This is a genomic window from Massilia sp. IC2-278 (genome assembly GCF_020708045.1).
GTDB lineage: Bacteria > Pseudomonadota > Gammaproteobacteria > Burkholderiales > Burkholderiaceae_D > Telluria.
The window spans coordinates 1-115,343 of sequence record NZ_JAJFES010000004.1; the positions used below are offsets into that span (position 1 = coordinate 1).

Below are 115,343 nucleotides of genomic sequence, written 5' to 3' on the forward strand. Positions count from 1 at the left end.
GAGTCCGATGAAGCGGGAACGATCTCCCGCTTCGATGGCAACTGCTTGTTTGTCATGTAAATCCTCCAGGGACATATTGTCCACTATTTGGATGTCCATGAATCCCGGACCCTCTCAACCTGACCCCAGCTGTTATTTCGAGATGCGCAGGATCGCCGAGGCCAGGCGCGAGAAGCACGGCGTCAGGTCGGCCGTGGTGGCGGCGTAGCAGTACATGCCGACCGGCTTCTCCGGGTCGTAGCAGCGCGATGGGGCGTCGGCCACGTTGGCCATGCACTTGAGGACGTTCTCGCCGACTTCCTTGTCGAAACCGGTCTTGCTCTTGAGCTGCCCCATGCCCAGCGTGAACACATAGATGCCTTCGTCGCGCGCCCTGGCTGCCACGGCTTCGGGGAGATTGCGCGCGGCACGGGTGATGTTTTTCCAAGCGTCCGTATCGCTGGCCAGGCTGGCAGTCACCTCGCGCGGCCCGGCCGTCACGATCGGGAATTCTTTCTTGTTGTCGTGCGCGTCGTACCAGTCAGGCAAACCCTTGACCGTGGTCCTGATTTTCTTGTTGCTCACGGCACTGCAGCCGCTGGTGATCAGCGCGTCTTGCATGGCGGGTTCGTACAGGCCGCTGGGCGCCACGTCGTTGTGGGCAAGCACGCCGGGGCGGGTACAGTCCGCCGGGTTATTGAACTTCAGGGAAGAACCGAACGCCGTCGGCGCGCCATCCGAGAAGAACACGATCACGCGCAGGCTCGAGCGCGACAGCAGGGGAATCTTGTTGAGTTCATTGCGCGCATGCCACATGCCCTCGACCGACGCAGTGTTGCCGACGAACTTGAAGCCGTCGATCTTGCCGACCATGGCGTTGCGGTCGAAGCCGCGGTCTTCTACGGCGATCGGGTTGTCGACGACGGCGCCAGAGGCGAAGTGAATCAGCCCCACCCGGTCCTGCTCCACGCTGAACTTGTTGAGAAAACTCTTCGCCGAGGCCCGCACCGCGGCGGCCGAGGTTGACAGCGAACCCGAGGTATCGACCACGAAAGCCATGTCCAGGTCCTTGCGGATGGTCTGGGCATACGCCACCGGATTGAGCGCCGTGAAACCCATCAGCTGCATCACCGACACCGGCATCGGCGCCTCGGCATGCACGTCGACGGTCACCTGGCCCTTGTCGAAGGAGACGCCGGTACTGAGCAGCTTGGGGCGCGACATCAGGTAGTTCTCGGGAATGTTCGCGGCGAAGAAGGTGGCGGCGGCTTTTATCGCGCTGGCCCTTTGTTCGGTCTCGTTTTTCCCGGCCGGGACGGCGCGCGCGCCGGCCAGGGCGGCGGAGTCGACGGCGGCGTTCAGGCGCGCCTTGACCAGGTAGGCCAGGCCGCCGTCGACGATCAGTCCCACGAGGGCCAGCAGGACCAGCATCGCCAGGACGACCATGACAAGAACGGCGCCGCGCTGCTTTCGGGGCTGGCGTTGGAGTAGTGGATGCATGTCAGAACACCGTCATCGAATACAGGTCGGGCCCGATGGTGGGCAGGCTCAGGGAGTCCATCGAGAACGAGGTCATGAACATGTCGAATTTGTAGAAGGTTTCGACCACGTAGACCACTTCGCCATCGCCCAGCTTGCCGTCCATGACGGCCGAGGCGGGGCGGTTCTTGCTGTTGATGCCGCTGCACAGGCCGGCGTTCCAGGCCGGGCAGGCAAAGATCCGGCTGGCCGGGGCGTAGCCGCTGGCGCGGTAGCCGAGATTGCGCGCGGCGTCGTCCCAGCGGTACTGGTCGACCACCACGCTGCGCGAGGCGCCGCCGCTGGTCACGCCCATCACGCGCGTGATGTACACCATGCCCCGCTGCTGCACGTTCAGCGGCGGCGCGCTGGCCATCAGCGCATAGATGATGTCCTGGCTGCCGGTCTCGAGCTGGGTGCCGCCGCGCGCCACCAGGTTCGCGCCTTCGCGCCCGATGTTGACCATGATGATGTTGGCCTGCAGCGCGCGGGCGGCGTCGATCATGCCGAACAGGAGCAGCATCAGCAGCGGCAGCACCAGGGCGAATTCGACGGCGGCCAGTCCGCGCTGGCGGGGCAAGGGAAAGCGGCGCATCATGGGAAGTACTCGTTGCGCATGGTGGCGGCTACCGCGAAATGGTATTTGCCGCCGCTGAAAAGGCTCGACAGCAGCGGCGTGGTCACGACCCAGTCGCAATCGAGCTGCAGCACGATGAGGCTGCCCGGCGCGCCGAACATGCCGCTGGTGTATGCGGTGCTGGCGTAGGACTTGCCGTTCACCGAGATGACCGGCGCCAGCCTGTCGTACATGCCCAGCGAATTGTCCTTGATGCTGGCGATGACGGCCGCGTAGCGCTGCTGGCTGCCGGTGTTCGGGTCGAGGTTGCGCTGGCCGGTAATGGCATAGCGCGCGCCTTCGCGCACCGCGTACTGCATCGTCAGCGTGGCGAAGAACATCATGCTGAATTCGACCAGGGCCAGCAGGATCAGCAAAAACACGGGCGCCACGATCGCCATTTCGACGACTGTGGCGCCAGATTGACGGCGGGGTACCGATAATTTCATTTTTGGCACGACTTCAGTAGGCTTTTGGTTGGGCATGCGCTAAGCTTCTGGATTCTACAGGGCAAGAATTGCTTGCCGTACATTTTCTTCCTGCGATTTTTAGCCGCTGTCGGTACAGAACAACATGGGTTGGTTTCAAAGCATTGTTTCTTTCGGCGACCGGATACCAGATCGCTCCCCGCAACACGCCGCCGCCACGGCCCCTCAACGCCCGGTCTCGCCAGACGCCGAAGCCTGGATGGTGTTCGGCATGCGCCTGCTGCTGGCGCTGTCGGCGCTGCTGACGCTGCACATCGGCGCCGACAGCGTGAACCTGACCGGCCGCTGGTCGTGGCTGATCTTCGTGGCCTATGTCCTGCACAGCCTGACCCTGCTGGTGGTGGCGCGCTCGCGCGCCGGCTTCTGGCATGGCCCGGTGATCTACTGGGTCGACATCGGCTGGTACGGGATGATGGTGTACGCCAGCGGCGGTGCGCCCAGCCCCTTCTTTTCGTTCTTCTTCTTCGCCATCCTGGCGGCGTCGTTCCGCCACGGCTTCGACGCCGGCGCGCGCCTGACCCTGGGCGCCGCCGCTCTGGTCCTGGGCACGGTGCTGGCCACGCAGGGCGTGCGCACGCTGCACCTGCTGCTGCTGCGCACCACCTTCCTGCTGGCGCTGGGGTACATGATCGCGTTCTGGGGCGGGCTGTCGGTCGACCAGCGGCGCCGCCTGGCGCTGCTGCGCGATGTCAGCCGCCTGTCGAACCCGCGCTTCGGCGTCCAGCACACGCTCGATTCGCTGATGGCGAAGATCCTGCGCTTCTACGGCGGCAGCACCTGCGTGCTGCTGATGCAGGACCCGAAAGGCGGCTGGACCCTGCATACCGTGCACCACCCGCGCAGCGGCCGCGCCCTCAGCCGCATGCACACCGACGAGGCGGCGGTGCAGCCGCTGCTGGCGTTGGGCGACGGCGCCACCATCCTGTACCGCGGCAGCGGGCGCCGCTGGCTGCCCGGCGCCGCCTGCGCCGAACGGATCGGGGCGGAATCGGCGTGGGAGGCCATCGATCCGGCGGCCTGCAGCCAGGTCGCCGACCTGCTCGATACCGACGCCTTCATCAGCGCCACCCTGCCGCTGCGCAAGGGCAGCGGGCGCATCTTCGTGACTTCGGCGCCGGGCTTGCGGCGCAGCGACGCGACCTTCCTGAACCACATCGCGCAGCAGGCCTTCCCGGTCATCGAGACCATCGACCTGCTCGACCGCCTGGCTTCCGAGGCCGCCTTCCGCGAGCGCCAGACGATCGCGCGCGACCTGCACGACAGCACCATCCAGCCCTACATCGGCCTGCGCCATGCGGTGGCGGCGATCCGCCAGCAGGCCGGCGACAGCAGCACCGTCGCGCCCGACCTGGAACGCCTGATGGAGATGTGCAGCGGCGTCATCGGCGACATGCGCGAATTCGCTCAGCGCTTCCGCAACGGCCGCCAGGAAGAACCGGAACTGCAGATCGCGCTGCGGCGCCAGTTGAACCAGGTGCGCGCCTTTTACGACGTGCATGTTACCCTCGACGCCGGCGGCGCCCCCGGCATCAATGACCGCCTCGCGGCCGAGGTGTTCCAGATCGTGGCCGAAGGCGTCAACAACATCTGCAAGCACACGCGCGCGCGCAACGGCCGCGTGCTGATCGGCCAGGAAGACGGCCTGCTGCTGATCGACATCAGCAATCCGGCCGACGGCGCCGCCGGCGCGGTTTTCGCGCCGCGCTCGATCGCCGAGCGGGTGGCGGCCATGGGCGGCACGCTCGCCGTGGAAGCCGGGGCGCAGCAGACCGTGCTGCGCGTGCGCGTGCCGATCTGAACAAAGTAACCGGAGAAAGAATGGGTATCCGCATCCTGCTGGTGGATGATCACAAGACCATGCTGTGGGGCCTGGAGCGCCTGGTGCAGGCCGAAGGCGCTGCATTCGACCTGGTCGGCAGCGCCGGCGACCCGGCCCAGGCCCTTGCGCTGTGCGCCGAACTGAAGCCCGACATCGTCCTGCTCGACCTCGACCTGAAAGGCAGCAGCTCGCTCGACATCCTGCCGCAGCTGCTGGCCAACGGCATCACGCGCGCCGTGATCCTGAGCGCGAACCGCGACCAGGCCACCCTGGCCGCGGCGGTCAAGCTGGGCGCGCGCGGCGTGGTCAGCAAGGAGGCGCCGACCGAGGACGTGCTGGCCGCCGTGCGCAAGGTGCATGGCGGCGAATTCTGGCTCGAACCCGGGCTGATGCAGGCCCTGCTCGGGCAACTCACGGCGCCGGCGCCGCGCCCCGATCCGGAAGCGGCGCGCATCGCCTCGCTGACCGCACGCGAGCGCGAAGTGATCGGCATGATCGTGCAGGGCAAGGGCGCGCTGAACAAGGAACTGGCCGAGCGCGCCTTCATTTCCGAGCGCACCCTGCGCAACCACCTGACCGCCATCTACGCCAAGCTGGGCGTTGCCAACCGCCTCGAACTCTACGTCTACGCCACCCGCCACAGCCTGTCCTGAGCCGCGCCGCCGCGCACATCTGGCCGCCTGGGACATTTGTCCCAGATGCGCCTGCCCGGAAGTCCTACAAAAAAAGGGAGATTTGACGGATGTGCCGATCCGGGCGCATTCGTATCATTCTTTCCATGCGCTGCGTATCGGTTCATGCGGTACGGCGGCAACAGGACAGGAGCGAAAGTGTACGACAAGGAAGACAGCCCGGAACAGCACGCGTACGACCGTACGGGCACGCCAACCATGTCGTATGTCGTCCTGATCGTCCTGGTCGTGGTTGTCGGCTTCATCGCGGCAATGGCCGCATGGACCAGCGCATAAGACGAGCAACCTTCCAAAACCATAGGACCCACAATGAACTTCATCAAAAACTTCATCCAGGAAGAAGACGGCGTTACCGCCATCGAATACGCCCTGATCGCTTCGCTGGTCGCCGGCGTCATCATCGGCGCCGTCACCCTGCTGGGTGGCAACATCAACACGATGTTCCGCGCCCTGGCCGCCAAGATCTCGACCACCGTCAAGTAATCGCCGTATCCGGCGCCTCGCGGCGCCAGGGGAATCCGGGCCGGCCACCTGGCCGGATTCCCGGGCTTCCCACCCTCCCCGCTTGTCCGTTTTCCTCTCCGGAGTCCGCCTTGTCTTCCCTGCTGCCCATGATGCTGCTGTTTGCGCTGCTCGGCGCCGCCGTCTGGCACGACGTGCGTGCGCGCCGCATCCCGAACGCCGTGGTCTTTCCCGGTGCGCTGGCGGGACTGGCCCTGCACGCCCTGCTGCCGGCCGGCGCGGGTCTCGCGGGCCTGTTCGGCAGCCCGATGGGCGGGCTCGGCCTGGTTTCCGCGCTCGGCGGCCTGGGCCTGGGCCTGGCCGTCCTGCTGCCGATGTACGCGCTGCGCCTGATGGGCGCGGGCGACGTCAAGCTGCTGGCGATGGTCGGCGCCTTTGTCGGCGCCGGCCAGATCCTGGCGGTGGCCCTGGTGACCCTGGCCGCCGGCGGCATCCTGGCCCTGGCCTTTGCCGCCGCCCAGGGCAAGCTGCGCAGCCTGCTCGGCAACGCCTGGCAGATGATGGTGTTTACCGGCATGTCCGGCCTCACGGGCCGCCCGCTGGTGGCCGCCCCGAGCGCCGCCAGCGGCCGCCTGCCTTACGCGGTGGCGATCGCCGCCGCCAGCATTGCCTGCGTCCTGTGGCTGCGCGTCTTCGGAAAGCTGCCGCTGTGAACGATGTATCCGCCGCACACGCCGTGGCGCCGGCCGACGCGCGCGCTCCGCGCACGGTCGAAGACACCGGCCTGCCCTTCCTGTTCCTGGCCGAATTGATCGCCAAGGTCCTGCACCGGCGCGGCCAGCTGCGCCTGCCCGAACTGGCCGCGCACCTGAAGCTGAACGTGAGCGTGATCGATCCCCTGATCGCCTTCCTGCGCGCCGAAAAACTGGTCGAGGTCGCGCGCCTGGGCAACAGCGGCACCGACGCCGATCTGTCCTACTTGCTGACCGAAGCCGGCCGCGCGCGCGCCGCCGCGGTCCTGGCGCGCAACGCCTATGCCGGCCCGGCGCCGGTAACGCTGGCCGCCTACGCGGCCCAGGTGCGGGCCCAGAGCCTGGCCGGCATGCAGGTCACGCGCGCGCACATGAACGCCGCCTTCGAGGGCGTGGTGATCAATCCGCAGGTGCGCGACCAGCTCGGCGCGGCCATGAACTCGGGCCGTGCCCTGTTCCTGCACGGCCTGGCCGGCAGCGGCAAGACCTTCCTCGCCGAACGCCTGCACGCGCTGCTCAGCGGCGCCATCGCCCTGCCCTACGCCCTGATGGTCGACGGCGAGACGATTCCCCTGTTCGACCCGGTCCAGCACCGCGCCATCGACGCGCCCCCGGCCGGCGACAGCGCGGGCGGCGGCATCGACCGCGGCAGCGCGCCGGATTTGCGCTGGGTGCGCAACCTGCGCCGCCCGGCCGCACTGGCCGGCGGCGAGCTCACGCTCGAGATGCTCGACCTCGGCTTCGACCCGCACACCCGTTTATATGTGGCGCCGCCGCACCTGAAGTCGAACAACGGCATCTTCATCATCGACGATCTGGGGCGCCAGCGCTGCACGCCGGATGCGCTGATGAACCGCTGGATCGTGCCGATGGACCGCGGCGTCGACTACCTGACCCTGCACACCGGGCACAGCTTCCAGGTGCCGTTCGACGTGATCGTCGTGTTTTCGTCGAACTTCGTGCCGCAGCGCCTGTCGGACGGCGCCTTCCTGCGCCGGCTCGGCTACAAGATCGAGGTGCCGCCGGCCTCGGAAGACGAATACACGCGCCTGTTCGCCCAGGCCTGCGCCGAGGCCGGCATCCGCTTCGACGCCGCCGTCTTCGACTACCTGCTCGACTGCCACCGTGCCTGCGGCGTGCCGCTGCTGGCCTGCCACCCGCGCGACCTGGTGCGCCAGCTGCGCGACCTGGCGCGCTACGAAGAACGCGCGCCGGAACTCGACCGCCGCGCCTTGGACTGGGCCTGGAATAACTACTTTGCCGCCGGCTCCCCGTCCGGCTGCCCGTTGCAACTGGAACGCCGCGAACGCGGCACGATGGAGAAAGACTGATGCGTAACTCGAGAGCACTGCTGATTATCGGCGTGGCCCTGTTCCTGGCCCTGGCCTCGGTGCTGGTGGCCGCCAAGTGGATGAGCGAACAGGGCGGCGCCGGCACCCGCGTGGCCGTGGCCAGCGCCGACATCGTCCAGGGTTCGAAGCTGGCCGAGGAAAGCGTGCAGCTGGCCGAATGGCCGGCCGGCTCGGTGCCGCCGGGCGCCATCACCGACCTGAAAGTCCTGGAAAACCGCATCGTGCGCAGCGACGTCGCGCGCGGCGAACCGATCCTCGAATCGAAGCTGGCCCCGCCCGGCACCACCGGCGGCCTGTCGGCCGTGGTCGCCACCGGCAAGCGCGCCATGACGGTGCGCGTCAACGACGTGGTCGGCGTGGCCGGCTTCGCCCTGCCGGGCAACTATGTCGACATCCTGGTCAACCTGGAAAGCACGGCGCTCGACAACGGCGCGCGCCAGCCCTCGATCTCGAAGATCGTGCTCGAGCGCATCCTGGTGCTGGCCGTGGCCCAGGAATCGAACCGCGACGACTCCAAGCCGCGCGTGGTGAATGCCGTGACGCTGGAGCTGGCCCCGGACCAGGTGGAAAAGCTCGATCTCGCGCGCAGCATCGGTTCGCTCTCGCTGGTGCTGCGCAACCAGGTCGACCCGCAGCCGGCCAACACCAGCGGCGCCACCCGCGAGTCGGTCCTCGGCCTGCCTGAAGCCAAGCCGGCCCCGGTGGCCGCCGCGGCGCCGGCGCCGGCCGTGCAGGCGCCGGCCGCCCCGGCCCGCCCGCGCCCCGCCTCGCCGCGCAACGACGGCGTCCTCGTGATCCGCGGCCTCGACGCCGCTCCGCAAGCATTCAACTGAAGAACACCATGACCTTCCAGACCAACAAGACCCTGCTGGCCTGCGCAATGGCGCTGGCCGCAGGCGCCGCTTCGGCTGCGAATCAGGCCGCCAGCCAGCCAGCCGCGCCGGCCAATTGCATCGACCTGCGCGGCCAGGGCGAGGTGCGCAGCCTCGACCTGGTGCGCGGCAAGTCCGTGCTGAAGCGCTTCTGCAGCCCGGCCTCGCAGGTGACCGTCGGCGCGCCCGGCATCGCCAACGTGGTGGTGCCGAATGCCAGCGAAGTCGTGATCGTCGCGCGCAGCGTCGGCAGCACCAACCTGATCGTCTCCACCCGCGACGGCCGCTCCACCGTGATCGACCTGAACGTCGGCCTCGATACCGCGCCGCTGCGCGCCCAGTTCGAGAGCCTGTTCCCGGACGAAAAGGATATCCGCATCGGCACCAGCGGCAATGCCCTGGTCCTGTCGGGCATGGTGACCGATTCCGCCGTGGCGAGCCAGCTGATCGCGCTGGCGACGGCTTACCAGGAAAGCGTGGCCCAGGCCGCCGGCGGCGGCGCGGCGGCAGGCAGCCCGCCGGCGGCGGGTGTGTCCGGCGCGGCCGGCGCGGCGCCTGCAGCGGCCGCGGCGCCGACCGTGCTGAACATGCTGGCCATCGCCGCGCCGCAGCAGGTCATGCTGGAAGTGAAGATCGCCGAAGTCTCGAAGTCCCTGGTCGACCAGCTCGGCGCGAATGCCCTGTACAGCAAGATCAACGGCAGCTGGACCTACGGCATCCTGTCGAACTTCCTGACCGGAGCCGGCGGCAGCCTGGGCGGCAGCAAGAGCACCGGCACCAAAGGGCTGCAGATCGACGGCGAGAACCGCGACGGCCTGGTGAAAATCCTGGCCGAGCCGACCGTGATGGCGATCAGCGGCCAGGAAGCGAGCTTCCTCGCCGGCGGCAGGATCTTCATTCCGGTCACGCAAAGCGGCCTGGGCAACGGCGCCGCCATCACCCTCGAGGAAAAGGAATACGGCGTGGCCGTGAAGTTCACGCCGACCGTGCTCGGGGGCGGGCGCATCAACCTGCGCGTGGCGCCGGAAGTGTCGGAACTGAACCGCGAAGGCGTGGGCTTCAGCGCCGGCGGCTCGAACGCCACCTCGATCCTGCCGGCCTTTACCACGCGCCGCGCCACCACCACCGTGCAGCTGCAGGATGGCCAGAGCTTCGTCATCGGCGGCCTGATCCGCAACAACGTCACCAGCAACATCAAGCGCTTCCCCTTCCTGGGCGAAGTGCCGGTGCTGGGCACCCTGTTCCGCAGCAGCGACTTCCAGAACGACCGCAGCGAGCTGGTGTTCGTGGTAACGCCGCACCTGGTCAAGCCGCTGCAGGACGTGCCGCGCCTGCCGACCGACGAATACGTGCCGCCGAGCCGCGCCCAGTTCCTGCTGGGCGGCAAGCACGAAGGCAGGGCCCGCCCCGCCGCCGCCCCCAAAAAGGACAAGCCATGAACCGTATCTTCCCTATCGCCGCCCTCGCCTTCGTTGCCATCCTTGCCGGCTGCGCCGGCGGCAGGACGAGCGCCACCAGCGGCACGACGGTACGCGCCGCCTTTGCCAGCCAGGTGCTGCATCCGCGGCCCCAGGCCCAGCCCGAGCGCGGCACGGACGGCGCCGCCGCTGCCGCTGCGTATGCGAATTACCAGCAGTCGTTCGCGACGCCCACGCCGCAGTCCGACAGCCCGACCTTCGGCAACAGCTCCGGCAAATAAGGAAGCACCGTGAAAATCGCCATTCTTTCGCGCGACGAGCGCAACCTGATCGATTTGTCGCGCCAGCTGCGCGCGCGGCCGGGCCTGGACGAAGTCGACATGATCTCGGGCACGCCCGCGCGCCTGTCGACCCTGGCCGACGAAGCCATTCCCGACGTGCTGGTCGTGGACCAGCCGCGCCTGGACGAGGACGACCTCGGCCAGCTCGAGCGCCTCGGCCACCTGTTCCCGCGCATGGCCTTCGTAGTGCTGTCGGCCGACCTGTCGCAGGACTTCCTGCTGCGCGCGATGCGCGCCGGCGTGCGCGAAGTGCTGCCGGCCATGCCCGGCGCCGCCGTCCTCACCCAGACCATCGACCGCATCGCCGAAAAATTGGGCAGCCAGGGCGGCGCCCAGGGCAAGGTGCTGGCCTTTATCTCGTGCAAGGGCGGCAGCGGCTCTACCTTCCTCGCCACCAACCTGGCCTATGCCCTGGCGAGCGGCGGCAGCAAGCGCGTGGCCCTGATCGACATGAACCTGCAGTTCGGCGACGCCTCGCTGTTCGTCTCCGACACCAAGCCGCTGGCCACCCTGTCCGACGTGGCGCTGCAGATCCACCGCCTCGACCCCTCGTTCCTGGCCTCGAGCATGGTCGCCGTCACGCCCAACTACGGCATCCTGGCCGCGCCATCGGACCCGGCCCATGCCAGCGACGTGAAGCCCGAGCACATCGACGCCATCGTCAAGCTGGCGCGCCGCCAGTACGACTTCATCGTGCTCGACGTCGGCCGCAGCCTGGACCCGGTGAGCATCCGCGCACTCGACCACGCCGACACCATCTACCCGGTGCTGCAGATGACGCTGCCCTACATCCGCGACGGCAAGCGCCTGCTCACCGTGTTCCGCAATCTCGACTACGGCAAGGACAAGGTCGAACTGATCGTGAACCGCCACGACAAGAACAGCGACATCCGCATGAAGGACCTGGAAGCGGCCTTCGACACGAGCACCCTGCGCACCGTGCCGAACCACTACGACGCCGCCGCGAAATCGGTGAACCAGGGCGTGCCGGTGACGCGCCTGGCGCCCGACAGCCCCTTGAGCGCGGCCCTGCTGGACATGGCGCGCGGCCTGACCGGCGAAGCGGCGCCGGCGCCGAGCGCCAGCCTGGTGTCGCGCCTGTTCAACCGCCGCGCCACCGACAAGAAAGAACTGCCGCGATGAACCTCCCCGCTTATTCGCTGCGCGAACGCCTCGGCAACAGCGCGCCGCAGCCGAACGCCCAGCGCGGCGCGATCGACAACCGCGCCTACCACCAGCTGAAAAGCCGCATCCACGAAGCCCTGCTCGACCGCATCGACCTGGAGAGCATGCAGCGCCTGTCGCAGGACCAGATCCGCGCCGAGCTGCGCCTGCTGGTAGAACGCCTGCTGGAAGAAGAGCTGGTCGTCATCAACGACGCCGAGCGCAAGACCCTGACGCGCGACATCCAGAACGAGATGCTGGGCCTGGGCCCGCTCGAACCGCTGCTGGAAGACCCGACCGTGTCCGACATCCTGGTCAACACCCACAAGCAGGTGTACGTGGAGCGGCGCGGCAAGCTGGAGCTGACCGACGTCACCTTTACCGACGAAGCCCACCTGATGAAAATCATCGACAAGATCGTCTCGCGCGTGGGCCGCCGCATCGACGAATCGAGCCCGATGGTCGACGCGCGCCTGCCGGACGGCTCGCGCGTGAACGCGATCATCCCGCCGCTGGCGATCGACGGCGCCGTGATGTCGATCCGCCGCTTCTCGGCCGACCCGCTGCGCCTGGCCGACCTGGTCTCCTACGGCAGCCTCACCGCCGACATGGCCGAGGTGCTGCAGGGCCTGGGCAAGGCCAAGGTGAACATTTTGATCTCGGGCGGCACCGGCTCCGGCAAGACCACCATGCTGAACGTGATCTCCGGCTTCATCGGCGCCAACGAGCGCATCGTGACGGTGGAAGACGCGGCCGAACTGCAGCTGCAGCAGCCGCACGTGGTGCGCCTGGAAACCCGCCCCGAGAACATCGAGGGCAAGGGCGAAGTCACCCAGCGCGCGCTGGTGCGGAACGCCCTGCGGATGCGCCCCGACCGCATCATCCTGGGCGAGGTGCGCGGCGCCGAGGCGCTCGACATGCTGGGCGCAATGAACACCGGCCACGAAGGCTCGATGGCGACCATCCACGCGAATACCCCGCGCGACGCCCTGACGCGCCTGGAAAACATGATCAGCATGGCCGCCGGCACGCTGCCGCCGAAGGCCATGCGCCAGCAGATCGCCTCGGCGGTCGGCGTGGTGGTGCAGGTGGCGCGCCTGACCGACGGCAAGCGCCGCGTGCTGTCGATCTCGGAAGTGACGGGCATGGAAGGCGACGTCATCACGATGCAGGAGATCTTCGCGTACAAGCAGACCGGCGTGCTTGATGACGGCACCGTGATCGGCCACGCCAGCGCCACCGGCGTGCGTCCGCGCTTCGCCGAGCGCCTGCGCACCTTCGGCGTGAACCTGGCGCCGCAGGTCTTCGAGCCGCGCTGAACACGGGCCGACGCGCATGGACATCACCTTCCTTCTTTTCGTCGTGCTGCTGTTCGCGGCCGTCCTGCTCCTGATCTGGGGCGTGTACGTGGGCTGGCTGGCGCACCGCAGCCCGGAAGCCGAGCGCATCGCGCGGCGCCTGCGCAGCGTGATCGGCAACGAGACGCGCCAGGACGACATCACCATCGTCAAGGAACGCCGCCTGAGCGACAACCCCGAGCTGGACGCGCTGCTGCGGCGCCTGCCCGGCACGCGCCGCCTGGACCGGATGCTGATGCAGGCCGGCTCGCGCCAACTGGTGGCGCGCCAGCTGGCGTTCTGCGCGGGCGGCCTGGCGGCCGGGCTGGTGCTGGGCATGGTGCTGGGCCTGCCCGGCATCGCGCTGTTGCCGCTGGCGCTGGGCGTGGCGGCCCTGCCGCTGATGCGCCTGGCGCAGGCGCGCGACGCCCGCCTGGCGCGCTTCGAACTGCAGCTGCCCGACGCGCTCGACATGATGAGCCGCGCGATGCGCGCCGGCCATGCCTTCCCGACCGCGCTCAAGCTCGTTGCCGACGAAGTGCCGGCGCCGCTGGGCGAGGAATTCAAGACCGCCTTCGACGAAGTCAACTTCGGCATCTCGATGGGCGACGCCCTGAACGGCCTGGCCCAGCGCCTGCCCAGCATGGACTTGCAGTACTTCGTGGTGGCGGTGCTGATCCAGCGCGAGAGCGGCGGCAACCTGACCGAGCTGCTGTCCTCGATCAGCGCGATCATCCGCGACCGCCTGAAACTCGTCGGCCAGGTGCGCGTGCTGTCAGCCGAGGGACGCATCTCGGCCTGGGTGCTGTGCCTGCTGCCTTTCGGCGCGGGTTCGGTGATGACCCTGGCAAACCCGGAGACGATGAGCGTGCTGGTGACCGACCCGGCCGGACGCAAGATGCTCGGCGCCGCCGCCGTGATGATGGTGGTCGGGGTGCTGGCGATCCGCAAGATCATCCGTATCCGCATGTAAGAAACAAAGGCAACGACCATGACGAAGTCCCAGATCCTGATGCTGGCCCTGATGTTCCTGCTGGTGTTCGGCGCCGCCGTGCTGGCCATGCTGCTGCTCACGCGCGACCCGGTCAAGGCGCGCCTGTCGACGCTCGACGAGCGCGATGCCGGCTCCCCCGCCGATGCCGAGCCGGACAAGGGCTGGCTGGTGCGCCTGGCGCGCCTGGCCGCGCCGCTGGCGCGCCTGTCGGTGCCGGCCGAAGGCTGGGAAGGCTCGCCGGTGCGCCTGCGCTTCATCAACGCCGGCTGGCGCGACCCGTCCACGCCCGGCCTGTTCCACGCCGGGAAGACCGCCCTGACCCTGGGCCTGCCGCTGCTCGCCTTCCTGCTGCTGCCGCACGACCCCGAGCGCCCGCTGGTCTTCACCTTCCTGGCGCTGGTGGGCTCGGCCTCGGTCGGCTACTACGCGCCCGACATCGTGCTCAAACGCCGCATCGCGCGGCGCCAGCGCGATATCTTCGAGACTTTCCCGGATGCGCTGGACCTGATGACGGTGTGCGTCGAAGCCGGCCTGGCAATGGACGCGGCGCTGGCCCGGGTCGGCGCCGAGATCGGCCTGAAGTCGCCGGTGCTGGCCGAGGAGCTGCAGCTGGTGACGCTGGAAATGCGCGCCGGCAGCGGCAAGGAAAAGGCCCTGCGCAACCTGGCCCTGCGCACCGGCGTCGAAGACGTCGACGCCCTGGTCAAGATGCTGATCCAGGCCGACCGCTTCGGCACCAGCGTCGGCACCGCCCTGCGCGTGCAATCGGAACAGCTGCGCACGCGGCGGCGCCAGCTGATCGAGGAGAACGCGGCCAAGATCGCGACCAAGATGCTGTTCCCGCTCATCTTCTTTATCTTCCCGGCGCTGCTGGTGGTCCTGCTGGGACCGGCCTGCCTGCAGATCCTGCGCTCGGTGATTCCGGTGGCTGCGGGCATGGAGTGACCCGCGTACCGGTGATGCCGCGCCATGCGATGTGACGGATATGGCATCCCGTACGGTGGGCACTCCGTGCCCACGCGGTACGAGCGCTTCCTCGCACTACGTACCGTGACTTGTCGCCCGCTATCGGTCATCCTGGCCACGGGTCGTCGTCCATCGCATGCTTTGCGAGCGACACCTCGCCGCAGCGGACTCCGGCCACGTGCGTACCGCGTGGGCACGGGGTGCCCACCGTACGGGATACGCCAATGGCTCCGTCGAACGTTTCACCATCCGCGCACCCGCGTCGCATCCCCGCCTCATGTATCAGCTTTTTTACAAATCAACCCAGGCTTGCTCGAAAGATACGATTAGAATACTTTCTCCAAAATCCATCATAAAAACAGGGGAAACATGATCCGTTTGCCATTCGCGCTGGCTGCGCTATGCCTCGGCGCGTCCGCCTTTGCGGCCGAACCTTTCGACGACAAGTTCCGCCAGCTCGACGAGCTGCTGCCGACCGCAACGACGATCCGCACCGCCTCCGGCGCCCCCGGCCACGCCTACTGGCAGCAGCGCGCCGACTACACGATCCGCGCCACGCTCGACGAAGCGAACCGCGCGATCAGCGCTGCCGAAACGATCATCTACCACAACAATTCCCCGGATACGCTGAATTACCTGTGGCTGCAGCTCGACCAGAACATCTACAAGAGCGACTCCGGCGCACGCCGCTCGGCCACCGTGGTCTCGCGCGAGGCCTGGGCCAAGCCGCGCAGCCCGGAAGAAGGCATGAAGTTCGACGCCCTGCGCACGACCTTCGAGAGCCTCGCCTTCGACGGCGGTTTCAAGATCACCGGCGTCAAGGCCGGCGGCCGCCAGCTGGCGCACACCATCAACGGCACGATGATGCGCATCGATTTGCCGACGCCGCTCAAACCCGGCCAGCGCTTCAGTTTCGACGTCGAGTGGAACTACAAGATCAACGAGCAGAAGGTGCTCGGCGGCCGTTCGGGCTTCGAGAAGTTTGACGAAGACAAGAACGACCTGTTCGAGATCGCCCAGTGGTTCCCGCGCATGGCGGCCTACTACGACGTGTATGGCTGGCAGCACAAGCAGTTCCTCGGCGCCGGCGAATTCACGCTCGAATTCGGCGACTACGACGTCGAGCTGACCGTCCCGGCCGACCACATCGTGGCCTCGACCGGCGTGCTGCAGAACCCAGGCTCGGTGCTCACCGCCGCCCAGCGCGACCGCCTGGCAAAGGCCAAGAATTCGAAGAAGCCGGTGGTCATCGTGACCCAGGCCGAGGCGGAAGCGGCCGAAAAAACCAGGGCCAGCGGCACCAAGACCTGGCGCTTCAAGGCGAAGAACGTGCGCGACTTCGCGTTTGCCTCGAGCCGCAAGTTCATCTGGGACGCCCAGGGCATGAAGAGCGGCGACACCGACGTGATGGCGATGTCCTACTATCCGAAGGAAGGCAATCCGCTGTGGGAGAAGTATTCGACCCAGGCCATCGTCCACACCATCGAGCAGTACAACAAGTATTCGTTCGACTACCCCTACCCGACCGCGATTTCCGTGAACGGCCCGGTGGGCGGCATGGAATACCCGATGATCTCGTTCAACGGCCCGCGTCCGACCAAGGACAAGAAGACCGGCGAACTGACCTACTCGAAGCGCACCAAGTACGGCCTGATCGGCGTGATCATCCATGAAGTGGGCCACAACTACTTCCCGATGATCGTCAACTCCGACGAGCGCCAGTGGACCTGGATGGACGAGGGCCTGAACTCCTTCGTGCAGACCCTGGCCCAGGAAGCCTGGGAGGAGCAGTGGCCGGAAATGCGCGGCGAACCGCGCCTGATCACCGACTACATGAAGAGCCGCAACCAGGTGCCGATCATGACCAACTCGGAGTCGGTGCTCCAGTTCGGGAACAACGCCTATGCCAAGCCGGCCGCCGCCCTGACCGTGCTGCGCGAAACGGTGCTGGGCCGCGAACTGTTCGACTTCGCCTTCCAGGAATACGCGCGCCGCTGGAAATTCAAGCGCCCGACCCCGGCCGACTTCTTCCGCACCATGGAAGACGCCTCGGGCACGGACCTCGACTGGTTCTGGCGCGGCTGGTTCTACACCACCGACCCGGTGGACGTGAGCATCGACGGTATCAGCGAATACACGGTCAGCTCGCAGAATCCGGAAATCGAAAAAGCCTGGCGCCGCAAACTGCGCGACGCCGAACCGACCTCGCTCACCGACCAGCGCAACAAGGGCATGCCGCGCCGCGTGGATGCGCACCCCGAGCTGAAGGATTTCTATAACGAGCACGACGACTTCACCGTGACGAACGCGGACCGCAACAAGTTCAACGAGTCGCAGGAGAAGCTGGAAGACTGGGAAAAGGCGCTCCTGTCCTCGGGCAAGCATTTGTACCTGGTGGACTTCACCAACGTCGGCGGGCTGGTGACGCCGCTGGTGCTGGAGATCCAGCTCGCGAGCGGCAAGAAGTACATCGAGCGTATTCCGGCCGAAGTGTGGCGCTATTCGCCGAAGAAGATCACGAAACTGATCGTCACCGACGAACCGATGACCAGCCTGGTCCAGGACCCGTACTGGGAAACCGCCGACATCGACCAGAGCAACAACGCCTGGCCGCGCAAGCTGACCCCGTCGCGCCTGGAACTGTTCAAGACCGAACGCGGTGGCAATGACCTGATGAAGGACTTCAATACCAAGCTGAAGACGGAGGAAGAGAAGGACGCCGCTGCCAAGGAAGAGCCGAAGAAGGAGACGGTGCCACCGGTGCAGTGACCGGGTTGTTGGCCGATGCGGGCCGCAGGTTGGACTCGGGCCGCGAACCTTGACCCGTACGGTGGGCACTCCGTGCCCACGCGGTACGCACGGTTCCGCGAGTCCGCAGCAGCGAGGTGCCGCTCGAAACGCTTGCAACGGCCTGCGGCCCTGCTTGATGTTTCGAGCGGGTCATCACCGCCAACACAATCATCACACGCACGTAACCGCGTGGGCACGGAGTGCCCACCGTACGATCCAAGCCGGTGGTCGCGCATCAAGCGCGGCCACCGGTTGTTTTGTTTTAAACGAAGCGACAATTCATGAACATGAAACACCTCGCGCACACCATCGCGCTGACCCTGGCCCTGGCCGCCACCGCCCACGCCGCCGACCCGTTCGACGACAAGTTCCGCCAGCTCGACGAGCTGCTGCCGACGCCCACCACCACCCGCACCGCCTCCGGCGCCCCGGGTCACGCCTACTGGCAGCAGCGCGCCGATTACAAGCTGCGCGCCACGCTCGACGAAGCGAAACGCGCGGTCACCGGCGCCGGCACCGTCACCTACCACAACAACTCGCCGGACACCCTCAACTACCTGTGGGTGCAGCTGGACCAGAACATGTTCCGCGGCGATTCGGACAACCGCAACATCTCGACCATCCCCTCGCGCGATGCCTGGCAAAAGGGCGGCGCCGAAGGCGTGAAGTTCGACGCCATCCGCTTCGCCTACGAGAGCCGCGCCTTTGACGGCGGCTTCAAGATCGGCAGCGTCAAGTCCGGCGACGGCCGCCCCCTGCACTACGCGATCAACAAGACCATGATGCGCATCGACCTGCCCCAGCCCCTGAAGCCGGGCGCGAAGGTGTCGTTCGCCATGGAGTGGAGCTTCAACATCCCCGAAGCTAGCGTGATCGGCCGCCGCATGGGCTTCGAGCGCTTCGATAAAGAGGACAAGAACGATTTGTTCGAAGTCGCGCAGTGGTTCCCGCGCATGGCCGCCTACTACGACGTGGCCGGCTGGCAGAACAAGCAGTACCTGGGCGACGGTGAATTCACGCTGGAGTTCGGCGACTACGACGTCGAGATCACGGTCCCGGCCGACCACATCGTCGCCTCCACCGGCGAGCTGCAGAACGCCGGCGAGGTGCTCACCGCCGCCCAGCGCGACCGGTTGAAGCAGGCGCGCACGGCGAAGAAGCCGGTCCTGATCGTGACCCAGGCCGAAGCCGAAGCCAACGAGAAACAGCGCACCGGCACGATGAAGACCTGGCGCTTCAAGGCCCGGAACGTGCGCGACTTCGCCTTTGCCTCGAGCCGCAAGTTCATCTGGGACGCCCAGGGCATGAAGAGTGGCGACAAGGACGTGCTGGCCATGTCCTACTATCCGAAGGAAGGCAATCCGTTGTGGGAGCAGTACTCGACCCAGGCGATCATCCACACCATCGAGCAGTACAACAAGTATTCCTTCGATTACCCGTATCCGGTGGCGATTTCGGTGAATGGCCCGATCGGCGGCATGGAATACCCGATGATCTCGTTCAACGGCCCGCGTCCGACCAAGGACAAGAAGACCGGCGAGATCACCTATTCGAAGGCGACCAAGTATGGCCTGATCAGCGTGATCATCCACGAGGTCGGCCACAACTACTACCCGATGATCGTCAACTCCGACGAGCGCCAGTGGACCTGGATGGACGAAGGCCTGAACTCCTTCCTGCAGTACCTCGCCGAAAACGCCTGGGAAGAAAACTATCCGGCGCGCCGCGGCGATCCGCGCGACATCACCGACTACATGCGCAGCCGTAACCAGACGCCGATCATGACGAATTCGGAGTCGGTGCTGCAGCGTGGCCCGAACGCCTACGCCAAGCCGGCCACGGCCCTGAACATCCTGCGCGAGACGGTGCTCGGCCGCGAGCTGTTCGACTTCGCGTTTAAAGAATACGGCCGCCGCTGGAAGTTCAAGCGCCCGACCCCGGCCGATCTGTTCCGCACCATGGAAGACGCTTCCGGCACGGACCTCGACTGGTTCTGGCGCGGCTGGTTCTACACCACCGATGCGGTGGACGTGAGCGTGGACGGCATCAGCGAGTACACGGTCAGCACCCAGAATCCGGACATCGAAAAGGCCTGGCGCCGCAAGCTGCGCGATGCCGAGCCGGCTTCGCTCACCGAGCAGCGCAACAAGGGCATGCCGCGCCGCGTGGATGCCCATCCCGAGCTGAAGGATTTCTATAACGAGCACGACGACTTCACCGTCACGAACGCCGACCGCAACAAGTTCAGCGAACAGCAGGACAAGCTGGAGGACTGGGAAAAGGCGCTGCTTTCGTCGGGCAAGCACCTGTACCTGGTGGACTTCAGCAACGTCGGCGGGCTGGTGACGCCGCTGGTGCTGGAAATCCAGCTCGCCAGCGGCAAGAAGTATATCGAGCGCATCCCGGCCGAAGTCTGGCGCTACTCGCCGAAGAAGATCACCAAGCTGATCGTCACCGACGAGCCGATGGTGGGCCTGACGCAAGATCCGTTCTGGGAAACGGCCGACATCAACGTCGACAACAACGCCTGGCCGCGCAAGCTGACCCCGTCGCGCCTGGAGCTGTTCAAGACCAACCGCAGCGGGACGGACCTGATGAAGGACTACAATACGCCGCTGAAGACGAAGGCGGCGCCGGCGAATGGCGCGCCTGAAACGCCAAAGGCCGCGCAATGATGAACCGCTTGAAGATGCTGCTGTGCGCCGTGCTGCTGTGCGCCGGCACGGCGGCGTCGGCGCACCGCTTCCACGCGGGCATCGCCGACGTATCGTTCAACGCCCGCACCGGCAGCACCGAGATCGTGCACACCTACATGGCGCACGACATCGACGCCCTGCTGGCCAACATGTACGGGCGCCAGTTCGACCTGACCGAACCCGACGACCAGGAGGTGCTGCGCAAGTACATCGAGTCGCGCTTCTGGGTGCTGGGCCAGGACAAGTCGCGCCTGCGCGTGCGCTGGGTCGGCGTGTCGGCCGACGCCGAGCGCGTCACGGTCTACCAGGAGATTGAAAAGACGCCGTTGTGGAAGGCCGGCGCCATCCACAACGCGGTGCTGGTCGACTTCCTGCCCGACCAGGTAAACACCGTGAACCTCAACGACGGCAATGCCGTGCGCACCCTGACCTTCGACCGCGCCAACCCCGACCAGGCGACCCGCTGACACCATGACCAGGCTCCGTTCCTTGCCGTGCGCGCTGGCCGCGCTCCTCGTCCACCATGCCGCGCATGCGGACGACCTGGTGCTGCAGCGCGTGCTGGTCGAAGGCTCGCGCATGAGCCAGCTCGGCATCGCCGACTCGGCGAATGCCGGCACCGTCGGCCAGAAGGAACTGGCGGCGCGCACCGCCTACCGCCCCGGCGAAATGCTGGAAGCGATGCCGGGCCTGATCGCCAGCCAGCACAGCGGCGAGGGCAAGGCCAACCAGTTCTACCTGCGCGGCTTCAACCTCGACCACGGCACCGACCTGGCGACCTCGCTCGACGGCATGCCGGTGAACCAGCGCAGCCATGCCCACGGCCAGGGCTGGACCGACGTGAATTTCCTGGTCCCGGAACTGGTCGCCCGCCTCGACTACCGCAAGGGCCCCTACTCGGCGCGCGACGGCGATTTTTCCTCGGCCGGCAGCGCCCAGGTCAGCTACGCCAACCGCCTGGTGAAGAACATCGGCAGCATCACGCTGGGCCAGGATGGTTTTGCGCGCGGCATGCTGGCGGCGTCGCCGGAAGTGGCCGGCGGCACCCTGCTGTATGCGCTCGAAATCATGAAGAACGACGGCCCGTGGACGCGCCCGGACGACTACCGCAAGACGAATGCCGTGCTGCGCTACAGCCGCGGCTTCGTGAACAACGGCTGGAGCGTGACGGCGATGAGCTACCGCGGCCGCTGGAATGCGACCGACCAGGTTCCGCTGCGCGCAGTGGAAGACGGCAGCATCGGCCGCTTCGATGCCGTCGACGACACCGATGGCGGCAATGCGCACCGCTACAGCCTGTCCGGCATCTGGCGCCAGACCGACGCCGATTCGGCTTCGAAGGTCAGCGCCTACATGATCCGCAACCAGCTCGACTTGTACTCGAACTTCACCTATTTTCTGAACGACCCGGTGAACGGCGACCAATTCGCCCAGCCTGACCGGCGCGTGACGGGCGGCGTGGACGCCACCCAGACCTGGCACGTGCACCGCGGCGACAGCATCGCCTCCGACCTGACGGTGGGCGCGCGCCTCCAGAACGACAACATCTTCAACGGGCTGTACGACACGCGCGCACGCCGGCGCCTGAACACCACGCGCGAAGACCATATCGTCGAGACCAGCGGCGCCCTGTTCGTCGAAAGCGCCACGCGCTGGGGCGAGATGGTGCGCACCGTGGCCGGCCTGCGCGCCGACCGCTACCGCTTCGACGTGCGCAGCGACCGCATCGAGAACAGCGGCCGCACGCATGACACCCAGGTCAGCCCCTCGTTCAGCCTGATCCTGGCGCCCTTCGAGTCGACCGAGTTCTACGCCAACTACGGCCACGGCTTCCACAGCAACGATGCACGCGGCACGGTGGCCGGCATCGACCCGGCCACGCTCGAGCCGGTGGGACGCGCGCCGGGACTGGCGCGTTCGCGCGGCATGGAGCTGGGCCTGCGCACCGAAGCGATCCCGAAGATGCAGACCGCGGTCTCGCTGTACCGCCTCGACTTCGACTCCGAACTCACCTACATCGGCGACGCCGGCATGACCGAAGCCGGCAACGCCAGCCGCCGCTACGGCATCGAGTTCTCGAACTACTGGCGGCCCCTGGCCTGGCTGGGTGTCGACTTCGACGCCGCCTTTGCGCGTGCGCGCTACCGCGGCGCGGCGCCGGGCGAAACCAGGATTCCCGGCGCGGTCGAGGGCGTGGGCCAGCTGGCCCTCACCGTCGACAAGCTCGGCCCCTGGTCGGGCGCGCTGCGCCTGCGCTACTTCGGCCCGCGTCCGCTCATCGAGGACAACAGCGTGCGCTCGCATGCCAGCACCACGCTGAACGGCCGCATCGGTTACCGCATCGGCAAGGACCTGCAAGTGGAACTGGAAGGCTTCAATCTCGGCAACCGGCGCGCCTCGGCCATCGACTACTACTATGCGTCCCAGCTGGCGGGCGAGGCCGAGCCGGCCGACGACATCCACTTCCACCCGATCGAGCCGCGCTCGTTCCGCATCACGCTGAACAGGACCTGGTAACGAGACCTGGCAACAACGGCGGGTTTGAGAAAGGACAGGAGGACCGCCCACCCTTCACCGCCCGCTGCGAAAGGTGCTACGCTACCGGGCATGATGACCTCCGAACCACCCTACACCGACCCTTCCCGCCTCGTCGAGGCTTTGCGCGGCGACGGCTACGCGCTCGTGCGCCCGGCCGACGTGGCGCGCCTGGCCGGCTGCACGCTGGCTGAGCTGCAGGCGCTGGCGCCGAGCTGGGACCACCTCGAACTCGACAACTACCTGAAGGACGGCGGCCGCTACCGGCGCCGCCGCCACTCCTGCTTCGTCGACAGCGGCGCCGCGCTCGAACAGACCGCGCACCGCGCCCACTGGCAGCCGGTCGAGTACAACGCCCTGCACGGCGGCATGCACCGCTTGTTCGAACCGATCGAAGACGACACCATCGCCCAGCCGTCCTGGGGGCGCCTGCTGCGCGCGCTCGGCGCCGTGTGCTCCGAAGTCAAAGGTGCCCAGCCCTGGTACGTGGAAGCCCACCAGTTCCGCATCGACACCGCCGACGGCATCGGCCGCCCCACGCCGGAAGGCGCGCACCGCGACGGCGTCGATTACGTGGCGGTGATTTTGATCGACCGCGCCGGCATCAAGGGCGGCGAGACGCGCGTGTTCGAAGCGAACGGGCCGCGCGGGCAGCGCTTCACCATGACCGAACCGTGGACCATGCTGCTGCTGGACGACGCGGCCGTGATCCATGAGTCGACGCCGATCCAACCGCTGGGCGAGCATGGGCACCGCGACACGCTGGTGCTGACCTGGCGCGCAGGGAGTTTCCAGGGCGAGGGCGTCGAGTAACGCAAAAGCCGGCATGCATCCGCGGCGCTGACCGTACGGTGGGGTGTTTGAGGCTGGGGGCCTCAAACACGTGCCCACGCGGTTACGTGCCCATGCTTGCACTGCATGCGGCGACTCATCGCCCGATGACATGGAGCCTGGCCTGCGGCCAGGCCGGTCCGTAGGGTGGGCACTCCGTGCCCACGCGGTTACGTGCCCATGCTTGCACTACGTGCGGTCGCTCGTCGCCCGCTGACGCGGAGCCCGGCCCTATCGCCATGCAAGGCTTTCCGTCCATCTCATATGGCACGAGCGACACCTCGCCGCCAACGACTCGCGGACCCGTACGTACCGCGTGGGCACGGAGTGCCTTGCGCGGCCCGGCCCACCCTACGGTAAAGCCATCAGCCAAAAAAAACGCCCGAGTACCTTGCGGTACCGGGCGGTAATCCAGTATTCGGAGAAAACTGGAGGAGACAGTTCCAATATAACGCGGTTTATTGTGCACCGCAATACGGTAAAACTACGGTATCAATACCGTATCTCCTCTCGGTAATGAACTCCCTTCTGCTGCCTCGGCACCACTTCGACAAGGATTTATGTCGCAGCGCATCATCAGGGTGCGTATGCGTTACGAATTGCACTGTTCTGGTGCAATTCCTGCCTCAACTCTTCTTCCCATCCTCTGCCGGTGCGATCTGCGTAGCCATCGGCCGGCACGGCGGTTCGGGATTTTTTTTCGCATTTGCCACCTCCTGGCGCGCATTCACCGCCGCCATCCTCCGCGAGGAAGCCGACTCCACATGCGAAGGCAGCTTGTTCACCGGCGCCACGGTGCCGCGTTCCGGCATGGGCTGGGTGCCGGCGCGGGGCGGCAGGGCGGCCGAGGCAGGTGCGTCGGCTTGCGGCTCGGCGCGGCACGGCGGATCGGCAGGCGGCGCGGTGTGCTGGGCCACGGCGTGCAGCGGCAGCGCACAGGACAGGGCCGCGAACGACAGGAATCGTTTCATCTCCACCTCCATCGCAAAAAACCCATTGTAACGGGATTAGAGGCAGGACTCGAACGCGAGCGGAAACGCCTTGCCTTTGCGATAAACTGCTTCGATATTGCCGGCAGCGGCCCAGCAGACATGGAAACCAAGCACATGCGATTCACGACTCCCCGCCTTCCCCTGCGTGCCGGCTCGGCCGCGCTGATCGTCCTGGCCCTGGCCGGCTGCGGCCGCGATGCCGGCGACAAGCAGAAGAACACCCCGGCCACGCCCGCACTCACCGTCACCACCGCGCGCCCCGCGACCGCCGAGCTGCCGCTGCGCCTGGGCGCCAACGGCAACGTGGCCGCCTGGCAGGAAGCGGTGATCGGCAGCGAGTCGAACGGCCTGCGCCTGACGGAGGTACGCGTGAACGTGGGCGACGTGGTGAAAAAGGGCGACGTGTTGGCCGTGTTCTCTGCCGATACCGTGAATGCCGACGTCGCCCAGGCGCGCGCGGCGCTGCAGGAAGCGCAGGCGAACGCCGAGGAAGCCGCCGCCAATGCGCGCCGCGGCGAAGCCCTGCGCAGCTCGGGCGCGATGAGCGAGCAGCAGGTAGCGCAATATCTCACCGCCGCGAACACCGCCACCGCGCGCGTGGCCGCCGCGCGCGCCACCCTCACCCAGCAGCAGCTGCGCCTGAAGTACGCCACCGTGGTGGCGCCCGACAGCGGCGTGATTTCGGCGCGCAATGCCACTGTCGGCGCCGTAGTCGGCGCCGGTACGGAGCTGTTCCGCCTGATCCGCCAGGGCCGCCTGGAATGGCGCGCCGAAGTCACGGCGGCCGACATCGACCGCATCAAGCCGGGCACGCGCGCGGTCGTCAAGGCCGCCAACGGCAGCGAAGTGGCAGGCAAGGTGCGCATGATCGCGCCAACCGTCGACGCGCAGACGCGCACCGCCCTGGTCTACGTCGACCTGCCGCCGGCCATGAGCAGCACCGCGCCGCTAAAGGCCGGCATGTTCGCCGGCGGCGAATTCGAGATGGGCGCCTCGAACGCGCTGACCGTGCCGCAGCAGGCGATCGCCGTGCGCGACGGTTTCAATTACGTGTTCCGCCTGAATGCGGACAGCCGCGTGAGCCAGCAAAAGATCACGACCGGGCGCCGCCTGGGCGAGCGCATCGAGGTGCTGGGCGGGCTGGCGCCGGATGCGCAGATCGTGGTCAGCGGCGCCGGTTTCCTGAACGATGGTGACTTGGTACGCAATGTCCAGGCGCCTGGAAAGGCACCGGCGGCGAATGCACCGGCGACGGTAACGCCGGGCGCCGCCCCGGCAAACGCTCCGGCCGGCATCGGAGCCAGTACTGCTGCCAATACTGCAGCCGGTACTGCCGCCGGCGGCGCTACGCGCTGAGGGGCCGTCGATGAACTTTTCCGCCCTCTCGATCCGCAACCCGATCCCGGCGATCCTGCTGTTCGCCCTGCTCACGCTGGCCGGCCTGCTCGCCTTCAAGTCGAACAAGATCCAGTTCTTCCCCGATATCGAACTGCCGATCGTGACCGTCACCGCCACCCTCGACGGCGCCGCGCCGGCCCAGCTGGAAACCGAGGTCGCGCGCAAGATCGAGGACTCGGTCGCCACCCTGCAAGGCGTGAAGAACATCTACACGCGCGTGCTCGACGGCGTGGCCACGGTCACCGTCGAATTCATCCTCGATAAAAATTTGTCGGACGCGGTGAACGACGTGCGCGACGCCGTCTCCCAGGTGCGCGCCGACATGCCGGCCGAGATGCGCGAGCCGAGCGTGACCAAGACCGCCACCGCCGGCCGCGCCGTGCTCACCTTTACCGCGACCGCGAAGCCCGGTGCGACAGCGCTGGACGACCAGGAACTGAGCTGGTTCGTCGACAACGCCGTATCGAAACGCCTGCTGAGCGTACCCGGCATGGGCGCAGTGAAGCGCATCGGCGGCGTCGACCGCGAAATCCGCGTCGAACTCGACGACGCGCGCATGGCGGCGCTGCGCGTCTCGGCCCTGGACGTGTCGCGCCAGCTGCGCAACGTGCAGCGTGAGGCGCCGGGCGGTCGCGGCGACGTCAGCGGCGCCGAGCAATCGGTGCGCACCCTGGCCACCGTCGGCAGCGCCCAGGAACTGGCGCGCATGGACATCCCCCTGCCCGACGGCCGCCGCGTGCGCCTGGACGAAGTAGCGAAGGTGATCGACACCGTCAGCGAGCCGCGCGCGCTGGCCGAGCAGGACGGGCGCCGCGTGATCGGCTTCGAGGTGTTCCGCACGCGCGGCGCCAGCGAAACCGAGGTGGCCGAAGGCGCGCGCCAGGCCGTGGCGGACCTGCAAAAGGCGCACCCGAACGTGATCCTGAAGGAAGTGGTCGACAACGCCGAGCCGGTGCAGGAAAACTTCGACGCCTCGATGGAGATGCTGTACGAAGGCGCGGGGCTGGCCGTGCTGGTGGTGTGGTGGTTCCTGCGCGACTGGCGCGCGACCCTGGTGGCCGCCGCCGCGCTGCCGCTGTCGGTGATCCCCGCCTTCCTTGGCCAGTACCTGTTTGGCTACACGCTGAACATGGTGACCCTGCTCTCGCTGGCCCTGGTGGTTGGCGTGCTGGTGGACGACGCCATCGTCGAGATCGAGAACATCGCACGCCACCTGCAGATGGGGAAATCGCCGATGCAGGCGGCGCTCGAAGCGGCCGACGAAATCGGCATGGCGGTGATCGCCACCACCTTCTCGCTGGTGGCGGTGTTCCTGCCGACCGCCTTCATGGGCGGCATTCCGGGGCGCTTCTTCAAGCAGTTCGGCTGGACTGCGGTGCTGGCGATCCTGGCTTCGCTGGTGGTGGCGCGTTTGCTCACGCCGATGATGGCGGCCTACATCCTGAAGCCCGCCAAGCAGCACGAGCAGAAGGACGGGCGGCTGATGCGCCGCTACATGGGCGCCATGCAGTGGTGCCTGCGGCACCGCGGCTTGACCGCACTTGCCACCGCCGTGTTCTTCGTTGCCTCGATTTCCCTGGTGCCGCTGCTGCCCACCGGCTTCGTGCCGGCCGCCGACCGCGGCCAGACCCTGATCAACGTCGAGCTGCCGCCCGGCTCGACGCTGGCGCAGACGCACGCGGTGGCCGAGCAGGCGCGCCTGGCGACGATGCGCGTGCCGGGCGTGACCGGCGTGTTCTCTTCGATTGGCGGCGGCTCCAGCGGCGACGCCTTTGCGCCCGGCGCGGCGGCCGAGGCGCGGCGCGCGGTGCTGACCGTGACCACCGTGCACCGCAGCGACCGCGACGACAAGCTCGATGTGCTGGAGCGCCGCATGCGGACGGAATTGTCCGCCATCCCCGGCGCGCGCTTCACCGTCGGCCAGGCCGACACCGGCAGCAAGATGCAGCTGGTGCTCAGGAGCGAAGACCCCGTCGCGCTGGCCGCCGCCGCCCAGCGCGCGGAACGCGACCTGCGCACGCTGCAGGGCATCGGCAACGTCAGCTCCAGCGCCTCGCTGGTGCGTCCGGAAATCATCGTGCGGCCCGACTTTGCGCGCGCCGCCGACCTGGGCGTGACGGCGGCGGCAATCGGCGAAACGGTGCGCGTGGCCACCGCCGGCGACTACGAGCAGTCGCTGGCGAAGATGAACCTGTCCGAACGCCAGGTGCCGATCCGGGTGAAACTGCCGGACGCGGTGCGTGCCGACCTCGACGCCATCGGGCGCCTGACGGTGCCGGGCAAGAACGGGCCCGTGCTGCTGGCCAGCGTGGCGAGCATCACCATGGAAAGCGGCCCCGCGCAGATCGACCGCCTGAACCGCAGCCGCAACGTGACGCTCGACGTCGAGCTGTCGGGCCGCTCGCTGGGCGAAGTGAATGCCGAGGCGCGCGCCCTGCCCGCCTTTAACACGCTGCCGGCTTCGGTGACGATCGCGGAACTCGGCGACGCCCAGGAAATGCAGGCGCTGTTCGCCAGCTTCGGCATCGCCATGACCATCGGCGTGCTGTGCATCTACGGCGTGCTGGTGCTGCTGTTTGCCGACTTCATGCAGCCGCTGACGATTTTGGCGGCGCTGCCGCTGTCGATCGGCGGCGCGTTTGTCGCCCTGCTGTTGACCAACAGCGCGCTGTCGATGCCCACCATGATCGGCCTGATCATGCTGATGGGAATCGTGACCAAGAACTCGATCCTGCTGGTGGACTACGCAATCCTGGCGCGCAAGGCCGGCATGGACCGCTTCGATGCCCTGGTCGACGCCTGCCACAAGCGCTCGCGGCCCATCATCATGACCACGATTGCGATGGGCGCCGGCATGCTGCCGCTGGCCATGGGCCTGTCAGGCGACCCGAGCTTCCGCTCGCCGATGGCGATTGCCGTGATCGGCGGGCTGATCACCTCGACCCTGCTCAGCCTGCTGGTGGTGCCGGCCGTGTTCACCTATGTGGACGACTTCAAGAACCTGATGTGGCGCGGCGTGAACCGGGCGCGCAGGCATCCGCACGGGGCGCCGGCCAAGACCGAGGAGCCGTCGGCGATGAAGTGAGGGTGCGGCGTTGGCCGGTAACGCAGCGCCCGTCGTTCGCAGGGTGGAGCCGGCCACCCTACGCAAAACGCCGGCAATGCCGGCGTTTTGTTTCATGCAATGTGCTGTTAGAAGATGATCGCGAGCAGGATGATGATCGGGATCGGTACGCCCAGCAGCCAGAGTAGTATCGAACGCATGGTGTTCTCCCTTCTGATTGGTTGAATGCGGCGCTCAGGCGTCGCGCAGGCGGCCGCCGATCGTGGCGCACCAGCTGGCAACGAAGGCGCCGATGAACAGGGCCACGGTCAGCCACAATGCCGTGCCGGCCGCTGCCTTGCGGGCCTTGTCGGCCGCTTCCTTGGCGGTGGCCTTGGCCTTGGCCGCCGCTGCCGCGCTGCGGGCATAGACGTCGTCGACGCGCCGTTCGGCGGTCACGCGGTCCAGGCCGGTACGCTCGGCGATGCGGGTGGCCAGATAGGCGCGGTCTTCGGTGGCCAGGCTGCCGTTCGGCACGCTGTTGGCCAGGATGCGCACGGTTTCGCGGCGCAGGTTGGCGTCGTCGACGGTGCCCGGCTTTTCGCTGCGCAGCATCATGTCCGAAAAATAGTCGAGCGGATTGGTGCCGGCGCCGTTGCCATTGCCGCCATCCTGGTTCGCCACCGCTGCCGTTGCGGCGGCGCCGCTGGCAATGGCTGTCTTGGCGACGCCGGCGCCGGCATCGACGGCGCTGCCGGCCATCTTGCTCATCAGGCCGCCGAAGAAGGCGGCGGTGAGCAGCGTGGCCACGGCCCAGGCCAGCATGCCGTGCGCGGTATCGCGGAAGTAGACTTCGTCGGTGCGGACGCTGGCCCATTTCACGCGCAGGCGCCCGGCCAGGTAGCCGCCGACAGCCGAGGCGGCGAGCTGGGTAAAGGTCAGCCACAGGATGGCCGAGATGCCGAGCGCAACGCCCGAATTGTCGGACCAGGGCGAAGCAGCGGCAAAGCCGAAGCCCGAGCCGAGCAGGTAGAGCACGAGGGAGAGCGCAGCGGCAGCCACGGCGCCCGCGAAAATCGCGCCCCACGATACTCCGGAGCGGTGCGCCTCGACGGCGCCGTCAGGCAGGTTTTGAGCCGGAATGCCGCCCGCAGGGGCGTGCGTGGTCCCGCTCACCGAATGAGCTTGCATAAGTTCTCCGTTCTGAATGCTTGTAGGTGCTGAATCCCGGCCAGCGTGCTGCGGGCCGGGAATGTATGCCTGAGGCGACCTGAAGCAGCTTCACGCTGCCTCAGGCGCGATCAGCTGCGATCAGTAATCGCGGCGGTTGCTGCCGCCCAGCAGCTTGGCGAGGACGTAGCCCACGCCCACGGCGATGGCGATGGCGGTGCCCGGCTTGTTGCGGACATACTCGCGGCCCGAGTCGGCCAGTTGCTGGTAGGTGTCGTTGACTTGCTCCTTGCGCGAGCCGAAGCTTTCCTGGGCGGTGCTCAGGAGGCCGCTCAGCTTGTCGACGCCGGCGTGGGCGCTGCTGACGACGCGCTCGACCATCGGCTGGGCTGCCTCGGCGGCCTTGTCGATCGACTTGTGCATTTCTTCAGGCTTGACCGACGACAGCACGCTCGCGTCTTTCGACGACGAATCTTTCGCGGAATCTTTCGATGCGTCGCTGCCGGTGCTTGCCGACGAGCCGCCCGTTGCGCCGGTCGAAGCCGACGAACCCACGCCCGAAGCCGAACCCGAGCTGGCGCTCGATGGCGAGCTGCCGGTCGACGAGGAGCCCATGGCGCCCGACGAACCCGAGGTGCCGCCGGACGACGACGACGACGACGACGAACCCATGCTGCCCGACGAACCGGCAGCGCTGCCGCCCGTTGCGCCGGCGTTGCCGCTCGAGCTGACCGAGCTCGTCGATGGGCTGGCGCTCGACGACGAACCGCCGCTCATGCTGCCCGACGACGAACCGGTGCTGCCCGACGAGCCGCTGGCGCCCTTCTGGCTGCTGGCGCCCGATTGCAGGTCCTTGTTCAGGCCCGATTGCTGGTCTTTGCCAATGCTGCTGCCTGCACCTTGACGGCCGGCCTCAACGCCTTTTCCCTCGCTCGATTTCTGATTATCCATGACTTTTGTCCTCGTAAAAAATGTGATCACCGCGGAGCAGACCGATACCGATCCACATTCTCCCCGATTGCGCTCGAAACAAAACGGAGGCGCGAAAATGGACTGCGCTACATCAATGGGTCATTCAGATTGTGCCTTCCATCAACGAATGAAATCGACGACATCTGGCAACCTCAAAAGTTCCGTTAATTTCCTTCGTAGCACGTCACTTTCGCATCCCGTCTCACAGCGTACGCCGGTCCGGCGTACTGCACGATTGCGGCTGTCGGGAAAACCGCGTCGTGATACAAAAGTTATAACAGCTGGGAAGGCCGGACAGTGCGCTGACTAACAGAGCTGTTGGATCGATGGCTTTTCAGTGAAGATGACAGTGAAAAGCACGGCGTATAGGAAAGATAAATTGCTTGGTACAAATGGCAAGCTTCATCCCGAGCGGGTTGGGCGGCACTCAAAAATAGTAACCGGCCTGCAGGTTGATGCGGCGCGTCGAGCGGTCGTACTCGGTTGGCGTCGCACCCAGCCCGCCGGCATCCGGCGACAGGTAGGGATGGTGCTTGCCGCGCATGAAGTCCATGTAGAACACCCATTTCCCCGACGAGAAGCTCAGGCCGGTGACGTTCTGCACCGAATCCTTGTAGCCGCCGACCTGTTTCTTCAGGATGCCGTAGTCGTTGTAGACCTTGAAGCCGCCGAACGGCCCCAGCTTGCCGGGAATGTCGTAGCTGAGGTTGGCGATGTAGATATTTCCTTTCGTGGCGAGCGGATACGGGTAGCCGAAGGCGCCGAGCATCACGAAGCTGTTGGGGTCGAGCCCGCCATAGGTCTGGCTGGCGTCGTGGCTGGTGCGGTAGCGGTAGCGCAAGGCCTCGAGCATCAGCTTGAATGGGCCCACCGGCCCGGCGTAGTGGACGGCCGCCGCATTGCGCCGGGTCGTGTCGCCGGCGCCGTTGCGGATCTCGCCGCTGAGGCCCGAAACGCCGACTTCGTGCCGCGCATCCGGCCCGACATGCCAGGCCATGCGCCCGACCAGGGTGTTGCGCTCGCTGTCGTGCTGCCCGGTGCCGAAGCCCTGCTCGTCGTCGGCCACGATGTTGTAGGAGTAGCGGTTCGACGCGCCGGCCGTATTGCCGCCGCCGCCGTAGGAACCGCCGTCGCGTGGATAAAAGCCGAGCTGCCACTCGAAGGGGCCGGGCCGGCTGGCATAGGTCAGGCCCAGGTCGTACTTGTCTTCGAAGCCGGCATAGAAGGCGATCGACGAGTAAAAATTGTTCGATGCGAAGGGATACAGCCCGAAGACCTGCTTGTCCAGGCCCACATGCAGCGTGCTCTTGTCGGCAAAGCGCATGCCGACCCAGCCGTGGTGCAGGAAGTGCTGCCAGTAGCCGCCCTGCCCTGTCGGGTAATTGTTGTAGCGGTATTCAGCCGAACCGATCAACGTACCGTCGTCGTAGTCGACGTTCAGGCGCGCCGTGTCCAGACCGAAGAAGCCGCTCGAATACTCGTCCTGCCAGCTCTTGTAGACGTAATTGAAGCGGACCGCGCCGCCGATCTTGAGCGGCGACTCGGCGCCGTCGGCAGCGCAGGCAGGGGTCCAGGCCAGGACCGCGGCAGCGATCGTGGAAGTGGCCAGTACAGTGGCGCACAGGGAGATTGTGTCAGTCATTCTTTCCTTTCTCTGGCCCGACGGCCACGACGGCGATCCACGTGCCGGCTGGCCGGCGCTATGGCGTGTCGCAACGCCCATCCCCAGGAAAAGAACATTGTCTTGCAGCGGTGCTGCTGGCGAACCGGTGCAGGCTGGCCATGGCAGGCCTGATACCGGAAGGGGTGGCATTGTCTTTCCGGCTATTGGCAGCCAGGAAGACCGCGTGGGTCGGGTCGAATAGCGTGATCCGGCATCACAGGCCGGCGCGGCGCCCCATGCAGGGGCAAGCATCGGTGATGGTTTGCTGTTGAAACCGATGCGAAAAGCTGAAGAGATGATCTTCAAGCCCGGCTATTCTATCAAAAAAGAAACATTCTCACAAATGTAGATGCTTTATATGCAACTTTCAGGCAAAGAAAAAGGGCTGCACGCTTGAACGTGCAACCCTTTTCTTTCCTGCTGAATCCTTGGTGCCGCTGACCGGAATCGAACTGGTGACCTTCGCATTACGAATGCGCTGCTCTACCGACTGAGCTACAGCGGCTCTACGCCAGGCTATCCCGGCGAAGAGCCGTATTCTAGCAACAACGTAGCAAACGTGCTAGTCCGGCTCGGCAATTTCGCGCGGGATTTGCCAAAAAATTATTGCTCGGTGTGATAACGCGTCACCAGCTCGACTTCTTCCTTCGAACCGAGGAACACCGGCACGCGCTGGTGCAGCTTGGTCGGCGGAATGTCCATGATGCGGTTCACGCCGTCGGTGGCGGCGCCGCCGGCCTGCTCGACGATCATCGCCATCGGGTTGGCTTCGTACATCAGGCGCAGCTTGCCCGGCTGCGAAGGGTCGCGCATGTCGGCCGGGTACATGAAGACACCGCCGCGGTTCAGGATGCGGTGCACGTCGGCCACCATCGAGGCGATCCAGCGCATGTTGAAGTCCTTGCCGCGCGCACCGGTTTTGCCGGCCAGCATTTCGTCGACGTAGCGCTGCACAGGCGGGTGCCAGTGGCGCTTGTTCGACATGTTGATCGCAAACTCTTTCGTGCTCGCCGGGATCTGCATGTTGCTCTGGGTGAGGACCCAGGAACCCATTTCGCGGTCCAGGGTGAAGCAGTGCACGCCGTCGCCGGTGGTCAGCACCAGCATGGTTTGCGGGCCGTACACCGCGTAGCCGGCCGCCACCTGGGCCGTGCCCGGCTGCAGGAAGGCCTGCTCGGTCGGTTCGCCCATGCCTTCCGGGGCCTTCAGCACCGAGAAGATGGTGCCGATCGACACGTTGACGTCGATGTTCGAGGAGCCGTCGAGCGGATCGAAGAGCAGCATGTACTCGCCCTTCGGATAGCGGTTCGGGATCGGGTGGATGCTTTCCATTTCTTCCGATGCCATGGCCGCCAGGTGGCCGCCCCACTCGTTCGCTTCGAGCAGGATCTCGTTGGAAATCACGTCCAGCTTCTTCTGCACTTCGCCCTGGATGTTCTCGGTGTCGGCGCTGCCGAGGATGTCGCCCAGGGCGCCCTTGCTGACTTCATAGCTGATGCGCTTGCAGGCGCGGGCCACGACCTCGATCAGGAGGCGCAGCTCGGCCGGAATGGTGTTGTGGAGGCGTTGCTCCTCCACGAGGTGTTGCGTGAGACTGACGCGTTTCATGAACTTCCTTTGGTTTGTTAAATACTGTTAGTTCGCCAGTGCTTTGCCGACGACTTCGCGCACGTCGTTCGACAGGCGTTGCTGCCCTGCCACCTGCTGCAGCGCTTTCTTCATCTGTTCCTGCAGCGCCGGGGTGTAACGGCGCCAGCGGTCCATGGCGCGCGCCAGGCGGCTTGCCACCTGCGGGTTCAGGCCGTCGAGGGTGATCACCTGCTCGGCCCAGAAGGCATAGCCGCTGCCGTCCGGCGCGTGGAACTGCACCGGGTTGTTGGCGCAGAAGCTCGAGACCAGGCTGCGCGCGCGGTTCGGGTTGCGCAGGTTGAAGGCCGGATGGCGCATCAGTTCGCGTACGGCGGCCACGTCGCTCGTGGCGCTCGACGCCTGCATGGCGAACCACTTGTCGATGACCAGGGCTTCGTCCTCGAACTCGTCGTAGAAACGCTGCAGGGCGGCATCGACCGCGGGCACGCGCGCATGGATCATCGCGCTCAGGGCGGCGACGCGGTCGGTCATGTTGCCAGCATTCTCGAACTGGTCCTGGGCAAGCCGGATGCCCTCCTCGTCCTGGGCCGCCGTCAGGTAGGCCAGGCACAGGTTCTTCAGGGCGCGCTTGCCGATCGACAGTGCGTCCGGGCTGTACTCGCCCGGGGTGGCATTCGCGTGGTACTGGGCCAGCAATTGCTCGCGCAGGCGCGCACCGATGTTGGCACGCACGAACTGGCGCGCCAGGTGGATCGCCAGCGGGTCGACCACGGCGATCTGCTCGGCGACCATGGTTTCCGAAGGCAGCAGCAGGGCCTGCTCGCGGAAGGCCGGGTCGAGGGTGTCGTCGCTCAGCATCTTGCCCATGGCCAGCAGGAAGGTGTCGTCCAGCAGCAGCGGCGCGCCAACGCCGGCTTCGCCGGTCAGCTTCAACAGGCGCCCCATGGCCAGGCGCTGGCCGGCTTCCCAGCGGTTCACCGGGTCGCTGTCGTTATTGAACAGGTGCAGCAGGTCGGCGTCGCCGTAGTTGTAGTCGAGGATGATCGGCGCGGAAAAATCGCGCAGAATCGACGGGGTCGGCTGTTCCTGCACGTTCTCGAACACGAAGCTTTGTTCGGACTGGGTGAGTTCCAGCACGGCCGTCGTACCGGCATCCTGGCCATCGATGGTGAGCGGCATGTCCTTGCCGTCCGCCCCTAGCAGGCCCACGGCCACCGGAATGTGGAAGGGGAACTTGCTGGTCTGGCCGGGCGTGGCCGGGCAGGACTGGAAGAAGGTCAGCGTGTAGGTCTTGGCGAGCTCGTCGTAGCGGGTTTCGGCGCGCACGACCGGGGTGCCGGCCTGGCTGTACCAGCGCTCGAACAGGGACAAATCGCGGCCGTTCGCGTCAGCCATGGCGCGGCGGAAATCGTCGCAGGTGACGGCTTGCTCGTCGTGGCGTTCAAAGTAGAGATCCATGCCCTTGCGGAAGCCTTCGCGGCCCAGCAGGGTCTGGTACATGCGCACGACTTCGGCGCCCTTTTCGTACACCGTCACGGTGTAGAAATTGTTGATCTCGACAAAGGAGTCGGGACGCACCGGGTGGGCCATCGGGCCGGCGTCTTCCGGGAACTGCGCCTGGCGCAAGGTGCGCACCTGGTCGATGCGGCCGACGGCGCGGCCGGTGTCGGTGCCGACCATGTCGGCGGAGAATTCCTGGTCGCGGAAGACGGTCAAGCCTTCCTTCAGCGACAACTGGAACCAATCGCGGCAGGTCACGCGGTTGCCGGTCCAGTTGTGGAAGTATTCGTGGCCGACCACGGCTTCGATGCCCTGGAAGTCGATGTCGGTGGCCACGCGCGGATTGGCCAGCACGAACTTGGTGTTGAAGATGTTCAGGCCCTTGTTTTCCATCGCGCCCATGTTGAAGTCGCTGACGGCGACGATCATGAAGCGGTCGAGGTCGAGCTCCAGGCCCCAGCGCTCTTCGTCCCAGCGGATACTGTTCTTCAGCGACTGCATGGCGTAGTCGGTCTTGTCGAGGTTGCCCTCTTCCACCCACACCTGCAGCAGGGCGTCGCGGCCGTCGGCCAGCCTGAACGTTTCTTCCTGGCAGACCAGGCGCGCGGCGACCAGGGCGAACAGGTAGGAAGGCTTCTTGAACGGGTCTTCCCACTTGGCGTAGTGGCGGCCGTCGCCCAGCTCGCCTTCTTCGACCAGGTTACCGTTCGACAGCAGCACCGGGTACTTGTCCTTGTCGGCGCGCAGCATGACTGTGAACTTGGCCATCACGTCCGGGCGGTCCGGGAAGTAGGTGATGGCGCGGAAGCCTTCGGCCTCGCACTGGGTGTAGAAGCTGCCGTTCGAGGTGTACAGGCCGTTGAGCGTGGTGTTCTGTTCCGGCACGCAGATCGTTTCGATCTCGAGCGTGACTTCTTCGGGCGTATCGGGAATGGTCAGCAGGCTGCCTTCGATGCGGTAATCCTGCTCGCCAAGGTCCTTGCCATTCATGCGCAGCGCCACCAGCTCCAGGTTTTCGCCATAGAGCTCGATTTCGCGCTGGGCGCTGTCTGGATTGCGGCGCATCGTCAGCCGGTTGGCGACGATGGTGCGGGCGGGATCGAGGTCGAAGCCGAGTTCGACGGTGTCCACGAGGTAGCTGGGCGGGGTGTAGTCTTTCCGGTAGATCGTCTGGGGCGTATCGGTGCGCATGGGATGGTTCCGAAAAATACGGTCGAAGAAGAAGGTCTTATTCTACCAACAAGGTTTGGCGGGACGCGCCTGAATTCCGTGTATCGGCATGTGTCGGGATGTGGCACTGGTAACGGGGTGTAAATTTATCTGTAAAAATGTGGTAGCAGGCGCAAGCTAAGGATAGGCAAAGACCGTCTATCCATTGAAGAGAGAGAAACGAATGAAACGCTTGATCATGATGACAGCCGCGGCTGCCATGGCCCTGCTGTTGGGCGGCTGCGCGACCACCATCCGCAGCGATGTCACCACCTTCCACCAGTGGCCGGCGCAGATCGAGGAGAAGAGTTATGTCTTCGAAGCACCACCCGCCATCGACAACACCCTGGAATACCAGAGCTACCAGAACCTGGTGCGCGGGCAACTGGCGCAACTGGGTTTCCGTGAAGCGCCAGCCGGCCCGGCGGCCCTGAAAGTGGGCATGCGCTTCACGACCACCGACGTGCCGGTGCGCGTGATCGAACCGGCGATGCCGATGTATGGCTATCCGTATTACCGCATGGGCCCGCGCTTCGGTCCGCGCGGGCGCTGGGCGGGCTGGTATCACCCGTTCTATGACCCGTTCTGGAATCCCTTCCCGGCGTATGAAGTGTCGATCCAGCACCAGTACCGGCGCGAGCTGCAGGTGTCGATCAAGGATGCGGGCGACAAGCGCTTGTTCGATGTTACCGTGCACAACATGAGCCGCGAGCTATCCACGCCGGAAGTGATGCCGGCGCTGGTGCAGAGCGCGTTTGCGGGCTTCCCGGGGCCGAGCGGTGGGGTCAGGCGGGTGGAGTTGCAGCGCAAGAATGGATGAGATGCGGGGCTGGTGAAAGCTGGCTTGGCGGAATCAAAAGCCGGGGGTGATCCCCGGCTTTTTTATTGCTGATTGCGCATGATCTCGCTGCTGCAATCACCCGTACGGTGGGCACTCCGTGCCCACGCGGTTACGTGCTCATCCTTGAGGACACGTGCCGTGAAATGTCGCTCGCGCGATATCACTCGGCCGAGATCGGATTCTGGCTCGCGGATACTGCGCGAGCGAATCGTCACTGCACGTAGCCAATAGCCCACGCACGTAACCGCGTGGGCACGGAGTGCCCACCGTACGGTCGAATCCGCCTATGAGAAATAGGCCTCGGAGCCGAAGGTGATCGCGATAATGAGAAGCACCGCCAGCACCAGCACAATCAATAAACGCCCGAACTTCGGCGTGCCGCCGGCCTCCGGCTCGTTCGGCTCGCGGTCGTCGCTGAACTCCCTCATGGCAGCAGGATCGTCGAGCCCGTCGTGCGGCGGGCTTCGAGCGCGATGTGGGCTTGCGCCGCATCGGCCAAGTCGAAGCGCTGGTGGATGTCGATCTTCACCTTGCCGCTACCAACCATCTCGAACAGATCGGCTGCCATCGCCTCCAGCTCGGGCCGCGTGGCCGCGTACGACCCAAGCGAGGGCCGCGTGAGATACAGCGAGCCGCGCGACGCCAGTTCGTTCATGGTGAACGCCGGCACCGCCCCGGACGAGTTGCCGAAGCTGACCATCAGCCCGCGCGGCTGCAGGCAGTCGAGCGAGCGGATGAAGGTGTCCTTACCCACCGAGTCATAGACCACCGGCACCTTCTTACCGCCGGTGATCTCCAGCACGCGCGCCACGATGTCTTCCTCGTTGTAGTTGATCACGTGTGCGGCGCCATGCGCCAGCGCCAGCTCACCCTTTTCCTTCGACCCGACCGTGCCGATCAGGTTCACGCCCAGCGCCCGCGCCCACTGGCAGGCGATCAGCCCGACGCCGCCGGCCGCCGCATGGAACAGAATCGTCTGGCCCGCCTGCAGCTTGTAGGTGCTATTGAACAGGTATTGCACCGTCAGCCCCTGCAGCATCATGGCAGCGGCGGTCTCGAAGTCGATCGCGTCCGGTAGCTTCACCAGGATGTCGGCCGGCATGGTGCGCAGTTCGCTGTAGGCGCCGTTCGGCCGCCCGGCATAGGCCACGCGGTCGCCCGGCTGCACGTGGGTCACGCCCTCGCCCACCGCCTCGACCACGCCGGCGCCTTCTTGCCCCAGTCCGCTGGGCAAGGGCATCGGGTACAGGCCGGTGCGGAAATACACGTCGATGTAGTTCAGCCCGATCGCATGCTGGCGCACGCGCGCTTCGCCCGGGCCCGGTTCGCCCACCTCGACATCGACATATTCCAGCACTTCCGGACCGCCGGTGCGCGTGAGTCGGATTGCCTTGGCCATCATGGTTTCTTCTCCTCGTTGTTGGCGTTCATCAGTCGGGACAGGACCAGGTGCGCCGTGGCCACGTTCGTTGCGCAGGCGATGTTGTGCACGTCACAGGCGCGCACTAGGGCGTTGATGTCGGGCTCGTGCGGCTGGGGCGTCATCGGGTCGCGCAGGAAGATCACGCAATCGATTTCCCCGGTCACCAGTTGGGCGCCGATCTGCAAGTCGCCGCCGAAGGGCCCGGAATGCTTGCACTCGACCGTCAGGCCGAGTTCGTTGATCAGGCGCCCGCCGGTGGTGCCGGTGGCGGTGAGCGTGCAGCCGGCCAGGAAGTCCCGGTACCCGGCGGCCAGCGTAATCATGTCGTCTTTCTTCTTGTCGTGCGCGATGAGGGCAATGCGAGGCTTCATTTCGTCTCTTTCTATTTTTTCAGGGACAACATGTAGATACCTGCCAGGACCAGGCCGGTTCCCGCCAGCTGCACCGCCGTGACCGGTTCTCCCAGTAGCAAAGCGCCGAGGAACAGCGTCGACACCGGCCCGATCATGCCGGCCTGCGAGGCGGTGGCGGCGCCGATGCGGCCCACCGCGACCATCGTCATGAACACCGGGAAGATAGTACAGAAAACCCCGTTCACGAGCGAGAGTCCATACACCTGCAGCGGCTGCACCAGCAGCGTCGCCGGGCGCAGCAGGAAGAACTGCGCGATGCCGGCCACGCTGGACACGCACATCGCGTAGGCCACCAGGCGCAGCGAGCCGACCCGCTTCACCATCTCGCCCGAGCCGAGCAGGTAGACGGCATAGGTGATGGCCGAGCCCAGCACGAACAGCGAGCCGATCACCGTGCTGCCGGCCCCGCCCGCGAGGTCGTGCACGAACACCAGGACGATGCCGCAGTAGGACAGGGCCAGCGCGCCCCACTCCAGGGCCGTGATGCGGCGCTTCAGGAAGATGGCGGTGATCGCCAGCACGAAGGTCGGCGTGAGAAACAGGATCAGGCGCTCGAGCCCGACCGAGATGTATTGCAGCCCCAGGAAATCGAGGTAGCTCGACAGGTAGTAACCGATGAGCCCGAGCCCGACGATGCGCCAGCGGTCAGCCCAGCTCAGCGGGGCTTGCGTGCGCATCTTCCAGATCGCCACGCCAGCGAACACCGGAAGCGAGAACAGCATTCTGAAGGCGATCAATGTTACTGCGTCGATGTGGTAGCGATACAGCAATTTGGCGACCACGGCTTTCGTGGAAAACAGGACGGCGCCAGCAATGGCGATGGCGAGGCCGCCGACGAGGGTGGCACGTGGTATGGAAGCGGCAGATGTGCCTGGCGCGGACTGGGTCATCCGTCGATTGTACGGCCAAGCACAAAATCGAGCTCGGCAGAAGCCCGGAACGCAAGCCCATGCGGGGAGTCGAAGCTCTACATCTACCATTCATGAGGAGCGACAATGCCGAACTCGAGCATAACCATGCGGCGGCCGCGCGGCCGTCCGAACCGGGCCACGGGAGCGTACAGATGACCGCCCTTGTCCGCGTCGATACCCAGCCGGGGCGCGAGCGTCCGCTCGTCATTGCCTGGCTGTCGGGCATCGTGGCCCTGTGCTGGGCCTGCCTGGTATTCCAGGCGCTGCACATCTCGTCCGCCGAACCGGCCAGCCTGGCGCACACGAGCCGGCCCCTGAGCACGCCGCCCTACCGCGCCTACGAGCTGGTGCTGGTGCTGGCGATGTGGGGCGCCATGCTGTCGGCCATGGTGCTGCCGGCCGCCACGCCGGCGATCCTGCTGTTTGCCCGCATCAACCGCCTGGCGCAGTCGGTACGCCACCCGAACCTGGCGACCCTGCTGTTCGTGGGCGGCTACCTGGCCGTGTGGAGCGGCTTCGGCGCCCTGGCCACCCTGGCCCAGTGGGCCCTGCACGACGCCGGCGCCCTCGATACCGGGATGGCCGTGATGAACGCCAGCGCCTGCGGCCTGATCCTGGTGGCGGCCGGGCTCTACCAGTGGACGCCAGCCAAGCATGCCTGCCTGCAGGTGTGCCGCAATCCGCTCGGCTTTGTCCTCACCGGCTGGCGCTCGGGCCTGCTGGGGGCGCTGCGCATGGGCCTCGGCCACGGACTCTACTGTTGCGGCTCGTGCTGGCTGCTGATGCTGCTGCTGTTCGTGGCCGGCGTCACCAACTTCGCCGCCCTGCTCGGCCTGGCCGGGCTGCTGCTGGCCGAGAAGCTGCTGCCGGGCGGGACGGTAGTGGCCTGTATCGGCGGACTCGGGCTCGTTGCGTGGGGCACACTCTTGCTGTTTCCATAACACGGGGAGGCAGATTCCGGGGCGGGGTGCATGCTAGAATGTCGGCCACTCTTGCATAAGGGGCTTTTGGTCAAACGGTCGCAAGCCCCGTACCGTCTAAGGAATACTCGACATGGCTGGACACAGCAAATGGGCCAACATCAAGCATAAGAAAGCCGCCACCGACGCCAAGCGCGGCAAGATCTGGACCCGTCTCATCAAGGAAATCACGGTTGCCGCGCGCATGGGCGGCGGCGACCTCGACGCCAACCCGCGCCTGCGCCTGGCAGTCGACAAGGCAGCCGACGCCAATATGCCGAAGGACAACGTCACGCGTGCGATCCAGCGCGGCTCGGGCAGCCTGGAAGGCGTGGACTACGAAGAGATCCGCTACGAAGGCTACGGCATCGGCGGCGCGGCGATCATCGTCGACTGCATGACCGACAACCGCGTGCGGACCGTGGCCGAAGTGCGCCACGCCTTCAGCAAGTTCGGCGGCAACATGGGCACCGAGGGTTCGGTGGCCTTCATGTTCAAGCACACCGGCCAGTTCCTGTTCGCGCCGGGCGTGGAAGAAGACAAGCTGATGGAAGCGGCGCTGGAAGCCGGCGCCGACGACGTGGTGCAGGACGAGGAAGGCGGCTTCGAAGTGCTGTGCGACCCGTTCGCGTTCTCGAACGTGAAGACGGCGCTGGAAGCGGCGGGCTTCAAGGCCGAAGTGGCGGAAGTCATCATGAAGCCGGCCACCGAAACCGTGTTCACGGGCGACGACGCCATCAAGATGCAGAAGCTGCTGGACGCGCTGGAAAACCTGGACGACGTCCAGGAGATCTACACCAACGCAGTGATCGAAGAGTAAATCCGAAGAACAAGCGCGAAAGCCACGTATGAAAATCCTGGTAGTCGGCTCTGGGGGCCGTGAACATGCTCTGGCCTGGAAACTGGCCCAATCCGAACGCGTCCAGGTGGTCTATGTGGCGCCGGGCAATGGCGGCACCGCGCTCGATTCGCGCCTGGTGAACCTGGACATCACCGACCCGGCCGCCCTGGCCGACTTCGTGGTGGCCGAGCACGTCGGGCTGACCCTGGTCGGGCCGGAAGCGCCGCTGGCGGCCGGCATCGTGAATCTGTTCCGCTCGCGCGGCCTGAAGATCTTCGGGCCGACGCGCGAAGCGGCACAGCTGGAAAGTTCCAAGGATTTTGCCAAGGCCTTCATGCAGCGCCACGGCATTCCGACCGCGAAGTACCAGAGTTTTTCCGATGCCGCCGAAGCGCACGCCTACGTGGATGCGAACGGTGCGCCGATCGTCATCAAGGCCGACGGCCTGGCCGCCGGCAAGGGCGTGGTGGTGGCCATGACGCTGGAAGAAGCGCATGCCGCGGTCGACCACATGCTGTCGGATAACGCCTTTGGCGACGCCGGCGCGCGCATCGTGATCGAGGAATTCCTGGCCGGCGAAGAAGCCAGCTTCATCGTCATGTGCGACGGCAAGAACGTCTTGCCAATGGCCACCTCGCAAGACCACAAGCGCCTGAAGGATGCGGACCAGGGCCCGAACACGGGCGGCATGGGCGCCTACTCCCCTGCCCCGATCGTGACCCCGGCCATGCATGCGCGCGTGATGCGCGAGATCATCAACCCGACCATCCAGGGCATGGCCAAGGACGGCATCCAGTTCACCGGCTTCCTGTACGTCGGCCTGATGATCGACGCCGAAGGCAACCCGCGTACGCTGGAATTCAATTGCCGCATGGGCGACCCGGAAACCCAGCCGATCATGGCGCGCCTGAAAAGCGATTACGTCAACGTGCTGGAACACGCCTGCAACGGCACGCTCAATGCGGTGGACCTGGAATGGGACCGCCGCACCGCCGTGGGCGTGGTGATGGCGGCAGCCGGCTACCCGGACAGCCCACGCAAGGGCGATGTCATCGAAGGGATTGCGGCCGAGACGGCCGAATGCATCACTTTCCATGCCGGCACCCAGATCGTGGACGGCAAGCTGCAGTCGAACGGCGGGCGCGTGCTGTGCGTGGTGGGGCTGGGCGACAGCGTCAAGATGGCGCAGAAGCAGGCGTATGAGGGTGTGGAGAAGATTCGCTTCGATGGCGCGCAGTTCCGCCGCGATATCGGGTGGCGTGGGGTTAAATAAGTTTTGATCGTGGCGAGTTCATAGGCTAGCGGGCGAATCATCCCGGCTGCAGGCCACCGCACACGCACGTAACCGCGTGGGCACGGAGTGCCCACCGTACGGGACGCGCCGCAGGCTGGGGTTTCGTAGGGTGGACACCTGTGTCCACGCTGTCTCACCATCTGCACACCACCAAGATTCGTAGGGTGGGCACTTGTGCCCACGCTGTCTTACCATCTGCACACCACCCGCGCAATTTCGATGTGTACATTCCGCACAGTGTACAATCGCCACCTATTTCGTTTCGCACCCTGATCCCATGTCCACCCCATCCCCTTCCGCCATCAAAGCCTGGCTGCTCGACCTGCAGTCGCGCATCGTCGCAGGCCTGGAAGACGTGGACGGCAAGCCTTTCCTGAAGGACAGCTGGGAGCGCCCGGAAGGCGGTGGCGGCATCTCGCGCCTGATTGAAGAAGGCAATGTACTCGAACGCGGCGGCGTAAACTTTTCGCACGTGATGGGCACCAACCTGCCGCCATCGGCCGCCGCGGCGCGTCCGGAACTGGCGGGCCGCGCCTGGGAAGCCATGGGCGTGTCGCTGGTGCTGCATCCGCGTAATCCCTACGCCCCGACCGTGCACATGAACGTGCGCTTCTTCGAGGCCACGGCCGAGGGGCAAGAGCCGGTCTGGTGGTTCGGCGGCGGCATGGACCTGACGCCCTACTACGGCAACGTCGACGACGCGCGCCACTTCCACCAGATTTGCCACGACGCGCTGGCGCCCTACGGCGACGACCTGCACCCGCGCTTCAAGAAGTGGTGCGACGAGTATTTCTACATCAAGCACCGCAAGGAAGCGCGCGGCGTCGGCGGCATTTTCTTCGACGACTTCAACGAGCTGCCTTTCGACGAAGCCTTTGCCATGGTGCAGAAGGTGGGTGACGGTTTCCTCGACGCCTATCTGCCGATCCTTCAACGCCGCAAGGACACGCCGTATGGCGAACGCGAGCGCGACTTCCAGGCTTACCGCCGCGGCCGCTATGTCGAGTTCAACCTGGTATGGGACCGCGGCACCCACTTCGGCCTGCAATCGGGCGGCCGCACCGAGGCGATCCTGATGTCGCTGCCACCGATCGTCAAGTGGCGCTACGACTGGCATCCGGAAGACGGCAGCGCGGAAGCGGCGCTGTACACCGACTTCCTGCCGCACCGGGACTGGCTCGCTTCGTGATTCCCTGCGTCGCCCTGCTGGGGGGCAGTTTCGATCCCGTGCACCATGGCCACGTCGCGCTGGCGCGGCTGTTCGTCGAACTGCTGCACCCGAGCGAACTGCGCGTGCTGCCGGCCCGTCCCTGGCAAAAGGCGGCGCTGCAGGCGGGCGACGAAGACCGAATCGCCATGCTGGACCTGGCGTTCCGCGACGCCGGGCTGCCGGCCACGATAGACCGCCGCGAAATCGACCGCGGCACCCCGACTTATACCGTCGAAACCTTGCGCGGCCTGCGGGCCGAACTCGGCGACGACGCGTCCATCGTTTTCCTGATGGGCGCCGACCAGTTGCTCAAGCTCGATAGCTGGCGCGACTGGCGCGAACTGTTTGACCTCGCCAACATCGGCGTGGCTGCCCGGCCGGGCTACAGGCTGGAGCAGGACGCGTTGCCGCCGCCGGTGGCAGAGGAAATGGCGCGGCGCCTGGCGTCGCCCGAAGAAGTGCGCACCACGCCTGCCGGGCTGGTGTGCATGGCACACACATTGGCCGTGGATATTTCCGCGACCGAGGTCCGGGCACTGCTCAAGGGAGAGAACAAACCGGGGGGCGCTTCGCAAGAAGCGCCAGCCTCGCTCCTCGCGCGGGTAGTGCTAGACTACATTCAACAACATAATTTATACAAAAGCTAATGGATATCAAAAAACTGCAAACCCTCGTCGTGGACGCCCTCGAAGACGTCAAGGGCCAGGAAATCATGCTGTTCGACACGACCGGGCTGACCAGCCTGTTCGACCGCATCGCCGTCGTCTCGGGTACCTCGAACCGCCAGACCAAGGCGCTGGCCGCGTCGGTCCGTGACAAGGTCAAGGCTGCCGGCGGCGACGTCATCGGCATGGAAGGCGAAGACACCGGCGAATGGGTGCTGGTCGACCTGGGCGACATGATCGTCCACATCATGCAGCCGGCGATTCGCCAGTACTACCGCCTGGAAGAAATCTGGGGCGAGAAGCCGGTCAAGCTGGGCGCCGCCAAGCGCAAGTCGACGCCGGAAGCGCTTGAGGCTGCCGAGTCGAAGGTCAAGTCCAAGCACCTGGCCGCGAACCAGGACCAGCCGGAAGCCAAGCCTGTGCGCGAGCGCAAGACCGCAACCAAGACCGCTGCCGTGAAAGCGCCGGCCAAGAAGCCGGTCGCCAAGGCAGTCTCGAAAGCCATCGGCAAGACCGTGAAGGTTGCTCCACCAAAAGCCGAAGTGGCCGCCGTGAAAGCGCTGAAGGCACTGCCGCCGAAGCGTACCGTCAAGGCTGCCGTCACCGCCGAAGGCGAACCGGTGAAGAAGGTCATCAAGCGCGTGACCAAGAAGGCTGCCGAGTAAGCTTCGATGCAACTGATCATTGCCGCGGTCGGCCACAAGATGCCGGCCTGGATCGAAACCGGCTTTGGGGAATACACGAAGCGCATGCCGCCCGAGCTGCGCATCGTGCTCAAGGAAATCAAGCCGGTCGAGCGTTCCGGCAGCAAGACGGCGGCCACCGCGATGGCGCTCGAACGCGAGCGCATCGAAGCAGTGCTGCCGAAAGGCGTGCGCATCATTGCCCTCGACGAACGGGGCAAGGACCTGACAAGTGTTGGCCTCTCCCAACAATTGTTGAACTGGCAGCAGGATGGGCGCGACACCGCCTTCCTGATCGGCGGTGCGGACGGGCTCGACCCTGAGCTGAAGGCACGCGCCGAAGGCATGATCCGTATTTCCAGCATGACCCTGCCCCACGGCGTGGTGCGGGTGATGCTGGCGGAACAGCTGTACCGCGCCTGGTCGATTACCCAGAACCATCCGTATCACCGCGTTTGATTCTCGCCTCATGAAATCGCACAACAAGAAGATGTACCTCGCGTCGAAAAGCCCGCGCCGCCGCGAACTGCTGCGCCAGGTCGGCATCGACTTCGATTTGCTGAGCCTGCGCAGCGACCCGGCGCGCGGCATCGACGTGCCCGAAGATGTCTTCGAGGGCGAGCTGGCGCAGGATTATGTGGTACGCGTGGCGCTGGAAAAAGGCGCATTCGCCTGGAAGGTGCTGCAACAGCGCCGCCAGCCCCTGCGTCCGGTGCTGACGGCCGACACCACGGTCACCATCGACGGCGACATCCTCGGCAAGCCGGCCGACCTGGCCGAAGCGCGGGCCATGCTCGAGCAATTGTCCGGGCGTACCCACCAGGTGCTGACCACGGTGGCCGTGCACTACACCGACATGGCCGAGCACGTAACCCAGGTGTCGAACGTGCGCTTTGCGAAATTGACTGCGCAACAGATCGCCGCCTACTGCGCCACGAGCGAGCCCTACGACAAGGCGGGAGCGTATGGCATCCAGGGGCTGGCGGCGCTGTTCATCGAGCATATCGAGGGCAGCCATTCGGGAATCATGGGCTTGCCGATCTTCGAGACGGCGGTCCTGCTGCGCAAGGCGGGATTCCAGGTTTAACGGATCGCGCCGCCGGGCTGTAGGGTGGCCGGCTTTGCCGTCCACGCGTTCAACCGACCGTGATTCATTCGGCATACCGGCCCTCCTCGGCATTGGCGAGATCGCCGTGCTTCGCAATGCACACGATAACGATCGACGCATGGACGGCAAAGCCGCCTTGCGCGGCCCGGTCCACCCTACCCGCCTGCAATATCCCCGCATCGACCCGCCACGCTCGCCCACCCCAGCGTGTATCATGACACTCTGAACAATATCCTCACGCGTAGCGCTCATGAACGAAGACATCCTCATCAATATCACCCCGCAGGAAACGCGCGTGGCGCTGGTCCTGCAGGGCGCGGTGCAGGAGTTGCACATCGAGCGTACGCTGACGCGTGGCCTGGCCGGCAACGTGTATTCGGGCAAGGTCGTGCGCGTGCTGCCGGGCATGCAGTCGGCCTTCATCGACATCGGCCTGGAACGCGCCGCCTTCCTGCACGTGGCCGACATCTGGGAAGCGCGCCCGCACGATAACTCCAACGTGCCGCCTACGCCCATCGAAAAGCTGCTCTACGACGGCCAGGTGCTGACCGTGCAGGTGATCAAGGACCCGATCGGCACCAAGGGCGCACGCCTCTCGACGCAGATTTCGATTGCCGGCCGCATGCTGGTCTACCTGCCGCAGGACAAGCACATCGGCATCTCGCAAAAGATCGAAAAGGAAGCCGACCGCGAACTGCTGCGCACGCGCATGGCGGGCCTGCTGCCGGCGGAAGAAAAAGGCGGCTACATCGTCCGTACCCAGGCCGAGGAAGCGTCGGATGCCGACCTCTCGGCCGACATCGATTACCTGCGCAAGACCTGGGCCGCGATCCAGAACGGCGCCCGCACCCGTCCCGCCACGAGCCTGCTCTATCAAGATTTGAACCTGGCCCAGCGCGTGCTGCGCGACTTCGTGCACGACGAGACGGCAACCATCCAGGTCGACTCGCGCGAGAACTACCTGATGCTGGTCGAATTCGCCAAGATCTATACCCCGAGCGTGCTGGCGCGCCTGCAGCACTACACCGGCGAGCGTCCGCTGTTCGATCTGTACGGCGTGGAAGAAGAAATCCTGCGCGCGCTGGGCCGGCGCGTGGATCTGAAATCCGGCGGCTACCTGATCGTCGACCAGACCGAGGCGATGACCACCATCGATGTGAACACCGGCGGTTTCGTCGGCGGGCGCAACTTCGCGGACACGATTTTCAAGACCAACCTGGAAGCCGCGCACGCGATTGCGCGCCAGCTGCGCCTGCGTAACCTGGGCGGCATCATCATCCTCGACTTCATCGACATGGAGAACAACGAGCACCGCAACGCCGTGCTCGCCGAACTCAAGAAAACCCTGGCGCGCGACCGCACCAAGGTGTCGGTGAGCGGCTTCTCCGCGCTGGGTCTGGTGGAGATGACGAGGAAGCGCACGCGCGAATCGCTGGCCCACATCCTGTGCGAGCCCTGCCCGGCCTGCTCCGGCAAGGGGCAAGTGAAAACCTCGCGCACCATCTGCTACGAAATCCTGCGCGAACTGCTGCGCGAGGCGAAGCAGTTCAATCCGCGCGAATTCCGCATCCTGGCTTCGCAGGAAGTGGTCGACCTGTTCCTGGAAGAAGAGTCGCAACACCTGGCCATGCTGGGCGACTTCATTGGCAAGAAGATTTCGCTGCAGGTGGAGAAGGGTTACCACCAGGAGCAATACGATGTGATTTTGATGTGATCTGCGCGATGGCCATGACGCTCGAAGCACGCTGGCAGCGCTTGTGGACCGAGCTGGGCCTGCCTGCTCCCGCCGGCCTGCTGCCAGCCCTGCTCCAAGCCTACAGCGAGCCGCAGCGCCACTATCACACACTGCAGCATCTGGATGAATGCTTTGCCCACTTCGACGCAGTGAAGCAGCTGGCCGAGCATCCTTTGGAAGTCGAGCTGGCCCTCTGGTTCCACGACAGCGTCTACGACGTGCATGCGCGCGACAACGAGGTGCAATCGGCTGCCTGGGCGGACCGGGCGCTCCTCGATGCCGGCCTGCCGAACGATGCCTGCGCCCGCATCCACGTGCTGATCATGGCCACCTGCCACGACGCCCTGCCCGCATCGAACGATGCGCGCCTGCTGACCGACATCGACCTCGCCATCCTCGGCGCCGCGCCGGCACGCTTTGCCGAGTACGAAGTGCAGATCCGTCGCGAGTACGCCCACGTGCCGCCGGCGCTGTTCACGGCCAGGCGTAGCGAGATCCTGCAAGCCTTCCTGGAGCGGACACCGCTGTTCCAGGCGCCTGCCTGCCGTGACCGCTTCGAGGCGGCTGCCAGGCGCAATCTTGCCGGGGCAATCGCCGCCAGGTAAGAAGCGCAGGCCCGCACCGCAGGCCGGAGGCGGTTGGCTTTGCGTGCGCACAAACGCTGGAGCCTTGCACGGCGCACGATGGGGGCATCGGCACGGCGTCAACGCATGCGGGGCTGCCATGGACCAGCACAACGAAATCCTCAGGTTCGTTTTCGATTCCCGGCTCAGCCTGTTCAATACGCGCAGGGACCATGAATGGCGGGTCATCATCAGTGCGATGGTGCTGATGGGCGCGGTCGACCTCACGCTGTTGTCGCAACACATTGTCTTGAACGCATTCCAGCTCAAGCTGTGGTGGGTGGCGCTGTTTTGCCTGTTCGTGTCGATTGCCTGGTACCAGTGGGGCGTGCAGGTCAGGAACAGGGTCGACCGGGTGGCGATGGATTACATCCTGCACCACATGTGCAACGAGCTCGGCATCCACAGGAACAGCGACCTGCGCGCGGGCATCGACCGCGAAAAGGAAAACATTCCCCATTCCAGGAAAAACCCGATCTTCCACCTGACCTATCTATGGGCCTTCATTCCGCAGATGCTGGTGCTGCTGGTGGCCTCGGTGCTCTCGGCCTACATTCCCCATCTTGCGCAGCAGGCCACACCCGACCCGCCGGCATCCGCCGCGCGCTGGGTGCCGGTTTCCGGCTGTGCTCCCGGTTGCGGCCCCTGCCGGGTCATGTCTGCCGGGCTGGCGCGCTAGGCGAACAGCTTACGGTTCCTCGCCACGCTCGGCCCGCGGGCGATGCTCCAGGCGGCCGTCGCGCAGCTTGAGCCGCTGCACGCCCGGCAGGCCGATCAAGTCGCGGTCGTGGCAAGCCATCACCACCGTGCTGCCCTGCTCCATCAGCGTCGGAATCAGGGCGATCACGCCTTCGCGCGCGCTGCCGTCCAGGTTGGCGGTCGGCTCGTCCAGCAGTAGCAGACGCGGTTGCAGCACGCGTGCGCGGGCCAGCGCCACGCGCTGCTTCTCGCCGCCGGACAGGCGCGCCGGTTCGGTGTCGGCCAGGTACTCGACGCCGGCCCAGTGCATCGCTTCCTCCACCGTCTTCTTCACGACGGTTTTCGACTCGCCGCGCGCCAGCAAGCCATAGGCGATGTTGTGCCAGACGCTGGTCGAGAACATGATCGGATGCTGGTGCACGTAGACGATGGCGGCGCGCAGCGCCTTCGGATACGGCTGCAGGCTGAACGAATGGCCATCGAAGCTCACGCTGTCCACCTGCGCCGCCTCCAGCCCGCCGAGAATGCGCAGCAGCGTGCTCTTGCCCACACCGTTGGCCCCGGTCAGCACATAGGCGCTGGCCGCGTCCAGCGTGAGTTCGTCGATGTCGAACAGCAGGCGTTCGCCATGCCGCTTGCGCAGGCCGCGCACGCTGAGCAGCGCATTCATACCCTGCCTCCGGCCGTATGCGCCTCGCCCTGCAACAGCATCAGCGCGCCATTCATCACCAGCGCCAGCGTCACCAGCACGATGCCCAGCGCGATGCCCTGCGCGAATTCGCCCTTGCTGGTTTCGAGTGCGATGGCCGTGGTGATGGTGCGCGTCTCGCCCTGGATGTTCCCGCCCACCATCAGCGCGCAGCCGACTTCCGAAATCACGCGCCCGAAGCCGCTGATCACGGCCGCCATCACGCCATAGCGCGCTTCATGCAGCACCGTGGTCATCACGCGCCAGCGCGAAGCGCCAAGGGCGCGCGCCGTTTCGGCATAGCGCGGATCGAGGGCCTGCACCGCCGCCAGCGTAAAGGCCAGCAGCACCGGCATCCCGACCACGAACTGCCCGGCGATGATGCCCGACTGCGAGAACAGCCATTCCAGCGGCCCGAGTGGCCCGCGGCGCGACAGCAGCAGGTACAGCAGCAGGCCGATCAGGACGGTGGGCAGCGACAGCGCGCACTGCGCCAGCCAGACCGCGATGCGCCGCCCCGGAAAGCGATGCATCGCGATCGCATAGCCGAGCAGCACGGCCGGCGGCGTGGCCAGCAGCAGGCCGATGACGCTGGTCTTGATCGATACCCAGACGATGTGCCAGAGCGCCGCGTCGCCGGAAAACAGCAAGGCGAACGCGTGCAGCGTGGCTTCCCACAGGGTCATACTGGACGACTCATGCGCGTACGGGAAGCGGCAATTCGAGCAGCTCGGGCTGGAACACCAGCCGCTCCTGCCCCGCCAGCAAGAGGAAGTGGCGCCCGCTGCAGCGCGCCAGCAGCGACATGCCGACCTTTTCCGCCACCATGTGCCCCATCTGCGTGGTGCCCGAGCGCGACAGCAGGAAGGGGATGCCCATCTGCGCGCCCTTGATCACCATTTCCGAGGTCAGGCGGCCCGTGGTGTAGAACACCTTGTCGGCGCCCGTCATCCCTTCCAGCCACATCAGGCCGGCAATCGCATCGACCGCATTGTGGCGGCCCACGTCCTCGACGAAGTACAGCAGTTCGCCCGTATTCGAAAACAGCGCGCAGCCGTGCACCGAGCCGGCTTGCTTGTAGATCGATTGCTGGGTGCGGATGGTCTCGACGATGCGGTACACGACCGACTGCGGCAGGCGCGCATCCGGCGGCAGGGTGATCTGGTCGACTTCGTCCATCAGCCCGCCGAACACCGAGCCCTGGCCACAGCCGGTGGTGACCACCTTTTTCGCGGTGCGCTCTTCCACGCCCTGGATGCCGTTGCGCGTGACCACGGCCACCGCGTCGACAGCCCAATCGACCTGCACCGACACCACCTCCTCGATGCTGCGCACCAGGCGCTGGTTGCGCAGGTAGCCGAGCGTCAGCGCTTCCGGTGCGCCGCCGAGGGTCATCAGCGTGACCAGCTCGCGCTTGTCGACATACACCGTGAGCGGGCGTTCGGCCGGGATCGAGAGCGTGGAGCGGCGCCCGCGCTCGTCCAGCGCCTCGACGTCGTGCGTGAGGCGGGCCTGGGCATCGGACAGGATGGGACGGTAGCGTGGCAAGTCGGGACAGTTCATATTGTCGATTGTGCCACGCCGGCGAGAATCTGGCCGCCACCGTAGCTGCCCTGCGCCGCCACCTCCCCGCCCGGCACGACCTTCACCGCACAGTATTTGAATTCAGGGATCTTGCCATAGGGGTCGAGCGCCGCGTTCGTCAGGCGGTTGATCGCCGCTTCGTAATAGCAGAAGGGGACGAAGATGGCGCCCACCGGCGAGCTGTCGTCGGCGCGCGCATACAAGACCACTTCGCCACGGCGCGAGACGATCGTGATCGCGGCGCCCGGCTCCACGCCCAGGCGCTGCAAATCGAGCGGATGCACCAGCGCCACCGGATCGGGCTCGATCGCATCGAGCACGCCGGCGCGGCGCGTCATGCTGCCGGTGTGCCAGTGTTCGAGCTGGCGCCCAGTGATCAGGACCATCGGGTACGCGGCATCGGGCCGCTCGTCGGCGGGAATGATGTCGGCCGGGACGAAGCGCGCCTTGCCGCCCTCGCGCGGGAAGGAATCGGTGAAGACGACAGGCTGGCCCGGCCCCTCCTCCACCGGGCACGGATACACCACCGCCCCTTCGCGTTCGAGCCGCTCCCAGGTGATGCCGGCGATGCTGGGCATGGTCTTGCGCATCTCGTCGAACACTTGCGACACGTGGCCGTAGTCCCAGTCCAGCCCCAGCCGGTTCGCCATCTGCTGAATGATCCACAGGTCGGGCTTGGCTTCGCCCGGCGGGTCGATGGCCTGGCGGCCCAGCTGCACCAGGCGGTCGGTATTCGTGAAGCTGCCGGTCTTTTCCGGGAAGCTCGACGCCGGCAGGATCACGTCCGCGAGATAGGCCGTCTCGGTCAGGAAGATGTCCTGCACCACCAGGTGCTCGAGCGCGGCCAGCGCGGCGCGCGCGTGGTTGGCGTCGGGATCGGACATGGCCGGGTTCTCGCCCATGATGTACATGCCGCGGATCTGGCCGGCGTAGATGGCGTCCATGATCTCGACCACGGTCAGGCCCGGCTTCGGGTCGAGCGTGGCGTTCCAGGCCGCTTCGAATTTCGCGCGTGCGGCCGGGTTGTCGACGCGGCCGTAATCGGGCAGCATCATCGGGATCAGGCCGGCGTCGGAGGCGCCTTGCACGTTGTTCTGGCCGCGCAGCGGATGCAGGCCGGTGCCGGGGCGGCCGATCTGCCCGGTCATCAAACTCAGCGCGATCAGGCAGCGCGCGTTGTCCGTGCCGTGGATATGCTGGGAGATGCCCATGCCCCACAGGATCATCGAGCCCTTCGAAGTCGCATACAAACGGGCCACGTAGCGGATGGTCTCGGCGTCGATGCCGCAGATCGGCGCCATCGCCTCCGGGCTGTAGCCGGCCACGTTGGCTTCCAGTTCGGCATAGCCGACGGTGCGCGCGGCGATGAAGGCCGGGTCGACCAGGCGTTCCTCGACGATCGTGTGCATCAACGCATTCAGCAGGGCGACGTCGGTGTCGGGCTTGAACTGCAGGTAGCGGTGGGCGTGGCGCGCCAGGTCCGAGCGGCGCGGGTCGAGCACGATCAGCTTGGCCCCAAGCCTGGCCGCGTTCTTGATCCAGGTGGCGGCCACCGGATGGTTCACCGTGGGATTGGCGCCGATGACGACGATGACTTCGGCGCGCGTGACGTCCATCACCGGGTTCGATACCGCGCCCGAGCCTATCCCTTCCAGCAGCGCCGACACCGAGGACGCGTGGCACAGGCGCGTGCAGTGGTCGACGTTGTTGGTCTTGAAGCCGGTGCGCACCAGCTTCTGGAACAGGTAAGCCTCTTCGTTGCTGCCCTTGGCCGAACCGAAGCCGGCCAGCGCCGCGCCGCCGTGGGCATCGCGGATGGCCGCCAGCTTGCCGCCGGCCAGCGCCAGCGCTTCTTCCCAGCTCGCTTCACGGAAGACGTCGAGCACGCGTTCCGGGTCCATGACGAAGTCGCCGCTCTTCGGCATGCCCGCGCGCCGCACCAGCGGCCTGGTGAGCCGGTGCGGATGGTGGGCGTAATCGAAACCGTAGCGCCCCTTCACGCACAGGCGGCCGTGGTTCGCCGGCCCGTCGCGCCCTTCTACGTACAGGATGCGGTTCTCCTTCACGTGGTAAGTGAGCTGGCAGCCCACGCCGCAGTAGGGGCAGACCGAATCGACCTGCCGGTCGGGGATGTTCAGCGCCACGCCGCGCGCCGGCATCAGGGCGCCGGTCGGGCAGGCCTGCACGCATTCGCCGCAGGCCACGCAGGTGGAGTCGCCCAGCGGGTCGTCCTGGTCGAACACGATCTTCGCTTCCTGGCCGCGGAAGGCCAGGCCGATCACCTCGTTCACCTGCTCGTCGCGGCAGGCGCGCAGGCAGCGCGTGCACTGGATGCAGGCGTCGAGATTGACGGCGATGGCGGCGTGGGAGGCGTCGGGCTGCGGCTGCGTGCGTGTCGGCGCAAAGCGCGGTCTACCCACGCCGAGCTTCTGCGCCCACAGGTCGACCTCGTTCTTGCGTGTGTACTGCGCCTCGGCCATGTCCGACTGCAGCAGTTCGATCACCATCCTTTGCGCGGCCACGGCGCGCGGGCTGTCGGTCGTGACCTTCATGCCGGCCGTGGGCTGGCGGCAGCAGGAAGCCGCCAGCACCCGCTCGCCCGCGATCTCCACCATGCAGGAGCGGCAGTTGCCGACCGCCTCCAGGCCCGGCTTGTAGCACAGGTGCGGCAGGTCGATGCCTTCGCGCCGCGCCACCTCGATCAGGGTGTCGCCGGGCAGCGCTTCGACCGCGCGGCCGTCCAGTTCAAAGGCAATTCCTGGAATCGTCGCGTTCATGCCAGCCCCCGCAGGTTCTCCAGCTCGTGTGGAAAATACTTGATGACGCAGTCGACCGGATTCGGCGCCGCCTGCCCCAGTCCGCAGATCGAGGCGTCGCGCATCACCTGCGACAGTTCGCCGAGCAGCGCGACGTCCCACTGCGGCGCATCGATCAGCTTCAGCGCCTTGGCCGTGCCGGCGCGGCAGGGCGTGCACTGGCCGCAGGATTCGTCGGCAAAGAAGCGCATGGTATTGCGGGCCGCGGCCACCGCGCTGTCGTGCTGCGACAGCACCACCACCGCGGCCGACCCGATGAAGCAGCCATAGGGCTGCAGGGTGTCGAAGTCGAGCGGGATGTCGCCCATGGCGGCCGGCAGGATGCCGCCCGAGGCGCCGCCCGGCAGGTAGGCGTAGAAGTCGTGGCCATCGGCCATGCCGCCGCAGTACGCAAGAATCAGCTCGCGCACCGTGATGCCGGCCGGCGCGAGCTTGACGCCGGGTTCGCGCACGCGCCCGGATACCGAGAACGAACGCAGGCCGCGCCGGCCGTTGCGCCCGAAACCGGCGAACCATTCTGCGCCGCGTTCGAGGATCTCGCGCACCCAGTGCAGCGATTCGAAGTTGTGTTCCAGCGTGGGCCGTCCGAACAGGCCGATCTGCGCCACATAGGGCGGACGCAGGCGCGGCATGCCGCGCTTGCCCTCGATCGATTCGATCATGGCCGATTCCTCGCCGCAGATATAGGCGCCGGCGCCGCGCCGCAGGTGAATCGCGGGCATGCCCTGCACGGGCGGATCGCGCCGCAGCGCGGCCAGCTCCGCTTCGAGCAGCGCGCGGCAGGCGTGGTATTCGTCGCGCAGGTAGATGTAGATGGCGTCGATACCGACCGCCCAGGCCGCGATCAGGGCGCCTTCCAGGAAGCGGTGCGGGTCGCGCTCCAGGTAGACGCGGTCCTTGAAGGTGCCGGGTTCGCCTTCGTCGATGTTCACCGCCATCAGGCGCGGGCCGGGCTCGGCGCGCACGATGCGCCACTTGCGCCCGAGCGGAAAGCCGGCGCCGCCCAGGCCGCGCAGGCCGGAGGCCTCCAGTGTGCCGATCACGGATTCGGTCTCGTGCAGGCCGGCCACGCAGTCGCGCAGCAGGTGGTAGCCGCCGGCGGCGCGGTAAGCCGCGTAGTTCACGTGGGCATCGGCCGCATCCAGGGATGCGCCCGTAACCACCCGCGCCAGGATGGATTCGGCACTTGCCTGCGCCACGGCTCCCTGCCCCACCAGTGCCGCCGGCGCCTGCTCGCAGCGCCCGATGCAGGGCGCCGCCAGCACGCGCACCTCGGCGCCGAGGATAGCGGGCAGCCGCGCCAGCAGGCTTGAGGCGCCCGCCATTTCGCAGGACAGTCCGGCGCAGACGCGCACGGTCAGCGCCGGCGGCACCGCCTCGCCCTCGCGCACGACCTCGAAATGGTGATAGAAGGTGGCGACTTCGTAGACCTCGGCCTGGGCCAGGCGCATTTCCTGGGCCAGGGCGGCAAGGTGGCCGGCGGGAAGGCAGTTGAAGTGGTCTTGCAGCCTGTGCAGGTGCTCGATCAGGAGCTCAGGCCGGCGCGGCGCGTCGCCAAGCAGCGCCTGCACCTCGGCCAGCGCCTGCGGATCGACGCGGCGGCCCTTCGGCGCCTCGCGCTTGCGCTGGCGGCTCGCCCCCGCGATCGCGATCGGAATGACGGGATGGTTCATCGTTGTCTCCAGGACGGCGGCCTGGCCGATGGTCCGGCCGCCTTGTTGTGCTGCATTTTTGTTCAAGCATATGCCAGTTTCCTGGCCAACTCAATCCGGAAAGCGGCGCACTGGAGACGAACGTGTGTCCTAGCGCCGCCGCTTTTTCCAGTTGTAGTCCGGCCCGGTCACGTCCACGCCCGGGTGCCCCACCACGTCGGGATGCTCGGAGCACATGGTCACGAAGCGCACGCCCTCGCCGGCGCGCTGGCGCTTGCGCAGCTCTTCCATGAAGCCCATCGCCTTCACCATTTCCTCGGTGCCGAAGGCCTGCGCGTGCGGGGTCGTCTCGGTTTCTTCGACCATGGTCCAGTACACCATATACATCGGCTCGCTCCTTTTCGTATGCCCTGAGCATACAGAAAACCCCGCCGAACCGGCAAGGATGACACATTCTTGACTTCTAGTAGATCACAATATTGCACCAATTAGATGCAGATCAAGGTTATTTAACAGAGGAAAGAGAAAACAATGTAAAAGTAGGACTAGTCCGAAATGTCTCCATTATGTTCGCCGCTTAACATAACTGCATCTCCGAGGCCGCTAGGCTTAAGCCTGTCTTCACTAAAGCAGGTAAAACCTCATGAACAGCATCAAGCATATCCAGCCAGATACCGCACCCGAGCTGGCGCTTTGGGGCGGACTCGAATGCACCGTCAACCGCGTGCGTGATACGTACTTCAGCCAGATGGACCGCAACGGCCACGCCAGCCGCCTGCAGGACATCGAACGCTTCGCTTCCCTCGGCATCAAGGCCATCCGCTATCCCGTCCTGTGGGAGCGCACCGCCCCCAACGGCATCGAGAACGCCGACTGGTCCTGGTCCGACGCGCGCCTGCCGGCCCTGCAGCGGCTCGGCGTGACGCCGATCGTCGGCCTGGTCCACCACGGCAGCGGTCCGGAGCATACGAGCCTGGTCGACCCAGCCTTCCCCGAAAAGCTCGCCGAGTACGCTGGCGCGGTAGCGGCACGCTACCCCTGGGCCGAGTACTACACCCCGGTCAACGAAATCCTGACCACGGCGCGCTTCTCGGGTCTGGCAGGCGTCTGGTACCCGCACGGGAAAAGCCACGGCATTTTCGTGCAGGCCCTGCTGATCGAAACGAAAGCCACCGTCCTGTCGATGCGCGCCATCCGCGCCGTCAACCCCGATGCGAAACTGGTCCAGACCGACGATCTGTCGAAGACCTATGGCACGCCCGAGATGCAGTGGCTGGCAGACTTCTTCAACGAGCGGCGCTGGCTGGCCTGGGACCTGCTGTGCGGGATGGTCAATCCCGAGCACAAGATGTGGAACTACCTGATCGAATCGGGCGCCACGCCGGACGACCTGCTCTGGTTCCGCGACAACCCCTGCCCGCCCGACATCATCGGCGTCAACTACTACGCCACCAGCGAGCGCTGGCTCGACCACCGCACCGAGCGCTATCCGAAGGACCGCTGCCACGAGTACGACGGCTTCCCGCATGCCGACATCGAGACACCGCGCGTGCTGGCCACGCCGACTCCGGGCATCGGCCCGCTGCTGCAGGAAACCTGGGAACGCTACGGCCTGCCGATCGCCATCACCGAGGCCCACATCGACGCCAACCGCGAAGACCAGATGCGCTGGCTGCTCGAGATCTGGAACGCGGCGAAAAAGGTGCGCGCCGGCGGCGCCGACGTGCGCGCCGTCACGGTATGGGCCCTGCTCGGCTCCTACGACTGGAACTGCCTGGTAACCGAATGCCGCGGCTACTACGAGCCCGGCCCGTTCGACGTGCGCGGGCCGGAGCCGCGCCCGACCGCCGTCGCCACCCTGATGCGCGAGTTGTCGTCCGGCCGCCCGCTGACCAACCCGGTGCTGCAGGGCCAGGGCTGGTGGCGCCGCCCGGGACGCTTCCTGTGCAAACCTGTCGCCACCCGCACCGCCGTGGCCGACATCGCGGTGCGCGATCCCTTCAAGTCGCAGCAGGTGCAGCCGATCCTGATCGTCGGCGCCACCGGCACCCTCGGCTCGGCCTATGCCCGCATCTGCGAAAAGCGCAACCTGGCCCACCACGTGCTGACGCGCCAGGAAATGGACATCACCGACCCGGCCTCGGTGGAAGCGGCGATCGGGCGCTTCAAGCCCTGGGCCATCATCAATGCCGGCGGTTACGTGCGCGTCGACGATGCCGAAGCCGAGAGCGAAGCCTGCATGGCCGCGAACGCGCACGGACCGACGGTGCTGGCCCTGGCCTGCATCCGCCACGCGATCCGCTTCATGACCTTCTCCAGCGACCTGGTGTTCGACGGCAGCAAGGACACGCCCTACGTCGAGTCCGACCCGGTGGCCCCGCTCGGCGTGTACGGGCGCAGCAAGGCCGAGTCCGAGCGGCGCGTGCTGGAAGCGGACCCGCAGGCGCTGGTGATCCGCACCAGCTCCTTCTTCGGCCCCTGGGACCGCCACAACTTCGTCACCCAGGCCATCAAGGCGCTGCGCAGCGGCCAAACCTTCGAGGCCTCGAACGACCTGGTGGTGTCGCCGACCTATGTGCCCGACCTGGTCAACGCCAGCCTCGACCTGCTGATCGACCGCGAGCGCGGCGTCTGGCACCTGAGCAACGGCGAAGCCATCACCTGGGCCGACCTGGCGCGCAAGGCCTGCGAGGCTGCCGGCGTCGACGCCAGCCGCCTGGTGGAAAAGCCGGCGGCGGAATGCGGCTACAAGGCGGTGCGCCCGGGCTACTCGGCCCTGGGCAGCGAACGCGGCCTGATGCTGCCGTCGCTCGACGACGCCCTGGCGCGCTACATGAAGGCGCTCGAGGAGCACGCCAGCGACGACGGCGAACTGGTGGGCGAGGCAGCACACTACGCACGCTGATCGATTGATGGTGTGTGGCCGCCGCCCGGCGCAGGACGCGCCGGCGGCGGCCGTTTTTTTTTTGCAGCGGCCGCTGCCTGCACGCGATGAGGCCGATGCGGTAACATGCTGCCTGCGCCGGCCCGCCCGGCATCTCCCTGCGACTCCTACAGGTTCAGCCTTGAAAATCTTCGTCATCAGTCTGCCGTCCAGCCGCGAGCGGCGCGCCCTTGTCGCGCACAAGCTCGGTTCGCGCAAGCTCCCCTTCGAGTTCATCGACGCCGTCGACGGCCGCGTCGACAAGCACCCTTACCTGAACAACTACGACGAAGCGAGCTTCCTCGTGCACCGCCGCCGCCGCGCCGCGCCGGGCGAACTCGGTTGCTACGTGAGCCACTTGCTGGCCTGGGAAAAGAGCGTGGAACTGAACGAGCCGATCGTGGTGCTGGAAGACGACTTCCAGCTGACGCCGGACTTCGAGGCAGGACTGGACTACGTGAGCCGCTTTGCCGACCAGGTGTCGTTCGTGCGCCTGGAGCCGCTGGAAAAGCACACGGTGATGACCTCGGATAAAAGCGCCGGCTTCAGCCTGGTCAAGCAGCTCGACGTCGGCATGTGCATGACCGGGTATGTGATCACGCCGCAGGGTGCGAAGAAGCTGCTGGCGCATGCGCGCACGATCCGGGCGCCGATCGACCTGTTCCTGAAATACACCTTCGACCATGGCGAACTGATTCACGCCGTGGTGCCGCATGGCGTGTATCCGACGCACGAGGATTCGGTGATCGGGATCGACGTGCGCAACCAGCGCGAGAAGGGGTTCGTGCTGGGCTTGAAGCGGTTTGCTTATAAAACGTTCTACCGCTTTGCGAATCTGTTCACCAATCTGGCGAACGGGTTGCGCAGGTTCTGATATTCAGCCACACAGGTGCTGTCTGCGCTGGTGGGCGACACCTCGCTGTAGCGGACTACGGCGTGGCACGTAACCGCGTGGGCACGGAGTGCCCACCCTACGGTCGCTACGGCCAGCGGCTGCGACAACGTAGGGTGGACACCTGTGTCCACGCGGTGATACGCGGCAGACGATTCATCCGGCACGCGATCGGAGCCGATAACAAGCAGCCGATCAGCCGTTCGACGCCGCCGCGAACTGCAGGCGGTACAGGTTCGCATACATCCCGTTCGCCGCCAGCAGCTCGTCGTGCGTCCCCTGCTCGACGATCCGCCCCGCCTCCATCACCACGATCCGGTCGGCCCGCTCGATGGTCGACAGGCGGTGCGCGATCACGAGCGTGGTGCGCCCCGCCATCAGCGTGTCGAGCGCGGCCTGCACCGCGCGTTCGGATTCGTTGTCGAGCGCCGACGTCGCTTCGTCGAGGATCAGCACCGGCGCGTCCTTGTAGATCGCGCGCGCGATCGCCACGCGCTGGCGCTGGCCGCCCGACAGGCGCATGCCGTTCTCACCGATGCGCGCTTCCACCCCTTCCGGCAGCCTGGCCACCACGTCGGTCAGGTGCGCCGCCTTCACGGCCGCGGCCAGGCGCTCGTAGTCGATGCGCTCGGCGCCGTAGGCGATGTTCGCCGCCAGCGTGTCGTCGAACAGCACCACGTTCTGGCTCACCATCGCCAATTGGTTGCGCAGGCTGGCCATGCGCAGTTCCTCGTAAGGCACGCCGTCGAGCAGGATGCGGCCGGCCTGCGGGTCGTAGAAGCGCGTCACCAGGTTCACGAAGGTCGACTTGCCGCCGCCCGACACGCCGACCAGGGCCACGGTCTGGCCCGGCGCCACGTCCAGCGTCACGCCGCTCAATGCCGCCGATTGCGCGCCCGGATAGGTAAAGCTCACGTCCTGGAACTGCAGGTGGCCCTGGGCGCGTTCGAGGGTGCGCGTGCCCGGGTCGTGCTCGACCGGGGCGTCGATGATCGAGAACACGGTCTCGGCCGCGGCGATCCCGCGCTGCATCGGGCCGTTCACTTCGGCCAGCGACTTCAGTGGCGTGAGCAGCATCAGCATCATGGTGGTGAAGTTGGTGAACTCGCCGACCGTCATGTCCGACTGGATCGCCATCACGATCACCACCGACACCGCCACCGCGGTGGCCACCTGCGTGATCGGGGTGGTGGCGGCAAAGGCCACCGTCATGCGCTGCGAGAAGCCGCGCATGGCTTCGCTGCGCTGCTCGAAGCGGCGCCGCTCGTACTCTTCGCCGGCGAACACGCGGATCACCTGGTGGCCGCGCGTGGCTTCTTCCACCACCTGCGTCATCTCGGCGGTCACGCGCTGGTTGTCGCGGTTCAGGCTGCGCAGGCGGCCGGTGGTGGTGCGCACGATGACGGCGGTGAGCGGCACCACGACCATGGCGATCAGGGTCAGGCGCCAGTTCAGGTACAGCAAGGCGCCGAGCAGGCCAAGCACCACCAGCACGTCGCGCACGTAGGCCACGAACACCGAGTTGATCATGTCGACCACCTGGCGCACGTCGCCGATCACGGTGTTGATGATCTTGCCGGTCGACTCCTCATGGAAGCGCGCCACCGGCAGGCGCAGCACGCGCGAGAAGGCCATGCGGCGCAGGTCGTTCAGCACGCGGCTCAGCACCCAGTTGTTCAGGTAGGCGGTGGAAAAGGTGAACACGCCGCGCAGCGCGAAGATCGAAATCAGGATGCCGGGCACCAGCCACAGGCTGAATGCCACCTTGTGCGGGCCGAAGCCCTTGTCGAGCAGGAGTTCGAGCGCCTTGGCCAGCAGCGGCTGGGTGGCGGCGGTGCCGGCCATCGCCAGCAGCGCGAGAAAGGCGCGCGAGCGGTAGGGTTTGACGATCGCCAGCAGGCGTTTGACGATGGTGCTAGTTTCCAAATTCTTCTTTCTGGTTCAGGCTCAGGCCCATGAGGATGAAAATCATCAGCGCGTAAAAGATGCAGGCCTTGCCGGACCAGAACATCATCTCGGTCAGGCCGAAAGCGAAGTAGCCGAGCGCCACCAGCATGCCGGCCAGGGCCGGCGCATTCGGCGGCGCGCCGCGCAGGGCGGCCAGCTTCGCCTGGCGCGCAAAGAAGGCGAACGGCGCGGCCAGGATGCCGACCAGGGCCAGCAAACCGAACACGCCGCCGCCCGCCAGCGCCTGCAAGACGTCATTATGCAGGTGCTGGGGCGCCAGCGCCACGTCGGACAGGGTGCCGTCCTTTACCCAGCGCGCCATCTGCTCGTGCGCGAGCGCCGGGTCCTGGCCCACCCACGGATGCTGGGCGATCAGCATGCCGGCGCCCTTCCAGAGTTCGAGGCGGACGCCGACGTTGGTGAACTTGTATTCGCCGCTTTCCCAGCGGCGCACGTCGTCGATCCCCTGCTGCACGCGCAGCTGCACCTCGGTGGCCGGCACGAAGTAGAGCACGGCGGCCAGCGCCACGCCGGCGCCGATCAGGAGGCGCACGTTGCGGTTGCTGCCCAGGTGGGCCAGGCGCATGCACAGCAGGGCCGCCAGCACCAGCGCGATCCAGCCGCCGCGGGTGCCGGTCATCACCAGCGCCAGGATGCCGGCCAGGCCGCCCAGCAGCGGCCACAGGACGCGCTTGCCTTCGCGCCGGAAGTCGATGGTGGCCGCCAGCGCCACCATGCCCATGGTCAGGGCGATGTCGCCGAAGGTGATCGCATTGATCATGCCGCCCGGGCGCTCCATCGCCAGCACGATGCGCTGCCAGCCGACGAAGCACATGGCGCCAACGGCGCCAGCAATGACGCCCCACCACAGCGCCCGGCGCGGCGGGCGCGCCAGCAGCACCATGGCCAGCGCGCTGGCGGCGCACAGCATGCGCAGCGGCTTTTCCAGGGAACTGAGCGGCTGCTCGGGCCGCAGCAGGAAGTACAGCAGCACCAGCGCGAAGTTGAACGAAAACGCCAGCACCACCCATCGAATTTCGGACCAGTGGCGGCGCAATGCGGCGCCGGCCGCGCGCGGCATGAACAAGGCACTCAGGAGAAGCAGGAAACTGGCCAGGCCGATGCCTGGGTCGGTGGTGAGGCAGAGCGCAGGCACCATGAAGACAAGGGCGCCTGTCCATAGCCGCGACGGGGCCATCGTTTTCATCAACTTATTGTCCATCAGCTCAGAGGTAGGATATTCTTGCCGGCCCGGCAGGACCGGGCGACAAAAATTTTCAAATCATTATCGCTGATGACGGCGCGGCTGCCAACACGTACCCAGCCGTACGCCCCGGGCCGGATCGGCGCAGAAAGAGATCGATGAACACCGCACCCAGGCTTTCCATCCTCGTCCCCGCCTACAACGCAGAGCAGCACCTGGAGGCGACGCTGCGCTCGGTCCTCGATCAGATGGGACCCGAACATGCGCTGATCGTCATCGACGACGGCTCGCGCGACGCCACGCCGCAGGTGGTCGAAAGCCTGCAGCAGGGCTACCCGGCCCTGGCGATCCGCCTGATCCGCCAGGCGAATGCCGGCCTGGCCACCACCCGCAACCGCCTGCTCGACGCCGCCACCGGCGAATACATCCTCTTCCTCGACGCCGACGACCTGGTCCTGCCCGGCACCATCGCCGCGCTGGACGGCATCATCGCCCGGCACCGCCCGGACGTGATCGCAGTCGACTTCAACGACTGGCACCCGCACAACATGCGGCGCACGCGCCTGATCGAGCGCGGCTACCCGGCCGGCGCCCTGGTGACCGACCGCGAAGCCATCCTGCGCACCTTCTTCATGGACCGCCAGTGCTATGCCTGGGCCAACGTGATGCGGCGCGAAATCTACGCGCGCCAGCCCGATCCCCTGTATCCGCCCGGCCGCACCTTCGAGGACATCACCACCACGCCGCAGCTGATCGCCGACTGCGCCAGCCTGGTGCGCCTGGCCCAGCCCTGCTTCGACTACCGCCAGCATCCGGGCAGCATGAAGCGCGGCCTGTCACACAAGTGGTGCACCGACTTCGCCAAGGCGGTGCTGCACATCCGCCAGCACTTCGAGACCCTGCCGGTGAGCGAGGCGCTGCGCCTGCACATCGACGCGGCGACCATCCACTTCTATAACGTGATCCTGAAGCGCACCTACGAGATGGGCTGGAGCGAAGGCAAGGCGGCGCGTCTTGATGTGCAGGCGCTGCTGGCGCAGAACCTGTTCAATCCGCTGGAGACGGTGCTGGCGGCGATGGAAGGCACGGTGCTCGACAGCCACGACCGCCGCGCCGACCGCCGCGCCGCTTCGCAGGTGCGCAAGCTGCTGGCGGGGAACCTGGGCTTTGTGCTGGGTAAATTCCTGGCGCGCAAGATCAAGGTCTTGCAGCGCAAGGCGGTGGCGTAGTTCCGGACGAGGCGTAGAGCAAAGGGTGGACGAATAGCCGCGGCGCCAACCGGCACCGCGCCACAATCAATACTCGACCGCCACGTCCTTCGCCCCCAGGTTCAGCTCGAGCGCATGCTTGAGCGCATCCGACGGCGCCACGCGCCATTCGTCGCCCAGCTGCAGGATGCACTCCACGCCCTGCGGCTTGACGCGCAGGCTGACCGGCAGCCCATCCGGGTGGCGATACGGCGACAGCACCTCGGCCATCTTCGCCGTGCTGATGCCGCACTCGATGTCCATTTCCAGCTTGTGGCCGTAGTGGATGCGCGCGGCGGCGATGTCGAACACCTTTTCGGCCGTGATGCGCAGGCCGCCGTTGAAGCGGTCTTCCGACACCTTGCCGACCACCAGCAGGAATTCGTCTTCCTTGAAGGCGTTGCGGTTCTGCTCGAACACCTCGTTGTAGACGGTGACCTCGACCACGCCGGTCTTGTCGTCCAGCGCCACGATCAGGATCTTGCCGCGCTGGGTCATCTGGGTGCGCACGCCGGTAATCACGCCGCACATCATGCGCGGCTCGCGCGACGGTTCCAGGTCTTTCAGTTTCGTCTTGGCGAAGCGCCGCACTTCCTGCGAATACGAGTCGAACATGTGGCCCGACAGGTAGTAGCCGAGCGCGATCTTCTCCTCGGCCAGCTTCTGGCGGTCGGTCCAGGGCGTGGCTTTCACATAGTCGGGCGGGGCCACCAGGTCGGAATCGTCGCCGCCGAACAGGCTCACCTGGTTAGCCGCCGCCGCCGCCTGGCCCGCCGCTTCCATTGCGAATGCGACCGAGGCAAGCAGGATCGCGCGGTCGACGCCGAATGCGTCCATGGCGCCGGCGCGGATCAGCGACTCGATGGTGCGGCGGTTGATCTGCTTGCGGTCGACGCGCTTGCAGAAGTCGAACAGGTCCTTGAACTTGCCGCCCTCCTGGCGCGCGGCGATGATCGCCTCGATCGCGCCCTGCCCCGCACCCTTCACGCCGCCCAGGCCGTAGCGGATGTTCGAGACCTGCTTGCCGGTGACGGACTTCGGCGCGCCTTCCGGCGTGAAGCGGAACTGCGACTCGTTCACGTCGGGCGGCAGGATGGTTAGTTTGCAGACATCGATCGCATCCTCGACCAGGATCTTGATCTTGTCGGTGTCTTCCATCGCCAGCGACATGTTGGCTGCCATGAAGGCGGCCGTGTGGTGCACCTTCAGGTAGGCCGTGTGGTAGGACAGCAGCGCATAGGCGGCGGCGTGCGACTTGTTGAAGCCGTAGCCCGCGAACTTTTCCATCAAGTCGAAGATCTCGTCGGCCTTTTCGGTCGACAGGCCGTCTTTCGCGGCGCCGGCGCGGAAAATCTCGCGATGCTCGGCCATCTCTTCGGCCTTCTTCTTGCCCATCGCGCGGCGCAGCATGTCGGCGCCGCCCAGCGAGTAGCCGCCGACGATCTGCGCCATCTGCATGACCTGCTCCTGGTAGACCATGATGCCGTAGGTTTCGGACAAAATGGATTCGGTGCGCGGATCGGGATAGTCGAACTTCTCGCCGTGCTTGCGCTTGCAGAAGTCGGGAATCAGGTCCATCGGACCCGGGCGGTACAAGGCGACCAGCGCAATGATGTCCTCGAAGCGGTCGGGACGCGCATCCTTCAGCATGCCCTGCATGCCGCGCGACTCCAGCTGGAAGATGGCGACGGTTTTCGCGTCGCTCAGCAGCTTGTACGAGGGCCGGTCGGTCAGCGGCAGCGTCTCCAGGTTGAAGTCGGCATCCACCGGGTCGAGCGCGCGGATGTAGTTCACCGCGCGATCCAGGATGGTCAGCGTGGTCAGGCCCAAAAAGTCGAACTTGACCAGGCCGACGGCCTCGACGTCGTCCTTGTCGTACTGGGAGACGACGCCGGCGTCGCCGCCCTGGGTGTACAGCGGGCAGAAGTCGGTGAGCTTGCCCGGCGCGATCAGCACGCCGCCGGCGTGCATGCCGATGCCGCGCGTGATGCCTTCGACCTGCTGCGCGAGATCCAGCAACTGCTTGACCTCCTCTTCATTCTCCAGGCGCTCCTTCAGCAACGGTTCTTCCTCGATGGCCTCGGCAATCGACACCGGCTTGCCTGGCTTGAACGGAATCAGCTTCGAGATGCCGTCGCAGAAGTTGTAGCCGAAATCGAGCACGCGGCCGACGTCGCGGATCGCGCCTTTTGCCGCCATGGTGCCGAAGGTGGCGATCTGCGACACCGCGTCGCGGCCGTACAGGTCCTTTACGTGCTGGATGACCAGCTCGCGCTTTTCCTGGCAAAAGTCGATGTCGAAGTCGGGCATCGAAACGCGTTCCGGGTTCAGGAAACGCTCGAACAGCAGGTTGTACTTCAGCGGGTCCAGATCCGTGATCTTCAGCGCGTACGCCACCAGCGAGCCCGCACCCGAGCCGCGGCCCGGGCCGATCGGCACGCCGTTGTTCTTGCCCCACTGGATGAACTCCGCCACGATCAGGAAGTAGCCCGGGAACTTCATCTTGATGATGGTCTGGTTCTCGAACTCGAGGCGCGCCTCGTAGCGCGGGCGTTCGGCCTCGCGCTTGGCCGGATCGGGGAACAGCTGGATCAGGCGCTCTTCCAACCCCTTCTTGGTTTCGGCGACCAAAAAGTCGTCGATGGTCATGCCTTCCGGCGTCGGGAAGTCCGGCAGCTGCGGTTTGCCGAGCGTGAGCGTGACGTTGCAGCGCTTGGCGATTTCGACCGAGTTGGCCAGGGCGCCCGGCAAGTCCTTGAACAGCTCCGCCATCTCGGCCTGGGACTTGAAGCACATCTCCTCGTTGAAGCGGCGCACGCGCTTGGCGTTGGCCAGCATCTCGCCCTCGGCGATACAGGTACGCGCTTCGTGGGCGATGAATTCGTCCTTGCTGATGAACTGCACCGGATGCGTGGCCACCACCGGCAGGCCGAGGCGCGACGCCAGCGCCACCGAATGGCGCACGCCCTGCTCCTGGTTCGGCTGGCCGGCGCGCTGGATCTCGATGTAGAAGTGGCCGGGGAAGATGCGCGCCCAGCGCTCGGCCGCCTTTTCGGCACGGGCGATGTCGCCGTTGTCGATGGCCTGGCCGACGTCGCCGAAACCGGCGCCCGAGAGCACGATCAGGGCGTTGGCCTGGTTCACCTCGGGCTCAAGCGTGGAAACGCTTGTGGCCAGTGCTTCCAGCCACTCGACACGGAGTTCGGCGCGGCCCTTGTACTGGTTGGTGAGCCAGGCCTTCGACAGCAGGTCGCACAGCTGCAGGTAGCCGCTGCGGTTCTTTGCCAGGATCAGCAGGCGGTGCGGCTTGTCGCGGTTGTCGTCGTTGGTGATCCAGGCGTCGACTCCGACGATCGGCTTGATCCCCTTGCCGCGCGCCGCCTTGTAGAAGCGCACCATGCAGAACATGTTGGCCAGGTCGGTGACGGCCAGCGCCGGCTGCTGGTCCTTGGCGGCTGCGCCAACCAGGTCGTCGATGCGCACCAGGCCGTCGGCGATCGAGTATTCGGAGTGGACGCGGAGATGGGTGAAAGTCGGGGAAGTCATCCCGTCATTTTACCTCGGCAGGCGGCCGGCCGGTGGGGTCCGGGCCGGTTTTGGCGGCGCCGTCCGGGCCTGTGCCCCGCAGCGCGAAGTTGCGATTTCACAACAATACGCGACGCGGACAGGCATGAAAAAACCCGGCCGTGGCCGGGTTCTTCCCAAGGCTGGAAGCGATCAGCCGCGCTTGCGGCGGCCCGCCAGGCCCAGGCCGGCCAGCGCCAGGCCGAACAGCGACAGTGTTGCCGGCTCCGGCACTTCGCTCACGCGCAGGTTGTCGATGCTGACTTTCACGCCTTTTTCGAGGAAGGCGGTGCGGATGCCGATTTCCGAGACCGACGAGATCTTGCTGGCGCCGGTGGCGACGCGGTCGGCGCCGGTCAGCGAGGTCATTTCGTAGGCGGTCGGGTTCATCCAGGCGGCGAAGCTGTTGTAGAACTCGGAGCCGTCGGTCTTCGACAGGTAGCCCAGCAGGTGGTAGCTCTGGCCGGCAACCAGGTCGCTGCCCAGCAGGTAAGACGTGTTGCTGCCGAGGGTGCGCACGTACAGGTCGTCGGTGCAGACGCCGGTGTCGCAGTTCGATTTCAGGCCGAAGCTCGGACCGTTCGCGTCGCCCAGCCACAGGCCCATGAAGTTGTTGTTGCCCAGCTTGCCGGTGTACGAGAAGCTGAAGTCGACGATGATGCCGCCGGTTTGCGTCTCGGCCAGCTTCCAGTACGCAGCGCGGTCGTGGTTGGTGCCGAAGGTCAGCGACTTGTTGCCGGCGGTAGTCGTGAGGGTCGGCTTGTTCTTGCTGCTGGTGATGTCGGTGGCCCAGCCTGCGTTGAAGCCGGTATTGGCGCCGTCAAAGTTGTCGTGTGCAACGACGATGCCGGCGTTGGCGCTGGCGCTGAAGGCGAAGAGGAGCGAAGCGGCGATAGGAGCGAAACGTTTCATATGTACTGACAGGAAAGTAAAAGACCTTTCTCGTTAGCAAATTTCATACCAGCAAATAATTATTCTTTTAAAACAATTAATTAGAAGAAATTACTCGTTCACCGTTGGCAGATGTGTAAGAAAATTCGACAAAGATGCCACACCCGGCCTCCACCGGGGCGCCTGCATTGAAGAGCCCCGATCCGCCTGCTCTATAATACCGGCCTGTCTTTTGCCCACTATCGCCATGTCGCCCGCTACCCCCCACATCAATATCGCCGCCTATAAATTCGTCACCCTCGAGAATCTGGACGAACTGCGCGGCCAATACCAGTCGCTGTGTACCGAACTCGGCCTGAAAGGCACCGTGCTGCTTACGCCCGAGGGCATCAACATGTTCGTGTCCGGCCCGCGCGAGCAGATCGACAGCTACCTCGCCTGGGTGCGCAGCGATGCGCGCCTGGCCGACCTGGAGTGGAAGGAAAGTGTCTCCAGCGAGCAATCGCACAAGCGCATGCTGGTGAAGATCAAGAAGGAAATCATCACGATGCGCATGCCGCTCATCAAGCCCGAACTGGGCCGTGCGCCGGCGGTCGATGCGCCGACCCTCAAGCGCTGGCTCGACCAGGGCCACGACGACGCCGGCAAGCCGGTCGTGATGGTCGATACCCGCAACGACTTCGAGGTCGACGTCGGCACCTTCGACCATACCGTCGACTACCGCATCAAGAAGTTCACCGAGTTCCCGGACGTGATTGCCGCGCACAAGGACGACTTCGCGGGCAAGACCGTGGTCACTTTCTGCACCGGCGGCATCCGCTGCGAAAAGGCAGCGATCCACATGCAGAACATCGGCTACGACAACGTCTACCAGCTCGAGGGCGGCATCCTGAAGTATTTCGAGGAAGTCGGCGGCGCCCATTACACCGGCGACTGCTTCGTGTTCGACTACCGTACCGCCCTGAACCCGCGGCTCGAGCCTACCGAGACGGTCCAGTGCTTCGCCTGCCGCGCCGTGGTCACGCCGCGCCAGCAGCTGGCGCCCGAGTACGTCTATGGGGTGTCCTGTCCGCATTGCGCCGGCAAGGTCGCTGCCTGACGCCACCCCACAGCCGGGGTGTCGGAATACGATTATTGCAATGATATAATTATCAGGTGTCCCAGCAAACACAGGTCCTGCCGATGCATGCCTTGCGCCGGCCGGCAGGCTGCTGTATCGAATCTTCCAATTTTTATATGCCCAGCCTTTCAATCTTCCCTGCCGTGTCCCGTCCGGCCGGCTCTTCCTGCGACATCCCGGACCGCGCATGATTACCTTCCCCATGTTCTCCAGCGTCTGGCGCTATCGTGGATTCATCGGCGGTAGCATCAAGCGCGAATTCCAGATCAAGTACCGCAACTCGCTGCTGGGCGCGGCCTGGACCATCCTCAGCCCGCTGTCGATGATCCTCGTCTACACGATGATCTTTTCCCAGGTGATGGGCACCCGCCTTCCCGGCACTGCAGGCACGTTTGCCTACAGTATCTACCTGTGCGCCGGGGTGCTGACCTGGGGGCTGTTTGCCGAGATCACGACCCGCAGCCAGACCGTATTCATCGAAAACGCGAGCCTGATCAAGAAGCTGCAGTTCCCGCGCCTGTGCCTGCCGGTAATCGTGGTGTTGAACGCGGGCGTCAACTTCGCCATCATCTTCGGCCTGTTCACCGCTTTCCTGGCGCTGTCGTCGAACTTCCCCGGCTGGACCTATTTCGCCGTGTTCCCGGTACTGCTGGTGCAGATCGTGTTCTCCATCGGGCTCGGCATGATCCTCGGCGTGCTGAACGTCTTCTTCCGCGACGTCGGCCAGTTCTTCACCATCCTGCTGCAGTTCTGGTTCTGGTTCACCCCGGTCGTCTATCCGGTCGCCGCGCTGCCGGCCGAAGTGCGCGCCTGGCTGGCCTGGAACCCGATGGCCGGCGTAATCGGTGCCTACCAGGCGATCCTGGTCCATGGCCAGGCGCCGGACTGGGCCTCCCTGCTGCCGGCAACCATTGCCGGCCTGCTGTGCTGCGTAGTGGGCCTGCAGCTGTTCCGCAAACGTGCGGGTGAAATGGTGGACGAACTCTGATGGGCAGCATCCGCGTAAGCAAACTGGGCAAGGCCTACAAACAATACGATAACCGCTGGAGCCGGCTGGCCGAATGGGTGATTCCCGGCGCCGCGCCGCGCCACCGCCTGAAATGGGTGCTGCAGGACATCAGCTTCCAGCTCGCTCCGGGCGAGGCGGTCGGTATCATCGGCATGAACGGTGCCGGCAAGAGCACCTTGCTCAAGATGATTACCGGGACCTCGCAGCCGACCACCGGCAGCGTGGTCATGACCGGACGCGTCGCCGCGCTGCTCGAGCTCGGCATGGGCTTCCACCCCGACTTTACCGGGCGCCAGAACGCCTACATGGCCGGCCAGCTGATCGGCCTCGGGGTCGAGGAAATCACGGCCCTGATGCCGCAGATCGAAGCCTTTGCCGACATCGGCGACTACATCGACCAGCCGGTGCGCGTGTACTCGTCGGGCATGCAGATGCGGCTGGCCTTCAGCGTCGCCACCGCCAAGCGCCCGGACGTGCTGATCGTCGACGAAGCCCTGTCGGTCGGCGACGCCTACTTCCAGCACAAGAGCTTCGACCGTATCCGGGAATTCCAGAAACTGGGAACCACGCTGCTGATCGTCAGCCATGATCGCGCTGCAATCCAGTCGATCTGCGACCGTGCGATCCTGCTCGACCGCGGCGGGATCGCCAAGCAGGGTTCGCCCGAAGAAGTGATGGACTATTACAACGCCATCATTGCGGAGCACGAGCATTCGGGCGTCGAGCAGGTCACTACCGCGGAAGGCCGGGTCCAGACCAGTTCGGGCAGCGGCGAGGCCACGGTCACCGATATCATCCTCGAGGACGAGAACGGCGCGCCGGTCGAAGTGGTGAACGTCGGTGCCGCAGTGAGCTTGCGCATCCGCGTGCGCGTGAACGCGCCGCTGCCGCGCCTGGTGCTGGGCTACATGATCAAGGACCGGCTCGGCCAGCAGATGTTCGGGACGAACACCCACCACATGGCGGCACCGCTGGAGTCGGTCGGCGCCGGCGAGAACATCGAGTACCGCTTCCGCTTCCCGCTGAACCTGGGCCCCGGCAGCTATTCGATCACCACCGCGCTGACCAGCAGCGACACCCACCTGGCCGACAACTACGAATGGCGTGACCTGGCTTTCCTCTTCATCGTCATGAACATGAACCGCAAGACCTTCGTCGGCTCCAGCTGGCTCGAACCAACCGTTGAGATCGTCAGATGAGCAATTTTTACCGTGCTTTCGAGGACCGCCACCGCGGCTCCCGCGAGTTGATCAAGTCACGTCTGGCCGTCTATCACCCCTTCCTGGCGCCGCTGCCCGCAGTGGGCCGGCCCACCGCCATCGACCTCGGCTGTGGCCGCGGCGAATGGCTGGAGCTGCTCGGCGAGCTGGGCTTCGCGGCCCGCGGCATCGATCTCGACGAAGGCATGCTGGCGGCCTGCCGCGAGCGCGGCCTCGATGTGTCCACCGCGGACGCCCTGTCCTCGCTGCGCACGCTACCCGACGCCAGCGTGACGCTGGTGTCGGCCTTCCACCTGGTCGAACACATCCCGTTCGACGACGTGCAGGAACTCATCGCCCAGGCGCTGCGCGTCCTCCAGCCCGGCGGCCTCCTGATCCTGGAAACGCCGAACCCGGAAAACCTGGTGGTCGGCAGCACCAACTTCTATACCGACCCCTCGCACCTGCGCCCGGTACCGCCGCTGCTGCTCGACTTTGCCGTGGAATTCACCGGCTTCGCGCGCCACAAGGTGGTGCGCCTGCAGGAACCGGCGGCGCTGCTCGACGCCTCCGAAGTCGAACTGATCAATGTGCTCAACGGGGTCAGCCCCGACTACAGCGTCATCGGCCAGAAAGCCGCTGATGCCGCGGTCCTGGGCGCCTTCGATGCCGCGTTTGCCGCACCCTTCGGACTCGAACTGGGCGACCTGGCACAGCGCTACGAGGAGACCCTGCGGGCACGCGAAGCCGCCGCCGCCGCCGCGCTGGCGAAGCTGGAAGAACGCGTTGCCGCCGCCGAGCAGGGACCAGCGCAGCTGTTCCAGCGCGCGCTTGACACCATCGGCGAAGCCCAGGCCGCCACTCGTGTCTCCCACGAGGAACTGATGGCCAGTCACGAACGCGAGCGCGCCCAGCGCGAGCTGGCCCAGGGCCACGCCGCGGCCGCAGCCCGGCTCGATGCGCAACTGCAGCAGATGCATGATGCGAAAGTCGAGGCCGAGGCCCGTGCCGAACAGGCCCGCAACGCCGAGGCCGAGGCCAGGGACCGTGCCGAACAGGCCCGCACCGCCGAGGCCAATGCCGAGGCCCGCGCCGAACAGGCCCGCACCGCCGAGGCCGAGGCCGAGGCGCGCGCCGAACAGGCGCGCTTGGCCAAAGCCGAGGCCGAGGTGCGCGCAGCCCAGGCCGAGGCGCTTGCCGACCGGGTGGCCGAGGAAATGCGCGCCGCCCGCTCCGAGGCCGAAGCGCGCGCCGTGCAGGCCGACGCCCAGTCGCGCTTCGAGCAGGCGCAGGCGGCCCATGCCGACGCCGAAGCCCAGCTGCAGCAGATGCGGCACCAGCTCGAGGCGATGACCAGTCGCGCGAGCGCGGCCGAGCAGACTGTGATGGCGCTCTACGCCAGCACCTCGTGGCGCATTTCGGCGCCGCTGCGCGGCATCAAGCGCCTCGGGCGCGGGCTGCCGCAAACGCCGCAATCCCTGCGCGGAAAAAGCAAGGGCATCGCCAGGAAACTGCTCCAGTGGAGCATCCGCAAGGTCCTGAAGCATCGCCGCCTGACCGAATTCGCGCTTGGCATGCTGGCGCGCCATCCTGCCCTGAAGGCGCGCCTGCGCCGCGTGGCGACGGCGCAGTCGTTCGCTCCTGTGCCCGAAGCATCCCCCATCCCTATCGTTACGTCCGCTACGCCGATGATCGACCCGAACCAGCCCCACCTCACCGTGCGCGCCGCGCGCCTGCTGTCCGACATGCAGAAAGCGTCTTCCGAGAGGGGCCGTTGATGCGCATCGCAATCGACATGCAGGGCGCGCAGGCCAGCAATGCCCAGCGCGGAATCGGCCGCTATACGCTCTCCCTGACACTGGCGCTGGCGCGCGCACGCGGCGAACACGAACTGATCCTGGTGCTCAACGGCGCCCTGCCGGAAACGATCGAACCGATCCGCGCCGCCTTCGACGGCCTGCTGCCGGCGGATGCGATCCGCGTCTGGGACTGCCCCGGCCCGGTCGCCGCCGCCGATCCGGGCAACGACTGGCGCCGTCGCGGCGCCGAACTGCTGCGTGAAGCCTTCATCGCCAGCCTCGAGCCGGACGTCGTGCTGGTCTCGAGCCTGTTCGAGGGCTTGGGCGACAACGCCGTCACCAGCGTCGGCACGCTCGGCGCCGTGCCGACGGCGGTGGTGCTCTACGACCTGATTCCGCTGATCCGGCGCCAGCCCTACCTCGAGAATCCGGTGGTCGAAAACTGGTACGAGAACAAGATCGGCCACTTGCGCCGCGCCGCGCTGCTGCTGGCCATTTCCGACTCCTCACGGCGCGAAGGCATCGAGCACCTGGGCTTCCCGCCGGAGGCATGCGTGTCGATCTCGACCGCCGCCGATGACCACTTCAAGCCCGAAACCATTGGCCCGGAGCGCGCCGCCGTCCTGCGCGAACGCTACGGCATCACGGGTCCGTTCGTGATGTACACCGGCGGCATCGACCACCGCAAGAATATCGAAGGCCTGATCCGCGCTTTCGCGTTGCTGCCCGACCACCTGCGCGCCAGCCACCAGTTGGCGATCGTCTGCTCGGCGCAGCCCGACGCCCGCAGCGCCCTGACCAGGCTGGCGCGCCAGCAGGGCCTGGCGCCCGACCGCCTGGTCCTGACCGGCTACGTGCCGGAAGACGATCTGCTGGCGCTCTACAACCTGTGCGACCTGTTCGTATTCCCGTCCCACCATGAGGGCTTCGGCCTGCCGGCACTGGAGGCCATGTCGTGCGGCCGCGCCGTGATCGCCTCCGGCACCTCGAGCCTGCCGGAAGTAATCGGCCGCCTCGACGCGCTGTTCGATCCGTCCAGCGACGCCGCGATTGCCGCCAAAATCGAGCAGGTGCTGGGCGACCCGGACCTACGCGCCGACCTCGAACGCCATGGCCTGGAGCAAGCCCGGCGCTTCTCGTGGGACGCCAGCGCCCAGCGTGCGTTGCGCGCGCTGGAAGCCTGGCACGCCGCGCAGCCGCAGCCGCAGGCGCCGGCGGCGCCGGCACGCCGCCCGCGCATGGCCTATGTGTCGCCGCTGCCGCCTGCGCGCAGCGGCATCAGCGACTACAGCGCCGAATTGCTGCCACAGCTGGCGCGCCATTACGACATCGACGTCGTGCTCGCGCAGGAAGGCGTGGCCACGCCATGGGTACGCGCCAACTGCGGCGTGCGCAGCATCGAGTGGTTCCGCCGGCATGCGCGTGACTACGAGCGCGTGGTCTACCACTTCGGCAATTCCGAGTTCCACCAGCACATGTTCGGCCTGCTGGCCGAAGTACCGGGGGTCGTGGTGCTGCACGACTTCTTCCTGTCCGGCGTCGCCGCGCATATGGAAGTCACCGGCTACCAGCCCGGCTACTGGGCCCGCGTCCTGTACGAGGGCCACGGCTACGCGGCGCTGGCGCACCGCTTCCATGCCGCCGACACCGCCGACGTGGTATGGGGCTACCCCTGCAACGCCGGCGTGCTGCGCAACGCACTCGGCATGATCGTCCATTCGGAGAATTCGCGGCGCCTGGCCCGCCAGTGGTACGGTCCCGATGCAGCCCGCGGCTGGGCAGTGGTGCCGCACCTGCGGGTGCCCGAGCCGGCTGCCGACCGTGCCGGCGCGCGCCGCACGCTCGGCCTGCGCGACGACGACTTCGTGGTCTGCAGCTTCGGCCTGCTGGGGCCGAGCAAGCTCAACGACCGCCTGCTGTCGTCCTGGCTGGCCTCGCCCCTCGCGCAGGACAAGCGCTGCGTGCTGGTGTTCGTCGGCGAGAACCAGGCCGGCGCCTTCGGGCAGGACCTGGTGGCCGCGATCCGCCGCAGCGGACTGGAAAAACGCATCCGCATCACCGGTTGGGCCGATACCGCCACCTTCCGCCAGTACCTGGCGGCTGCCGACGCCGGCGTCCAGCTGCGCACGCGTTCGCGCGGCGAGACCTCCGGCACGGTGCTCGACTGCATGAACTATGCGCTGCCGACGATCGTCAACGCCAACGGCAGCATGGCCGACCTGCGCGACGACGGCGTCTGGAAGCTTGCCGACGACTTTTCCGACAGCGACCTGGCCACGGCGCTGGAAACCCTGTGGCGCGATCCGCAGCGCCGCCGCGCACTGGGCGACCAGGCACGCCGCATCATCCTTGACGACCACGCGCCGTTCGTGTGCGCTGACCTGTACAGGCAGGCAATTGAAACGGCCTACCGCAAGGCCGCCAGCGGCCTGCCTGCGCTGTCGGCCGCCGTCGGGCGCCTCGACGGCGCGCCGCAGCAGGACCAGCCCTGGGCCGACCTGGCCGAGGCCTGTGCGCTGTCGGTGCCCGCACCGTTGCCGCGCCGCCAGCTGCTGCTCGACATCTCCGAGCTGGTCCAGCGCGACGCCCGCAGCGGCATCCAGCGCGTCGTGCGCAGCGTGCTGCGCGAACTGCTCGACCATCCGCCGCCCGGCTACATGGTGGAACCGGTATATGCGACGCCCGACCAGGGCTACCGCTACGCGCGCAAGTACACGCTGCGCCTGCTCGACTGCCCCGATTCGCTGTACCCCGACGAGCCGGTCGAGTACCACGGCGGCGACATGTTCCTCGGCCTCGACCTGCAGCCGCACGTGGTGGCGGCGCAACAGGCCTTCTACCGCCACCTGCGCCGCATCGGCGTGGCCGTGCACTTCGTGGTCTACGACCTGCTGCCGGTGACCCTGCCGCAGGCGTTTTCGCCCGGCGCCGCGGACCACCACAACGAATGGCTGCGCGTGGTCACCGAAGGCGACGGCGCCGTCTGCATTTCGGAAGCCGTGGCCGACGAGCTGCGCCAGTGGCTGGTCACGCACGGCAAGCCGCGCGCGCGGCCGTTCCGGATCGCCTCCTTCCACCTTGGCGCCGACATCGTTTCCTCGGCGCCGTCCACCGGCATGCCGCCCGACGGCGCCGCGGTGCTGGCCCAGCTGGGGCAGCGCCCGACTTTCCTGATGGTCGGCACCCTGGAGCCGCGCAAGGGCCATGCCCAGGCGCTGGCGGCCTTCGAGCAATTGTGGGACGGCGGCGCCGATGCGAACCTGGTCATCGTCGGCAAGCAGGGCTGGATGGTCGAGGCGCTGGTGGAACGCATGACCCGCCACCCGGAGCTGAACCGGCGCCTGTTCTGGCTGGACGGGATCAGCGACGAGTTCCTGGAACGGGTGTATGCGGCCAGCGCCTGCCTGATCGCGGCCAGCTACGGCGAAGGCTTCGGCCTGCCGCTGATCGAAGCGGCCCAGCACCAGCTGCCGATCGTGGCGCGCGACATTCCGGTGTTCCGCGAGGTGGCGGGAAGCCATGCGCATTACTTCGAGGGGGAGCAGCCGGCCGCACTGGCGGCCAGCCTGGAGGAATGGCTGGCACTGCACGCAGCCGGCAAGGCCGTGCGTTCGGATGCGATGCCATGGCTGAGCTGGCGCGAAAGCACGCGCCAGCTGATGGCGGCATTGGACCTGCCCTTGCCGGGCCAGCCGGGCGCCTGAACGGCGCTTGCTGCCGGCGGCTTGCGCCGCCGGCAGCGTTCATTGCGACGCTGCCGGCGCGCCGCTCACGCGACAGGCCAGAGCGCCCAGCCGCATACTCCCAGCCAGGCGAGGACGGTCGCCACCAGTTGCCAGTCGGCGAACATGACGTCGGTCGGCGATTCGCCGCCGTCGAGCTGTTCGACGACATACCAGTAGCGGAACAGACCGAACAGTACCAGCGGCACCGTCATTACCATTTCCGGCTTGCTCGACATGACGAACAGGCTGTAGAACACCAGCGCCCCGGTCGCCGACATCTCGGCGTAGCGGTCGACGAGTCCCACCGAATACTTCTGGAGCACGGCGCGCCCCTCGTCGCCGCTGTGGCTGAGCTCCTGGCGGCGCTTGACGGCCGCCAGGTACAGCGCCAGGCACAGGGTGGTGACGAACATCCACGACGACACCGGCACGTTCAGCGCAGTCGCCCCCGCATATACGCGCAGTACGAAGCCGATCGCGATGGTGAAGATATCGACCACCGGCTCGTGCTTGAGCACGAAGGTATAGGCCAGGTTCAGGGCCAGGTAGCCGACGATCACCAGCATCGTGGCCGGCATGACGAACCAGCCCCAGACCAGCGCACCATAGAGGAGCGCGAGCATCAGGCCTGCCGCCCCCATCGAGACCGTGCCGGCCGCCAGCGGCCGCGAGCGCGACTTGGTCGGATGGCGGCGGTCGCGCTCGACGTCGTGCATGTCGTTGACGATGTAGGTCGCCGACGAGGCGATGCAGAACAGCAGCACCGCGGTCAGCGCGCGGCTTACCGATTCGGCACGCATGAATTCGCTGGTGAAGATCAGCGGCGCCAGGACGAAGGCATTCTTGATCCATTGCCGGGGCCGGATCAACTTGACCAGTCCCAGCAGTTGGCCGGAAAGGGTACGGGGAGGGACAGGATCACGCATGTTCTGGAAAAACCTTTTTGTGCGAACGAATAAATAGATAGGCTGGAATGCAGACAGGCCGCAAGCGCCGCGCGCCTCAGTGCGGCAGCAGCGCCGCGAGCGCGTGCACGCCGGCGGCCACCGCGATGCCGACCACGACGCCGGCCAGGATCTCGGTGCGCGTATGGCCCATGCGCTCGCGCAGCGGCTGGTAGCCGGGAAGCTGCGCGGCCAGGCGGTTGATGGCGGCGGCATGGCGGCCGACTTGGCGGCGCAGGCTGTTTGCGTCGAGCATGACGATGAAGGCAAGCGTCAGCGCCACCCCGAATGCCGGGTGGCCGATGCCTTCCTTGATGGCGATCAGCGCCGCCATGCTGCTGACGATGGCGCTGTGGTTGCTCGGCAGGCCGCCGTAGCCGATCAGGCCGAACGCCGGCTTGCCGGCCTTGACGCTGTTCACCACGAATTTCAGGACGCCTGCCACCAGCCAGGCCGCGAACGGCGTCACCGCATACGAGATATCGCTCGGATCGAAGCTGATGATCATCCGCGCGCTCCCACCGGACGGCCCGCCAGCGCCGCCGCTTCGTCGAACACGGCGGCGAACTTGTCGAGCGTGGCGTCGAAGGCGTACAGGGCGCGCGCCTTGGCCGCGCCGGTCTCCACGTCCGGCAGCTGGCGCGCCAGGCGTTCGAGCGCCGCGGTGACCGAGGCGCTCGAACGCGGCTGCACGATCTCGCCCATCCCGGTGGCCAGCACCGGCTGGCGCACGCCCGGCAGGTCGCTGGCAATCACGGGGATGCCGCGCATCATGGCCTCGACCTGGACGATGCCGAATGCCTCGAACGGGTTCACCGACGGCAGCGCGAAGACGTCGAGCGAGGCATAGAAGTCGTCGAGTGCTTCGTCGGGCAGGAAGCCGAGCAGCTTGATCCGGGTGTCGCCCTGCATGCGTGCGCGTACGCGCTCGATGACCGAGCCGCCCGCCACCATGCTGAAGTCGCCGGCGATGAGCAGGCGCGCATCCGGGTCGGCCAGCGCACGGAAGCCTTCGACCAGGTATTCGACGCCCTTTTCCTCGACGATGCGGCCCAGGAATCCGACGTGCAGACCGGGGCCGTCGCGGTAGGCCGGGGCGCCGCCGGTGCGCACGTGGCAGGTGCCCGGCACGACCTTGCGGCGCAGCGACAGCGCGGCGCGCATGCGCGAATGGTCGGCATAGTCGTCCGACGTGACGGTGACGAAGGCCGAGCGCCGCGCCGCCGCGCCGGTGGAAACGTCGAGCACCTTGTTCTGGATGCGTCCGAGCAGGGTCGGCGGCAGGCTGACGTCGCACTGGTAGGTCATCACCACCGGCGCCAGGCTGGCGGCCGCGACCAGGCCGGCCTCGAGCATCGGCGCGTGGATGTTCACCACCCTCGCGTTGGCCGATTCGCGGCGGATGGTCGAGACGAAGGAAGGACTGATGACGCCCTTGCCGAAGCGTGCCGCCACCGGCGTGCGCACCACGCGCACGCCGGCCAGCATCTCTTCGCGCGGCAGCGCCGGGTCGTGCTGGGACGCGACCACGGTCACGCGCCAGCCGCGCGCCGCCAGGCCTTCGGCCACGTCGCGCGCGACATTCGTGAGGCCGCTGACATAAGGCCGGTAGTAATTCAGGGCAATGACTACGTCGTTCATGGATCGGTTTCCGTAATAGTTCTCAGTTGCGCGCGACCAGGACGACGCCGAAGATGATGACGAAGATCCCGACCCAGCGCATCAGCGGCACGTGTTCGTTCAGGACGAACACCGCCAGCAGCGCCGACAGTACATAGGTCAGCGACAGCGCCGGCTGCAGCACGGTCAGCGGCATCGTGCGCAGCAGCCAGATCCAGATCGCGGCCGGGATCGCATACATGACCACGCCCGCCACGATCAGGGGGTTGAGCATGACTTGCCAGACGAGGCCGGGGATGCCGCCTTCCCATTGTTGCGGCAGCTTGCCGGCGCCCCACTTCATGCAGAGCGAACCAAGGGAACCGACGCCAACGCCGAGTGCGACCAATAACCAGTTTTGCAGGGGATACATAGGTGACTTCTTCAGTTGATTGAGGGGCGGCACCGGCTTACGGCCGGGCGCACGGTTCGACGCCGATCTTTTCGAGGCCGTAGCTGAGCACGCGGTCATCGCTGGCGCCGACGCTGGCCGGCGACAGTCCGCCCGCGGCCGAGCGCAGCTCGACATGCGAGGCCCCCGCCGGAATGGTAAAGCTGATCTCGCCCTGGCCATTGTTCAGCGGGAAACGTGCCGATACGTCGCCTGCGCTGACGATCAGGGCGTCCTCGCCCTTGATCGGCTCGAAGCGGCGGCCGACGTGGATCTTCAGCGTACGCGCGCAATCGCCGCGCAGCTCGATGCGGGCGCTCGCGGCCATCCAGCGGCCCCAGTCCTCGTGGCCGTGGAATCCTTCGCCGAGCCTGAAAGGAATGCGGTCGGCCGGGACGATCTCGAAAGCGGCATTGTGCCAAATGGCGACGTTCGACAGTGCGCCTTCGCCGCTGCGCGCCTTGAGGACATGCGTGACCGTCTCACGGCGGGCGTCGTAGTCGGCCTCGAGCCGGTAGATGTAGCCGCCATTGTGCAGTTCCGGCGGGAATACCAGCGGCACGTCGCGCAGGACATAGGCGACCCAGCGGCTGAACAGGAAGGAATGCTTGCCGAGTTCAGGCCCGACCAGCAGCACGGCCCCGGGCGGCAAGGCGGCGCGGGCGGCGCCGAGCTCGCGCAGTTCGGCCGAGAAATGGGCCTGCGCGCCATGCTGCCGGAACTCGCGCCAACGCTCGAACGAGATCGTCCCGAGCACCAGCAGGGCCAGCGCGATGCATACGCCATGTGCGCCGTGGCGCAGGACGGCGCGCCCGGACGGCCCCGCGCCCGGGGAGGCGCGCATGGCGAGCGCGCGCAGCGCCGGCGCCGCGCTGCCGGCGGCCGCGCCCAGCAGCGTGGCCACGGGCAGCGCCATGAATTCGATCGCCTTCATGCCGCCGTAGCCGTAGTGACTGCGCCAAAACATGGCGAATACCGGCAGGCAGGCCAGCGCCAGCGCGCCGGTGCCGAGCCAGACGCGGCGCGGCGCGAACAGCAGCGCGGCGGCCAGCACGATGCCGCCCAACAGCACGCCCGAGCCGCCCAGGCGCAGGGCCATGACCTTGGTGTCGAAAGCCAGCAGCGTCAGCAGCAGGTTGGCCGGCGTCATGTCCGCGAACAGGGTGGGAAAGATGACGTTCGGCCCCTGCGCCGCCGAGGCGCCGGTGGCGAGTACCTTGATGGTCGCCAGCGCGGCGAACGGGGCGGCGAAGGCCGCCACCACTGCGCACAGCACCAGGATGTGGATACTGCTCAGCGAGAGCGCACGCTTGCGCACGGCAACCTGCAGGTACAAAAGCACCGAGGCCGGGCCGGCGATCGCCAGCAGTTCCGGATAGGTTGCCAACAGCGCGCCAAGGAAGATGCCCGCGGCGAGCATGTTGCCGCGTCCGCCCCCGTCCGCCAGTGCCTGCTGGACGTTCCAGTAATAACCGGCCAGGAACACAAGTCCCCACATCGTGGCGAAGTTCTCATTCCCGTAGATGAACAGGGCGACCGGCGACAGCGCGACAGCCAGCAAGGCCAGTGCGAGAAATTTCCAGTCGTTCCGGGCTTCCTGCAAGAAGCCCTGGCTGGCGGCAAAACCGAACAGCACGGCGCCCAATGCGAACAGGACCGGGTAAACCTGCTCGAGCGGCATGCCGCTGATTCCGGAAAACAGGACTAGCAGCGATTCGGCGCCGATGCGTGGCAACAGGCCCAGATTCACTCCGGCAGCCGCGCTCAGGGGATAGGCGGGATCGCTCGGAAAGGCGGCCGCCAGGCTGTGCGTGCGCAGCCAGTCGGCGGTGAAGATGTACCACAGCTCATCGGCATTCCCTGTGCCTTCCATCGGCACCAGGGCAGCCATGCTGGCTTGGCCCGACAGACGCCAGCACAGCATGCCGACGGCGAACAGCAGCATGCATGCGGTCGTCTTGCGGTCGGAATCGGCAAGCCCTCCCCTGGTCCAGCCCCACAGGGCGAGCGCGCCAAGCAAGGCAAGGATCATCCACGCCGACGAAATGCCGGGAAAAACGCGCAGAAGCAGGTTCATCAAGCACACCAGTACAGCAGCGCCGAGCATCAAGCGGGCTGGCACGGCCAGGAAGCTGCCGTCGGTATACAAATGGGGAGCAAATACCCGTGTTGCGTTGACCAGCAAATACGCGACGGCAACTAGCGCTAGACCTAACTCCACTTCGTCTCCAAATCTTGCTGAATAAGCAGTACAAAGAACGCAATTATACTATGCAGCCCATCCGTATTCACACTCTGGCGATCGGCCCGGCAAGGATGTAATTGCCCGTTCGGCCGCGCCCTGCACACCGTTTGCGTCCTTGCGTGAAGCTGCGCACAGTCTGCCGATCCGTTCCCGCGTTAGGCTGAAACAAGCCGGCAATTCCTGCGCGGCGCCTGTATATTCCGAGAAAGACCACCATGGCAACCGGCTCCGACCGCGAAGACGACGACAGCAAAGACCTCGACGCGCAGGGCGGCGGCCAGAGCGTGGGCGTGCCCGCCGACGGCCAGCTCGAGGGCTCGGCGTTCAATCCGCTCGGCAACCCGGGCATGAAGCACTGGCAGGCCAGCTACATCGACCGCGAAGGCATCGAGGACCGCGGCAACATCTTCTTTGCCGCCGTCGAGATGACGCGCATGCCGATGGTCGTCACCGACCCGCGCCAGCACGACAACCCGATCGTGTTCGTCAACCGCGCCTTCCTCGACCTCACCCTGTACGAGGAAGCCGAGGCCGTCGGCCGCAACTGCCGCTTCCTGCAGGGCCCGCGGACCGACCCGGCCACCGTCGCCGAGATCCGCAACGCGATTGCCGACCAGCGCGCGGTGGCGCTCGACATCCTGAACTACAAGGCCGACGGCACGCCGTTCTGGAATGCCCTCTACCTGGGGCCGATCTTCGACCACGAAGGCCAGCTGCTCTACTTCTTCGCCTCGCAGATGGACGTGACCGAGCGCCGCGCCACCGAGCAGTCCTCGCTGCAGGCGCAGAAGATGGAAGCTATCGGCCAACTGACGGCCGGCATGGCGCACGACTTCAACAACCTGCTGCAGGTCATCAACGGCAACCTGGAACTGGCGCTGCTGGCGCTTGGCTCCGGCAACAGCACGGCCGGCGAATCGATCCGCCGCGCCCAGCGCTCGGCCATGAAGGCCGGCAAGCTAACCCAGCAACTGCTCACCTTTGCGCGCAAGCAGCGCCTCGAGCCGCGCCGGATCAACCTGAATGCCTTGCTGGTGGAATTCTCGGAACTGCTGGTGCGCACCCTCGGCGACAAGGTCGAGCTGCACCTGGACCTGAAGCCCGGCTTGCCCGCCTGCACCCTCGATCCGACCCACCTGGAAATGGCGCTGCTGAACGTCCTGATCAACGCGCGCGACGCCATGCCGGACGGTGGCGAGGTGAAGGTTGCCACGGCGCTGACGCCCGGCAACCAGGTGGTGATCTGCGTGGCCGACCAGGGCGAAGGCATGACGCCCGAAGTCATGCGGCGCGCAACCGAACCTTTCTTCACCACCAAGGGACCGGGCACCGGGCTCGGGCTGGCGATGGTGCACGGCTTCGTCCAGCAGTCGCGCGGACGGCTGGACATCGACAGCACGCCCGGCCAGGGCACCACGGTGCGCATGATCTTCCCGCTTGCCGACGGCGAGGTGGCGGCAGGCGGCCCTGCACCGGATGCGGCCGAGGAAGACGATCCGGCGGCGGTGGCGGAAGACGAGACCAGGCCGCGCATCCTCGTGGTCGAAGACAACGAGGACGTGCGCGAACTGGCGGAAAGCATGCTCGGCGCGGCCGGCTATGCGGTGGTGTCGGCGGCCAGCGGCGAGCGCGCGCTGGAACTGCTGGAAGACGAACAGAACTTCGACCTGCTGTTCACCGATGTGATCATGCCGGGCGGCATGAACGGCTTGCAGCTGGCCGAGCAGGTACGCGCGCGCCAGCCGGAAACGCCGATCCTGATCACCACCGGCTACATGGACGAGCTGCCCTCGCCCAACCCGCGCGCCCAACCGCTCGACGTGCTCAGCAAGCCTTACCGGCAGGAAGAACTGCTGTCGCGCGTGCGCGCCATCCTGCCGGCACGCACTGCCCTGTAACTCGGCGCGCAGCGTACAATACTCGGGCTCGTACTCGGGCTCGTACACGTGCCAGGCAGCGCGCCGCCTTCGCGTTGCCCTCCTGGCCGCGTGCCCTTCAATCGCCGGACGCGGCGCAAGCCCGGCATCCGGTGCTACCAGGACATTATTCGCATGATTCTAGTAACAGGGGGAGCAGGCTTCATCGGCTCCAATTTCGTTCTCGGGTGGCTGGCACACAGCGACGAGCCGGTCGTGAACCTCGACAAGCTGACCTATGCCGGCAACCTGGCCAACCTGGCCTCGCTCGCCAACGACCCGCGCCACCTGTTCGTCCACGGCGATATCGGCGACAGGGAACTGGTGGCGGGCCTGCTGGCACGCCACCAGCCGCGCGCCATCCTCAACTTTGCCGCCGAAACCCATGTCGACCGCGCCATTGCAGGCGCCGGCAATTTCATCGCGACCAACATCGACGCCACCTTCGCGCTGCTCGAGACCGTGCGCGCCTGGTGGCAGGCGCAAGACGACGCGGCGCGCGAACGCTTCCGCTTCCTGCATGTCTCGACCGACGAGGTGTATGGCACCCTGCAACCGGGCGAAGCGGCGTTCAGCGAAACCACGCCCTACGCGCCGAACAATCCGTATGCCGCCTCGAAAGCCGCATCCGACCACCTGGTACGCGCCTGGCACCGCACCTACGGCTTGCCGACCCTGACAACCAATTGTTCGAATAATTACGGGCCGTATCAATTTCCCGAGAAGCTGATTCCGCACATGATCGCGCAGGCACGCGCCGGCAAGCCCCTGCCCGTGTACGGCGACGGCCAGCAGGTGCGCGACTGGCTCTACGTTACCGACCATTGCGCGGCGCTGCGCCGCGTGCTCGAGGCCGGGCGTCCCGGCGAGACCTACAATATCGGCGGCAGCGACGAGATGGCGAACCTCGACGTGGTGCGGATCGTGTGCGGCATCCTGGATGAACTGGCGCCCGCGGCGCAAGGCAGCCATGCCGCCCGGATCGAGCACGTCACGGACCGCCTGGGGCACGACCGCCGCTATGCCATCGACGCCGGCAAGATAGCACGCGAACTGGACTGGCAGCCGGCCGAGAGCTTCGCCAGCGGCATCCGCAAGACCGTCGAGTGGTACCTGGCGCACGAGGACTGGCTCGATGCGCTGCAGGCCAGCCACGCCAACCAGGCGGGCCGCCCATGAGCACCGCCCCGGCGCGCAAGGGCATCATCCTGGCGGGCGGCGCCGGCACGCGCTTGTACCCGCTCACGACCAGTGTGTCGAAGCAGTTGCTGCCGGTGTACGACAAGCCGATGATCTATTACCCGCTCAGCACGCTGATGCTGGCAGGCCTGCGCCAGATCCTGATCATCTCCACGCCCGAGGATGTGCCGCGCTTCCAGGCGCTGCTCGGCGACGGCAGCCAGTGGGGACTCGAACTCGGCTACGTCGCCCAGCCCTCGCCCGACGGCCTGGCCCAGGCCTTTATCCTGGGCCGCGATTTCCTGGGAGACGCAGCGTCGGCGCTGATCCTCGGCGATAACATCCACTACGGCAACGACGTAGTCTTCAGGCTGCAGGCGGCCTGCGCGCGCGACAGCGGCGCCACCGTGTTCGCCTACCACGTCACCGATCCGGAGCGCTATGGCGTCGTCGAATTCGACGCGGAGCGCCGCCCGCTGAGCCTGGAAGAAAAGCCGCTGCGGCCGAAATCGCCCTACGCCGTCACCGGCCTGTATTTCTACGACAACCAGGTCTGCGACATCGCGGCCAGCCTGAAACCCTCGCGGCGCGGCGAACTCGAAATCACCGACGTCAACAGCCATTACCTCGCGCGCGGCGCACTGAACGTCGAGATCCTGGGGCGCGGCACCGCCTGGCTCGACACCGGCACCCACGATTCGCTGCTCGACGCCAGCCAGTTCATCGCGGCGATCCAGAAGCGCCAGGGGCTGAAGGTTGCGTGCCCCGAGGAGATTGCCTGGCGCATGGGCTACATCGACAGCGCCCAGTTGCTGCGCCTGGCGCAGCCGCTGGCGCGCAGCGGGTATGGAGAATACCTGCTGCGGCTGGTGCACGACGGGGAATAAGACCGGCAGCGCTGCGCCGCCGGCCGGGATGGCTCAGGTCTGTAACTTACGCCTGCGGCTTCGGCAAGCCGCCGAGCAGGACGGCCAGCTTCTGCTTCGGCTTGGCCTGCGTGCCCGCGACGGCCTGGACCGTGTCGCGGCGCGGCACGTTCGACGGCTCGTAAGGCTTCAGGAACCACGGATCGATCTTGTCGCGGCGCGGCATCGAGCCGGCGCCGTAGCTGCGCGGCCCGCGTTCGCTGCGCTCGCCGCCGCGTTCACTACGGACTTCGCTGCTGCGCTCGCTGCGGCCAGCGTCCGGGCTGCCGCTGCGCGGACGGCGCTCGGCGCGTTCGCCATCGCGGTCGCGGCTGCGGGCGCGCGGCGTGAAGTTGCTCAGCTCGCCGCGCTGGACGGTCTGCTTGATCAGTTTCTCGATGTCGGCCAGCAGGCGCTCGTCCTTCTCCGAGTAGACCGAGATCGCATCGCCCGAGGCGCCGGCGCGGCCGGTGCGGCCGATGCGGTGCACGTAGTCTTCGGCGTTGTAGGGCAGGTCGAAGTTGATCACGCAAGGCAGGTCGGAAATGTCGAGGCCGCGCGCGGCGACGTCGGTTGCCACCAGCACCTCGATCTCGCCCTTTTTAAAGGCTTCCAGCGCCGCCATGCGTTCCTGCTGGGTTTTATCGCCGTGGATGGCCGATGCCTTGATGCCGCACTGCTCGAGGTGGCGCGACAGGCGCGAGGCGCCGATCTTGGTGTTCGAGAACACGATCACCTGCTTCAGTTCGCGCTGGCGGATCAGGAATTCGACCACGTCGCGCTTCTGCTCTTCGTCGACCTTGTAGACCACCTGGGTGACCTTTTCGGCGGTGGCATTGCTGCGCGCCACTTCGATCAGGACCGGCTGGTCGAGGAAGCTGTTGGCCAGCTTCTTGATCTCGGGCGAGAAGGTGGCCGAGAACATCAGGTTCTGGCGCTTCTTCGGCAGCAAATTGATGATGCGCTGCAGGTCGGGCAGGAAGCCCATGTCGAGCATGCGGTCGGCTTCGTCCATGACCAGCATCTGCACCTGGCCGAGGCTGACGTTCTTCTGTTCGATGTGGTCGAGCAGCCGGCCCGGGGTGGCGATGACGATTTCGACGCCGCCCTTCAGGATCACGGTCTGGCCCTTCATGTCCATGCCGCCGAACACCACGGCCGAGCGCAGCGGCGTGTGCTGGGCGTAGGCCTTGACGTTGTCGGCCACCTGCACGGCGAGCTCGCGGGTAGGCGTGAGAATCAGCGCGCGCACCGGGTGGCGCGCCGGCGACATGCTGCTGTTGGCGTGGGCCAGCAGCAGCTGGATGATCGGCAGCGAGAAGCCGGCGGTCTTGCCGGTGCCGGTCTGGGCGGCGCCCATGACGTCGCGGCCCTGCAGCACGACCGGGATGGCCTGGGCCTGGATCGGGGTCGGATGGACGTAGCCCTGGTCGGCGAGGGCGCGCAGGATTTCGGGCGCGAGACCGAAATCGGCAAAGCGCACCTCTGGCGTGGCAGCCTCGTTGTTCATCGGTGTTTCAGACATTATTCTTTCCAGGCATGTAATCGTTCCGCTCTACGGCCGCTTCGCTGCCTCGCCCCGGACGCATGTCGACGCGCAAAACGCTGGATGGGCGGGCTTGCCGCCAACTGGTGCGCGGCCCGTGGCCGGCTCGGTAGGCACGCCCCGCAGGCAGAAACCGCCGGCGCGAACGTAGAGACACTAAGTAGCATCCTCAAGGTTACCTCAAAACCTCGAGGGTGTATATGGAATCCTGTGTCGATGCGGCCTGTCCGCCCCTGTCCTGCTTGCCGTTTTTGCAAGCCTGGGATTTACCCGGCTTTACATTCCCTGCCCTGCGTTTCGGCTTTGTGTGGCCGTAAATGGAGATAAGACAATCTTTGCAGAGGAAAAAAAATGGTTTCAAGTATTGGCGGATCGACCCTGGCGCAATCGCTGCCGGCGCGCGCCGCGAGCCGCGCCAGCCAGGAAGTCCAGGCTACGGATGGCCAGGGCACGGCCGGCACGGCAACCGCCACCGCAGCCGCAGCCACTGGCGGCGAGGTCGACAGCACGGCCGCTGCCGTGACGCGCAGCGCCCTGTCGAGCGCGACCGACCGCCTGGGCGGGCAGCTCGATGCCCAGGCCGATGCGGCGCGCCTGCGCCAGGCCGGCGGCCAGGAAGATGCTGCCGAGGCTGCCGGCACGGGCGAAGCAACAGCCTCGGCATTGGCGGATACCGAATCGGCTGGATCGGCTGAATCGGCTGACTCGGTCGAATTAGCCGGAACCACGGCGCAGGCGGCCGGTGGGGCGGGCATGGCCGGCGGTGCGGGCGGCGCCGGCGGTGCATCGTCGAGCAGCAGCGAATCGAGCGACTACATTGCCGAAGCCGATACCAACAGCGACCGCAAGGTCAGCGACGAAGAGCGCGCCGCCTACGAAAAGAAGCTGGCGGCCCAGGCCGAAAAGAGCACCCAGGACCCGCAAGCCGCCCCACCGGCGGAACGTTCGCGCGCGCAGGAAGTGCGGCAGGCTTACAACCCGCAGGACAGCGAGCCGAGCCTGAACATCATAGCGTAGGTGGACGGCTACTTTCGGGAACGCCATCGCCACGCGACGCTAGCGCCGCGTGTTTGCACACACCCGGGTGGAGCCGACCACCCTACCGCCAACCGCGCGCCTGCACGGTGCGCTCGGCAGCCGAGCTGAGCGGCGTGCCGTCGATGCGGGCGTCGATGGCGGCCAGCACGGCCGGCGGCAGCACGGTGCCATCCATCCAGGCCGCGCCGGCGGCGCCCTGCACCAGCACCGGCATCTTCCATTGCGCACCGTCGCGGCAGGCCAGGCCGGCGGTGGTGTCCATCACGAAGCTGCGGCAGTAGCGCCCATCCTTGCCCAGGAAACTGATGCCGATGCGCACCCGGCCCGAGGGCCCGGGGCTGGCCAGCTGGGCGCTCAGGGCTTCGGCCAGGCTGCCCTGGGCCACCAGGGCGCCGCTGCCGGCATTCAGCGACGCGAGCGCGGCATCGCCCTGGAAGGCATGCCAGCCGGCGGCGCCGGCCACCAGGCCCAGCGCCAGCGCGGCGGCCACGGCGCCCAGGTGGCGCCGGGTCCAGGCCGGCGCCGGCGGCGGCGTGGCCAGCAGGCCCAGGCGGGCGGCGCGGATGGTGTCGAGCTGGACCACCTTGGCGCCGCCATGATGCCCGCCGGCATGGGCATGGCCGCCACCCTCGCGCCCGCCGGCAACGACGCCATACACGCGGCTGCGCCGGGCCCGGTGCTGGGCCACGCGCGCGGCGATCGCCGGGTCGGCGCGGATGGCGCGTTCGACGGCGGCGCGCTCCGGCTCGGCCAGCTCGCCGTTGACGAATGCAAGTAAGAGTTCGTCGGAGAATTTCATGGGATCGCTAGGATGTGATCAGGCCATGTTCGTCCAGCACGTCGTGCAAGAGCTCGAGCCGGATCACCGGGTTGTCGAGCATGAGCAAATTCTGTTTCCCTCCATTCGGCAAGGGCAGCAGCTCGCACCAGCGGTTCGCTACCCAGCCGCAATCGTCGAGCCGGAACGGCGGCTGTACCGGCCAGCGTTCCTGGGGCACGTCCTGCAGCGAACCCAGCACCCGGTCGAGCGCATCGGCCGCGCCCTGCAATTCGGCGGGAATGGGCACCGCATGGTCGCCCTCGACGAGTTCGACCTCCGCCATCCACAATCCGTTCAATCGTTGTTGCGACGATTTGACCTCGAAGCGTGCGCCGCCGCGGCAGACCACCTGCAGCAGGCCGGGCGTGGTGGCGGTGGTGTCGCAGACGGTGGCCAGGGTGCCGCTTTCGGCAAAGCGTTCGGGCTGGCCGCCGCGCTGGCGCACTTCATGCCCTTCGGTCAGGAGCACCACGCCGAAGGGCGTGTCCTCGGTCAGGCAGCGGCTGATCATGTCGAGGTAGCGCGCCTCGAAGACCTGCAGCGGCAGCACGCCGTCCGGGAACAGCACCGTGCTGAGCGGGAACAGGGGAAGGGAAATCGTGGCCATGCCCCATGATGACAGAATCGCTCCCCGGAACGCTGCACGATTGCCTGCCCGCCAGGATCGTGCCCGGCGCGGTCCCGGATCAGCCCCGCGGCGCCACCAGCGGCAGGTGGCGCAGGCTCTGGCCGAGCGCCGCGATGCGCCAGCGCAGGCGTTCCCAGCCGGGGTCGGGCAGGCGCACCACGCGCACCAGCAGTTCTCCGCCGGCAACCGCCGGGCAGGCATACACGTAGTCGCCGAGTTGCCCGAAAGGCAGGCGGAATTCCTGGCCCGGACGCAGGTGCAGCGGCCCGAAGACATGGGCGACGCGGTCGCGGTTGCGCAGCAACAGCACGTCCTGCACGCCGAGGGTGAGTTGCATGACGCGCGGCAGCGCGGCGCGGCGGGCGCCGGGCTGCACAGCCGGATCGAGCGCATGCGACGGAATCTCGAACAGGCGTTCGTGGCTGGGGTAGCGCAGCGGCGCCAGCGCGCCCCACAGCAGCGCCAGCAGCACGCAGGCGGCAAGCGCCCAGAGCGGCGCGTAGCGGCGGAAAACGGGATGCATCGGTTCCTCATGGACAGCATGCCGGCGACATGCAGCGGTCGATTTTATACCGAGAATATTGATTTTTGTAAAATCCGGCGCCCGCGAAATTCCCTGCCGGCATGCCCGGCTACCCCGCTTCCGTGCGCCCCGGCGCCCCCGACCTGCGTATGCTAGCGGCACCCGGAAACCTCATTCACTCGTCCAGACGGACGCACGGCCAGCCACTACATGCAGCGTCCAGACCCCGACCAGCCCAGCCCCATCCCTCGCGCACCGGCGCGCCGGGGATGGGGGCCCCTGATGCTGGCCGGGCTGGTGTTCGCGCTGTCGCTGCTGGTGACTTGGGCCGCCTGGAGCGGTGCGCGGCGCGACACGGCGGCCGACCTGGCCGCCCAGTTCGACTACCGCGCGCACGACCTCGTCACCGCCACGGTGCGCCGCATGGCGGTCTATGAACAGGTGCTGCGCGGCGCGCGCGGCTTCATGCGCGGCAGCGCCGAGGTCGACCGGGAGGCGTTCGCCGATTACTTCCGCCTGCAAAACCTGCAGGAACATTTTCCCGGTATCGAAGCGCTCGGCATCGCCACCATCGTCGAGCCTGCCGAACTGGCGGCCCACGAGGCGGCCATGCGCGGCCGGGGGTTTCCCGGCTATGCAGTGCACCCCGACGGTCCCCGCCCGGTGCTGAGCTCGATCACCCACATCGAACCCTTTACTGGACGCAACCTGCGCGCCTTCGGCTACGACATGTACAGCGAACCGGTGCGCCGGCGCGCCATGGCCGCCGCGCGCGACAGCGGCCTGGCGGCGCTGTCGGGCAAGGTGGTGCTGGTGCAGGAAGCGAGCAACCCGCAGGCCGGGGTGCTGATGTACCTGCCGGTCTACCGCGCGGGCATGCCGGCCACGACCTTAGATCAGCGCCGCGCCGCCATCGTCGCCTGGGTGTATGCGCCCTTCCGCATGAACGACCTGATGCGCGGCGTCGGCGGCGCCCATGCCGCAGACCTGGAGGTGGCGATCTACGACGGCGCGCAGGCGGCGCCGGCGAACCTGCTGTTCCGTACCCAGGCCCGGGCCGCCTGGCGCGCCCCGCTGCTGCGGCGCACGATGCAGGCGACGATTTCCGGCCGCCCTTGGACGCTGGAAATCACCTCGGCGCCCAGCTTCGAAGCCCGGCTCGACACCCGCCGCCCACGCGTGATCGCCGTCACCGGCATCGGCCTGGCTTTCCTGCTGGGACTGGTGGTCTTGCTGCTGGCCGGCTCCCGGCGCCGCGCAGTGCACCTGGCACGCGCCATGACGCTGGAATTGCGCCAGTCCTACGAGCGCATCGAAGCCGAACAGGCGCGCATGCACGTGATCCTGCAGAACGCTTACGATGCCTTTGTCGCGCTCGACGCCGACGGCCGCATCACCGACTGGAATGCCCAGGCCGCCGCCCTGTTCGGCTGGAGCGCGCAGGAAGCCATCGGCCAGGATGCCGGCGCCCTGCTGCTGCCGGCGCAGGCGCGCCTGTCCGGCACCCAGGGTTTCGCCCAGTTCCGCGCCGCCGACGGCGAGCCCATCGTGCCCGGCCAGCCGGCCGAGCTGAACGCCTGCGCGCGCGACGGCGCCCTTCTTCCCGTGGAGATCGTGGTGGCCCTGCTGCCGCTCGAGGTCGGCAAGGGCGCCAGCGCTTTCGTCCGCGATCTGCGCCCGCGCAAGGCGGCGCAGGAACGCGAACGGCTGCGCCAGTTGCGCCTGGACGAAGCGCGCACGGCGCTGGCGCGCTCGCAGAAGCTGGAAGCGGTGGGCAAGCTGACCGGCGGCGTGGCCCACGACTTCAACAATATCCTGCACATCATCAGCGCCAACGTCCAGCTGATGCTGAAAACCGGCAACAACAGCGAGAAGCGCCTGCACGGCATCCTCGACGCGGTCGAGCGCGGCGCCAGGCTGGCGGCGCAGTTGCTGGCCTTTGCGCGGCGCCAGCCGCTGCACCCGAGCCTGGTCCAGGTCGACCGCCTGCTCGACCGCATGGACAGTCTGCTGCACCGCGCCGCCGGCGAAGCGGTGGCGATTGCGCGCAGCGGCGCCGCCGGGCATGACGGCGGCGGCGGCGACGCCCTGTGGCCGACCCTGGTCGACCCGAACCAGCTGGAAAACGTGCTGCTGAACCTGGTCATCAATGCGCGCGACGCCATGGACGGCCGCGGCCGGGTGACGATCCGGCTCGAGAACGTCCGCATCGACGGCGCCGGCCCCGACCCGGAAATCCTGCCCGGCGACTACGTGCTGGTGGCGGTGTCCGACACCGGCCAGGGCATGCCGCCCGAGGTGATGGAACGCGCCTTCGAGCCCTTCTTCACGACCAAGCCCGAGGGCAAGGGCACCGGGCTCGGCCTGTCGATGGCGCACGGCTTCGTCAAGCAGAGCGGCGGGCACATCCGGCTGTCGAGCGTGCCCGGCGAAGGCACGACGGTCAGCATCTATTTGCCGCGCTGCACGGACGAGGCCGCTGCGGGGACCGGTGCGGCTGGCGCCTGAGCCTTTCGCATCAAGCGGCTTCACAGCTGGCTCATGGCCGCATCACAGCCGCGCTTCATGGCTGACCCGCAGTCCCATCACGGCCGCGGTGCACTCGGCTGGGGCTTGCCCTGTATTGGCTGCGGCGCGGATCGCTCCAGGCTGCGCGCGATCGCCTCGACGTGGCGCTCGTCGGTGCCGCAGCAGCCGCCCACCACATTCATCTGCGGCAGGAGCGTGCGCAGTTCCAGGTATTCCTCGCCCAGCGCTTCCGGGTCGCCGTCGTCGAGTTCGAGCGCCTCGTCGAGCTCGGCATGGCTGCGGCGCGAGGCATTTGCACGCAGCCCATGGATGCGCTCGCGCCAGGGGCCATCCTCCGCCAGCGCGGGTTCGACGTGGCTCGGGTGGGCGCAATTGATCATGTAATAGAGGGGGTAGTCGCCGGTTTCGGCATCGGTGCGCAGGATGGCGTCGGACAAGGCGTCGCCCGAGGGCAGCCGGCCGTCGGTCTCGAGGGTGAAGGAAATGGCGATCGGCATGTCGCAGGCTGCTGCGGCGTCGACCACGCCGATCGCTTCCTCGGGATAGGTGATGGTAAACGCGCCGAGCATGTCGGCCTCGGTGCCGGCGAAGGTGGCGACCTGGGCCAGGTGGTAGTCGCGCGCATCGCCGGCGGGCATGCGGCGGTCGGCGCGGTAGCCGTCGCCGCGCGGGCCGATGTTGCCGCTGATGACAATCGGGGTGGACGGGCTGTCCCACTCCTCGCGTACCTCGGCCAGCAGGGCGACCGCGGCGCGGTTGGCCTCGGCCAGTTCGAGCGCGTTGTAGCCCAGGGTGCGCGCCCAGTCGCGGTTGGCGCGCCAGGTAGGCGTTTCCAGCACCGCGCCCAGGCCGTGCTCGTGCGCCATGCGCGCGAACAGCGCGAAGTAGTCGTGCAGGGCCTGGCGGCCGCGCGCCTCGCGCAGCAGCACGAAGGAGGCGAACGAGGGCAGCGTGTACCCTTGCTGGAAGCTGAGCATCGTTTCCAGCCCGGCATCGGACAGGAACAGCCGCCCGCCGAGCTGGGGCAGGCGCTTGCGGTAGCGGGCGGAATGCATGAGGGGTCTCCTGGAGAGGATTGCTTCATGCTTGGAATGCGCGAGTGCTTGCGCGGTTCCCGCAAGGGTATGGAGCACGGCTGACATCGCGCAAGGTGGGCTGGTACGCGGCATGAATGCCTTGGTAGGGTGGACACCTGTGTCCACGCTGTCTCACCGTCCGCACAAACGCGCCATCGATCGGACGCGCGCGGACGGGTGCATGCGTTTCGACATGCAACGGTGCCATACCGCGTGGACACAGGTGTCCACCCTACGCGTTTCGCCGCAGCATTTGCCGTGTCCATCCGCACACGCGAGCCCCACCAAACCGTTGCGTTCACCCGTCAATCCCGGCCATAAGGGCGCTGGCGCACATTGCGCGCGGCCGGGCTCTGGCACACTCGGCGGGTAAAGGAGAATGCCATGCACGAGCTCAGTCAGCCCGCCTTGACGGTCCACCGCGCCATCCCCCAGGCAGAGGGCTTCGACAATACCCTTGCCCTCCTGGGCGAGGGCTACCGTTTCATCGGCAACCGCTGCGACGAGCTGGGGTCCGACATCTTCGGCACCCGCCTGATGCTCAAGCGCGTGGTCTGCGTGCGCGGCGAGCCTGCCGCGCGCATGTTCTACCAGCCCGGCCGCTTCACGCGCAAGGGCGCGATCCCGCCGACCGCGCTGACCCTGCTGCAGGACAAGGGCGGCACCCAGGGCCTCGACGGCGAGGCGCACCGCGTACGCAAGGCGTTGATGATGCGCCTGCAGTCGCCCGAGCAGCGCGCGCGCCTGGTGGAGATCGTCGAAGCCGAATGGCGCGCCCAGTTCTGGCGCTGGGCGCGCACGCGCCAGGTGGTGCTGATCCAGGAAGCGCAGGCCGTGCTGTGCCGCGCGGCGTGCTCCTGGGCCGGCGTGCCCCTGCACAGCGCCGACGACATGGTGCTGCGCACCGCCGAATTCTCGGCCATGATCGACGGCGCCGGCGCCGTCGGCCCGCGCAACTGGATGGGCCAGGCCCTGCGCCGCCATACCGAGCAATGGGCTTGCGAACACATCAAGGCAATCCGCCTGGGCGCGCCGGTCGATCCCGACAGCCCGGTGGCGGCAATCGCCTTCCATGTCGATGTCGACGGCGAAGTGCTGTCCACCGAGCATGCGGCGGTCGAGCTGATCAACATCCTGCGTCCGGTGGTGGCGGTGGCGCGCTACATCGTCTTCGGCGCCCTGGCCCTGCACCAGTTCCCGGAATGGCGCACGCGCCTGGCGAGCGGCGACGATGCTGCCCTGCACATGTTCGTGCAGGAAGTGCGGCGCTTCTACCCCTTCTTCCCGGCCATCGGCGGACGCGTGCTGCAGGCCTTCGACTGGGAAGGCCTGCATTTCGCGAAAAACGACTGGGTGCTGCTGGACATCTACGGCACCAACCGCCATCCGAGCAGCTGGAGCGACGGCGAGGTCTTCCGTCCGGAACGCTTCGAGGGCGGCGCGGAAAACGGCTACAACCTGGTGGCCCAGGGCGGCGGCGATTATGCACATGGCCATCGCTGCCCGGGCGAAATGGTGACGGTGGAAATCACGAAGGCGACATTGCGCCTGCTGGCAGCCGAGATCGCCTACGAGGTGCCGCCGCAAGACCTGAGCATCAACCTGGCGCGCATGCCGACGCTACCGAACAGCGGCTTCGTGATGGAAGCGCTGCGGCCGGCGCGCTAAGAGCCTATTTCGTAGGCCCGAATCAGGCTCCGAACCACGCGCACATCAGGCGCGCGTGCGTTCGGCAACGCAGGCGCGGCCCTGCAGCTTGGCGTCGTACATCGCCCCGTCGGCGCTACGCATCAGCGCTTCCGCACTAACGCCGCTGTCCGGATACACCGCCACGCCGATGCTGCCGGAAATCTCCAGCGTCCTGCCTTCGCTGACGAAGGGGCGGTTGAGTTCCGCCAGGATCTCCTCGGCCACGCGGCGCGCGTCCGGCGCGGTGCCGATGCGCGGCAGCAGCACCACGAATTCGTCGCCGCCGATGCGCGCCAGGGTGTCGGAAGCACGCAGGGCGCCGCGTACGCGCGTGGCCACCTGCTGCAGCAGCAAGTCGCCGACCGCGTGGCCATGGGTATCGTTCACCGGCTTGAATTTATCGAGGTCAAAGAAGAGCACCGCCAGCTTGTTGCCTTCGCGCTGGGCGGCCAGCAGGGCCTGGCGCAGGCGGTCGTTGAACAGCAGGCGGTTCGGCAGGCCGGTCAGCATGTCGTGGTGGGCCTGGTGGCGGATCTCGTCTTCCTGCAGCTTGCGGGCGTCGATATCGGCCACGGTGCCGACGATGCGCAGCGGCTGTCCGCCTGGTGCGCGCTCGGCCACGCGCCCGCGCACCAGGATCCAGCGCCAGTTGCCGTTGCCGAGCCGGGTGCGGTACTGGCCGGCGTAGTGCGGCGTGGCGCCCTGCAGATGCTCGTCGAGCCCGCGCAGCACGCCTTCGGTATCGTCGGGATGGGCCATGCGCCGGAAGGCGCCGCGGTCGAACGGCAGCAGCACGCCGGGCGCGTCGACGATGCCCTGGGCGCTGGGCGAGAGCGTGATCATGCCGCTGGCAAAGCTGAAGTCCCAGACGCCCTCCCCGGCCGCGTTCAGCGCCAGCTGCCAGCGCGCCTCGGCCGCGGCCAGCGCCGCCACCGCGCGGCGCCGGCTGTCCGAGGCCGTCAGCGCGATCCAGCCGCCCAGCACCAGCAGCAGCGACACGGCGGTGCCGACGCGCAGCAGCAAGGTGCGCTGGCCGGCGTAGCGCGCCTGGGCATCCTTCACCGCCTGGCCGACCGTAACCACCAGCCCGTATTCGGGCAGGGTGCGCCAGCCGTAGTAGCGCTCGATGCCGTCCAGGCGGCTGACGCGGTGGAAACTGCCGTAGGGGCCGCTGCCCGGCGCATACGGCGCGCCCGTCAGCAGGCGGCCGCTGTCCTGGGCATGCGGGTTGCGCGTGGTGCGCGCCACCACGATGCCGTCCCTGCGCACCAGCGTAATCGAGGCATCGGTGCCGAGGTCGATGCTGTCGTAGAAGCGCGAGAAATAATTCGGCGCCACACCGGCGACGATGACGCCGGCCAGGCTGCCGTCGGCACGCACGATGGGCCGCGAGAACTGCACCGACCACAGGCCGGTGACGCGGCCCTTGCGCGGCTGGCCGATGGCGAGCTGGTCGCGCCCGCCGCTGTCGAGCGCGGCGCGCACGTAGTCGCGGTCGCTCAGGTCGACCGGGGTGGTGAGCTTGCCGGCGCTCGAGAACACGGCCATGCCGCGCGCGTCGGTGACGACCACGTTGACCAGCAGCTGGCCCTGCAAATGGGTATTCAGTTCGGCGACGATGGCTCCGAACTGGGCCGGATTGCGCAGCCAGCTCAGGCGCAGCTGGCTGAGCGACAGGTCGATCGAGGTCACGGTCGAGCGCACTTCCTCGGCAAAGGCGTGCGACAGGTTCTGGACGTTGCGGCTGCTTTCCTCGTGCGCGGTATCGCGCAGCTCGACATGGGCGCGATGGATCGCCAGCCAGGCCAGCGGTAGGGCAAGCGCCAGGAACACGGCGAGACGCAGCAGCACGCGGCCATGGAAATAGGCGCGCGCGGCGCGGACAAAACGCAGCGAGGTGTCGAACTGGTGGGACATGGCCGGGTGCGCCCCGGCAAGCTGAAGGCTGCTGGACGAGAGTTACGAAAAATTACATGCAAATTTTATAGCTGAAGTATCCCAGCGGCAAGCAAAACAGGTGGTTCGAGGCTGTTTATGGCCGAGAATGATGTAAATAGAATGAAATTTTCTTTCAAACTGCCGTATTTGACGAAATATTATTTCATCGCTGCCGGGTCATGCATAATGGGGCCAATACTCTTCCCCACCATGAAACTGCTCTTCAATATCATCGGCGTGCTGGCCGTGCTGCTCGGCATCCTGGGCCTGTTCCTGCCGCTGCTGCCGACCACGCCCTTCCTGCTGCTGGCCTCGGCCTGCTTCGCGCGCGGTTCGGACCGCCTGCACGGCTGGCTGCTGAACCACCGCGTGTTCGGCGTCTACCTGCGCAACTTCGAGGCCGGCAACGGCATCCCACTGCGCGCCAAGATCGTGGCCTCAGTAATGATGTGGAGCTCGCTGCTGGTGGCCATCCTGCGCTTCGAGCACCTGGGCCTGCGCGTGGCGCTGGTGCTGATCGGCGCCAGCGTCAGCCTGTATTTGTGGCGCTACCTGCCGACCCTGCGCACCAGCCGCAGCTGAGCTGAGTCAGCGCTAACTAAGCGTCGTTGTCGGCAATCGACTGCGCCACGCCTTCTTCCACATCGCGCAGGAAAGCCGCGCCGGCGCCCGACAGCGCCAGGCTGGGCGCCGCCAGCTCCAGCAAACACTCCAGCATCGGCTGGAACCAGGCCGTATCGCTGCCCAAATCGGGATGGGCATGGGTATCGTTCAGGTAGAGCACGGCACGCGTGACCATGTTCGGGTCGCGCCCCAGCTGCTGCACGTAGTCGGCATGCCGGGCCGCATCCTGCAGCAGCCGGGTCGTGACGGTATCGAGGATGTCGTGCGATACGCTGTTGTGGCGTGCCAGCAGGAGGCGCGCCAGCGCCATGCAGGCCTCGTCGAGTTCATTGTTGCGTAGATGCATGGATTCCTTTCGCTGTCGCGGGTTGCCGTGGCAAGCCAGGCGTGCAAGGCCGTGCCGCCGGTTTTGCTTGATAATCGTAAGCGATATCCACGAACAGCGAGCGGCAATGGAATTCCAGTTTCTCGGCACCTCGGCCGGCACCCCGACGCGGGCCCGCAACGTCACCGGCCTGGCCCTGCGCACCGGGGCCAGGTCCTGGGTCCTGGTCGACTGCGGCGAGGGCACCCAGCACCGCATCCTGCGCACCGGCTACTCCCTGATGAGCCTGACGGCGGTCTTCATCACCCACATCCACGGCGACCACTGCTACGGCCTGCCCGGCCTGCTGGCCAGCGCCGGCCTGCTCAACCGCACCGCGCCGCTGCTGGTCGTCGGCCCGCCCTCGGTACGGCGCTTCGTGAACGCCGTGCGCGAGACCACCGAGCTGGCCCTGCCGTATGCGATCGACTTCATCGACGTCGAGGAAGCGATGGACATCGACGCCCTGCCCGAGCTGGCGGTGCGCACCACCGAACTGTCGCACCGGGTGCCGACCTTTGCCTACAGCTTCACCGAAAAGCAGGTCGAGCGCCGGCTCGACATCGACAAATTGCGCCGCGACGGCATTCCTTCCGGCCCCGGCTGGGGACAACTCCAGGCGGGCCAGGACATCGTGCTGCCGGATGGCAAACCAGTATGCAGCGCCGACTACGTCCAGCAGCCGAGGAAGCCGCGCAAGCTCATCGTCGCCGGCGACAACGACACGCCGTCGCTGTTGGCGGACGCGGCAGCCGGCGCCGACGTGCTGGTCCATGAAGCCACCTATACCGAGGCGATCCTGGACAAGGTCGGCCCCGCCCCGATGCACAGCTCGGCGAAAAGGGTGGCCGACTTCGCGCGCGAAGTGCAGCTGCAAACCTGGTGCTGACCCACTTCAGCCCGCGCTACCACGAGCTGGGCGAGATCGAACAGGAAGCGCGCGCGGCCTATGCCGGCCGGCTGTTCCTGGCGCGCGACCTGGAGCGTTATGCGCTCGACCGGCAGGGCGAACTGGCACCGGTGCCGGCCGCACCGCCAACCGGCCCGCAAGCGCCGCCGCGTTAATTTCCCGCCAGCCGCAGCCGCGTCGATGGACCGACGAAGGTGCGCAGGTGGGCGCGGCTGCGCCTTTCCATCGCATGGCGCAGGCGTTCGGCGCTGACCGGCGGGCTGTAGAAAAAGCCCTGGAACTGGTCGCAGTCGTGCTCGCGCAGGAAGTTCAGCTGCTCCTCGGTTTCCACGCCCTCGGCGATCACTTTCAATTGCATGGTGTGCGCCAGCGCGATAACGGCGCAGACGATGGCGGCGTCGTCGGCATCGGTGGTCAGGTCGCGCACGAAGGAACGGTCTATTTTCAGGGCGTGGATCGGGAAGCGCTTCAGGTAGCTCAGGCTGGAGTGCCCGGTGCCGAAGTCGTCGATCGACAGACTGACGCCCATGTCGGCCAGTTCCTGCAGGGTGGCGGTGGCGCCGGCCGGGTCCGCCATGACCACGCTTTCCGTGATTTCCAGCTCGAGCTGGGCGGCGTCGCAGCCGGTTTCGGCCAGGATCTGGCCCACCAGCTGGACCAGGTTTTGCTGGTGGAACTGGCGCGCGGACAGGTTCACGGCGACGGTCAGCGGCGGCAGGCCGGCCTCGCGCCAGGCCACCAGCTGCTCGCAGGCGGCGCGCAGCACCCAGGCGCCGATCTCGACGATGAGTCCGGTCTCCTCGGCAATCGGAATGAACTCGGCAGGCCCGACCGGCTCGCCGCCCGGCGGACACCAGCGCAGCAGCGCCTCGACGCCAACCTGCACGCCCGTGGCGAGGTCGATCTGCGGCTGGTAATGCAGCACGAACTCGTGGCGCTCGATCGCACGGCGCAGGCCGCTTTCCATGCGCAGGCGGTCCAGGGTGCGCGCATTCATTTCTTCGGTATAGAACTGAAAATTGCCCCGGCCCAGTTCCTTGGCGCGGTACATGGCGGCGTCGGCATTCTTCAGCAGCGCATTGCTGTCGACGCCGTCGCGTGGGTAGATGCTGATGCCGATGCTGCCCACCGGCGAGAATTCGTGGCCAAGCACGTTCATCGGCAACAGCAAGGCTTCCAGCAACTTCGCCGACAGCACGGCGGCGGCGCTGCATTCGGGGATGTCCGGCATCAGGACCACGAATTCATCGCCGCCGAGGCGGGCCACCGTGTCGCCCTCGCGCACGATGCCGGCCAGGCGCCGCCCGGCCTCGACGATGACGTGGTCGCCCGCCTCGTGGCCGAGGCTGTCGTTGATGGTCTTGAAGCGGTCGAGGTCGATGAACAATATCGCCACCTGGTGCTGCGAGCGGTGCGCCAGCGCCAGCGCCTGGTCGAGGCGGTCCATCAGCAGGCTGCGGTTGGCCAGGCCCGTGAGCACGTCGTGGCTGGCCATGTGGCGCAGCTCGTGCTCGTACTGCTTGCGCCGCGAAATATCCTCGACCACGATCATGAGATTGACCTCGGCATCGCTTGCCACCATGCGCGACACCGCCACGTTCACCCACACCGGCTCGCCATCCTTGCGCACGTAGCGCTTCTCGATGGCATAGCTCGGGATCTCGCCTGCCAGCAACAGCCGCAGCGAGGCTTCGCTGGCCAGCATTTCCCCTTCCAGCGACATGTCGCGGAAACTCATGGTTTTCAATTCTTCCTCGCTGTAGCCGACGATGTCCTGGAACTTGCGGTTGGCGCGCAGCCAGCGCCCGTCGCGCGCGGCCTGGGCCAGTCCGACCGCCGCGTGGTCGAAGGCGATGCGGAAGCGTTCCTCGCTGTCGCGCAGGGCGGCCTTGGCGCGCATCGGCACGGTCAGGTCCTCGGCGATCAGGAGCAGCAGGTTTTCGCCGTCGAGCCAGGCGCGCGACAGGGCGCAGCGCAGGTAGCGCGGCTCCAGCATGGGCAGCTCGGCCGGCAGGGTCAGCATCAGCTCCTCGCTGTAGTCGGGCGCGCGCAGGCCGACGTCGATGCGCTCGCACAGCCCGGGCAGGTGCAGGAAGTCGCCGACGTCGCTATCCCCGGCCGGCGCCGGCACGCCCAGCATCGCGCACATCGCCGGATTGATGGTGCGCACCTGGCGCGCGGTATCGATCACCATCACGCCGGACGGCAGGCTGGTGAGCACCTGTTCGGCATAATTCTTCAGGCCCGACAGTTCCAGGCGGCCGGCCTGTTCGTAGGTGTCGAGGGCCAGGCTCATGTCCAGGCACATGAGTTTCAGCAGCGCGTCGTAGGTCGGCTGGTAGCGCTCGGGCGTGGCGGCCAGGGCCGCCTGCAGGACCGGCGCCAGTTCGGCCAGGTACTTGCGGTAGGCGCCGATGTACCAGCGGATTTCCAGGCCGATGTGCTGGTGCACCAGTCCCACGCGCACGCGGTTGCGCTCGTAGTTGCCGTCGTAGTCGCCGGCCGTCAGGCTGTGGAAGTATTCCGCCTGCAAGTGCTTGAGGCGGGCAAAGGCGCAGCGGTCGTCGAGCAGCCGGCGCAGGCGCGGAAAGCGCAGCAGGTGTTCGTAGAAGGCCAGCACGATGCCGCTCTGGTGGGCCTGCAGGTAGGGATGGACGTCGCGCAGCAGCCGGGCGTCGTGTTCGGTGAATTCGAGGTAGGCGCGGTATTGCGCGGAAGTGGCGGAGTCCGGCGCCATGAGGTCGGTCATGGCGTCGACGTCGAATTTTTTTCTGGTCATCGGTGGGGGCGTCGGCGGGACGCGGCTTGCATTCATTGAGCGAACGCAAGGATGACGCAGATAAACGGATCAGTTCTTGAGGCAGATCAAAATATTTCCGATAAGCACGTAGGGTAGGCCGGGCCACGAGAGGCGGCCCAGCCGTCCACCCAAGCTTCACACCGAAATCCGCCACGGCGCCGTCGAATCGTAGTCGCTCTTGTCGGCATTGAGCGAGATGTGGACGTGCTTCGTGTGCGGATTCGAGCCACCGTAGCTGCGCCAGACCCAGGGCGCGGTGCCGCCCTGCGCATACGAACTCATGATGCGCCGGTTCCAGATCACGTACTTCACCCGCGGATCGCGCCCCGACTGCAGCGACTGCGCCAGCGTTTCGGCGCTGCAGCCGCCCGCCGCATCGTGGGTGATGTCGACCGCCGACACCACGCCGGTGTTGCCGTCCTCGATCCAGGGATTGTGGTCCGAGTCGCGCGAGCGGTGCGCGGCGTCGCCGATGGTGCCGTCGCTCGCCTTGCTGCGATTCGGCGCCTGGCGGTTGACTTCCTCGCGCAAGGCCGTGATCGCCCGCGCCAGGCGCCACGGACGGGCCGAGTCGATGTAGGAAGACGACAGCGGCGCCAGTTCGGCCACCGTCCCCGGCGCCATTTCGCCGACATCGTCACCGATGTTCGGCGTGGGCACCTCTTCCCGCATCTCCGGCGCGACGCCCTCTTCCGGCATGCGCAGGGCCTTGCGCAGCGCGCCGTTGAACAGCCCGCTCACCGTGGCAAAGCCGGCGTCGGTCGGATGCAGCTCGTCGGCCCAGCGCGCGCCGACGGTGCCGCGCACGTCGACGTGCCAGGCATTCCTGAACAGCCCGGTCGGATAGCTGGCGCCGCACAGGCGCTGCAAGACCAGGTTCAGGCGGTCGATCAGCTCGTGCACGATGGCGCGCTGCAAGGCCGGGTCCTCGATGCCGAGCTCCTCGCGCATCGGCCGCCCCAGCCATTTGTCGACCGCCGCCCAGCTCGGATTGCGCGTCTCGCCCGGCCCGCCGCCCGGCAGCGCGTAATCGTAGCCGTGGCAGACCACCGGCAGGTCGGGAAACTCGCGCGCCACGTTGTCGAGCACGCGGCGGTAGCAATCCTCGATGAAGCGCAGCTTCTGCTCCAGCGCCGGCGTGCCGAGATACCAGCCGGCCGGCTGCCCGGACTGGAAGCGCTTGAGGATCTGCGTGATCACCGACTTGCCGCGCCCATCCTCGCCGATGATGTCGTTGCCGCCGCCGGAGAACAGGAAAGCCTTCACGTTGCCGGCATTCCGGCGCAGCGCCTGCATGTACTCGGCGGAGTCGAAGACCATGTTCTGCAGCGTGTCGCCGGCGGAATCCACGCTCCACACGTTGTAGTCGCCGCTCAATTGATCAATCACATCGGACAGGAGCACCGGGAACTGGAACCAGGAATCCCCTTCGGACACCAGCACCGGCTTGCGGTCGCCGGTGGCGATGCGCGCCTGGAAGGCCGCCTGGCGCCGCATGCGGCTCAGGCTGTTTGCCCAGGACATGGCCATCGCCCCCTCGACGTTGTCGCGCGGCGGGGCGATGTCGACCAGTTCCGGGTTCGGGATGATGCCCGGCGAGAAGGGTTTCGCCAGCTCGGGCGCGCCCTTGAAGTAGGGACGCAGCTCGGCTTCGTCAATGCTCGGGTCGCGCATCATGTCGGTCAATTCGCGCATCGACACGCGCCCGCGCCCGCGCACCGCCGGCCTGGCGCCGGGCCGGGCACGCTCCTCGGACCTGCCGATGTCGACTTGCGGCAAGCCCTCGACGTCGACCGTGATGCGCAGATTGATCGGGATTTGCAGTGCGCCGGTTTCGCCCGCCGCCGGCTGGGCGCTGGAAACGGCTGCGCGCGCCGCCCCCTGCCCTTGCGAGGTTTCGAACATGCGGCCTGCGGACTGGCGGCCATCGGCGAAGATCCAGGCTGGCTGCCAGAGGTCGGTAACGCCGATGCGCCCGTCGAACTGCACGCCGGCATCGAGCACGCGGGCGTCGCGCGCCAGCTCGTAGCTCGGCACCGCGTAATTGGCCTTCAGGTATTCGCCGGCGAAATGCAGGCCGATCACGTGGCCGGTGGACACGTCGATCACGGACGAGCCCGAACTGCCGCCCAGGGTCGAGCTGTCGTGCACCATCGCCTGCACCTCGTTCTCGAAGCTGCGCACGCGGGTGCGGCGCCGCACCTTGCCCGGCTGCAGGCGCTTGACGTTATAGACGCCGCCGAAGATACGGTCCTGCAAGGCCAGGTCGTTGCGGTCGTCGCGCGCCGGATAGCCGACCGCCACCATGTCGCGGTTGAGCAGGTCTTCGGGGGCGCGCACCGACAGCGTCAAGGGCTGGACGGAGGGCGGCACGCCGCTCACTTGCAGCAGCGCCATGTCCCAATAGGGATGGATCATCAGCACGCGCTCGACCGTGATGTAGATGGCCCGGGCCGGGTCGCTGTCGACCTGGCATTCGAAGTCGACCAGGGCGTCGCCCGGCCGGTAGATCAATCCCTCCACGCCCAGGCCCTCGGCAAACAGGCGCGCCACGTGGCGGTTGGTCATCAGGAGTTGCGGGCCGACCAGGAAGCCGGTGCCGCCATACGGCACCGTATACATGTTCGGCAACTCGATGCGCCCGACCGCGCCCAGCAGCGGATCGATGCGGTTGCGCATCTCCCTGGTGTCGAGCGCGCCCCAGACGCCGCCCAGCTGGTCGTAGGTGCCGCCGCGCACGAAGACGGCCGGCCGGTCGTGGGCCAGCACGATGGCCTCGACGCTGAACAGCTCGGCGGGGCTGACCTGGTCGTCGCGCTGCTCCTTCAGCTTGCGGATGCCTTCGACGGCGTCGTTGTAACCGAACTGCGGCGCGGCGCCGGGGCGGTGGTCGCCACCGGCGTCGAACGGCCGGAGTTCGCCGCTCCAGTCGGGCGGCGGGATGGGCAGCGAGTCGAGATCGTCGCTGGGCGATAGCTGGCGCAGCATGGCGCGCAGCCGGCTGACCCGTTCCGTGTGATTCAGCATGATTCCTCCTGCATGGTTGCCGGTGCAAACAACAGAGGAGCCCGGCCGGCAAGGGATTGCCGGCGCCAGGCCGTCGCGCGGTGCTGCGCCGGGGCGTGCACTCGTCGTTATGCGTTGCGCATATGGAGGGTGGGATTAGTCTAGCAAATGGGTGAGATGGAGCAAGGTCGTGCGTTGTTATTTAGGCTATAGGCGTTCGCACACGTCACGTATGCTTTCAGCGCGGAAATCCAACGCAGCCGCCGATGCGCGCTGGCGCAACCCCGCTACATTCCATTACAAAATTGTTACGCGTTTTGTGACAAAGCGTGAATTTTCGGGCAACTTTCGCGGGGTATATTGGCTCGGCTGCAAGCCAGTGCGTTCCTCCTGTCGAAAAGCCGAGTCTGCCCACATGAAACAGTTACTCTTCAAAACGCGCCGTTTTTTCCTGGGAACTTTACTGCTGAGCACAGCCGCCCATGCCCAGATTCCCGGTTTCGAACTGCCGCCCGCCTGTCCGCCGAATTCCAGCTGCGCCCCCGGCATTCCACCCACGCTGCCACCGGCGCCACCCGGTACCTGCGGGCCGGGCAACGGCGGATCGACCTGCGGCGCCGAGGGTCCTGCCTCGGCCGACAGCTCCGGCGGCCTGAACATCGGCGCCGGCAATCCGATCAATATCATCAACGGCAACAAGTACCAGCGCGAAACCGACATGGCGGCGCTGCCCGGCACCCTCGGGCTGGAAATCGTCCGCCATTACAACAGCACCTTCAGCCGTCCCAACCATTCCACCAACCTGGTCGGGCGCGGCTGGAAGCTGTCGTATGAAACGCAATTGCACGTCACGGGCAACGCGTTCCAGATCATCCAGGCCGACGGCGCCCGCATCATCTTCGAGCGCGACCCGAACAACCCGGCGCTGTGCGCCAGCCGGAACCCGGCGGACGGCCACCTGACCGAAGTGCAGACCGGCCGCGGCAAGGAGTACGTCTGGCGCTGGACCAATGGCCGCGAACTCAGCTTCGATGCCAAGGGCAAGCTGGTGCAGATCCTGGCGCCCGGCGGGCAATTCGTGACCCTGCAATACGACGCCCAGGGCTTGCTGCGCACCGTGACCGATCCGCAGGGGCGCAGCCTGCGCCTGCATTACGCCGGCAAGCGCGATACGAGCGGCAACTTCCGCGGCCTGCAAGCCATCGACAGCCCGGTCGGCCGCTTCGCCTACAGTTATGGCAGCCCGCTGCAGCAAGGCACGGGTGCGGGAGCGGGCGACGACCCTGCCCTGCTGCGCGCCAACCTGCGCATGGTCAAGTTCCCGACGGGCGCCAGGACCTACCACTACGAAGACGCGCGCTTTCCCACGCTGCTCACCGGCATTAGCGAACTGGGCGGCGGCGGCGCCGCGCCGGCGCGCTGGCAGCGCATTGCCACCTATGGATACGACGCCAACGGCAAGGGCAATCTCTCCGTCAGGGGCCTGCCGGCCAGGCTGGCCCGCTCCGCCGGCGGCGCCCTCGTGCAGCCGGCCAGGCTGGCTGCGGGCACCGGCCTGGACCAGGTCACCCTCGACCATAGCCGCCCGGGCGTCACGATCGTCACCAACGAGCGCGGCCAGCAGACCGTGTTCCGCCACACTGTCAGCGGGGCCGGGTATCGCCTGCTCGAGGTGCGCGGCCCCGGCTGCGCCAACTGCGGCGAAACGAACGTCCGCTACGACTACGACCGCGACGGCCGCCTGACCGGCACCACCACGCTCGACGCGAACGGGCAGCCCATCGCCGCCACCGAAGCCGTGCTCGACCAACTCGGACGCACGCTGCGCCTGACCCGCGTTTTCTACCACAACGGCAAGCGGGTGTCCTCGCACTGGCAGCGCCGCTTCGAATACGCCGGCGCCAGCACCCGGCCGGTGCTGATCGGCCGCCCCAGCGTGATACCGGGCAAGGAACACCTGACCCTGGTGCGCTATGCCGACAGCGGCGCCGCCGCCGGCATGCCCATCGAAGTCACGGAGCGCGGCTTCGCGCCGTCGCCCGATGCGGCCGGTTTCGTGGCGATCGCCCGCACCATGTCCTACCGCTACAACACATATGGCCAGCCGACCCTGGCCGACGGCCCGCTGCCGAATGCCACGCGCGGCGCCGGCCCCGCCAACAGCGACATCACGCTCACCGAATACGACCCGAAAACCAAGCTGCCGGTACGCACCACGCTGCCGGGCAACATGCGGACCGAGGTGCTGGAACGGGACGCCGCGCTGCGCCCGACCATCGTGCGCACGGACGACGGCACGCTGGTGCGCACCACGACCGTGCGCTACGACTGGCGCGGCCAGCCGCAGGAAGTGCGCGCCGTGCACGGCAGCGGCGCCACGGCGCTGACCCAGGTCACCGGCTACCGCTTCGACCTCGGCGGACGCTTGACCGCGATGATCCGGCCCGACGGCAGCACGCTTGCGCCGTCTGCCGCCGAATCCGCTGCGCTGGCCAGCACGCCGGCCAAGACAGCAGTCAACGAATCGGCCGAAGGAACTGCGCTGCCGGCGGCCTTGCGTGCAGGGCGCGTCGAGACCGACAGCCTGAACCGCCCCGTCGCCTGGACCGATGCCGGAGGAGCGCGCGCCCTGGACGCCGCCTGGGGACCGATCGGCACCGCCGCCGAATCGATGATCCAGGCGTTCAGCGCCAACGGGGCCCAGGCGCTGCGCCTGGTGGACGACTTCGGCCGCGTCACCGCCATCCGCAACCCGGGCCAGGGCTGGCAGATCGCCCGTTACGACGCCGCCGGACGCATCGTCGAACTGCGCGACCCGCGCGGCGCCGTGCAAAAGGCCGGCTGGGACAGCGCCGGGCGCCTGGCATCGCTGCAACGCTTCCTGCCCGGCGCCGCGACGCCCGAGCAGACATTGGCCTACCGCTACCAGGGCATGCGCCCGATTGAGCAGCGCATCGAGGATGCCGATGGCCGGCGCGTCACGCTGACGGCCTACGACGGCCGCGGCCTGATGGTCAGCCGCATCCTGCGCATCGAGCCAGCCGGAAAACTGGCGCTTGCCATGCCGGCCGCGGTCGGCATGACGCAAAGCTGGCGCCATGACGGCCAGGGCCGCGTGATCGCGCAGGCCGTCACGGACCACCAGGGTAAACGGCTGGAACTGCTGCAGCAGCTCGACAAGAAAGGCATGCCCGTCGGCCTGTCCACGGCTGGCGCCCTGCCCGCCAGCCTGGGCGGCGGCAACACGGTGATCGGCAACGTGAGCTGGCAGCAGCAGTTTGCCACCGACATTGTGCACGGCGACGGCAGCGCCGACCATTTCGATGCGCCGCCGCAGGAGGCCGGTTTGCCACAAGCGGCCAGCCCGTTGCGCCAGGTGGCGGTGATGGGCAGTGGGGCGAACGAAGCGGCGGGAGAGACCCACGGTTTGCCCGGCACGCCGGGCGCCGGCGCCGATGCGGCCGGCCTGCCCGCCAGCATCGATACCATCCAGGGACCGCAGCACCTGTCCTGGAACGCCGCCGGCCAGCTGGCCCACAGCGCCAGGGCTGCGGGCAGCAGCAGCTATGTGTACGACGCGCTCGGCCAGCGCGTAGCCAAACTGGTCACGGATGCGCAGGGCAAGACCGGCGCCACGCTCTCGTTCTACGACGCCAACCGCCTGGTGGCCGAGGCCGATGCCAACGGCGCCATGCGTTACGCCTACGCCTGGCTCGGCTGGCGGCCCCTGGCCCAGTTCGAGCTGGGAACGGCGTCGCTATGGCAGCGCTTCAAGACCTGGCTGTTCGGCGCACCGGCGCGCGCCCTGCATACCGACCGCGTCGGCAAGGTGCTGAGCATGTCGGAGCACGGCAAGACGGTCTGGCAAGAGACACGCCCCGTGGGCGGCATGATGCAGGTGTCGCTGCAGGCCGGTAGCGGGTCGGGTCAGCACCAGCCGCTGCGCTACGTGGGCCAGTACCACGACGACGACAGCGGCCTGGTCTACCATGGCGCGCGTTACTTCGACCCGGCCAGCGGTCGCTTCCTCAGCCCCGACCCGGTCGGCGTGGGCGATGCCCTGAGCGGCCTGGCAACGCCGCTGCTGCTCGACCTGTACGCCTATGCCGGCGGCCAGCCGGACGACTACTTCGACCCCGACGGCGCGGCGCGCATCCGCTACTTCGCCATCACCACCGGCGCCAACGGCCAGGCACTCGGCACCGAACAGGGATTCACCAGGGCGCGCTGGGCCTTCATCGTCGACAACGTCGCCGCCGGCCCCGGCCTGAACCCGCTGGGCCAGGCGCGCAACACCTATGCGGCCAACCACACGGCCCTGCTGGTCGACGTGGGCGGCAACTTCAATGCGGCCAACCCGGCGCAAACCTGGAATGGCGCCGGCCAGGAAAGCGCCTTCCTCAGCCATTATGGGAACAACCTGATCAGCCTTGCCGAGTTCACGGTCGAGATGGACGACGACAAGGCGGCCAAGCTGATCGCAACCTACATCACCGCCGACCGCACCCGCCTGTTCGGCAATGTCTGCCCTGCCCGCAATCCCCTGCTGCCCCCGATCCGCTTCGCCCCGGGCGAAGCCGACATCAACGTCACGCGCCAGGTGGAACCCGCCGTGGCCGGAACGACGGGCAACCAGGCCAATGTGCAGCGTATCCTCAACTGCAACCGCCCGACGACGGTGCCGGTTACCTATGCCAACGACGAAGAGCGCCGGCGCGTCATGAAGTTCGAAGCCGCGGCCGAAATGCAGGAGTCACCCGCGCCATCGGCCATCTACCGCGACTGCAGTACGAACAACGGCTGCCGCAGCGCGACCGACATCACACTGAACGGGCATTCGTATTACGCCAGCTACGGGCGCACCCAGTTCGTGAGCGAAACCTTCCTGCGCACCCTGAACGACCTGGTCCCGCAGTTGACGCCCGCCGAACTGGCCCATCTGCGCCTGAATACCCAGGTACGGCTGCCCAACGGCAGCATGGGCACCATGGCGGACATGGCCGAGCTGGCCCAGCGCCGGGCAACGGCTGCCGGCAACGCCTACCGCAATTTCCGCGACCGTTTCGGCACAGGACGCACCACGGCACAGGCAACCGCTGCATGGAACAGCCTGAGCGCCGCGCAGCGCGCCAACTTCACGCGCGATACCGGTTTCGGGATGACGGAATTCATCGACATGCTCGCCTATGTGCCGAGCGGCCGGGCCCGCACCGAGAACGAGGGCCTGAACGCCTTCGGCTCCGAGGCGGCCCGCCGCCTCCTCGACGGCAATGGCGCCACCAGCTTCGGCGACTGGCTGATGTGGCTGTACCAGAGCCAGGACCCGTACAACTTCGTGTCGAAGCGCTTCCTGAAGAGCAATCTCGAAACCATCATGAATACACCGGCGATCCGCGCACGTTTCGTCAACAATGAAACGCCGGGAACCGAAGCCTACCGGACCCGCCAGCGCGCCATCGAGAACGACCTGGCGGTACGCACCGCGATTACCCATAATCGCGGCAGCGGCGGCACCTCGGTGAATATCAGCGTGCCCCAGTACGTGCAGGACTACGCAAACGAATTCACGCGCGTGGCCGGCCGTGGCGACTGGCGTTCGCTGCGCTGTTCCGACGAACTGGGCGATACCAAAGGCCTGCAATTCAATAACCTGAATCTGAGATAACGACCATGAAGCTTTTTTCGACGCTGTGTGCCGCCATGGGGATGCTGCTGCCGGTTTGCGCCTGGGCCGCTGCTGCGCCGCCGGCCGGCATCGAACTGCGGCCCGACGCGCCTGCATGCATGACGCCCAGGGCGAAGCCGCCCAAGCTTGGCGTGGACGTGGCGAATGACATGCCGACCGAGATCAAGGCGGATTTCAATGGCGATGGCTGGTGCGACTATGCATTGGCGGTACCCTATCCACGCAACTCGCAGATGAATTCATACCGCCTGGACCAACTCATGGCACTGGGGCAGGCCGATGGCTGGAAGCCGGTATTCAACGGAAAGAAAGGATGGGAACTGGATGCGGATGGGTATGGGTATCGGACTTGGCCAACCGACCGTATCGACCTGACCGATATCAGGTTGCTTTTTCCAAAGCAATCGGGCGCACCCTTTGTGCTAGGGCTGTATGCAGGCGACCCTGATGAAGGAAAACGCAGCATGGGAAAAAACTGCTATCAGTATCAATCCGTGCATCGTTGGGACGACAAGGTTGGCACCTTCAGGAAGACCGATGATGCAACACGTGACGCGGTGCTGAATTACTTTTACTCGACGATCGACAAACCCTGCAGCGCGAAAAAATAAACGTGTCGTGGATGGCAGCCCAACAATCACATGGCCTCATTACCTGTTCCGGCATATGAAGCGTATTCCATCGTTGGCGATCATGAATGGCGTGACGATGTTGGCTTTTTCAGGCGTGCATGCTGCCGAGCCATATACCCTCGACCTGCGCCCTGATGCGCCGCAATGCAGGATGCCTCAAGCGAAACGGCCGAAACTTGGTGTCGACTTCAAGCATGATCTGCCAACCGAGATCAAGGTGGACTTCAATGGGGATGGTTGGTGCGATTATGCCCTGGGCGTCCACTACCCTCTGAATTCCAACATGAATGCCTATGACCTGGATGAGCTGATGGTGTTGGGTCAGGCGCGCGGCTGGAAGCCTGTTTTCAACGGCAAGAAAGGGTGGGAGCTGGAAGATCACGACACCTGGCCGACCTTCCGTATCGACCTGACCGATATCCGGCTGGTGTTTCCAAGGCAGGGTGGTGCGCCATTTGTATTGGGACTGTATGCGGGCGGATCGAACGACGGGACACGCGACATGGGTAACGGCTGCCAGCAGTACAACTCGGTGTACCGTTGGGACGATAAGGTTGGCACCTTCAGGAAGAGCGATGAGGCAACGCGCGATGCCGTGCTGGGGTATTTTTATTCGGCGATTGCAGAGCCTTGCCAAAGGTAATAGAAGCAACGAATGTAATAGCAAGCGCCAGGAAATAATTTGTGCTTGCGGTAATCAGCATGTGGTTTTTCGAGCGATTAATTACAACGCTTACTGTCGTATTACCGACCCAAGCTACAGAATCACAACTACGGCACATGCCAAAAAGTAGAGATTTGAAGCGTGTCAACGTCACGCTGCCCCCAAGTTTTACCATCGATCATCGTCCGCGCTGTACTGCCGTTCAATACATAGCAACTGGGATACCGCCAACATTCCAGACAGGAAGTTTCTAATGGAGTTGAAGGATTTGATACAGGCATTCGCCAGCTTGTCTGAGTGAAGAACCCTACCCCTTTGCGGCTACTGCAAGGAAAGCAGGTGCTAGATGTTTTGCTGGTCAAACGTGTTACGGGAAATGAAACACTATGCGGCGGACTGGAAACCGGCTTCTATGCGTATCGACACATTCTGATTTGCCTTTGAAGGAATTCATCGCACTACCGGTTGAGCTCCAGTTCGTGACAGACCGCAGGGACGTGCGCGCCGTGTACGGAATCATAGTGCAAGCGGCTGCCGGCCAGAGTGATGGCGCTCTGGCAACCTACGAATTGGTGGTACGCGATTCGTTAGCTCTGATGGAGTATCGCACCAATACCCGCGTTTCCCGTAATAAAAATGAACTGGATATCACTGACGTCATTCTGCGTGAGTGGCGCCAGAAAAATTCGGTGCTGGCAAAAGCCTTTGATGTGGAATGGTCGCATGTAAAGGGGTCGTATCCCGCTCGAGAATTCACGATGCAGCACGTGCCCGGACCGATATATGCCACGATCCTGCCACCTTCGG

The 115,343-nt window shown here is 66.6% G+C and carries 90 protein-coding genes and 1 tRNA gene (1 of these 91 running past the window's edge); 53 read left to right on the forward strand and 38 right to left on the reverse strand.

Annotated elements, in window-relative coordinates:
* Window positions 1-132 precede the first annotated feature (132 nt).
* Genes LK540_RS09950 through LK540_RS09960 form a run of 3 tightly spaced genes read right to left on the reverse strand, consistent with a single transcriptional unit; the run spans window position 133 to window position 2,562 of the window.
* Entirely contained in the window at window positions 133-1,479 is a 1,347-nt protein-coding gene (locus LK540_RS09950) for a VWA domain-containing protein (RefSeq protein WP_229437143.1), read from the reverse strand.
* A 1-nt stretch (window position 1,480) separates the two neighbouring features.
* Complete coding sequence (locus LK540_RS09955; protein WP_229437144.1) at window positions 1,481-2,095, reverse strand: TadE/TadG family type IV pilus assembly protein; 615 nt, start codon at window positions 2,093-2,095, stop codon at window positions 1,481-1,483.
* Window positions 2,092-2,562, reverse strand: coding sequence for a TadE/TadG family type IV pilus assembly protein (locus LK540_RS09960; RefSeq protein ID WP_229437145.1), 471 nt, complete (start codon window positions 2,560-2,562; stop codon window positions 2,092-2,094). Before LK540_RS09960 ends, LK540_RS09955 begins: the two co-directional genes overlap by 4 nt.
* 124 nt (window positions 2,563-2,686) lie before the next feature.
* Between LK540_RS09960 and LK540_RS09965 the strand changes: the two genes are divergently transcribed.
* The 18 genes from LK540_RS09965 (at window position 2,687) to LK540_RS10050 (ending at window position 23,604) form a co-directional block, all read left to right on the forward strand.
* A complete protein-coding gene (locus LK540_RS09965) occupies window positions 2,687-4,399 on the forward strand; it encodes a sensor histidine kinase (protein WP_229437146.1) in 1,713 nt (570 codons plus the stop codon).
* A 20-nt stretch (window positions 4,400-4,419) separates the two neighbouring features.
* The gene (locus LK540_RS09970; protein ID WP_229437147.1) at window positions 4,420-5,073 is read left to right on the forward strand and encodes a response regulator transcription factor; all 654 of its coding nucleotides are present in this window, start codon (window positions 4,420-4,422) and stop codon (window positions 5,071-5,073) included.
* A gap of 177 nt (window positions 5,074-5,250) precedes the next feature.
* Window positions 5,251-5,388 (forward strand): hypothetical protein, encoded by a 138-nt coding sequence (locus LK540_RS09975; RefSeq protein WP_229437148.1) that lies wholly within the window; start codon window positions 5,251-5,253, stop codon window positions 5,386-5,388.
* 33 nt (window positions 5,389-5,421) lie between these two features.
* The gene (locus LK540_RS09980; RefSeq protein WP_229437149.1) at window positions 5,422-5,595 is read left to right on the forward strand and encodes a Flp family type IVb pilin; all 174 of its coding nucleotides are present in this window, start codon (window positions 5,422-5,424) and stop codon (window positions 5,593-5,595) included.
* Window positions 5,596-5,705: 110 nt separating this feature from the next.
* On the forward strand, window positions 5,706-6,287 hold the full coding sequence (locus tag LK540_RS09985; protein ID WP_229437150.1) for a prepilin peptidase: 582 nt from the start codon (window positions 5,706-5,708) through the stop codon (window positions 6,285-6,287).
* Window positions 6,284-7,657, forward strand: coding sequence for an ATP-binding protein (locus LK540_RS09990; protein ID WP_229437151.1), 1,374 nt, complete (start codon window positions 6,284-6,286; stop codon window positions 7,655-7,657). Before LK540_RS09985 ends, LK540_RS09990 begins: the two co-directional genes overlap by 4 nt.
* Window positions 7,657-8,511: a Flp pilus assembly protein CpaB gene (gene cpaB / locus LK540_RS09995; RefSeq protein ID WP_229437152.1), complete on the forward strand. Its 855-nt coding sequence runs from the start codon at window positions 7,657-7,659 to the stop codon at window positions 8,509-8,511. The genes LK540_RS09990 and cpaB overlap by 1 nt, the downstream gene beginning before the upstream one ends.
* 8 nt (window positions 8,512-8,519) lie before the next feature.
* Window positions 8,520-9,989: a type II and III secretion system protein family protein gene (locus tag LK540_RS10000; protein ID WP_229437153.1), complete on the forward strand. Its 1,470-nt coding sequence runs from the start codon at window positions 8,520-8,522 to the stop codon at window positions 9,987-9,989.
* Entirely contained in the window at window positions 9,986-10,249 is a 264-nt protein-coding gene (locus tag LK540_RS10005; protein ID WP_229437154.1) for a hypothetical protein, read from the forward strand. Before LK540_RS10000 ends, LK540_RS10005 begins: the two co-directional genes overlap by 4 nt.
* 9 nt (window positions 10,250-10,258) lie before the next feature.
* Window positions 10,259-11,452 carry an AAA family ATPase gene (locus LK540_RS10010; RefSeq protein ID WP_229437155.1) on the forward strand — a complete coding sequence of 398 codons (1,194 nt, stop codon included), beginning with the start codon at window positions 10,259-10,261 and terminating at the stop codon, window positions 11,450-11,452.
* Complete coding sequence (locus tag LK540_RS10015) at window positions 11,449-12,792, forward strand: CpaF family protein (protein WP_229437156.1); 1,344 nt, start codon at window positions 11,449-11,451, stop codon at window positions 12,790-12,792. The genes LK540_RS10010 and LK540_RS10015 overlap by 4 nt, the downstream gene beginning before the upstream one ends.
* A 16-nt stretch (window positions 12,793-12,808) precedes the next feature.
* A complete protein-coding gene (locus tag LK540_RS10020; protein ID WP_229437157.1) occupies window positions 12,809-13,783 on the forward strand; it encodes a type II secretion system F family protein in 975 nt (324 codons plus the stop codon).
* 18 nt (window positions 13,784-13,801) lie between these two features.
* Window positions 13,802-14,749, forward strand: coding sequence for a type II secretion system F family protein (locus tag LK540_RS10025; protein ID WP_229437158.1), 948 nt, complete (start codon window positions 13,802-13,804; stop codon window positions 14,747-14,749).
* 390 nt (window positions 14,750-15,139) lie between these two features.
* Complete coding sequence (locus LK540_RS10030) at window positions 15,140-17,539, forward strand: M1 family metallopeptidase (protein WP_229437159.1); 2,400 nt, start codon at window positions 15,140-15,142, stop codon at window positions 17,537-17,539.
* A 302-nt stretch (window positions 17,540-17,841) separates the two neighbouring features.
* Window positions 17,842-20,235, forward strand: a complete 2,394-nt coding sequence (locus LK540_RS10035; protein WP_229437160.1) for a M1 family metallopeptidase — start codon at window positions 17,842-17,844, stop codon at window positions 20,233-20,235.
* Window positions 20,232-20,723, forward strand: coding sequence for a DUF6702 family protein (locus tag LK540_RS10040; RefSeq protein WP_229437161.1), 492 nt, complete (start codon window positions 20,232-20,234; stop codon window positions 20,721-20,723). The genes LK540_RS10035 and LK540_RS10040 overlap by 4 nt, the downstream gene beginning before the upstream one ends.
* A gap of 4 nt (window positions 20,724-20,727) precedes the next feature.
* A complete protein-coding gene (locus LK540_RS10045) occupies window positions 20,728-22,773 on the forward strand; it encodes a TonB-dependent receptor (protein WP_229437162.1) in 2,046 nt (681 codons plus the stop codon).
* A 90-nt stretch (window positions 22,774-22,863) separates the two neighbouring features.
* Window positions 22,864-23,604: a 2OG-Fe dioxygenase family protein gene (locus LK540_RS10050; protein ID WP_229437163.1), complete on the forward strand. Its 741-nt coding sequence runs from the start codon at window positions 22,864-22,866 to the stop codon at window positions 23,602-23,604.
* A gap of 644 nt (window positions 23,605-24,248) precedes the next feature.
* Here the strand turns inward: LK540_RS10050 and LK540_RS10055 are convergent.
* The gene (locus tag LK540_RS10055; RefSeq protein ID WP_229437164.1) at window positions 24,249-24,593 is read right to left on the reverse strand and encodes a hypothetical protein; all 345 of its coding nucleotides are present in this window, start codon (window positions 24,591-24,593) and stop codon (window positions 24,249-24,251) included.
* A gap of 135 nt (window positions 24,594-24,728) precedes the next feature.
* On the opposite strand from LK540_RS10055, the gene LK540_RS10060 reads away from it, so the two are divergent.
* Together LK540_RS10060 and LK540_RS10065 are read left to right on the forward strand one after the other, a co-directional pair.
* On the forward strand, window positions 24,729-25,970 hold the full coding sequence (locus LK540_RS10060; protein ID WP_229437165.1) for an efflux RND transporter periplasmic adaptor subunit: 1,242 nt from the start codon (window positions 24,729-24,731) through the stop codon (window positions 25,968-25,970).
* 10 nt (window positions 25,971-25,980) lie between these two features.
* Entirely contained in the window at window positions 25,981-29,097 is a 3,117-nt protein-coding gene (locus tag LK540_RS10065; protein ID WP_229437166.1) for an efflux RND transporter permease subunit, read from the forward strand.
* A 213-nt stretch (window positions 29,098-29,310) separates the two neighbouring features.
* On the opposite strand, the gene LK540_RS10070 is transcribed toward LK540_RS10065, so the two are convergent.
* The 6 genes from LK540_RS10070 to pepN form a co-directional block, all read right to left on the reverse strand.
* Window positions 29,311-30,246 (reverse strand): hypothetical protein, encoded by a 936-nt coding sequence (locus LK540_RS10070; RefSeq protein WP_229437167.1) that lies wholly within the window; start codon window positions 30,244-30,246, stop codon window positions 29,311-29,313.
* A 120-nt stretch (window positions 30,247-30,366) separates the two neighbouring features.
* Complete coding sequence (locus LK540_RS10075) at window positions 30,367-31,176, reverse strand: YqjD family protein (RefSeq protein ID WP_229437168.1); 810 nt, start codon at window positions 31,174-31,176, stop codon at window positions 30,367-30,369.
* A 448-nt stretch (window positions 31,177-31,624) separates the two neighbouring features.
* On the reverse strand, window positions 31,625-32,839 hold the full coding sequence (locus LK540_RS10080; RefSeq protein ID WP_229437169.1) for a hypothetical protein: 1,215 nt from the start codon (window positions 32,837-32,839) through the stop codon (window positions 31,625-31,627).
* A gap of 450 nt (window positions 32,840-33,289) precedes the next feature.
* Window positions 33,290-33,365 (reverse strand) — tRNA-Thr (locus LK540_RS10085).
* Between the two features lie 98 nt (window positions 33,366-33,463).
* Entirely contained in the window at window positions 33,464-34,468 is a 1,005-nt protein-coding gene (locus LK540_RS10090; RefSeq protein ID WP_229437170.1) for a class 1 fructose-bisphosphatase, read from the reverse strand.
* 27 nt (window positions 34,469-34,495) lie between these two features.
* Window positions 34,496-37,141 (reverse strand): aminopeptidase N, encoded by a 2,646-nt coding sequence (pepN, locus tag LK540_RS10095; protein WP_229437171.1) that lies wholly within the window; start codon window positions 37,139-37,141, stop codon window positions 34,496-34,498.
* Between the two features lie 202 nt (window positions 37,142-37,343).
* Between pepN and LK540_RS10100 the strand changes: the two genes are divergently transcribed.
* Complete coding sequence (locus LK540_RS10100) at window positions 37,344-37,979, forward strand: DUF4136 domain-containing protein (RefSeq protein WP_229437172.1); 636 nt, start codon at window positions 37,344-37,346, stop codon at window positions 37,977-37,979.
* A gap of 305 nt (window positions 37,980-38,284) precedes the next feature.
* On the opposite strand, the gene LK540_RS10105 is transcribed toward LK540_RS10100, so the two are convergent.
* Genes LK540_RS10105 through LK540_RS10120 form a run of 4 tightly spaced genes read right to left on the reverse strand, consistent with a single transcriptional unit; the run spans window position 38,285 to window position 40,726 of the window.
* Window positions 38,285-38,428 carry a hypothetical protein gene (locus LK540_RS10105; RefSeq protein ID WP_229437173.1) on the reverse strand — a complete coding sequence of 48 codons (144 nt, stop codon included), beginning with the start codon at window positions 38,426-38,428 and terminating at the stop codon, window positions 38,285-38,287.
* On the reverse strand, window positions 38,425-39,399 hold the full coding sequence (locus LK540_RS10110; RefSeq protein ID WP_229437477.1) for a quinone oxidoreductase: 975 nt from the start codon (window positions 39,397-39,399) through the stop codon (window positions 38,425-38,427). Before LK540_RS10110 ends, LK540_RS10105 begins: the two co-directional genes overlap by 4 nt.
* A complete protein-coding gene (locus LK540_RS10115; protein WP_229437174.1) occupies window positions 39,399-39,794 on the reverse strand; it encodes a methylglyoxal synthase in 396 nt (131 codons plus the stop codon). Before LK540_RS10115 ends, LK540_RS10110 begins: the two co-directional genes overlap by 1 nt.
* An 11-nt stretch (window positions 39,795-39,805) precedes the next feature.
* Window positions 39,806-40,726 carry a DMT family transporter gene (locus tag LK540_RS10120; RefSeq protein ID WP_229437175.1) on the reverse strand — a complete coding sequence of 307 codons (921 nt, stop codon included), beginning with the start codon at window positions 40,724-40,726 and terminating at the stop codon, window positions 39,806-39,808.
* Window positions 40,727-40,899: 173 nt separating this feature from the next.
* Between LK540_RS10120 and LK540_RS10125 the strand changes: the two genes are divergently transcribed.
* The 11 genes from LK540_RS10125 to LK540_RS10175 all read left to right on the forward strand — a co-directional run bounded on the left by LK540_RS10125 (window position 40,900) and on the right by LK540_RS10175 (window position 50,544).
* Complete coding sequence (locus tag LK540_RS10125; RefSeq protein ID WP_229437176.1) at window positions 40,900-41,688, forward strand: DUF2182 domain-containing protein; 789 nt, start codon at window positions 40,900-40,902, stop codon at window positions 41,686-41,688.
* Between the two features lie 112 nt (window positions 41,689-41,800).
* Window positions 41,801-42,526, forward strand: coding sequence for a YebC/PmpR family DNA-binding transcriptional regulator (locus LK540_RS10130; RefSeq protein ID WP_229437177.1), 726 nt, complete (start codon window positions 41,801-41,803; stop codon window positions 42,524-42,526).
* Between the two features lie 28 nt (window positions 42,527-42,554).
* Complete coding sequence (gene purD, locus LK540_RS10135; RefSeq protein ID WP_229437178.1) at window positions 42,555-43,820, forward strand: phosphoribosylamine--glycine ligase; 1,266 nt, start codon at window positions 42,555-42,557, stop codon at window positions 43,818-43,820.
* Between the two features lie 298 nt (window positions 43,821-44,118).
* The gene (gene hemF / locus LK540_RS10140; RefSeq protein ID WP_229437179.1) at window positions 44,119-45,030 is read left to right on the forward strand and encodes an oxygen-dependent coproporphyrinogen oxidase; all 912 of its coding nucleotides are present in this window, start codon (window positions 44,119-44,121) and stop codon (window positions 45,028-45,030) included.
* Window positions 45,027-45,698, forward strand: coding sequence for a nicotinate-nucleotide adenylyltransferase (locus tag LK540_RS10145; RefSeq protein WP_229437180.1), 672 nt, complete (start codon window positions 45,027-45,029; stop codon window positions 45,696-45,698). The genes hemF and LK540_RS10145 overlap by 4 nt, the downstream gene beginning before the upstream one ends.
* On the forward strand, window positions 45,698-46,381 hold the full coding sequence (rsfS, locus tag LK540_RS10150; protein ID WP_229437181.1) for a ribosome silencing factor: 684 nt from the start codon (window positions 45,698-45,700) through the stop codon (window positions 46,379-46,381). The genes LK540_RS10145 and rsfS overlap by 1 nt, the downstream gene beginning before the upstream one ends.
* Window positions 46,382-46,387: 6 nt before the next feature.
* Window positions 46,388-46,858, forward strand: a complete 471-nt coding sequence (gene rlmH, locus LK540_RS10155) for a 23S rRNA (pseudouridine(1915)-N(3))-methyltransferase RlmH (protein ID WP_229437182.1) — start codon at window positions 46,388-46,390, stop codon at window positions 46,856-46,858.
* 10 nt (window positions 46,859-46,868) lie between these two features.
* A complete protein-coding gene (locus LK540_RS10160) occupies window positions 46,869-47,486 on the forward strand; it encodes a nucleoside triphosphate pyrophosphatase (protein WP_229437183.1) in 618 nt (205 codons plus the stop codon).
* 271 nt (window positions 47,487-47,757) lie between these two features.
* On the forward strand, window positions 47,758-49,221 hold the full coding sequence (rng, locus tag LK540_RS10165; protein ID WP_229437184.1) for a ribonuclease G: 1,464 nt from the start codon (window positions 47,758-47,760) through the stop codon (window positions 49,219-49,221).
* A gap of 14 nt (window positions 49,222-49,235) precedes the next feature.
* Window positions 49,236-49,847, forward strand: coding sequence for an N-methyl-D-aspartate receptor NMDAR2C subunit (locus LK540_RS10170; protein ID WP_229437185.1), 612 nt, complete (start codon window positions 49,236-49,238; stop codon window positions 49,845-49,847).
* A gap of 43 nt (window positions 49,848-49,890) precedes the next feature.
* Entirely contained in the window at window positions 49,891-50,544 is a 654-nt protein-coding gene (locus LK540_RS10175; protein ID WP_229437186.1) for a hypothetical protein, read from the forward strand.
* 9 nt (window positions 50,545-50,553) lie between these two features.
* Here the strand turns inward: LK540_RS10175 and LK540_RS10180 are convergent, their stop codons facing one another.
* From LK540_RS10180 to LK540_RS10205, 6 genes are all read right to left on the reverse strand, one after another.
* On the reverse strand, window positions 50,554-51,234 hold the full coding sequence (locus LK540_RS10180) for an energy-coupling factor ABC transporter ATP-binding protein (RefSeq protein ID WP_229437187.1): 681 nt from the start codon (window positions 51,232-51,234) through the stop codon (window positions 50,554-50,556).
* Window positions 51,231-51,938, reverse strand: coding sequence for an ABC transporter permease (locus tag LK540_RS10185; protein ID WP_229437188.1), 708 nt, complete (start codon window positions 51,936-51,938; stop codon window positions 51,231-51,233). Before LK540_RS10185 ends, LK540_RS10180 begins: the two co-directional genes overlap by 4 nt.
* Before the next feature lie 10 nt (window positions 51,939-51,948).
* Window positions 51,949-52,815: a formate dehydrogenase accessory sulfurtransferase FdhD gene (locus LK540_RS10190; RefSeq protein WP_229437189.1), complete on the reverse strand. Its 867-nt coding sequence runs from the start codon at window positions 52,813-52,815 to the stop codon at window positions 51,949-51,951.
* Window positions 52,812-55,613: a formate dehydrogenase subunit alpha gene (fdhF, locus tag LK540_RS10195; protein ID WP_229437190.1), complete on the reverse strand. Its 2,802-nt coding sequence runs from the start codon at window positions 55,611-55,613 to the stop codon at window positions 52,812-52,814. Before fdhF ends, LK540_RS10190 begins: the two co-directional genes overlap by 4 nt.
* The gene (locus LK540_RS10200) at window positions 55,610-57,325 is read right to left on the reverse strand and encodes an NADH-ubiquinone oxidoreductase-F iron-sulfur binding region domain-containing protein (RefSeq protein WP_229437191.1); all 1,716 of its coding nucleotides are present in this window, start codon (window positions 57,323-57,325) and stop codon (window positions 55,610-55,612) included. Before LK540_RS10200 ends, fdhF begins: the two co-directional genes overlap by 4 nt.
* 129 nt (window positions 57,326-57,454) lie before the next feature.
* The gene (locus LK540_RS10205; protein WP_229437192.1) at window positions 57,455-57,691 is read right to left on the reverse strand and encodes a hypothetical protein; all 237 of its coding nucleotides are present in this window, start codon (window positions 57,689-57,691) and stop codon (window positions 57,455-57,457) included.
* A 256-nt stretch (window positions 57,692-57,947) separates the two neighbouring features.
* Here LK540_RS10205 and LK540_RS10210 point away from each other — a divergent pair, with 256 nt between their 5' ends.
* Window positions 57,948-60,209 (forward strand): family 1 glycosylhydrolase, encoded by a 2,262-nt coding sequence (locus tag LK540_RS10210; protein WP_229437193.1) that lies wholly within the window; start codon window positions 57,948-57,950, stop codon window positions 60,207-60,209.
* Window positions 60,210-60,369: 160 nt separating this feature from the next.
* Complete coding sequence (locus LK540_RS10215) at window positions 60,370-61,101, forward strand: glycosyltransferase family 25 protein (RefSeq protein WP_229437194.1); 732 nt, start codon at window positions 60,370-60,372, stop codon at window positions 61,099-61,101.
* Between the two features lie 213 nt (window positions 61,102-61,314).
* On the opposite strand, the gene msbA is transcribed toward LK540_RS10215, so the two are convergent.
* The gene (gene msbA, locus LK540_RS10220) at window positions 61,315-63,045 is read right to left on the reverse strand and encodes a lipid A export permease/ATP-binding protein MsbA (protein WP_229437195.1); all 1,731 of its coding nucleotides are present in this window, start codon (window positions 63,043-63,045) and stop codon (window positions 61,315-61,317) included.
* The gene (locus tag LK540_RS10225) at window positions 63,035-64,273 is read right to left on the reverse strand and encodes an O-antigen ligase (protein ID WP_229437196.1); all 1,239 of its coding nucleotides are present in this window, start codon (window positions 64,271-64,273) and stop codon (window positions 63,035-63,037) included. The genes msbA and LK540_RS10225 overlap by 11 nt, the downstream gene beginning before the upstream one ends.
* A gap of 155 nt (window positions 64,274-64,428) precedes the next feature.
* Here LK540_RS10225 and LK540_RS10230 point away from each other — a divergent pair, with 155 nt between their 5' ends.
* Entirely contained in the window at window positions 64,429-65,499 is a 1,071-nt protein-coding gene (locus tag LK540_RS10230; protein ID WP_229437197.1) for a glycosyltransferase family A protein, read from the forward strand.
* A 66-nt stretch (window positions 65,500-65,565) separates the two neighbouring features.
* On the opposite strand, the gene dnaE is transcribed toward LK540_RS10230, so the two are convergent.
* Window positions 65,566-69,063, reverse strand: a complete 3,498-nt coding sequence (gene dnaE, locus LK540_RS10235) for a DNA polymerase III subunit alpha (RefSeq protein ID WP_229437198.1) — start codon at window positions 69,061-69,063, stop codon at window positions 65,566-65,568.
* Between the two features lie 171 nt (window positions 69,064-69,234).
* The gene (locus LK540_RS10240; protein ID WP_229437199.1) at window positions 69,235-69,993 is read right to left on the reverse strand and encodes a PEP-CTERM sorting domain-containing protein; all 759 of its coding nucleotides are present in this window, start codon (window positions 69,991-69,993) and stop codon (window positions 69,235-69,237) included.
* 226 nt (window positions 69,994-70,219) lie between these two features.
* Between LK540_RS10240 and LK540_RS10245 the strand changes: the two genes are divergently transcribed.
* The 5 genes from LK540_RS10245 to LK540_RS10265 all read left to right on the forward strand — a co-directional run bounded on the left by LK540_RS10245 (window position 70,220) and on the right by LK540_RS10265 (window position 78,803).
* Complete coding sequence (locus LK540_RS10245; protein WP_229437200.1) at window positions 70,220-71,071, forward strand: sulfurtransferase; 852 nt, start codon at window positions 70,220-70,222, stop codon at window positions 71,069-71,071.
* A gap of 208 nt (window positions 71,072-71,279) precedes the next feature.
* Window positions 71,280-72,080 (forward strand): ABC transporter permease, encoded by an 801-nt coding sequence (locus tag LK540_RS10250; protein WP_307729167.1) that lies wholly within the window; start codon window positions 71,280-71,282, stop codon window positions 72,078-72,080.
* Entirely contained in the window at window positions 72,080-73,300 is a 1,221-nt protein-coding gene (locus tag LK540_RS10255) for an ABC transporter ATP-binding protein (RefSeq protein WP_229437201.1), read from the forward strand. Before LK540_RS10250 ends, LK540_RS10255 begins: the two co-directional genes overlap by 1 nt.
* The gene (locus tag LK540_RS10260) at window positions 73,297-75,078 is read left to right on the forward strand and encodes a bifunctional 2-polyprenyl-6-hydroxyphenol methylase/3-demethylubiquinol 3-O-methyltransferase UbiG (protein ID WP_229437202.1); all 1,782 of its coding nucleotides are present in this window, start codon (window positions 73,297-73,299) and stop codon (window positions 75,076-75,078) included. Before LK540_RS10255 ends, LK540_RS10260 begins: the two co-directional genes overlap by 4 nt.
* Window positions 75,078-78,803, forward strand: coding sequence for a glycosyltransferase (locus LK540_RS10265; protein ID WP_229437203.1), 3,726 nt, complete (start codon window positions 75,078-75,080; stop codon window positions 78,801-78,803). The genes LK540_RS10260 and LK540_RS10265 overlap by 1 nt, the downstream gene beginning before the upstream one ends.
* Before the next feature lie 65 nt (window positions 78,804-78,868).
* Here the strand turns inward: LK540_RS10265 and LK540_RS10270 are convergent, their stop codons facing one another.
* The 5 genes from LK540_RS10270 to LK540_RS10290 all read right to left on the reverse strand — a co-directional run bounded on the left by LK540_RS10270 (window position 78,869) and on the right by LK540_RS10290 (window position 83,895).
* Window positions 78,869-79,750: a decaprenyl-phosphate phosphoribosyltransferase gene (locus LK540_RS10270; protein ID WP_229437204.1), complete on the reverse strand. Its 882-nt coding sequence runs from the start codon at window positions 79,748-79,750 to the stop codon at window positions 78,869-78,871.
* A 76-nt stretch (window positions 79,751-79,826) separates the two neighbouring features.
* Complete coding sequence (locus tag LK540_RS10275) at window positions 79,827-80,276, reverse strand: divergent PAP2 family protein (RefSeq protein ID WP_229437205.1); 450 nt, start codon at window positions 80,274-80,276, stop codon at window positions 79,827-79,829.
* On the reverse strand, window positions 80,273-81,409 hold the full coding sequence (locus LK540_RS10280; RefSeq protein ID WP_229437206.1) for a glycosyltransferase family 4 protein: 1,137 nt from the start codon (window positions 81,407-81,409) through the stop codon (window positions 80,273-80,275). The genes LK540_RS10275 and LK540_RS10280 overlap by 4 nt, the downstream gene beginning before the upstream one ends.
* A 22-nt stretch (window positions 81,410-81,431) precedes the next feature.
* The gene (locus tag LK540_RS10285) at window positions 81,432-81,800 is read right to left on the reverse strand and encodes an EamA family transporter (protein WP_229437207.1); all 369 of its coding nucleotides are present in this window, start codon (window positions 81,798-81,800) and stop codon (window positions 81,432-81,434) included.
* A 37-nt stretch (window positions 81,801-81,837) separates the two neighbouring features.
* Window positions 81,838-83,895, reverse strand: coding sequence for a hypothetical protein (locus tag LK540_RS10290; RefSeq protein ID WP_229437208.1), 2,058 nt, complete (start codon window positions 83,893-83,895; stop codon window positions 81,838-81,840).
* Window positions 83,896-84,278: 383 nt separating this feature from the next.
* Between LK540_RS10290 and LK540_RS10295 the strand changes: the two genes are divergently transcribed.
* From LK540_RS10295 to rfbA, 3 genes are all read left to right on the forward strand, one after another.
* On the forward strand, window positions 84,279-85,961 hold the full coding sequence (locus tag LK540_RS10295; RefSeq protein ID WP_229437209.1) for an ATP-binding protein: 1,683 nt from the start codon (window positions 84,279-84,281) through the stop codon (window positions 85,959-85,961).
* A gap of 153 nt (window positions 85,962-86,114) precedes the next feature.
* Window positions 86,115-87,158, forward strand: coding sequence for a dTDP-glucose 4,6-dehydratase (rfbB, locus tag LK540_RS10300; protein WP_229437210.1), 1,044 nt, complete (start codon window positions 86,115-86,117; stop codon window positions 87,156-87,158).
* Window positions 87,155-88,045: a glucose-1-phosphate thymidylyltransferase RfbA gene (gene rfbA / locus LK540_RS10305; protein ID WP_229437211.1), complete on the forward strand. Its 891-nt coding sequence runs from the start codon at window positions 87,155-87,157 to the stop codon at window positions 88,043-88,045. Before rfbB ends, rfbA begins: the two co-directional genes overlap by 4 nt.
* Before the next feature lie 46 nt (window positions 88,046-88,091).
* Here rfbA and LK540_RS10310 read toward each other — a convergent pair whose 3' ends face one another.
* A complete protein-coding gene (locus tag LK540_RS10310) occupies window positions 88,092-89,588 on the reverse strand; it encodes a DEAD/DEAH box helicase (RefSeq protein WP_229437212.1) in 1,497 nt (498 codons plus the stop codon).
* 372 nt (window positions 89,589-89,960) lie between these two features.
* On the opposite strand from LK540_RS10310, the gene LK540_RS10315 reads away from it, so the two are divergent.
* Entirely contained in the window at window positions 89,961-90,626 is a 666-nt protein-coding gene (locus LK540_RS10315) for a hypothetical protein (protein WP_229437213.1), read from the forward strand.
* A gap of 82 nt (window positions 90,627-90,708) precedes the next feature.
* On the opposite strand, the gene LK540_RS10320 is transcribed toward LK540_RS10315, so the two are convergent.
* The 3 genes from LK540_RS10320 to LK540_RS10330 all read right to left on the reverse strand — a co-directional run bounded on the left by LK540_RS10320 (window position 90,709) and on the right by LK540_RS10330 (window position 92,618).
* Complete coding sequence (locus LK540_RS10320; protein WP_229437214.1) at window positions 90,709-91,446, reverse strand: anti-sigma factor; 738 nt, start codon at window positions 91,444-91,446, stop codon at window positions 90,709-90,711.
* A 7-nt stretch (window positions 91,447-91,453) separates the two neighbouring features.
* Complete coding sequence (locus LK540_RS10325; protein WP_229437215.1) at window positions 91,454-92,074, reverse strand: LON peptidase substrate-binding domain-containing protein; 621 nt, start codon at window positions 92,072-92,074, stop codon at window positions 91,454-91,456.
* Between the two features lie 79 nt (window positions 92,075-92,153).
* On the reverse strand, window positions 92,154-92,618 hold the full coding sequence (locus tag LK540_RS10330; protein WP_229437216.1) for a hypothetical protein: 465 nt from the start codon (window positions 92,616-92,618) through the stop codon (window positions 92,154-92,156).
* Between the two features lie 210 nt (window positions 92,619-92,828).
* Between LK540_RS10330 and LK540_RS10335 the strand changes: the two genes are divergently transcribed.
* Window positions 92,829-95,126 carry a CHASE domain-containing protein gene (locus tag LK540_RS10335; RefSeq protein WP_229437217.1) on the forward strand — a complete coding sequence of 766 codons (2,298 nt, stop codon included), beginning with the start codon at window positions 92,829-92,831 and terminating at the stop codon, window positions 95,124-95,126.
* 77 nt (window positions 95,127-95,203) lie between these two features.
* Here the strand turns inward: LK540_RS10335 and LK540_RS10340 are convergent, their stop codons facing one another.
* A complete protein-coding gene (locus LK540_RS10340; protein WP_229437218.1) occupies window positions 95,204-96,202 on the reverse strand; it encodes a homocysteine S-methyltransferase family protein in 999 nt (332 codons plus the stop codon).
* A gap of 405 nt (window positions 96,203-96,607) precedes the next feature.
* On the opposite strand from LK540_RS10340, the gene LK540_RS10345 reads away from it, so the two are divergent.
* Entirely contained in the window at window positions 96,608-97,891 is a 1,284-nt protein-coding gene (locus tag LK540_RS10345) for a cytochrome P450 (protein WP_229437219.1), read from the forward strand.
* A 45-nt stretch (window positions 97,892-97,936) separates the two neighbouring features.
* Here LK540_RS10345 and LK540_RS10350 read toward each other — a convergent pair whose 3' ends face one another.
* Entirely contained in the window at window positions 97,937-99,829 is a 1,893-nt protein-coding gene (locus LK540_RS10350; RefSeq protein WP_229437220.1) for a diguanylate cyclase domain-containing protein, read from the reverse strand.
* Window positions 99,830-100,060: 231 nt separating this feature from the next.
* On the opposite strand from LK540_RS10350, the gene LK540_RS10355 reads away from it, so the two are divergent.
* Window positions 100,061-100,432, forward strand: coding sequence for a YbaN family protein (locus tag LK540_RS10355; protein ID WP_229437221.1), 372 nt, complete (start codon window positions 100,061-100,063; stop codon window positions 100,430-100,432).
* A 16-nt stretch (window positions 100,433-100,448) separates the two neighbouring features.
* On the opposite strand, the gene LK540_RS10360 is transcribed toward LK540_RS10355, so the two are convergent.
* Window positions 100,449-100,820, reverse strand: coding sequence for a hypothetical protein (locus LK540_RS10360; protein ID WP_229437222.1), 372 nt, complete (start codon window positions 100,818-100,820; stop codon window positions 100,449-100,451).
* A 106-nt stretch (window positions 100,821-100,926) separates the two neighbouring features.
* Here LK540_RS10360 and LK540_RS10365 point away from each other — a divergent pair, with 106 nt between their 5' ends.
* Both LK540_RS10365 and LK540_RS10370 read left to right on the forward strand, forming a co-directional pair.
* Window positions 100,927-101,727 (forward strand): MBL fold metallo-hydrolase, encoded by an 801-nt coding sequence (locus LK540_RS10365; protein ID WP_229437223.1) that lies wholly within the window; start codon window positions 100,927-100,929, stop codon window positions 101,725-101,727.
* Window positions 101,721-101,903 carry a hypothetical protein gene (locus LK540_RS10370; RefSeq protein WP_229437224.1) on the forward strand — a complete coding sequence of 61 codons (183 nt, stop codon included), beginning with the start codon at window positions 101,721-101,723 and terminating at the stop codon, window positions 101,901-101,903. Before LK540_RS10365 ends, LK540_RS10370 begins: the two co-directional genes overlap by 7 nt.
* Here the strand turns inward: LK540_RS10370 and LK540_RS10375 are convergent.
* Both LK540_RS10375 and LK540_RS10380 read right to left on the reverse strand, forming a co-directional pair.
* Window positions 101,900-104,527, reverse strand: a complete 2,628-nt coding sequence (locus LK540_RS10375) for an EAL domain-containing protein (RefSeq protein ID WP_229437225.1) — start codon at window positions 104,525-104,527, stop codon at window positions 101,900-101,902. The genes LK540_RS10370 and LK540_RS10375 overlap by 4 nt on opposite strands.
* A gap of 156 nt (window positions 104,528-104,683) precedes the next feature.
* The gene (locus tag LK540_RS10380; protein ID WP_229437226.1) at window positions 104,684-107,575 is read right to left on the reverse strand and encodes a serine protease; all 2,892 of its coding nucleotides are present in this window, start codon (window positions 107,573-107,575) and stop codon (window positions 104,684-104,686) included.
* A gap of 394 nt (window positions 107,576-107,969) precedes the next feature.
* Here LK540_RS10380 and LK540_RS10385 point away from each other — a divergent pair, with 394 nt between their 5' ends.
* From LK540_RS10385 to LK540_RS10400, 4 genes are all read left to right on the forward strand, one after another.
* On the forward strand, window positions 107,970-113,219 hold the full coding sequence (locus LK540_RS10385) for an RHS repeat-associated core domain-containing protein (RefSeq protein ID WP_229437227.1): 5,250 nt from the start codon (window positions 107,970-107,972) through the stop codon (window positions 113,217-113,219).
* 5 nt (window positions 113,220-113,224) lie between these two features.
* Window positions 113,225-113,851: a hypothetical protein gene (locus LK540_RS10390; protein ID WP_229437228.1), complete on the forward strand. Its 627-nt coding sequence runs from the start codon at window positions 113,225-113,227 to the stop codon at window positions 113,849-113,851.
* Window positions 113,852-113,906: 55 nt separating this feature from the next.
* Window positions 113,907-114,515, forward strand: a complete 609-nt coding sequence (locus LK540_RS10395; RefSeq protein ID WP_229437229.1) for a hypothetical protein — start codon at window positions 113,907-113,909, stop codon at window positions 114,513-114,515.
* Window positions 114,516-114,976: 461 nt separating this feature from the next.
* Window positions 114,977-115,343: the 5' portion of a contractile injection system protein, VgrG/Pvc8 family gene (locus LK540_RS10400; RefSeq protein ID WP_229437230.1), read on the forward strand. Its footprint extends 191 nt past the window's final position; only the first 367 of its 558 coding nucleotides appear in the window; it begins with the start codon at window positions 114,977-114,979; the stop codon falls past the right edge of the window.

Bases quoted from the DNA above. Each gene is read 5' to 3' on its own strand.
- LK540_RS09950 (WP_229437143.1), bottom strand. From the start codon at position 1,479: ATGCATCCACTACTCCAACGCCAGCCCCGAAAGCAGCGCGGCGCCGTT.
- LK540_RS09955 (WP_229437144.1), bottom strand. From the start codon at position 2,095: ATGATGCGCCGCTTTCCCTTGCCCCGCCAGCGCGGACTGGCCGCCGTC.
- LK540_RS09960 (WP_229437145.1), bottom strand. From the start codon at position 2,562: ATGAAATTATCGGTACCCCGCCGTCAATCTGGCGCCACAGTCGTCGAA.
- LK540_RS09965 (WP_229437146.1), top strand. From the start codon at position 2,687: ATGGGTTGGTTTCAAAGCATTGTTTCTTTCGGCGACCGGATACCAGAT.
- LK540_RS09970 (WP_229437147.1), top strand. From the start codon at position 4,420: ATGGGTATCCGCATCCTGCTGGTGGATGATCACAAGACCATGCTGTGG.
- LK540_RS09980 (WP_229437149.1), top strand. From the start codon at position 5,422: ATGAACTTCATCAAAAACTTCATCCAGGAAGAAGACGGCGTTACCGCC.
- cpaB (WP_229437152.1), top strand. From the start codon at position 7,657: ATGCGTAACTCGAGAGCACTGCTGATTATCGGCGTGGCCCTGTTCCTG.
- LK540_RS10000 (WP_229437153.1), top strand. From the start codon at position 8,520: ATGACCTTCCAGACCAACAAGACCCTGCTGGCCTGCGCAATGGCGCTG.
- LK540_RS10005 (WP_229437154.1), top strand. From the start codon at position 9,986: ATGAACCGTATCTTCCCTATCGCCGCCCTCGCCTTCGTTGCCATCCTT.
- LK540_RS10015 (WP_229437156.1), top strand. From the start codon at position 11,449: ATGAACCTCCCCGCTTATTCGCTGCGCGAACGCCTCGGCAACAGCGCG.
- LK540_RS10020 (WP_229437157.1), top strand. From the start codon at position 12,809: ATGGACATCACCTTCCTTCTTTTCGTCGTGCTGCTGTTCGCGGCCGTC.
- LK540_RS10025 (WP_229437158.1), top strand. From the start codon at position 13,802: ATGACGAAGTCCCAGATCCTGATGCTGGCCCTGATGTTCCTGCTGGTG.
- LK540_RS10030 (WP_229437159.1), top strand. From the start codon at position 15,140: ATGATCCGTTTGCCATTCGCGCTGGCTGCGCTATGCCTCGGCGCGTCC.
- LK540_RS10035 (WP_229437160.1), top strand. From the start codon at position 17,842: ATGAACATGAAACACCTCGCGCACACCATCGCGCTGACCCTGGCCCTG.
- LK540_RS10040 (WP_229437161.1), top strand. From the start codon at position 20,232: ATGATGAACCGCTTGAAGATGCTGCTGTGCGCCGTGCTGCTGTGCGCC.
- LK540_RS10045 (WP_229437162.1), top strand. From the start codon at position 20,728: ATGACCAGGCTCCGTTCCTTGCCGTGCGCGCTGGCCGCGCTCCTCGTC.
- LK540_RS10050 (WP_229437163.1), top strand. From the start codon at position 22,864: ATGATGACCTCCGAACCACCCTACACCGACCCTTCCCGCCTCGTCGAG.
- LK540_RS10055 (WP_229437164.1), bottom strand. From the start codon at position 24,593: ATGAAACGATTCCTGTCGTTCGCGGCCCTGTCCTGTGCGCTGCCGCTG.
- LK540_RS10060 (WP_229437165.1), top strand. From the start codon at position 24,729: ATGCGATTCACGACTCCCCGCCTTCCCCTGCGTGCCGGCTCGGCCGCG.
- LK540_RS10065 (WP_229437166.1), top strand. From the start codon at position 25,981: ATGAACTTTTCCGCCCTCTCGATCCGCAACCCGATCCCGGCGATCCTG.
- LK540_RS10070 (WP_229437167.1), bottom strand. From the start codon at position 30,246: ATGCAAGCTCATTCGGTGAGCGGGACCACGCACGCCCCTGCGGGCGGC.
- LK540_RS10075 (WP_229437168.1), bottom strand. From the start codon at position 31,176: ATGGATAATCAGAAATCGAGCGAGGGAAAAGGCGTTGAGGCCGGCCGT.
- LK540_RS10080 (WP_229437169.1), bottom strand. From the start codon at position 32,839: ATGACTGACACAATCTCCCTGTGCGCCACTGTACTGGCCACTTCCACG.
- LK540_RS10090 (WP_229437170.1), bottom strand. From the start codon at position 34,468: ATGAAACGCGTCAGTCTCACGCAACACCTCGTGGAGGAGCAACGCCTC.
- pepN (WP_229437171.1), bottom strand. From the start codon at position 37,141: ATGCGCACCGATACGCCCCAGACGATCTACCGGAAAGACTACACCCCG.
- LK540_RS10100 (WP_229437172.1), top strand. From the start codon at position 37,344: ATGAAACGCTTGATCATGATGACAGCCGCGGCTGCCATGGCCCTGCTG.
- LK540_RS10105 (WP_229437173.1), bottom strand. From the start codon at position 38,428: ATGAGGGAGTTCAGCGACGACCGCGAGCCGAACGAGCCGGAGGCCGGC.
- LK540_RS10110 (WP_229437477.1), bottom strand. From the start codon at position 39,399: ATGGCCAAGGCAATCCGACTCACGCGCACCGGCGGTCCGGAAGTGCTG.
- LK540_RS10115 (WP_229437174.1), bottom strand. From the start codon at position 39,794: ATGAAGCCTCGCATTGCCCTCATCGCGCACGACAAGAAGAAAGACGAC.
- LK540_RS10120 (WP_229437175.1), bottom strand. From the start codon at position 40,726: ATGACCCAGTCCGCGCCAGGCACATCTGCCGCTTCCATACCACGTGCC.
- LK540_RS10125 (WP_229437176.1), top strand. From the start codon at position 40,900: ATGACCGCCCTTGTCCGCGTCGATACCCAGCCGGGGCGCGAGCGTCCG.
- LK540_RS10130 (WP_229437177.1), top strand. From the start codon at position 41,801: ATGGCTGGACACAGCAAATGGGCCAACATCAAGCATAAGAAAGCCGCC.
- purD (WP_229437178.1), top strand. From the start codon at position 42,555: ATGAAAATCCTGGTAGTCGGCTCTGGGGGCCGTGAACATGCTCTGGCC.
- hemF (WP_229437179.1), top strand. From the start codon at position 44,119: ATGTCCACCCCATCCCCTTCCGCCATCAAAGCCTGGCTGCTCGACCTG.
- rsfS (WP_229437181.1), top strand. From the start codon at position 45,698: ATGGATATCAAAAAACTGCAAACCCTCGTCGTGGACGCCCTCGAAGAC.
- rlmH (WP_229437182.1), top strand. From the start codon at position 46,388: ATGCAACTGATCATTGCCGCGGTCGGCCACAAGATGCCGGCCTGGATC.
- LK540_RS10160 (WP_229437183.1), top strand. From the start codon at position 46,869: ATGAAATCGCACAACAAGAAGATGTACCTCGCGTCGAAAAGCCCGCGC.
- rng (WP_229437184.1), top strand. From the start codon at position 47,758: ATGAACGAAGACATCCTCATCAATATCACCCCGCAGGAAACGCGCGTG.
- LK540_RS10170 (WP_229437185.1), top strand. From the start codon at position 49,236: ATGACGCTCGAAGCACGCTGGCAGCGCTTGTGGACCGAGCTGGGCCTG.
- LK540_RS10180 (WP_229437187.1), bottom strand. From the start codon at position 51,234: ATGAATGCGCTGCTCAGCGTGCGCGGCCTGCGCAAGCGGCATGGCGAA.
- LK540_RS10185 (WP_229437188.1), bottom strand. From the start codon at position 51,938: ATGACCCTGTGGGAAGCCACGCTGCACGCGTTCGCCTTGCTGTTTTCC.
- LK540_RS10190 (WP_229437189.1), bottom strand. From the start codon at position 52,815: ATGAACTGTCCCGACTTGCCACGCTACCGTCCCATCCTGTCCGATGCC.
- fdhF (WP_229437190.1), bottom strand. From the start codon at position 55,613: ATGAACGCGACGATTCCAGGAATTGCCTTTGAACTGGACGGCCGCGCG.
- LK540_RS10200 (WP_229437191.1), bottom strand. From the start codon at position 57,325: ATGAACCATCCCGTCATTCCGATCGCGATCGCGGGGGCGAGCCGCCAG.
- LK540_RS10205 (WP_229437192.1), bottom strand. From the start codon at position 57,691: ATGTATATGGTGTACTGGACCATGGTCGAAGAAACCGAGACGACCCCG.
- LK540_RS10210 (WP_229437193.1), top strand. From the start codon at position 57,948: ATGAACAGCATCAAGCATATCCAGCCAGATACCGCACCCGAGCTGGCG.
- LK540_RS10225 (WP_229437196.1), bottom strand. From the start codon at position 64,273: ATGAAAACGATGGCCCCGTCGCGGCTATGGACAGGCGCCCTTGTCTTC.
- LK540_RS10230 (WP_229437197.1), top strand. From the start codon at position 64,429: ATGAACACCGCACCCAGGCTTTCCATCCTCGTCCCCGCCTACAACGCA.
- dnaE (WP_229437198.1), bottom strand. From the start codon at position 69,063: ATGACTTCCCCGACTTTCACCCATCTCCGCGTCCACTCCGAATACTCG.
- LK540_RS10240 (WP_229437199.1), bottom strand. From the start codon at position 69,993: ATGAAACGTTTCGCTCCTATCGCCGCTTCGCTCCTCTTCGCCTTCAGC.
- LK540_RS10245 (WP_229437200.1), top strand. From the start codon at position 70,220: ATGTCGCCCGCTACCCCCCACATCAATATCGCCGCCTATAAATTCGTC.
- LK540_RS10250 (WP_307729167.1), top strand. From the start codon at position 71,280: ATGATTACCTTCCCCATGTTCTCCAGCGTCTGGCGCTATCGTGGATTC.
- LK540_RS10255 (WP_229437201.1), top strand. From the start codon at position 72,080: ATGGGCAGCATCCGCGTAAGCAAACTGGGCAAGGCCTACAAACAATAC.
- LK540_RS10260 (WP_229437202.1), top strand. From the start codon at position 73,297: ATGAGCAATTTTTACCGTGCTTTCGAGGACCGCCACCGCGGCTCCCGC.
- LK540_RS10265 (WP_229437203.1), top strand. From the start codon at position 75,078: ATGCGCATCGCAATCGACATGCAGGGCGCGCAGGCCAGCAATGCCCAG.
- LK540_RS10270 (WP_229437204.1), bottom strand. From the start codon at position 79,750: ATGCGTGATCCTGTCCCTCCCCGTACCCTTTCCGGCCAACTGCTGGGA.
- LK540_RS10275 (WP_229437205.1), bottom strand. From the start codon at position 80,276: ATGATCATCAGCTTCGATCCGAGCGATATCTCGTATGCGGTGACGCCG.
- LK540_RS10280 (WP_229437206.1), bottom strand. From the start codon at position 81,409: ATGAACGACGTAGTCATTGCCCTGAATTACTACCGGCCTTATGTCAGC.
- LK540_RS10285 (WP_229437207.1), bottom strand. From the start codon at position 81,800: ATGTATCCCCTGCAAAACTGGTTATTGGTCGCACTCGGCGTTGGCGTC.
- LK540_RS10290 (WP_229437208.1), bottom strand. From the start codon at position 83,895: ATGAACCTGCTTCTGCGCGTTTTTCCCGGCATTTCGTCGGCGTGGATG.
- LK540_RS10295 (WP_229437209.1), top strand. From the start codon at position 84,279: ATGGCAACCGGCTCCGACCGCGAAGACGACGACAGCAAAGACCTCGAC.
- rfbB (WP_229437210.1), top strand. From the start codon at position 86,115: ATGATTCTAGTAACAGGGGGAGCAGGCTTCATCGGCTCCAATTTCGTT.
- rfbA (WP_229437211.1), top strand. From the start codon at position 87,155: ATGAGCACCGCCCCGGCGCGCAAGGGCATCATCCTGGCGGGCGGCGCC.
- LK540_RS10310 (WP_229437212.1), bottom strand. From the start codon at position 89,588: ATGTCTGAAACACCGATGAACAACGAGGCTGCCACGCCAGAGGTGCGC.
- LK540_RS10315 (WP_229437213.1), top strand. From the start codon at position 89,961: ATGGTTTCAAGTATTGGCGGATCGACCCTGGCGCAATCGCTGCCGGCG.
- LK540_RS10320 (WP_229437214.1), bottom strand. From the start codon at position 91,446: ATGAAATTCTCCGACGAACTCTTACTTGCATTCGTCAACGGCGAGCTG.
- LK540_RS10325 (WP_229437215.1), bottom strand. From the start codon at position 92,074: ATGGCCACGATTTCCCTTCCCCTGTTCCCGCTCAGCACGGTGCTGTTC.
- LK540_RS10330 (WP_229437216.1), bottom strand. From the start codon at position 92,618: ATGCATCCCGTTTTCCGCCGCTACGCGCCGCTCTGGGCGCTTGCCGCC.
- LK540_RS10335 (WP_229437217.1), top strand. From the start codon at position 92,829: ATGCAGCGTCCAGACCCCGACCAGCCCAGCCCCATCCCTCGCGCACCG.
- LK540_RS10340 (WP_229437218.1), bottom strand. From the start codon at position 96,202: ATGCATTCCGCCCGCTACCGCAAGCGCCTGCCCCAGCTCGGCGGGCGG.
- LK540_RS10345 (WP_229437219.1), top strand. From the start codon at position 96,608: ATGCACGAGCTCAGTCAGCCCGCCTTGACGGTCCACCGCGCCATCCCC.
- LK540_RS10350 (WP_229437220.1), bottom strand. From the start codon at position 99,829: ATGTCCCACCAGTTCGACACCTCGCTGCGTTTTGTCCGCGCCGCGCGC.
- LK540_RS10355 (WP_229437221.1), top strand. From the start codon at position 100,061: ATGAAACTGCTCTTCAATATCATCGGCGTGCTGGCCGTGCTGCTCGGC.
- LK540_RS10360 (WP_229437222.1), bottom strand. From the start codon at position 100,820: ATGCATCTACGCAACAATGAACTCGACGAGGCCTGCATGGCGCTGGCG.
- LK540_RS10365 (WP_229437223.1), top strand. From the start codon at position 100,927: ATGGAATTCCAGTTTCTCGGCACCTCGGCCGGCACCCCGACGCGGGCC.
- LK540_RS10375 (WP_229437225.1), bottom strand. From the start codon at position 104,527: ATGACCAGAAAAAAATTCGACGTCGACGCCATGACCGACCTCATGGCG.
- LK540_RS10380 (WP_229437226.1), bottom strand. From the start codon at position 107,575: ATGCTGAATCACACGGAACGGGTCAGCCGGCTGCGCGCCATGCTGCGC.
- LK540_RS10385 (WP_229437227.1), top strand. From the start codon at position 107,970: ATGAAACAGTTACTCTTCAAAACGCGCCGTTTTTTCCTGGGAACTTTA.
- LK540_RS10390 (WP_229437228.1), top strand. From the start codon at position 113,225: ATGAAGCTTTTTTCGACGCTGTGTGCCGCCATGGGGATGCTGCTGCCG.
- LK540_RS10395 (WP_229437229.1), top strand. From the start codon at position 113,907: ATGAAGCGTATTCCATCGTTGGCGATCATGAATGGCGTGACGATGTTG.